The organism is Streptosporangium sp. NPDC002524, assembly GCF_040295985.1.
GTDB lineage: Bacteria > Actinomycetota > Actinomycetes > Streptosporangiales > Streptosporangiaceae > Streptosporangium.
The window spans coordinates 115,344-230,686 of record NZ_JBEOWK010000011.1; the positions used below are offsets into that span (position 1 = coordinate 115,344).

The window sequence follows — 115,343 nt, forward strand, 5'->3', positions numbered from 1 at the left end:
CATCCTGGTCAGCATCAGGTCGCCGGGCAGCGCCTGCCCGGAGAGCAGCTCGTCGGACAGCGTCACCCGCTCCCCGCCCTCGCCTCCCGCGTCCCCCTCGGCGGCAGCGGCGGCCACGGTGATCTCGTTCCCGGACACGCCGAGGACCTCCCACAGGCGCAGCGGCGTCCGCCGCCAGGACTCCAGCAGCTCCACCTCGTCGTCGCGCAGCCACTCGGCCCGCGCGTCCAGGAACTCGCCCACGACGTCGTTCTCGAACAGCGCCAGGTCCGCGAGGGCGGGCTCGGCCACCCGGACGCTCAGCGCGATCAGATCCTCGATCAGCCGGTGACGGGCCGGGCGGTAGGCGTACGCGAGCAGCTGCCGGAACAGGTGCGCGGCCCGCTCGGGCAGCGGGGCGCCGGGGTCGGTGCGGCACGCGGCGTACTCGGCGGCGTCGCGCACGGCCGGCGCCATGCCGGGGGAGAGGGAGAGCACCTCGGAGATCAGCCCCGACGCCTCGAACGAGCGGCCCTCGCCCTCGGCCGACCTCGCGATCAGCAGCAGCGCGGCCGGCTCGGTGCGGGGCAGGGCCTCGACCAGCGCGGGGCCGAGCGGCTCGCGCTCCACCTCGTCGGCGATCCGCGCGAGCACCACCTCCGACCGCGACAGGTAGGTGACGGCCTTGGAGAGGTCGGCGCCCTCGCCGTACGTCCGCAGCGCGCTGCGCACCAGGGCGAGCCTGATGATGTCCAGCGGGGCGAGGTCGGCGACCGAGGCGGTGTCCCACGGCGCGCCCACGATGCCCACCCGGCCGTCGCGCAGCTCCAGCGAGGCGTTGCGCAGCAGCGGCGCCAGCGGAGGCAACGGGTCGGCGAAGGTCTCGGGGGCCTTCATCAGCAGCTCCAGGACCACGACGTCGACCGGCACGCCGGGACTGGGCTCCAGCCCCTCGGCGAAGGCGCGCAGCGCGTCGAGCGCCTGCTCCCCGAACTCCTGGACGACCCGCACCGCCCGCTCGGCGGGGACGTCGTCCAGCTCGGTGACCGACAGTTCCAGGGTGCCACCGCGCAGGCGCAGCGCGACCACCTGCTCGGGCTCCACCCCGTCGAGCCAGCCGCCGGGCCCGGTCAGGACGGGCTCGCCGGTGTCGAGCGAGGTGCGTATCCGGCCGCCGCCCGCCAGCGGCACCCCCTCGCCGTCGGCCAGCCGGGCCCACAGCCGCAGGTCGTCGGAGGCGGGCAGCACCCCGCTCGCCAGCTCGGCCCGGGTGGCGAGATGCGTCAGCACCGCGCCCTCGCTCAGCGTCAGAAGGTCGCTCATCCCCCCATTGTTCTCGACGCCCGGACATGGCGATGCCGCCCTCCCCCACGAGGTCGCACAGGCTCGCGGGGGAGGGCGGCGGGGCGGCCGGTCCGCGGGGGCGTCGGACCGGCCCGGTCTCGGGCGACCTTCCCGCGTCTCCCCGGCCGGACTCGGTCGAGTCCGGCCGGGGAGAACCCTGCGGTCTGGCCGGGCCGGGGGAGAGCCTCACGGCCCCGGCCGGGCGGAGAGGGCCTTACGGCCTGGTCAGGCCGAGGGTGTAGGAGCCGGAGCCGCTGTAGGCGTGTACCCGTACGCGGTAGGTGCCCGCGGTGCCGCTGTAAGTGAAGGCCTCGTCCGGGTTGGCGGTGGTCCCGCTGGCCACGGTCGTCCAGGTGGAGCCGCTCAGCTTCTGCAGGTAGGCGTCGTAGTCGGTGCCGTTGGGGCCGTCCAGGCAGACGCGGTGGACGCCCGCGCCGGCGCTGTAACCGGCGGTGCCGGGCTGGTAGGCGTTGGCGTTGGACGTCAGCGAGCCGGTGTAGGAGTTCTGGTAGCCGCTGCAGCCGGTGGGCGGCGGGGTCCCGTTGGTCACGAGGGTGAGCCCGTACACCGAGAGGATCTCGTTGATCGGCTGGTGGTAGGTCGTGCCGCCGGAGGTGCAGTTGCCCGAGCCGCCGGAGGTAACGCCCTGGGCCTGGCTGCCGGAGATGTAGGAGCCGCCGGAGTCGCCGGGCTCGGCGCACACGGTGGTGCGGGTCAGGCCGGTGATGGTGCCCTCGGGGTAGGTGACGCTCGTGTTGTGCTGGCTGATGGTGCCGCAGCGGTACTGGGTGGTGGAGCCGGAGCGGCAGATGGAGCTGCCCACGACCTGCTGGGTGGAGCCGGTCACCGGGAGGATGCCCGAGCTGTAGCCGTTCACCACGCCGGTCGCGGTCCAGTTGGCGTTGACGGCGACCCACGCGTAGTCGTTGCCGGGGAAGGACGAGCCCTGGAAGGTGCCCTGGGCGACCCGGTTGTAGCCCTGGGTGGTGGTGCCGGGCGTGCCGCAGTGGCCGGCGGTGGCGAAGCCGCCCTGGGTGCCGCGGGTGACCGAGAAGCCGACCGAGCAGCGCCCGCCGCCCATGTAGTAGGCGTCGCCGCCGCGGACGTCGTAGAGGGGCCTGGGCTTCTCCTGCGAGGCCTCGACACGGACCAGCGCCCTGTCCACGCCGCTGCCGTCCACGAACGCCTGCGCCTCGGCGACGTCACCGGCCAGCACGACGACGCTGTTGCTCGTCACGTCGACGTACCAGGACGGGATCGACTTCGGCGCGGTGGCCAGGAGCTGGTCGAGCCGCTCCTTGGCCGTGTCGAGCGTGGCCAGGGAGTTCTTGACGAGCTTGACCTCCGCGCCCGACTTCGCGAGCGAGGCGACCTTGGTGGAGTCGCTGGTGGCGATCACCAGGTTGGAGGTGGGGCCGGTCACCCAGGATCCGGCGAAGGACGCGCCGAGCTGCCCGCGGAGGGCGGGCTCGATCTTGGCGGCGGCGGCCTCGTTGATCAGCCGGGCCGACGCCTGCTCGGCGGTGCCGCCGAGGTCGCGCCGGATGGCGTCGACCAGTCCGGGCGACGGCTTGGCGGTGGCCTGCACCAGCGTCCGGGCCTCGGCGAGGGTGTACGGGGCGGCGGATTCGCCGGGTCCCTGGTGAGCGGCGGTGGCGGGGGTGGCCACCATCGCGACAGCGAGCGCGAAGCCCGCTGCCACGGCACTTCTGCGGAGCATTGGTACTCTCCTCGTGTGGGGGGTGCCGTCAAAGTAACGGTGTGCACACGAGGCGCGCCTCTACCAGATGTCTCCTATCGTCACGTTATGGAGAGGTGCCCGGTTCGGGGTCATAGGTGAGCCGCCCGGCGTTTCGTCTGGTTTCGTCTCGTCATGTCATGGAGAGGTACCCAGCCCGGGATTGTGGGCGAGCCACCCGGCGTACCGTCTGCTCCGCCCGATCGCGTCGGAGTGCGCGGCCTTCGCGTGTTCGAGGATCGACGTCGCGACCGCGGCGCTGGACGCCTCCGGGTGCCAGCCGAGCAGCTGCCGCCAGCGCAGCGGAGCTCCCGCGAGCGGTACCAGCTTCAGCCCCTCTGCGGGCTGGAAGGTCGCCTGGCACAGCGCGGCGGCGCGGCCGACCTTGGCCAGGTGCATGCAGGTGGCCACGTCGGTCTCGTAGATGGTCTTGGGGGTGAAGCCGGCGCGGGCGCACGCCGTGGCGAAGCAGTCGCCGAAGCAGCTGTCGCCGGGGGTGACCGTCCACTGCTCGTCGGCCAGTTCCGCGAGTTCCACCTCCTCCCTGTCCACCAGCGGATGGTCCTCGTTGAGCAGTACGAAGACCGGGTCGGTCCCCACGGTCGACCACACCACCGGCCCCTCCACCGGCGGGGGGCTCTCCCCGCAGGCGCCGATGAACGCGAAGTCGATCCGGCCCAGCATCACCATGGCGGTGAGCTCCCTCGCGGACCAGGAGGTGTGGGTGCTCACCGGGGTTGACGGCCAGGCTGTGGCGAGACGGTCCATCAGGCCGCCGAGGATCGGGCCGTTGGTGGCACCCAGCCGGTAGCTGGGGATGTCGGCGTTCGCGTTCGCGAATCGAAGTGCCTCCTCCTGGAGTTCGCGGGCCGCGGGCAGCAGCACCATGGCGCGTGACAGGACCAGCTGCCCGAGGGGCGTGGGCCTGGCGCCGTTGTGGTCACGTTCGAAAAGAGCTCCCCCGAGAACCCGCTCTATCCGTTTGAGCTGCGCCGTCAGCGCGGGTTGGGCCAGTCCGAGGTGGGTGGCGGCCTTGGTGACGCTGCCGGCCTGTGCCACCGCGCGCACGATCTTGAGGTGTCGGAGCTCGAGATCCATACCGGGAACGTAAGGCCGAGACGTTATACCCGCAATGCCAACATGTCATGAAATATGACTCAATTTTGTCGAATCGTTCCAAAAACAATTAAGGCTATTTAAATGCGATAGTTACGGACATCCTTTATTGGCCTTCCTGTCGTCTCATCTAGAGAGCTTCCGTCCCACCTGGCCGCGGTGTGACGACGGTGTCCGATATTCGAGATTCCCGGGATTCGGGTTTCGCCGATATTCCGGCCCCCGGAGGTGCCGACACCCCGGTACCCGGCCTCCTCACACTCCCCGCGCTCCCCGTGTGAGAGGAAGGGACCCTGCCGCCACGCGAGCGGAAGAACCCCGTCGCCAGCCCCGTGCCGGCGCGGGCCGTCGCGCGCTCCTCGCGCGAACGGATGACGCCGTGTTCATGTACGGAGGCCGGCCGCGCGCTCCTCGTACGGACGGAGGAACGTCGCCGCCCGGCCATGCGTCGGCGGAGGCCGGTCGCGTTTCCCCCGCCCGGATGAAGGGCGCCGCGCTTGTTTACATGCCGGTGCGGGCCGGTCGCGCGCTCCTCGCGGGGGAGAGGGGCGCCGCCACCTGGTCACGTACCGGGGGAGGCCGGTCGCGTGCTCCCCGCGCGGACGAAGGACGCTGGCCGGGAGGCGGAACCGAGGTTATGATCCGCCGATGGATGTAGCGGCGCTCACCCCCGCGCAGGCCCGGGAGCACTTCAGGGAGGGGCTGCGGGCCCCCACCGCGGGATGGTGCCGGGGCTGGACCCAGGCCAACCTGCTCGCCGTGCCCCGCGAGCTCGCCTACGATCTGCTCCTGTTCGCCCAGCGCAATCCCGTCGCCTGCCCCGTCCTGGACGTCGGCGACCCCGGCGCGGTGAGCACCGGCCTGTTCGGCGGCGACCTCCGCAGCGACCTGCCCGCCTACCGCGTCTACAAGGACGGCAGGGCCGTGGCCGACGTCGACGACGCCCGCGACGTCTGGCGGGACGACCTGGTCGCCTTCCTGCTGGGCTGCAGCTTCACCTTCGAGGACGCGCTGCTGAGGGCCGGGGTCCCGGTGCGGCACATCGAGTCGGGGACGAACGTGCCCATGTACCTCACCTCGATCCCCTGCCGCCCCGCGGGATCGCTGAGCGGCCCGCTGGTCGTCTCGATGCGCCCGGTCCCGGCCTCCCTCGTCTCGGCCGCCGTACGGGTGACCGCGAGGTACCCGGCCGTGCACGGGGCGCCGATCCACGTCGGCGACCCCGGCGAGATCGGGATCGCCGACCTGGGCGTGCCCGACTTCGGCGACCCCGTCGAGGTGCGGGCGGGGGAGACCCCGGTCTTCTGGGCCTGCGGGGTGACGCCGCAGGCGGCCGTCATGGCGAGCGGGGTCTCCTTCGCCATCGGTCACCTCCCCGGCCACATGGCGATCACCGACGCGAGGGACGACCGCTTCCAGGTCCCGTGACCCCGTTCCACGGCGCCCGGTCCGCTGTCGCGTGGCGGCCCCTGACACCGTACGCGCGGGGAGACCGTGCACGAGGCCGGGCACCTTCCGGGCCGTACCCCGTGTGGCTATCGGTCATGACCGCGGCGATTGGTCATGAGGTCACGCGGAGGCCGGGCAGACCGGTCATGAGGCCGTACGGGGGTCGGGCGGATCGATCATGAGGCGGATCGGGCAAGAGGCCGCGTCCGGCCTGCCGGACGTGGACGCGAAGCCGAAGCCGAGGGCGAAGGCGGGTGCTAGGCGCGGGCGTTGCCCCGGGAGACGAGGAGTTTTTCCAGCTGTGACGCGAGCGCGGGGGCACCGGGCCGGTTGTCGATCTCGTCGTGGGGCACGGCGGGCGGTTCGTCGACCCTGATGGCTCGCAGGTAGTCCTCGAAGCGGCCGAGCTTGCCCGCGTCCCTGGCGAGCCCCCTGGCCTCCAGCCGGGAACGCAGCGTCGGACCGTCCGAGCGGACCCAGATAAGACGTATGGGCGGCCCGCCCAGCCGCCCGGCCCAGCGTTCCCACGTCGCCGCGTCGTGCACCTGGGGGGTGAAGGGACCTTCCAGCATCACCGGGCAGCCGTGCGAACGGATCTGCCGGGCGATCTCCGTCAGCCCCTCGTACTCGAAGCGCTTGACGTGCTCGTCGTACCAGGGACCCTCGCGTTCGCCGTCGTCACGGCCGTGGGCGCGGAGGGTGGCCGCGACGAAGCCGCCGTAGACGGTGTCCTTGTCGAGCAGCGCGGGAACCGGGTGGAGTAGCGCCAGCAGCGCCGCCGCGACGGTCGACTTCCCCCCGCCCGGCGGCCCGCTCACCACCCACAGCGGCGCCACCGCGCCCGCGTCTCCACCGGAAACCCCGTGGACCTCGCCGTGTGTCTTGCCGTGTGTCTCACTGTGGTCAGCGTCGAAGGCCCCGGCGCCGGTCTCACCGTGGTTCCCGGTCCCGCCGCCGGCCGTGTTGAGAACCTCGCCGGGGGTCCTGCCGGGAACCTCGCCGGGGACGCGCCCTCCGCTCATGGGGTCTCAGTCCTTCCAGACCCTGGCCACGATCTCCTCGACGGCGGGAGCCTGAGCGAGACCGGCCTGGAAGGCGGGGCGCCACAGGGCCGGGTCGAGGACGTTGGCGCCGAACACGGCGACTGAGGCCTCGTCGGGGACGACGTGGGCGATCTCGGCGTCACCCAGCTTGGCGAGCTCGGCCTCGACGCGCGCCTTCGGCGAGGTGTGCGCCAGCGGTTCCAGGAGGACCACGGCGGAACTGCCCGCCGCCAGGTCGGCGTTCGTCGGCGAGCGGACCCCGCCGTCCATGTAGCGGCGCCCGTCGATCTCCACCGGCGGGAACACGCACGGGACCGCGCAGCTGGAGGCGACCGCCGACACCAGCGGTGCCCCCGAGTCGCGCTCCCAGACCACGAACTCGCCGGTCCCCGCGTCGACGGCGGTGATCAGCAGGCGGCGGTCCGGCCACTCCTTGACGGGCAGCCGGTTACCGATCGTCTCGATCCTGGCGCCGGTGTCCTTCACCCCGAGGGCCAGCTCACCGACCCGGCGCCGGGCCTCCCGGGGGTCCAGGGACGGGTCGTAGAGGATGCTGAAGGCGGCCATGACCGCCTCCATGTCGACGGCGGAGACGGTCGCGACCTCCGTGTTCGCCTGGACGCCGACCGAGCTCTCCAGATCGGCCTCGGTGGCGACGAGCGTCCCGACCACCGATCCGGCGGAGGTGCCGATGACCAGGTCCGCCTCTCCCAGGTCCATGCCCGCCCGGCGCAGGCCGGTGATGATCCCGGCCTCCCAGGCGATACCCGCCACACCGCCGCCACCCAGTACCAATGCTCTCGTCATGCGCCATTCTTACCTGATGCGTCTTTCTCGCAGGGGAGGCGCCCCCGTTGTACTTCCCCGCGAGGGAGGCGCTCTCGCGGTACTTCCTCGCGAGGAAGACGCCCCCGGGGACGCGGGGGTCAGACGTCGCGGCCCTTCATGCCCTCCTGGGCGGGGTCGACGCCCCAGGAGATGATCCGCCGAGGGTAGATGCGGATGATCTCCCGGCTGAAGTACGGGGAGGGCGGCTCGTGGTCCTCGACGGCCTCGGCCTCGCCGCGGATCTCCACGCCCCTGACCCGCCAGGGATCGGTGGAGGCGACGTCGTCCACCACGAAGGCCACCTGCGGGTTCGTCCGGACGTTCTGGAACTTCCTGGTGGTGCCCATCGCGCGGCCGTAGATGTCGACGACGCCGGTCTCGATGTCGACCCGGAACCCGGTCGGGCTGTTCTGCAGGGAACCGCCGGGGCCCGTCGTGGCCAGGCGGCCCAGGCGCTGCTCTCCGAGGTAGGCGAGTTCCGCCTTCGTGAATGTCATGCTCCCCCTCTTTCCGCCTCCGTGGATCTCATGCCCTCACTTTGCAACCTCAATATTGATTGAGGTCAAGTTACACTGGCGCATGCCCAACAATCCGGAGATGACCGTCGGCCAGCTCTCCTCGCGCAGCGGGGTCGCTGTCTCCGCCCTCCACTTCTACGAGGCCAAGGGCCTGATCCGCAGCCGCCGCACCGCGGGCAACCAGCGTCGTTTCCCTCGCGACACGCTCCGCAGGATCGCCTTCATCAGGGTCTCCCAGCGGGTCGGGATCCCGCTCAAGACGATCCAGGAGGCGCTGTCCGCCCTCCCCGACGAGCGCACCCCCACCAGGGACGACTGGGCGAGACTCTCGACGATGTGGCAGTACGAGCTCGACGACCGCATCAAGCAGCTCGAACGGCTCCGGCACGGCCTGACCGACTGCATCGCGTGCGGCTGCCTCTCGCTGGACCGCTGCGCGCTGGCCAACCCCGACGACGTGGCCGCCGCGCGGGGCCCCGGCTCGCGGCTGATGCTCCCTCCCCGCGAGGACTGCGCTCCCTGCGAGGCACCGCGATAGGCCGGGGTATCGAGGCGCACGGGGTACGAGGCGCCCGGGGTGCGGGGCGCGGGGCGCCCGCCCGGGGCGTGGGGTGCGAGACCCCGGGGGTACGAGGCGCACGGGGCGCGGGGCACTGGGGCGCTCGGGGTGCGGGGTCGAGGCGCGGTGGCGGGCCGGGCGCGCGGGGTGGGGCGGGCCGGGGTCGCTCCCCGCACGCCGCCGAGGTCTCGTGTTCCAACCGCTGGCGCGCAGGCCGCGTCCCCCGAACCGCCCATGGCGCCACCCGGGGGTTTCGCCGTGATTCGCGACAGGTTTGTTAGTTGTCTATTCAAACTATTGACGACCCGGGGTCCGGCATGTGACCCTCTGGGCGTTCATGCACGCGCATCATGGGCGGTCGAAGGTCAGGGTCCCGTCCCCTGATCGTGCATGGCGGTTTGTCCGTTGCATTGCGAAGGGAAGCCGTACATGCGAAGAAGGCTGTTCAGCATGCTCGCCGCCGTGTCGGTGGCGTGCGCGTCGGTCGGCGCGGCCGTCGGGGGCGCGAGCGCCCAGGCGTCCGCGTCCGGTGCCGGTGCCGGTGCCGGAGCCGGAGCCGCAGTGACCGGGACCGCGGTGACCAGAACCGGTTCGGGGGTCGGGGCCGGTTCGGCCGCCGCCGAGTCGTACGAGTGGAAGAACGTCAGGATCGACGGCGGCGGGTTCGTGCCGGGGATCGTCTTCAACCAGAAGGAACAGAACCTGATCTACGCCCGCACCGACATCGGCGGCGCGTACCGCTGGGAGCAGTCGAGCAAGAGCTGGACCCCGCTGCTCGACTGGGTGGGCTGGGACAAGTGGGGATACAACGGCGTGGTCAGCCTGGCCACCGACCCGGTGGAGACCAACCGGGTCTACGTCGCCGCCGGGATGTACACCAACAGCTGGGACCCCAACAACGGGGCCATCCTGCGCTCCGCCGACAAGGGCGCGACCTGGCAGGCCGCGCCGCTGCCGTTCAAGCTCGGCGGCAACATGCCCGGCCGGGGGATGGGCGAGCGGCTCGCCGTCGACCCCAACAGGAACAGCGTCGTCTACTTCGGCGCGCCCGAGGGCAACGGCCTGTGGCGCAGCACCGACAAGGGCGTGACCTGGGCCAAGGTCGCGAGCTTCCCCAACCCGGGGAACTACGCGGACAACCCTTCCGACCCCAACGGCTACACCAGCCACCGCCCCGGCGTGGTCTGGGTGACCTTCGACCCGACCTCGGCGACCGCGGGGAACACGACGCAGAAGATCTACGTGGGCGTCGCGGACAAGCAGAACACCGTCTACAGCTCCTCGGACGGCGGGACCACCTGGACCAGGGTCGCCGGGCAGCCCACCGGCTACATCGCGCACAAGGGCGTGCTCGACCACGTCAACCACACGCTCTACATCGCCACCAGCGACACCGCGGGCCCGTACGACGGAGCCAAGGGCGACGTGTGGAAGCTCGACACGACCACCGGGGCCTGGACCCAGATCAGCCCGGTCCCCTCCAGCTCGGCCGACGACTACTTCGGCTACAGCGGCCTCACGATCGACCGGCAGAACCCCGGCACGATCATGGTCGCCACCCAGATCTCCTGGTGGCCGGACGTCATCTTCTTCCGCTCCACCGACTCCGGCGCGACTTGGACCCGCATCTGGGACTTCACCTCCTACCCGAACCGCAGCTTCCGCTACACGATGGACGTCTCCTCCTCGCCGTGGCTGACCTTCGGGGCCAACCCCCAACCGCCGGAGACGACGCCCAAGCTCGGCTGGATGACGGAGTCGCTGGAGATCGACCCGTTCAACGGCAACCGGATGATGTACGGCACCGGCGCCACCCTCTACGGCACCGAGGATCTCAAGAAGTGGGACACCGGCGGCCAGCTCACCATCAAGCCCATGGTCAAGGGGCTGGAGGAGACCGCTGTCCTCGACCTGATCAGCCCGCCGTCCGGCGCGCCGCTGGTCAGCGGGCTGGGCGACATCGGCGGCTTCCGGCACACCAACCTCGACGCCGTGCCGCCCATGATGTTCACCTCGCCGAACTTCACCTCGACGACCAGCCTCGACTACGCCGAGACCAACCCGTCCGTCATGGTCCGCGCGGGCAACTTCACCGACGCCGACCGGCCGAACGACAGCCACGCCGCGTTCTCCACCGACGGCGGCGCCAACTGGTTCCAGGGCAGTGAACCGAGCGGGATCAACGAGGGCGGCACGATCGCCGCGGCGGCCGACGGCTCCCGGTTCGTCTGGGCGCCCAAGGGCGTGGGCGTGCACTACTCGGTCGGCTACGGCACCTCCTGGACCGCCTCCACCGGACTCCCCACGGGAGCCGTCGTCGAATCCGACCGGGTGAACTCCAGCAAGTTCTACGGCTTCAGCGCCGGGAGGTTCTACGCCAGCACCAACGGCGGCGCCTCCTTCACGGCCACCGCCGCGACCGGGCTGCCCGCCGAGGGCAACGTGAAGTTCAAGGCCGTACCCGGCCGCGAGGGCGACATCTGGCTCGCCGGACCTCCCAGTGACACCGGCGCCGCCTCGGGCCTCTGGCGCTCCACCAACGGCGGCGCGTCGTTCACCAAGCTGTCCGGCGTCACGAGCGCCGTCAACATCGGCTTCGGAAAGTCCGCCTCCGCCGGGGGCTACCAGGCGCTGTACACCGTCGCCACGATCGGCGGCGTGACCGGCGTCTTCCGCTCCGACGACACCGGCGCGAGCTGGGTCAGGATCAACGACGACCGGCACCAGTACGGCAACGCGGGCGAGGCCCTCACCGGCGACCCGCGCGTCTACGGCCGCGTCTACCTCGGCACCAACGGCCGCGGCATCCTGTACGCCGACAACGGCGGGACCGTCCCGCCCCCCGACACCGTCCCGCCGACCAGGCCCGGCACCCCGGCCGCCTCGGCGATCACCTCGTCGGGGGCGACGCTGACCTGGACGGCCTCGACGGACGCCGTCGGGGTGAGCGGCTACGACGTCTACCGCGAGGCGGGGACGACGGACGTCAAGGTCGGCTCGCCCGCCTCGGCGTCGTTCGCGCTGACCGGTCTCAGCCCCGACACCTCGTACACCTTCTACGTGATCGCCCGCGACGGCGCCGGGAACAGCTCCACCGCCTCCGGCCCGGTGACCTTCAGGACCCTCACGGGACCGTCGCCCGGCGGCGGCTGCACCGCGGCCTACCGGGTGACCAACTCCTGGCCGGGCGGCTTCCAGGGCGAGGTGACGGTGCGGAACGCCGGAACCTCGGCGATCACCGGCTGGACGGTCAGGTGGTCGTTCCCGAACGGCCAGACGATCACCCAGCTCTGGAGCGGCACCCACACCCAGACCGGTGCCGACGTCACCGTGCGGAACACGGGCTGGAACGGCGCCCTGGCCGCCGGGGCCTCCACGACGTTCGGCTTCGGCGCCTCCTGGACCGGCACCAACGGCGTTCCGTCCACCGTCACCTGTACCGCTCCCTGACACTCCTCCGGAGAGGACGAGACTCCGCCGACGCGGTACGGCATCGAGGCCGGGGGGTCCGGACGGCCTCCGCGTCGGCGGCCGGGGTGTCCCGCGAGAACCGCGGGACACCCCAGCTCGGACGGCCCCGCCACGCCCCGAACGGGCGCGGCGGGGCCGTCCCGATGATCTCGTGCTCTTCTCCACCCGTCTCCCCCTCGGGGACCCCCTGCCCTCCCCCTTGAGGATGATCTGAGTGCGTCAGCGGGGCCGGTCCGCCCAGCAGAGCCTATTGTGGAAGAAACGACTGTCCTGGGGAGAACATGACGATCTCAGATGGGGTGCGCGAGCCTCACGGCTCAGCCGGGCGGCTGTCTGAGACCGGCACCCCCGGCGCGCGGGACGAGGACGGCACCAACGGCATCGACGGCATCGACGGCATCGACGGCGCGCGGGATGAGACCGGCGTACGCGATGAGACGGCCGGTCCAGGTGACGGCCTGGGCAGCACGGGCGGCCGGGCCGAGACGAGCGGCCGAGGTGACGGCCTGGGTGGGACCGCCGGTCGCGATGACGGCCTGGGGGAGCCGAGCGGCCGGGGCGAGACGGCCGGTCCAGGTGACGGCCGGATCGAGACGGGCGACGCCGACGCGCTGAAGGACGAGGCCGCCGTACGGTCCGGCATCCACGGCTGGCTCGACGGCGTCAGGTCCACCCGCGCGGGCCACCTCACCCTGAAGATCGTCATCGGTGCCATCGGCGCCGTGCTGGTCATCGGCGGCCTGATCATGGTGCCCTTCCCCGGTCCCGGCTGGCTGGTCGTCTTCGCGGGCCTGGCGGTGCTGGCCACCGAGTTCCACTGGGCCCACCGGCTGCTGGAGTTCGGCAAGCGGACCTTGTCGGCCTGGACGGCCTGGCTGGGCCGCCGGGGCTGGACCGTCAAGATCCTGGTCGTCCTCGCCGCCGCGGTGACCGCCACCGCCATCGTCTACTACGGCCTCAAGCTCAGCTTCGACCTCGACCTGGTCGTCGAGGCCCAGAAGCTCCTCACCCGATAGCCGGATCGCCCGATAGTCCGGTAGCCCGGTGGTCCGGTAGTCATCAGCCCTGTCTCGGCTCCGGCCGGTGAGACCGGCCGATGCCCGCACGAGCTGGTCGGGCCGACGGTTCGATCCCGGTTCCGATGGCCTCGCCGCTCGATCCGAGACGGTTGTCCCCTCCCGGCGGCGATGACGGTGCTCTGACCGCCGATGGCGCCGCGTGTCCGGGAAGTCCGGGAAGGGGAGCGGCGCTCCCCGGAGTTTTACCCAGGTCCGCCCACCTCGTTATCTTTCCCGGGTGTGACTCTCCGTAGTGTCTCCACGTCCGATCCGCAGGGACGGATCGGCAGAGACGAATAAGGAGAGTGACGTTCTATGCGCGCCCTGTCCTCGATGTTGGTCCTGGCGGCCGCCGGAGCCGTCGCCCTGACCGGCACCCCCGCCCACGCCGACGACGTCAACCTGGCCGCGAGGGTCCAGCCGGGCGAGGAGGTGTTCCTCACGCCCGAGCTCGTCCCCGCGGCCCAGTACAACGGAAACGTGCTGGTCAAGCTCGACACCAACAGCGTGCCCGTCAAGGTCAAGATCGCTAACTGCCGTGGCAGGAACATCGGGACGGTGCCGATCGCCGCCAACGACCACGCCGCGTACGTCGCCGCCAGCACCTCCCCGCCCGCCCCCTGCATCCGCTACCGGGTGAAGAACATGGGCAACCAGACCGCCGCCATCACGGGCACCGGTTACTACTAAACCGGCCCGCCGGGGTGCGCGGGACGGGAACGGCTACCGAGGGCGTTCCCGTCCCGCGCACCCCGGTTTTTCTGTTTCCGGCGCGTCGCGTCGCGCCCCCGGCAGACCCATCGCGTCGCGTCCCCCGGTAGGCCCATCGCGTCGCGTCGCGCCCCCTGCAGGTCCTCCGCACGACGTCGCGCCCCCGGCAGGTCCTTCGCATCGCGTCGCGTCCCCGGCGGGTCCCTCGGTGTCACGGGCGGTTTCGGCCTCGGCCCTCGACCAGGCCGGCGATGCCGTCCAGGATGCGTTCCAGGCCGAAGGCGAGGGCGTGGGCGGGGTCGGCGATCGACTGGTAGGCCTCCCCGGCCGCCTGGCCGACGCGGGAGGCGAGGGGGAACCGGCCGGCATCCATGATCTTGTCGAGGATCGGGGCGTTGGACACCCACCACTCGGCGTCGGTCATCCCGCTCTCCTCCTGGATCCGGGCCTGGTTGGCCTTGGCCCTGGCGGTGCTCTCCACGTGACTGAGCACCAGGGCCAGGACGGAGTCCATCTCGACGTCCGACAGGCCGGTGCCCTCCAGCGGGCGCAGCTCGGCCTCGTACTTGAGTGACGCGTTCGGTCCCAGCGTGGAGCGAACGTCGACGATCTGCAGCATCCACGGGTTGCGCCGGTAGAGGTCCCAGTTGCGGGCGGCCACGAACTCCAGCGCGCCCCGCCACCCGCCGGGCTGCCGGGACGGGGCGTCCACGTCGTCGTAGAGCTCCCCGTACGCGGTGTCGATCATGAGATCCACCAGCTCGCCCTTGCCGGGGACGTGGGTGTAGAGGGACATGGTCCCGACCTCCAGCCGCTCGGCGACGTGCCGCATGGAGACCGCGTCGAGCCCCTCCTCGTTGGCCAGTTCGATGGCCGCCAGGACGATCGAGCGCACCGTCAGCCCGGAACGCCCCGGCTTGCTGTGTGAGCCCCACAGGAGCGCCAGGCTGCGTGCCGGATCGGCGGCGGAAGCTTTCTTCGCACTCACGGGAACGGTCTCCAAATTCTCGTCGTTGAGACCACCGTAACCGAGCCGTACGCTGTACGGTACGGTATACGTTTTGCAGGTGCGTCCATGTCGGGCGAATCGTCCGTCATGGGCGCCGGGCGGGAAGACGGGTGTGAAGGGTGAAACGGGTGGACGCGGTGAACGTGGCGGACGTGAAGGCGGCCGGGCGGGACGAGGCGGCGATCGCCGCGCACGGCCTGCGCAAGAACTACGCGGGTGCCGCCGAGGGGACGGGCCTCAACGGGTTCGACCTGAGGGTGGCGGCCGGGACGGTCTGCGGCCTGCTCGGGCCCAACGGAGCGGGAAAGACGACGGCGATACGGATCCTGTCCACGCTCCTGCGCCCCGACTCGGGCCGGGCGAGCGTCGCAGGGTTCGACGTCCGGACCCAGGCGCGGCAGGTACGCGAGCGGATCGGGCTGGTCGGCCAGTACGCCGCGGTCGACGAGATCCTCAGCGGGCGGCAGAACCTCGTCATGTTCGGCAGGCTGAACCACTTCTCCGCCGCCAGGGCGCGGAGGCGGGCCGACGAGCTGCTGGAGCGTTTCTCGCTGGCCGGCACCGGAGGCAGGCCGGTCGGCAAGTACTCCGGTGGCATGCGCAGACGGCTCGACCTGGCGGCGAGCCTCATCGTGGCGCCCCCGGTGCTCTTCGTGGACGAGCCCACCACCGGCCTCGACCCGGCCGCCCGCCAGGAGGTGTGGGCGGCGATCCGTGACCTGGTCGGCTCCGGCACGACCGTGCTGCTCACCACCCAGTATTTGGAGGAGGCGGACCGGCTGGCCGACCGGATCACGATGCTGGGGGCGGGCCGGGTCGTCACCGAGGGCACCCCCGAGGAGCTGAAGTCCGCCATCGGCGGTGACTGGCTCGACCTCGTCCTCGCCGACCGGGCGGACATGACCGCGACGGAGGCCCTCGCGGCGCGGGTCGCGTCCGGCGAGGTCCATGTGGACGCCGAGGCGCGACGGGTCAGCGTCCCGGTCGCCGAGCGCACCCGGGCGCTCGTCACGATGGCCACCGCGCTCGGTGACGCCGGGATCGAACCGCTCGACGTCACGCTGCGCCGCCCCACGCTCGACGAGGTGTTCCTGCACCTGACGGGCGGTGCGGAGGGAACCCAGCGGCTCCCGGCCTCCCGTACGGAGGCGTCCGCATGAGCGTCACCTTTCCCGCGCGAGCACGACCACCTCGACGCCCGGCGCGGAGGCGTCTCCGTGAGCACGGCGACCCCGGCCTCCGGCGCGGCGGCATCCGTGAACACGACGCCCCCGCCCCCACCGACGCGGAGACGTCCGCGTGAGCACGACGCCCCCGCCCCCACCTGCGCGGAGACGTCCGCGTGAGCACGACGATCCCGATCCCGATCCCCGGTACGGAGGTACTCCCATGAGCACGACGACCCCGGCCTCGCCGCCCGCCAGGACTTCGGTGTCCCGGTTCGGCTGGGCGATGGCCGACTCCTGGACCATCACCCTGCGCGACCTGAACCACTGGGTCCGCCAGCCGGGCCCGGTCGTCCTCGGGTGGTTCTTCCCGATCATGATGGTACTGATGTTCGGCGGGCTGTTCGGCGGCGCCATCGGCGTCCCCGGCGGGGGAGGCTACTTCGACTTCCTGATCCCCGGCATGTTCGCCATGACGATGCTCTTCGGCCTGGAGAGCACGATGATGGCGGTCACCACCGACGCGGCCAAGGGAGTGACCGACCGGTTCCGCTCGATGCCGATGAGCGCCTCCGCGGTCGTGATGGGCCGGGGGATCGCCGACATGCTGAACTCGGCCGTCGGTCTGGCCGTCATGATCGTGACCGGGCTGCTGCTCGGCTGGCGCGCCGGGGGAGGGCCGTCCGCGGCGCTCACCGCCGTGGGCCTGCTCCTGCTGTTGCGCTTCGCCCTGCTCTGGGTGGGCATCTTCGTCGGCCTCGTCGCGGGAGGTCCGGAGGTGGTGACGTCCGTGCAGATTTTTGTCTGGCCCGTCGGCTTCCTGTCCAGCGTGTTCGTCGATCCCGCCACCATGCCCGGCTGGCTCGGGGCGATCGCGGAGTGGAACCCGCTCTCGGCCACCGCCACGGCCGCGCGGCAGCTCTTCGGCAACCCCGGCTGGGGAGGTGAGTCCTGGGTCGCGCAGAACGCCGTGCTCATGGCGGTGGCCTGGCCGTTGCTGCTGATCGCGGTCTTCCTGCCCCTGTCGACGCGTACGTTCCGCAGGCTCGGCGGCTGACGGGCGCCCTCGCCGGTTACGCCGGTCCACGGGGGTGTGTTCCCACCGGATCACCGGGTTCACATGTTCGCCGCCTCGGGAAGATGCTCCGTGTTTTACATCGTGGTGACGGGATCCGACGCGGACTGTAACTGGCGGTAGTGAGCCTGGACGCATGAGTGAGACGGAACGGGAACGATCCGCCTCGGGGTGGACGCTCAACAAGGAACTGCTCAACGTCGGCGCGATCATCGTCGCCGCAGGTATAGCCCATCTCGTCATGGGCCTGATAGGACACGAGAAGTACGGGCCGTTCATGCTCCTGCTGCTCGGCGGGGTGCTCGTCGTGACAGCGCTCGGTCACCGGTTCTACGAGCACCGGCGGCACCGTGTCCCCATGGTCATGGAATGCGTGAGGTGCGGAAGCGCGCCGGGAGGAGGCTCCTGACGCATCGCGAGACGGTCCCGGGAAGGAAGAGGGAGATGAAGGCCTCCGCCTGGAGTGCCGATACGCCGATTCGCGGAAGGTCCCGCGCCGCGGGATAGACCAGGAAGCGGGGTTTCCACAGCGGCTGGAACTTCGCGTTGAACCTGTACAGCGACTCGATCTGGAACCACCTGGACAGGAAGACCAGGACGCCGTACCAGACGCGGAGGATCGGGCCGGCGCCCAGCCGCTCGCCCCTGGCGAGCGCGGCGCGGAACATGGCGAAGTTGAGCGAGACCATGCTCACACCGAGGGCCGGGGCCGCCTGCAGGGCCTTGACGATCAGCAGGTCGTTGAGGCCCGGGTCGGCCTCGTGGTCGCGGCGCATCAGGTCGAGGGAGATGCCGTCCGTCCCCCACGGGACGAAGTGCAGGACGGCGCGGATGTCCTCGCCCGTCCCGGTCCCGCCGTCCACCGCACCCTCGTCGCTCACCGGTCCCTCGCGGTCCCTCGCGCTCTCGCGGTCCTTCGCACCCTCGACGATCGAGGCCTTCGAGGTGCCCCCGGCTTTCGACGTATCCCCGGCCTCCGAGGCGCCTTCGGCTTTCGAGGTGCTCTCGGCCTTCGAGGCGTTCTTAGAAGTGTTCTCAGGGGCGTTCTTCGAGGTGTTCCCGGTGTGACCGTGCGCCGTGACGACGACGCATCCGGCGTCGGCGGGGTCGCCGAACCGGCCGAGCGCCATGGAGAAGCCCCGCTCGGTGTCCGTGCCGCGCCAGGAGTCGGCCGCGTGCCGGATCCGGTCCTTCTCCGCCTCGGTGAGGTCCCCGACCCGCCGTACGAGACAGGTGTAGCCCGCGCGCTCCACCCGGTTCACCATCTGCCGGACGTTGCGCATCGTCCTGCCCTCGAGGGTGAAGGCGGCGACGTCGATGACGGCCTCGTCGCCGATCTCCAGGGCGGACAGGCGGCCCTCCCTGGTCCACACCTCGCCGCCCGTCTCGCTGCAGCCGATCACGGCGGGTACCCAGGCGTGCCGTTCCGCCTCCTCCATGAACCGTTTGATCGCGCCCGGCCACGCCTCGACGTCCCCGATGGGGTCGCCGCTGGCGAGCATGACCCCCGAGACCACGCGGTAGGCGATCACCGCCTTGCCCGTCGGGGAGAACACGACGCTCTTGTCGCGGCGCAGCGCGAAGTAGCCGAGCGAGTCACGGGCGCCGTGCCGGGCGAGCAGCTCGCGGACCGTTCTCTCCTGCTCGGGGTCCAGTTCGGCGACGGGTCTGTCCGGCCGCAGGACGAGGTAGAGGGTCGTCACCGCGGTGAGCGCGCCGAGACCGAGGAGGGAGTAGTAGACCAGGTCGGCGGTCCGCTCCGAGGAGTACGCGACCGGGCCCTCCACCCCGACGAGCCCGAGCAGCACGTGCTGGAGCCGCTCCCCGGCACCGGGGGCGCCGACGATGTACCGGGGATGGGCGTTCACCACGACCCAGCCGATGACGATGTCCAGGACGCCCAGGACGAGGAGGTTCCACAGCGCCCGCCAGCGGGTCCGCGGATCGGAGAGGGCGTTGAACTCGCGCCGGTCGATCACGAGCAGGACGACGACCAGCACGCTGACGACGGCGGTGAAGGGGCGGTGCGCGTGCAGGAGCTCCATGACGACGCTCAGCGGCAGGAGCACCATCACCGCCCGCCAGGCCCGTTTCTTCCTGCGCCGCAGGCCGTGGGCGAGCATGACGGTCAGGATGCCCAGGACGAGCGAGACCGCCTGGGCGAGCGAGGTGAACGTCCCGGGCAGGAACCCGGTGATCTCACCGACCCTGCTCCTCCTGAACGCGGGCAGCACGGCCCTGACGATGTCCAGGATGCCGATCGCCATCGCCGCGTAACCGGTCGCGGTGGACACCCAGGAACGGGGTGCCCATGACCGATCCCTCATGAGAGGACATTAATCGGCGATAGAGGCCCTAACGTGACCACACGGCTCGCCGAGGCCGAATCCACCCCGCCCGGGTCCGGTGACTTTGCATTGCGCGCCGCGAAGCGTGTCACGAACCCTCCGCGAAAGCGGCGGGGGACGGGGCGGAGTCCGCCGCCGTAAAATCACCGTTCGTTTTCGGTCTGCCCACCGCGCCGCCCGCGGCCATGTCGTCATCCGCACCCGACGCCCTTGACCTGAGACGGCTCATGACGACCTACGGACTCCACGGACCTACGACCTGCGACGGCTCATGACGGCCTGCGACAGCCTTGGACGTCAGTGCCCCTGTGCTCCCGTGCCCCGTGTCCCCGTGTCCGTGAAAGGAAGGTTTGACCTTTGTGTCCCGCGTCGTGTCCCGGTGTCACCGGTCTTCCGTCCCGCTCGCCTTCCGGTGTCCCCTCACCCCGGTCGGCCTCTCTCACACCTCTTCTAACCGATTCGTTCTAGATCAGGATCTTGAGGGCTTTCCGGCTTAAGATTCCGCCGTGTCCGTGACTCCTGGGATTTACCGGTTGTTCGGTTGCCTCGCCGTCCTGGCCTCGGTGATCGTGCCGATTCCGGCCGCCGCGTCCGCCGCCGAGCCCGCGGTCGCCGCGTCCGCCGCCGCGCCCGTCGACATCGTGCTGCCCGGGACCCGGGTCACCGTCCGGGAGGATTCCGCGGACGCGCTCAGGGTGACTTCCTACTCCTCCGGCAAGATGACCTACCTGCGCAGGGGGGCCGGGTTCACCCGGCAGGCCGCCTACCAGGAGATCACGGTCGCGCCGAAGGGGAAGAAGGCCCTCGCGGTGCCCACCTCCTACCAGGGAGGCTACGACTCGGTCGTCCTGCTCGACCTGGCGACCTCCAAGGGCACCAGGATCCGTACGGTGAAGAAGCCGCTCGTCGCGCACTACGCCCACTGGAGCCGCAACGGCGGCAAGGCGGTGCTGACCGTCGAGAGGAAGAGCGGATCCGCGTGGGTGACCTCCGGGTTCGTGGTCGTCGACGCGGTCGCGAAGACCGCGAAGACGGTGACCGTGGCCAATGTCGACAAGGCCGCGAGGTTTCGCTGGAGCTCCGACGGCGCCGACATCGTGGCCGAGCACGCGGGCGGCACCCGCTTCTACGGGCAGGACGGCGCGATCCGCCGCACCCTGGCCAAGACCGGCAGGCCCGCGGGCGGCGAGGACGCCTTCACCCCCTCGGGGCGGGGACTGATGACCTGGTGCCCGTCCAGCTACACCGAGCACGTCTGCGTCTGGGACCGCACCTCGGGCAAGCTCGCGGCCAAGGTGCCCGGCATCAAGCCGAAGGCGCTGTGGGGCTGGTGGGACGAGAAGCACTTCATCGCCGTCATCCCCTCCTCCGGCCACTATCAGGTGGTCCTGTCGACCCTCAAGGGCAAGACCACCCGGGTGCTGGCCGCCTTCTCCGCCGCCGACTGGTCCAGCAAGCTCTATCTCGGCTACACCCGGAAGTGACCCGCGCGTTCCACCGACCTCGCGGAACTCACCACGGACCTCGCGGAGCTCACCACGGACCCGCCGGACCCGACCACGGGTCTCGCGGGTCTCGTCACGGGCTTTGCGGAGCTACTACCGGCCTCGCGGGCCTCATCACGGACCCGCCGGGCCTCGCGGAGCTCACAGATACAGGCCGGTGCCGTTGTCGGTCTGCGGGGTGGCGATGGCGTGCAGGTCGCGCTCGCGCATGACCAGATAGAGCTGGCCGTGGACCTCGACCTCGTACTGGTCCTCGGGATTGAACAGCACCTTGTCGCCGACCTTGACCGCGCGGGCGTTCTGGCCCGCGCCGCAGACCTCACCCCAGACGAGGCGGTTGGCCATCTTCACCGTCGCCGGGATGACGATGCCCGCCGTGCTGCGGCGTTCCTCGGACTCCTGCTCGATCTTGACCATGACACGGTCGTGGAGCATCTGGATCTCGAACTTCGGGTCACCCACAGCATGAAGTTTATGGGAACCGCGGAGCCGGGCCCGCTCGTCGGCGGACCCGGGTCCGCCCGAGGCCGCCCGGGACCGTCCGGGGCGCGTCCGGGCGGGCTCGGGGCACCGGGAGGCCGGGGGAGGACGACATCGGTGATGGAGATTCGCCCGCCGAGTAGGATCCGGCGTTATGACGTCTCCTGAGCTCGTGAGCGGCTTCCTTGACTGGTATCTGGCGGCGAATCCCGCTTACGCCAACCTCGCGGGCGCACAGGGGTACGACAGGACTCTCGGCGACTTCACCGAGTCCGGCATCCTCGCCAGGCAGCGGGAGGCGCGCCGCTGGCTGGAACGGCTCCAGGAGGTCCGGGCACCCGCGAGCCCCGAAAGCCCCGGGGGCACAGGGGAGCCCGAGAGCTTCGAGGACGAGATCGACCGGGAGCTGGTCATGTCCACGCTGCGCGGCGAGGTCGCGTACGAGGCGTGGCCCGTCTGGCGGCGTGACCCGGCCGCCTACGTGGGGCCGATCTTCTCCTCGATGTTCGGGCCGTTCCTGCAGCGGCTGTCCGGCGAGGCCGAGCTGGTGGACGCGGCCGTCGCGCGGCTGGCCGAGGTGCCGGACGTCCTCGCCGCCTGCCGGGCCAACCTCGATCCCGCCCTGGCTGCCCCGCTGCTGGTCGCGCGGGGGCTGGGCCAGTCGCGGACCGCCCGGCGGTTCCTCACCGAGACGGTCCCCGGCCAGGTCGCTGACGAGGCCCTGCGCGCCCGGCTGGTCGCGGCGGCCGAGCCCGCTGCGGCGGCCTTCGACGAGCTGGTGGGATTCCTGGAGGGCTTCCGGGCGACCGGCACCTGGCGGATGGGGGAGGAGCTCTACTCCACCCTGCTGCGCGAGCGGGAGATGCTCGGCTACGGCGCCGGGGAGCTGCTCAAGCGCGGGCAGGCCGCCTACGACGAGCTGGACGCGCGGATGCGCGAGGTCGCCGCCAGGCTGGACGGCGGCTCCGGCGACTGGCACGCGGCCGTCACCGAGCTCCAGGACGACCACGCGCCGACGCTGGAGGACATGCGGGCCGAGTACGAGGCCGAGGCGGAGCGGGCCAGGAGGTTCGTCCGCGAGCGCGGCCTGGTGACCTTCGCGGCGGGCGAGGAGTGCAGGGTCGTCCCGTCGCCGGAGTTCCAGCGGCCCATCGTCGCCGTCGCCTCCTACATGTCGCCCCCGCCCCTGTCGACCTCCAGGATCGGGCACTTCTTCGTCCCGTTCACCCCGTCCTCGTTCACCGAGGAGCAGGTCCGCCAGCGGTTACGCACCAACGCCAGGGCGCAGATGCCCTCCATCGCCGTCCACGAGGCCTACCCGGGCCACCACTGGCACCTGTCGTGGATGGCGGACAACCCCCGGCGGGCCCGCAAGCTGTTCCGCACCCCGTACTTCGCCGAGGGCTGGGGCCTGTACGTCGAGAAGCTCATGCACGAGCAGGGCTACTTCACCACCCCGGCCCAGGAGCTCGCCCACCTCGACTTCCGGCTCTTCCGGGCGGCCCGCATCGTCGTCGACACCTCACTGCACTGCGGCGACATGACGATCGAGCAGGCCGAGGAGTACATGACCACGAAGTCGTCGCTCACCCCCGGCACGGCGAAGGGCGAGGTCGACCGCTACTGCGCGTGGCCGACCCAGGCGCCCTCCTACCTGACCGGCGCCCTGGAGATCGACCGCATCCGCGACGACTACCTGGCCGCGGGCCGCGGCGACCTGCGCGCCTTCCACGACACGCTGGCAGGCTCCGGCGGCCTCCCTCTCGGGCTGGCCCGCCGGGTCGCGCTGGAGGGCTGACCCGCGGTCACGCTCCCGTACGAGCGGGGCTGTGCACATGGTCCTCGCTCACATACGAGCGGCGGCTACGTGCGGGCGGGGGCGCGGCGACGGGTCTCGGGGACGATCAGCGGGGTGCCGCTCTGCGGGTCCTCGATGATCTCGCAGCGCAGCTCGAAGACCTCCTCCACCAGCGCGGCCGTGACGATCGAGGCGGGGTCGCCCTCGGCGACGATCCGGCCGTCGCGCATCACGATGAGGTGGGTGGCGTAGCGGCAGGCCTGGTTCAGGTCGTGCAGCACGGCGACCATGGTCCTGCCCTGCTCGTGCAGGTCGGCGCAGAGGTCGAGCACCTCGATCTGGTGGGCGATGTCCAGGAAGGTCGTCGGCTCGTCGAGCAGCAGGATCGGGGTCTCCTGGGCCAGGGCCATGGCCAGCCAGACACGCTGGCGCTGGCCTCCGGAGAGCTCGTCCACGCAGCGGTCCGCCAGGTCGGTCACGTGGGTCGACTCCATGGCCGCCGTCACCGCGACCTCGTCCTCGCGGGACCACTGCCGCATCAGCCGCTGGTGCGGGTAGCGGCCCCGGCCCACCAGGTCGGCGACCGTGATGCCGTCGGGCACGATCGAGCTCTGCGGCAGCAGGCCCAGCCTGCGCGCCACCTCCTTGGACGGCAGCGAGGTGATCACGGACCCGTCCAGGTGGACCGCCCCGGCGCGGGGTTTGAGCATGCGGGCCAGGGCGCGCAGCATGGTGGACTTGCCGCACGCGTTGGGGCCGATGATCACGGTGAAGGATCCGTCGGGGATCGTGACGTCCAGGTCACTGGCCACCACGCGCTTGTCGTACGAGAGCGTCAGTCCGGTGCCGTACAGTCTCAACGTCGTTCCCTCCGGAGTAGAAACACCAGGTATATACCGCCGATCGCGGCGGTCATGATTCCCACCGGCAGCTGCACCGGGGCGAAGACACGCTGGGCGGCCAGGTCGGCGCCCACCAGCAGTGTGGCGCCCGTCAGCGCCGAGGTGACCAGGGTGACGCCGGGGGAGCGGGTGATCCGGCGGGCGAGCTGGGGGGCGGCCATCGCCACGAAGATCACGGGTCCGGCGGCGGCGGTGGCGACCCCGCACAGCAGCACGCCGACGGCGATGGCCGTCGCGCGCACCGCCTCGACGCGGATGCCCGCCGCCCTGGCCGCGTCGTCGCCCATCTCCATCATCCGCAGCGGGCGCGACAGCCAGGCGCAGACGGGCAGGAGCACGGCGAGCGCGTACGCGACCGGGATCGCGTGCTCCCAGCCGCGCCCGCCGAGGCTGCCGGTGATCCAGGCCCCGGCGGTGGCGGCGTCGTTGATGTTGGCGCGGGTCAGCATGTACCAGTCGGCGGAGACCAGTAGCGCGCCGATCCCGATGCCGACCAGGATGAGCCGGTAGCCCTGCACCCCGCGCCGGAAGGCCAGGGCGTACACCACCACCGCGGTGAGGACACACCCGGCGAGCGAGGCTCCCGCGATCTGCCAGGCGGTGCCGCCCAGCACGACGGCGGCGATGCCCCCGGTGGAGGCCCCGGCGGTGAAGCCGATGAAGTCCGGGCTGCCGAGCGGGTTGCGGGTGAGGCTCTGGAAGACGGCCCCGCTCAGCCCGAACGCGGCGCCGACCAGCAGGCCGGTCACGACGCGCGGTGCCCGCAGGCGGCCCACGATGAGCTCGGCGGCCGGAGGCCCCTGGCCGAACAGCGCGGCCACGATGTCGGGGATGGGAACGGTGAACTCGCCGACGGACAGCGCGACCAGGCTGACGGCCACGCCCAGGGCGGTGACGGCGATCCCGGCGGCGAGGCCGCGCGGCGCGAGCCGCAGCGACCAGGAGCGCAGGCGCAGCGCGGAGGGAAGGGCCTTCGAGGCGGGCGTACGCCCCGAGGGGCCCGCGCGGTGAGTCTCCGGGGCGGTCGCCGGTGGTGGGATGAGTTTCATGAGAGGTCCGCGCGGTGAGCCTTCGAGACGGTTGCCGGTGGTGGGACGAGTTTCCCGAAAGGGTCGTATTTCCTGAGGGGGACGCGTGGTGAGTCTCCGGAGCGGGTGTCCGCCGTGAAGGAGTCGCGCGGTGAGGCTTTGAGACGGTTGCCGACGGGTTCCGCAAGAGGTCCGCGCGGTGAGGTTCCGAGGCGGGTGTCCGCCGTGAAGGGATCGCGCCGTGAGTCTCTGAGGCGGGTGTCCGCGGACGGGGAGGGTTTCATAGGGCGGCGAGCCTCCGGCGGCGGGCGAGCAGGACGAACACCGGGGCGCCGACGGCGGCGCACATGATGCCCACCTGCACCTCGGCGGGGGCGGCGACCACCCGGCCGAGGACGTCCGAGCCGAGCAGCACCACGGGGGCGAGCACGACGGTGTAGGGCAGGACCCAGCGCTGGTCGGGTCCCGTGAGGGCCCGCACCGCGTGCGGCACGGCCAGCCCCACGAACCACAGGGGCCCGGCCGCGGCGGTGGCGGCCCCGCACAGCAGGGTGACGGCGATCGCGGTCAGCCCGCGCGTGCGGGCCACGCTCACGCCGAGCGCGCGTCCCGCCTCGTCGCCGAGCGCGAGGGCGTTGAGCGGCTTGGCGAGCAGCAGCCCGAGCACCAGCCCGGCCGCGAGGAACGGGGCGAGCCGCACCGCGACGTCGCCGCCGATCCCGGCCAGCGAGCCGGTGAGCCAGAACCGCATCCGGTCGAAGGTCGCGGTGTCGGTCCGCAGGATCGCCGAGGCGGCGGCGTTGAAGACCATGCCCAGGGCGACCCCGGCGAGCGTGAGCCGTACCGGGCCGCCGCCCGACCGACCGGCGGACCCCAGCGCGTAGGCGAGCGCGGCGGCGCCGGCCGCTCCGGCGAACGCGAACCAGACGTAGAGGGAGGGGTCGCTCACCCCGAGCAGCCCGATGGCGGCCGTCACCCCGAACGCGGCGCCCTGGTTGACGCCCAGCAGCCCGGGGTCGGCGAGCGGGTTGCGGGTGAGGCTCTGCATCAGCGCGCCGGCCAGCCCGAGCGCCGCGCCCACGCCGATGCCGATCAGGGTCCTCGGTACGCGCAGGTCCCTGATGACCGTGTGGTCCGCGGACCCGTCGGGCGCGAGCAGCGCGTCCAGCACCGTGGACAGCGGGACCGAGCGGGAGCCCACCGCGACGCTGACCATCGCCAGCAGCACCAGCACCGCCAGCCCGGCGAGCAGCCCGGCCGCCAGCGCCACCGGACGCCGTCCCGTCCCTCCCGCCCGCTCCGGACGCGTCGCGCCCGGTTCCGCGGCCGTTCCCGGCGCGGACGGCACAGATGACGCGGACGGCGCGGACGGCGCGGACGGCGCGGACGACGCGGACGCGGCCGTGGTCACAGCGGCCCTGCTCACGGCAGCCCTGCTCACAGCGGCCCTGCTCACCGGACACCCCTCATTCGTCGGTAATGGTTAGGTAAGGCTAATCTAACGCATGAGTCATTTAGGTAAGCCTATCCATTGGAGTCGGAAATGTCCCTACCTGTCCTGCCCCGGCGGGGATTCATGGCCGCGGGCCTCGGCCTCGTGTTCGCCCTGGCCGCGTGCGGCGGGGGCACGGAGACGCCCGCCGCGACGGGCGGTTCCCCGGCCGCGTCCTCCCCGGCGGCGGGTCCGTGGACGTTCACCGACGACCGGGGAAAGAAGATCGACACGCCGAAGCGCCCGGCCCGGGTCGTCGCCCAGGTCGGCGCCGCCGCGGCGCTCTGGGACTTCGGGATCCGCCCCGTCGCCGTCTTCGGGCCGCACAGGCTCAAGGACGGCACGAGGGACCCCCAGGTCGGGGACGTCGACATCACCAAGGTCGAGTCCATCGGCAACGTGTGGGACGAGTTCAACGTCGAGAAGTACATCTCGCTCCAGCCGGACCTGCTGGTCAGCGGCATGTACACCAAGGACGCCCTCTGGTACGTGCCGCAGAAGTCCGCCGCCACCATCGAGCAGGTCGCGCCCACCCTCGGCGTCAGCCTGCTCGGCGTGTCGGTGCCCCGGCTCATCGAGAGGTACGGGCAGGTCGCCGAGGCCCTCGGCGCGGACCTCGGCGCCCCCGAGGTGACCGCGGCCAAGGCCAGGTTCGAGGCCGCCTCCGCCGCGCTCCCCACCCCCGAGGCCAAGGGCCTGAAGGTCCTGGTCCTGGGGAGCGGGCCGGAGGCCATCTGGGTGGCCAACCCCGGCGAGCACGCGGACCTGCGCTACTTCAAGGAGCTCGGCCTGGACCTGGTCGTGCCGGAGAAGGTCGACGACGGCGGCTTCTGGCAGACCCTGAGCTGGGAGAACGCCGACACCTACGACGCGGACGTGATCCTGGTGGACGCCCGTACCCAGTCGATGCGGCTCGAGGAGATGAAGAAGAAGCCGACCTTCGCCGCGCTGCCCGCGGTCAAGGCGGGGCAGGTCTACGAGTGGCACGCCGAGGAGCGCTACAGCTACCAGGGCTACGCCGACGTGCTGGAGCGGCTCAACACCGACCTCGCCAAGGCCGGGAAGCTCTAGCCGGACCGCCACCGCGCCCCGGGCGGCGTACGACACACGCGGGCCGGGTCGACGGCGGAGAACGACGGAGAACGGCGGCCCGGGTCAGGCGTAGGTGCCGCGGACCTCGACGATGTCGGCCAGCGGGAACTCCAGATAGTCGCCCGCCTCCTCGCACCACGCGTCGAGCACGCCGCTGCGCAGCTCGCCGTGGCTGATGGTGGCGGTCAGGCCGTCGGCCAGCGTGATCGCCGCCCGTACGCCGCGGTCGACGACGAAGCCGAGCAGCGACTGCTGGGCGGTCGGCAGGCGGGAGGCCATCCGGCCGATGACCGCCCACGTCCTGCCGACGGACTGGGAGGCCTCCCCCTCGGCGACGAGCAGGCGCTGCGCGTGCTCGCGCGGGTCCGGGGGCGGCTCCACCAGCGGGTACGGAGGCTGCTCGAACTCGGCCACCCGGCCCCCGGGAAGCAGGATGAGCCGCCCGTTCTGCGGCTCCTCGACGCGGGCCCTGCGGATGGTGATCTCGCCGGTGTCCTCGATCGGCACCGGCGCGTAGCCGTTCTCCCGCAGCGCCGTGAGGGTCTTGTCGGCGGGCACCGAGCTGGCCAGCACGGTTGGGGCGAGCAGCCGCAGGCCCAGCCTGCCCAGCCGCCGGTGCCCGGCGATCTCGGCGAGCAGCGCCGGGTCGGAGGCCTGCACGATGCAGGCGACCGTGGTCACCGTGACCTCGCCGTGCCGCCTGGCCACGTCGTGTATCAGGTAGTCGAGGGGCTGCGGCACCGCGCCCACCTCGGCGAGGTCCGCCAGCAGGCCCTCGGCGGTGTAGCCGGAGTCCATGGCCCGGCGCACGCTGGCCGGGGTGAACCGCCACACCGAGGCCGCGCCCCGCGACTCGCGTTCGGCGGCCCGGTCGAGCAGCTCGGCGAGCTCGCCGGCGGGCGGGCCGGTCACCACGGCGGTGAGGTCGGCACCGAAGAGCGCGCTGCGCCGCACGCTGGCCAGCGCCCTGGTGGAGCACTCGACCAGCACGGGGTCGTTCTCCACGATGGGCGACGAGTCGTCGATCTCGTCACCGGGGAAGGCGTCCAGCCCGGCCATCGCCCGGCCGAGGTCGGTGATCGTGTCGAGGGCGACGAGCCCGAGCATGCGGGCCTCCTCCAGCACGGCGGGGGCGCACTCGGCCAGCAGCGACTGGTCCAGCAGCGGGGCGTGCCAGTGCGCCGACCTGACCAGCCCCGCCCGGTCGGTGCACGCGGTGCTGGCGGGCAGCCGGGCCAGCACGCCGAGCAGCGCCCGCCGGGCGCGGGCGACCATGGCCCCGGCCGGGTCGTCGCCGAGCACCGTGCCGTACTTGCCGTCGACCTTCCGCAGCGACGAGCGCTCCATCCGCCACCACGCCGACAGCAGCACCCTCAGCCTGGCGGCGGCGTCGTCCAGCCGCCAGCGGTCGAACTTCTCGGTGGGCACCAGCCCGCCGGCCGGCTCGTCCCAGGCGAGCAGCCGGGCCACCGCGCAGACCTCCAGCAGCAGCCGGGTCTCGTCCTCGTCGCAGCCGGTGTCCCTGGCCACCCGCCGTACCTCGCGCACCCCGACCCCGCCCGCCTTGAGCAGCGGCAGGGGGAACTTCGCGGTGTTCTCCAGCATGGCGGCGCAGCGCTCCACCACGTGCGGGGCGGCCAGCGTCATCAGGTGGTCGACGGCCTCGGGGTCGACGGGGAGGGTGGCGAGGTCGGGCGGGACGGGGGTGAAGGGCGGGTGGTAGTCGGGGCCGCGCAGCGCGAGCGCCACCTCGCGGGGCATCTCGGCCACGTTCCAGCTGGGACGGAAGAGCAGCCCGTGGTCGGCCGCCCACTTCTCGGGGGCGCCGGGCACCACGAACCTGCCGCCGTCGACGTCGCGGACCGGGCCGTCCCAGGCGAACTCGTCCAGCAGCCGCCTCGCGCCCTCCGGGGCCCTCTCCAGCAGCGCGGTCACCCGCGCCGGGTCGGAGAGGATCTCGGTGACCCGGGTGACCGTGCGCCGCTTGGGACCGTGCGGGATGCCGAGGGTCCTGGCCAGCCCGCGCAGCGCGTCGGCGCTGACCGTCCAGGAGTTCAGGTAGTGGGGGAGCGGCTCACCGAGCCCGCAGGGCGCCGCCCACCACCGGGCGACCCCCTCGGCCACCCGGATACGGCCGTCGCCGTCCGGCCACGCCAGCGCGTGGTCGAACAGCAGGTCGAGCCAGGGCGACACCTCGGCCTCGGGCACGCCCATGAACCGGGCGACCGTCTCCGGCCCGGCCTGCTCGCCGAGGGCGAGCGCGGCCTGCGCCACCTCCAGGGAGGGCAGCGGCAACCCGCGCATGACCTCCATCACCGCGAACCCGTTGCCCAGCCGCTGCGCCAGGGTGTCCAGGCGGCGCGGCCACGGTGGGGCGATGGCGTCCAGCCGGTTGGCCAGAACTCGGGCGAGCCGTTCTTCGTCGAGGGTTTTCAACCAGCCGAGCAGGTGATCGTCCATCTCGCAGCTCTCTCAGGAATCTCGCGCGGGGACTCTCCGTGAGCCATAAACATCCACGGTAATGCAGAGGGCATCTCTGACGGCATCTACCGCGCAGAATGCGATGCGTTATAGAGCTCTCCGTCCGGTTCTGATCGGTCCCGGGGCCGCGAGGCGGGAGGGATGGCGGCCCCGGGACCGATCGGCGCCTCGACAAGGGGAAGGGGCGGCGCCGTCCGGGAGGGTTCGGTAGAGGTCCTGGGAAAGTAGAGGTCCTGGGAAAGCGGAGAAGGTCGCGGGGCCCTGGAAACCTCGGGATCCAGGGGTACGGGCGGACCGGGGAGCGCCCGGGAGGGGAGCAGGGCCCGGGGCCCGCGGTCCGTAAGGGGGACTACGGGTGGTCGAGGGGGTCCGGGTCCTCGGGGAGGCCCGTCCTGAGGACGGCCCACACGATCTTGCCGTACGGGGCCAGCGGCGCCCAGCCCCAGCGGAGGCTCAGCGACTCGACGATGTGCAGCCCGAGACCGCCGATGTCGAGGGGAGAGGGGTCGCGGAGCGCGGGGAACCCGGCTCCCGGGTCGTTGAGCGTGCAGGCGACCAGCCCGCCGCGCCGGAGCAGGGAGAGCCGGATCGGCTCCCTGGCCCGCGACTCGGCCAGTCTCAGGCCGTGCCTGAAGGCGTTGGTCGCGAGCTCCGAGACCACCAGCTCCATGTTCTCGCTCAGCTCACCGAGGTTCCAGCCGGTGAGGGTGCCCGTCGCGAAGCTGCGGGCGGAGTGGACGGACTCCGCGTGGGGCGGGAGCACGAAGGTGGCGCCGGCCATGGCTGCCGGGGATCCGGGAAGGAGATCGCGCGCGGAATCGGGCCACCAGCCGGCGGGGGGCCACCAGTCGAGCGCCGTCCATGACGTTGACGCTCGGGGGGGCGCGGTTTGGGCGGACTGCACAGCCGTCATCATGCTGCAAACTCCCGTGCAGGTGCAAGAGCGAATGCACGTGCATAAGGCCTGTGCAACCGCTACCGTTACCCATGATTGGGTGATTACGGACGAAAGGGGATCTTGGTCGTGGCCAAGGATTCTTAGGTCACGAAGTGACAGACTGTCGATCAGGAAAGCGAGCGAGGAGCACCACGTGTCCATGGATCCGCCCGGTACCGGTTCCACTGTTCGGCGAATCATGCTCGGAGCGAGCCTTCGCCGGCTGCGTGAGGAGAAGGGGCTCGCCCGTGAGGTCGCGGGATTTCACATCCGCGCCTCCGAGTCCAAGATCAGCCGCATGGAACTCGGCCGCGTCGGTTTCAAGACGCGTGACGTGGAAGACCTGCTCACCCTGTACGGCGTGCTCGACGACGCAGAACGGCGCGGCCTGCTGGAGATGGTCCGCGAGGCGAACACCCCCGGCTGGTGGCACAAGTACGGCGACCTGTTGCCGCACTGGTTCACCACCTACGTGGGGCTGGAGGAGGCGACGAACATGATCCGCACCTACGAGGTGCAGTTCATTCCCGGCCTGCTGCAGACGTCCGCCTACGCGCACACCGTGATCCGGTTGGGCTACCCGGACGTGCCGGAGGCGGAGATCGAGCGTCGTGTGCATATGCGCATGCAGCGGCAGGATCGCCTGACGAAGAAGGACGGCCCCCGGTTGTGGGCGGTTATCGACGAGGCGGCCCTGAGGCGTCCCATCGGAGGCAAGGAGATCATGCGGGAACAGCTCCAGCACCTGCTGGAAGTGTCCTCGCTTCCCAACATCACCCTTCAGGTGATGCCCTTCCGATTCGGCATGCACGCGGCCGAGGGTGGTGCGTTCAGCATCTTGCGGTTTCCCGAGTCCGACCTGTCGGACGTCGTCTATGTCGAGCAGCTCTGGGGTGCCCTCTACCTGGATAAACGTGAAGATATCGATCCATATCTCACGGCCATGGAGCAGTTGTGCGTGGAAAGCACCACGCCCGGGGGCACCGCCGAGATCCTCGGCGACCTTCTCAGAGAGACGTAAATGAAGCAGACCTACAACGGCATGCCCGCCACTGACCTTGCCGGGGCCAGCTGGCGCAAGAGCCGCCACAGCAACTCGACGGGTAACTGCGTCGAACTGGCCGAGCTGTCCGACGGCAGCATCGCGGTCCGTAACTCGCGTTTCCCCGAGGGACCTGCCCTGATTTACACGCGGGATGAGATCCGTGCCCTGGTACTCGGGGTGAAGGATGGGGAGTTCGACGGTTTAACGGTGTAACACCGTTTTTACATCAGGGCCGCCAGGTTAACCGTGGCGCGCCTGTGACGTAACCGGGGGAGTGGATCGGCACGGAAGAGTTTGAGATCACAGTGATTGGGGGCTCAAACCGTGCTCGACCAGATGACCTTGTATCCGGTTGCCGACGACGTGTTGTTCGCACCAGGCGGGCGCGTCGTGATCCGCACTTACGGCGTCGCCTCGGCGGCGACCGGGGAGGGTACGCCCACTCCGGTGTCCTACCGCACATGGGTCACCGGAGTGCGCGACCAGCCACGTTACTGGCGCTGGGGTCACTTCGAGGACGCCTGCCACGGTCATCGCAAGGTCCTCGAATGGCTGACCGGCCGGGGCCCCCAGCCCGTCGAACTCGCGGCCTGAACGAGACCTCCCCGCCGTACGGCACGACGCCGTGCGGCACGACGCCGAACGACGCGAAGTCGTCCGGTGTGCCGCCGTACTCGCCGTACGACGTGACGCCGTGTGACGCGACGCCGTAGGGCGTGATCGCGCCCGGCCGGGGCGCGAGGGCCGGGAGTTCCTCCCTCCCGGGGCGAGGGGTTCTCCTCACGACGCCTTCCGGAGCGCCTCCCACTTCCCGCCCAATTCCAGGCTGCTTCCCGGTCACTTCCGGGCCGCTTCCGGGCCATGGGCGCCTCCCCGAGCCCAGGGCTTCCCCCGGCCTCGGCCGCGGGCTCCTTCCGTTCCCGCCCTCATGGGGACCGGCGGTCAGACGGGGGCGTTCCAGGCGAGGACCACCGGCTCGCCGTGCTCGAAGCCGAGCCGGGAGTAGGTCCCGGTGTCCAGGCGGAAGAGACGCCCGTCCTGAGGGGGCAGCCCGAGCCAGCGGGCGCACAGCACCCGCAGGTAGTGCCCGTGCGCGACCACGACCACGTCGCCCTCCGCCTCCCTGGCGCGGGCGATCACCCGGTCGGCGCGGGCGCCGACCTGCTCCGCGCTCTCGCCGGGATGGCCGGAGTCGCCGGGGACGACACCGTCGCGCCACAGATACCAGCCGGGACGGGTCTCGCGGATCGTGGCGGTGGTGACGCCCTCGTAGCCGCCGTAGTCCCATTCCCACAGGTCGTGCTCGGTCTCGGGGTTCTCGATCCCGGCCAGCCTGGCGGTGTCCCTCGCGCGCCTGGCCGGGCTCACCAGGGCCAGGTCGAACGTCCGGCCCGCGATCAACGGGGCCAGCGCCCGCGCCTGGCCCTCGCCCTTGGCGGTCAGCGGCAGGTCGGTGAGCCCGGTGTGCCGGCCGTCCCGGCTCCATTCGGTCTCGCCGTGCCGCAGCAGAGTCATCTGGTTCATCGTGGTCTCCATCATGCCGGTACGGATGACCCGGCGGTGGCCCGGCGGTGGCGTACCGATGGCGTACCGGTGGCGCGTCGGCGGCGGGGCACGGAACACCGTCCGGGGCACGCGATCACGGTGGGAGAGCGTGCGAAACTGGATCGGTGACGTTATCTGTGGGTCTGGTTGGCGCCGGACCGTGGGCCGAGATGGTGCACGCGCCGATGCTGGCGGCTGGTCCGAACACACGTCTGGCGGGCGTGTGGGCCCGCCGTCCCGAGGCGGCGGCCAGGTTTGGCGCCCCGGTCTTCGAACGGATCGAGGAGCTCTTCGACAACTGCGAGGCGGTCGCGTTCTCGGTGCCGCCCGCGGTCCAGGCCGAGCTGGGGGTACGCGCGGCCAAGGCGGGCAAGGCGCTGCTGCTGGAGAAACCGCTCGCCGCCGACCTCGACGGGGCCCGGCGGCTGGCCGACGCGGTCGCCGAGGCGGGCGTGGCCTCACAGATGGTCCTCACCTGGCGTTACTCACCCGCCACCCGCGCCTTCCTGGCCAGGGTATCGGCCATCGAGCCGTTCGGCGGGAGGGCGGCCAACATCTCCGGGGCGATGCTCGGCGGAGCCTTCGCCACCTCCTGGCGGCTGGAGCGCGGCGCGATCCTCGACGTCGGCCCGCACATGATCGACATGCTGGACGTGGCGCTCGGCAGGGTCGTCGGCGTCCGGGCGCACGGCAACCCGCTGGGCTGGGTAGGCCTCCTGCTCGAACACGAGACCGGCGCGGTCAGCGAGGCGTCGCTGTGCATGAGCGTGCCGGGGGAGAACCCGCCCTCCGACGTCGAGATCTACGGGCGTCTCGGACGGGAGTCCCTGGACGGCACCCGGCTGGGCTCCGACGTCTTCTCCCTCATGCTCGCCGAGTTCGCGTCGACCGTACGGCGCGGTGGCGGCCACCCCCTGGACGCCGCGCACGGCCTGCGCCTGCAGGAGATCATCGCCGCCGCCGAGGAACAGCTCGGCTGAGGAGCGGCTCCGCCGTAAGGTCACCGGCGGGGGCACGTCAAGGACGCGTCCCCGGCCGGGTGAGCGGTGCGCCCAGGGCGCGGTTCGTGTCGGGTAGGGCTCGTGTCGGCTACGGCTCGTCGCGGGGGCGGCTCTGATCGGAGGCGGCTCGGGCCAGGGGCGCTCTGGCCGGAGGGGGCTTTGGCTGGTCAGAAGGGGCTTTGGCCGGAAGCGCTCCGGTTTCCGGCCGGAGCGAGCCCCGGCCGGGACGGTTCGCTCGCCGGAGGACGCGGGCCGGGGCCCGGCACCGGGGCCCGGCACCGGGGCCCGACGCCGGGATCCTGGGGATCGGGGACTCCTGACACCGGGCACTCTGGGGGGGAAGCCCGGGGGATTGATACCGTTCGTCTGACGCGCGATGTGAGCGAAGTCCGGTGTGAGCCCGGCGCTGTCCCGCAACTGTCATGGCCCCCAGGGGCCGAGCCAGGTCGCCTCCGCCGCGTCGACGCCGACCCTCGTGGAAAAGGGTGACCCGTCTTTCCTGGGTCCCTCGGTTCCGGCAACTGAAAGGACCTCGTGTGAGGCCCGTACGCAGCGCCCCCGCCGCCCTAGCCGGTGCCCTGCTCGCCGCGCTGACCCTCGCCGGATGCGGCCAGAGCGCGACCACCTCGTCCCCCACCACCTCCGCAAGCGTGACGGCCACCCCCTCGGCGGCGGGATTCCCCGTCACCGTCGAGGCGGGCAACGGCCCCGTGGCCGTCGCCAAGCGACCGGAGCGGATCGTCTCGCTGTCGCCCACCGCCACCGAGAGCCTGTTCGCGATCGGAGCCGGACCGCAGGTCGTGGCGGTGGACGACCAGTCCAACCATCCCGCCGAGGCGCCGAAGAGCGACCTGTCCGGTTTCAAGCCGAACGTGGAGGCGATCATCGCCAGGAAGCCCGACCTGGTCGTGGTCGCCAACGACGCCGACAGCGTCGTGGCCGCGCTGGGCAAGGTCGGCGTCCCCGTGCTGCTGGAGCCCGCCGCCACCAAGTTCGACGAGGCCTACGACCAGATCGCCGATCTCGGCGCCGCCACCGGCAACGCCGACAAGGCCGCCGAGCTCGTCGCCGGGATGAGGAAGCAGCTCGACGAGCTCGCCGCCGCCGCGCCGAAGGACGCGAAGCTCACCTACTACCACGAGCTGGACACCACCCCCTATGCGGCCACCTCCACCACCTTCATCGGGCAGGTCTACGGGCTGTTCGGCATGACCAACATCGCCGACGAGGCCCCCGACGCGGCCGGCGGCTATCCCAAGCTCTCCGCCGAGTTCGTCGCCAAGGCCGACCCCGACCTCGTCTTCCTGGCCGACACCAAGTGCTGCGGCCAGTCCAGGGACACCCTCGCCAAGCGTCCCGGCTGGTCCAAGCTCTCCGCTATCAAGGACGACCAGGTCGTCCTCCTCGACGACGACGTCGCCTCCCGCTGGGGGCCGCGCGTCGTCGACCTCGCCAGGCAGGTCGGCGACGCCGTCCAGAAGGTGTCGGCGGGCTGATCGGCGTCACGAGAAGAAACGAGAAATGCCTCCTCCCCGCTCCGAAGGACGGGACGTCCGCCCCGGGCGTCCGGTGAGCCCCGGCGACACGTCCCCGGACTCGTCGTCCCCCGGTACCGAGACCGGCGTCGGCCCCGGTACGGCCGCCGGTCCCGGCCCCGGGACCGCCACCGGCCCTGGCCCCGGGACCGCCACCGGCCCCGATGCGGACACCGAGACCACCACCGGCACCGGGCCCAAGACCGGCACGGACACCGGCACCGGGCCCGGGATCGGCATGGACACCGGCACCGGGCCCAGGACCGGAACGGCCACCGGCACCGGGCTCGGCACGGCCACCGGCACCGTCACCGGGCACGGGATCGGCACGGACTCCGGTATCGGCAAAGGCACCGGGCCCGGGATCGGTATCGGCGCGGAGTCCGATGTGGCGGGCTGGGAGGCCGGTGCCAGGGGTGGGCAGGCGGCCCGGCTGAGCCCGTTGGTGGCGCTCTCGGCCGTGGGCGTGCTCCTGATGAGCATGTTCGCCGGGCTGCTGGTCGGCGCGGCGGGCATCGCGCCGCGCGACGTGATGCTCCAGCTGCTCGACTGGCTGCCGTTCGTCTCGGCGGACTCGGGACTGGCCCCGGTCGAGCTGGGCCTGCTGACCGAGCTGCGGCTGCCCCGGGTCCTGCTCGCCGCGATCGTCGGCGGCCTGCTGGCCATCGCCGGAGCCGGTTACCAGGGCGTCTTCCGCAACCCGCTCGCGGACCCCTACCTGCTGGGAGCCGCCGCGGGCGCCGGTCTGGCGACCACGGCGGCGATCGTCTTCACCGGTGGTGACGTCGAGGCGATCGGCATTCCGGCCGCGGCCTTCGCCGGGGCCGTCGGGGGCGTGCTGCTCGCGTACGCGCTGGGCAGCGCGGCGGGCCGGGGCGGCGGCACCGCCACGCTGGTCCTCGCGGGCGTCGCGGTCACGTCCTTCCTCACCGCGATCCAGACGTTCCTGCAGCAGCTCAGGGTGGAGGAGCTGCAGCGCATCTACGCCTGGATCCTCGGCGACGTCGGCGGCGGCTGGGGCCAGGTCACGCTCGTCGCCCCGTACGCCGCCGTCTCGGTGGTGGTCATGCTGCTGCACGGCAGGCTCCTCGACGTGCTCTCGGTCGGCGACGACGAGGCGGTCACCCTCGGCCTGAACGTCGCCCGCGTCCGCCTCGTCGTACTGCTCGCCGCCTCCCTGGCCACCGCGGCGGCCGTCGCGGTGAGCGGTCTGATCGGCTTCGTCGGCATCGTCGTGCCGCACGTGGTCCGCCGCCTGGCCGGGGCGTCGTACCGGATCGTGCTGCCGATCTCGCTGGTCGGCGGGGCCGCCTTCCTGGTCCTCGCCGACCTCGTCGCCAGGACCGTGCTCGCCCCCGCCGAGCTGCCCATCGGGGTGGTGACCGCCTTCGTCGGCGCGCCGTTCTTCGTGGCCGTGCTGCGCGTGGCCCGCCGGGTGGAGACATGAGCCGCGGGGCATCGGCCCGCCCGTACGGCGGGCGCGCGGCCGTGACCTACGCGCCGCGTGTGTGGGAGAAGGGGAGGGGAGAGCGGTGAGCCACCTCGTGGTGAGGGACCTGTCGGTCGTGCTGGGCCGGCACGCGGTGCTGTCCGGCGTCGGTCTCGACGTACGGGACGGCGACTGGCTCGCCGTCATCGGCGCCAACGGCGCGGGCAAGTCCACGCTGCTGCGCGCCCTGGCGGGGGTGCTGCCCTTCGGGGGCGAGGTGCTCGTCGACGACGTGCCGCTCAGGCGGCTCAAGCCCAGGGAACGGGCCAGGCTGCTGGCCTGCGCCCCGCAGTCCCCGGCGCTGCCGGCCGACATGACCGTGTTCGACTACGCCCTGCTCGGCCGCACCCCGTACATCCCCTATCTGGGCCGTGAGAGCCGGCACGACCGCGAGGTGACCGCCTCGGTGCTGGAACGGCTGGACCTGTCCTCCCTCGCCGCCCGCCCGCTCGCCCACCTGTCCGGCGGCGAGCGCCAGCGCGTCGTGCTCGCCAGGGCGCTGGCCCAGCAGGCCCCGGTGCTCCTGCTCGACGAGCCCACCACGGCCCTCGACCTGGGACACCAGCAGCAGGTGCTGGAACTCGTGGACCGGCTCCGGCTGGCCGACGGGCTCACCGTCGTCACGACTCTGCACGACCTGAGCCTCGCGGGTCAGTACGCCGACTCGATGATGCTGCTCTCCGGTGGCAGGGTGGCCGCCTCGGGCACCCCGGCCGAGGTGCTGACCGGGGAGCTGATCGGTGAGCACTTCGACGCCCGTGTCCGCGTCGCGGCCGGTCCCGGCGGCAGGCCCGAGGTCCACCTGGAGCGTCCTTGAGCGCGACCCGGGACCGGCTTTGAGCGCGTCACGGGAGCGGGGCGCGCCGGAGGCGTTCGTGAGCGGGTCCGAGGTCCGTCCGGACGTCACCGGGCGGAGCCGGGGGCCGCACGGGACTTCCCTGAGACTGAGCCACCGCGATGAGGACGGCGCCCGGCTGGCCTCGCTGCTGTGGGAGTTCGGGCCCGGCTGGCGGGCGATCTCCTCCGCCATGGTCGGCGGCGGCATCGGGCCGGTCGCCTGGATGCTCAACGCGCAGGTGGTCGCCGGATACTCACGGATGGACCCGGTGGACCACCTCCTGGAGCTGGCCCCGCCGGGACCCGGGGTCGGCATGCTCACCGCGGCCTCGGTCGGCCACTTCACCCGGGCCCGCGACGGGGGAGCGGAGGCCGTGGCGACCGTCGGCCTGCGCGTCCCCACCTGGGCCGCAGCCCCGGAGGGCGCCGCAGACCCCGAGCTGGCCCCGATGTTCCTGCCGGGAACGGTCAACATCGCGGTCGCCGTACCGGTCGCCATGAGCGACGCCGCTCTGGTCAACGCGGTCATGACGGTGACCGAGGCGAAGACCCAGGCGCTGCTGGAGGCCGGTTTCCTCTGCACCGGCACCGCCTCCGACGCCGTCTGCGTGGCCGTCCCCGACCGTGTTCCCGGCGGCCCCGAGGAACTCTTCGGCGGCCCCCGCTCCACCTGGGGCGCCCGCGTCGCCCGCGCCGTCCACACCGCCGTCCTCCAGGGCGCCCACCGATGGGCGAACCGTGACATGTCAACTACTTAAAGTAGGAAGATTGCGGGAAGTAGCATGTGGGCGAGGGCGAGACTCCCGATACTGAGCAGGTGACCGCGATGGCGACGACGGAGCCGACGACCAGGCGGACGGTTCTCCAGGGAGAGCCGCCGTTCACCGTCGACGACCTGCTCACGTTCCCCGATGACGGGAACCGCTACGAGCTCTTCAACGGGAGCCTGCTGGTGAGTCCCTCTCCTGTCCCTCTGCACCAGCGCGCGATCGCGCGCCTTCTCGCGATCCTCGAAGACGCGGCGCCGCCGGAGTTCGAGCCGCTGCCGGACGTCAACCTCCGGGTGGGCGAGCGCGACTTCTTCATTCCCGACCTCGTCGTGGTGCCCGCCGGGGCCGTCGACGAGACGGAGCTGATGTTCGCGCCGCGCCACATCCTGCTGGCCGTCGAGATGGTCAGCCCGAGCACCCAGGCGCGAGACCGCCACCTCAAGAGGGCCGCCTACGCGGCGGCCGGAATTCCCGTCTACTGGCGGATCGAGCTGTCCGAGGGGCCGTCCGTCCACGTCCACGAGCTCGCCGGTGACGAGTACAAGGCGGCGGAGAAGTACGAGGCCGGAGAGGTGGCGGACCTGCTCGCCCCGTTCGAGGTCTCCTACGACCCCGCCGTGCTGCTGCGCCCGCGAAGCTGAGGGGGCCGGGTCCGAGAGGGCGGGCTTCTCCGGGGGACCGATCTTCGTACGGTATACGTTGTCGCGCCGGAGGGCCGGGCAGGCTTAGACTTTGCGTAACTGTCCGCGACGGGGCGTGGGCGTGACGGTAGGCGTAAGACGGGATGGTCAGGACGGGGTGGCGATGCCCTGCTCGTGGCCTTTTTCGGGTGATGGCGGGAAAGAAAGTCAAGCCCTCGGGCCTGGACGGTTCACTTATTCACCCCCGTTTGCGACCCTGGTCCTATCCCCTGTAGGGAGTGGCGATGCGGCGGTTCGGTTCGGCGCTGGCGGTGTTCGGTGGGCTCTCCTTGGCGATCGCGGGGGTGGCCCCCGCCCTGGCTCACGAGCACCCCAGCGGGATCACCGACCTGGTGACCCCCGCGGTGGTCAGGGTCGAGGCGACGGCGAAGGTCGACATCACGCTGCTCGACCACATCGGCGACCTGGTGCACGTGGAGCGTTCCTACGAGGTGCCGATCGGCAGCGGCACCGGCACCGTGGTCAACCCCGACGGTGGCATGGTCACCCTCACCCGGGTGGTCAAGACCGACCGCGACGTCCGGATCTACGCCGCCAACAAGATCTTCGCCGCGCACCACAAGGTGAAGATCCCCGACGACTTCGAGCGGCACAAGCTCAAGGACGACCAGCTCAACCACCACCTGCAGGAGTGCTACCCGCCCAAGCAGCCCACCGCCACCTGCATCATCGACGTCACCACCGAGATCACGGTCTTCCCCAACATCGCCCCCGCCGACAAGGAGGGGTTCAAGGCGGAGATCGTCCGCACCGGTGACAGGCCCGACAGCCCCGCGGTGCTGAGGCCCGTCGGCCGCGCCGACGGGAGCGCGGGCCTGCCCACCGCCCCGCTCGCCGCCGCGGTGCCCGCCAAGGAGGGCTCGCCGGTGGCGGTCGCGGGGTTCACCGGGCGGCCCGCCGCGAACCTGCCGGAGACCGTCGACATCGCCCACCTGCGGGCGGGCGGCGCCGGAGAGGGCGGCAGGCAGTTCAAGGACCCGGAGAACAAGGTCGACGAGCCGGAGAAGCTGGGCGCCCTGGTCGACAGGGGCCTGCTCGGCGGCCCGGTGATCGAGGACAAGAAGGGCGAGGTCGTCGGCCTGCTGCTCGGCGGCGGCGAGGACGCCCGGATGATCGGCATCCGCGAGGTCACCAAGGCCCTCGCCGAGGCGGACGTCGCGCCCGCCAGAGGCCCGATCGACGCCGCCTTCGAGCAGGCGCTGACCCGCTTCCACACCCACTACTACGGCGACGCCGTCCCCGCCTTCCAGCGCGTGCTGGAGCTCTACCCGGGCCACACCGTGGCGGCGGCGCACTTGAAGACCTCGCAGGCCAAGCGCGGCACCGCCGAGGACGAGGCCACCAAGAGGGCGGCCGTCTCCACCGACTCGCCCCAGGGCACGCCCCTGTGGCCGTTCCTCGTCGGCGGTGGCCTGCTGGTGCTGGCCGTGCTGACCACCGCGATCCTGCTCTGGCGTCGCGGGTCGCAGGACCCCGATCCCGAGCCCGAGCCGGAGCCGGGTCCGGCCGCGAACACCTGGCCCCCGGGCCCGGCCGCGCCGCCGATCCCCATACCGAGACCGACGTCGGCGCAGACACCGCCGCGACCGGCCTTCGACGAGCAGGCCGACTCCACGATCGTGGTCGGCCGCTCCTTCCCGGCGCTGCCCAAGATCTCCTCCACGCCCGGCCAGCCGGTGCTGGTGGCACGCGACCCGGGTCACAACACCTCCCCCGGCCACAACACGTCCCCCGGCGCCGGCACGGGACCGGGCTCCGTGACAGGACCGGGCTCCGCGACAGGGCCGGGCTCCGCGACGGGGCCGGGTTCCGTGACGGGGCCGGGTTCCGCGACGGGATCGGGGACGAGACCCGGCGACACGGTGACGCAGAAATACTGCACGGGCTGCGGGATGCGGCTGGGACCCGCCCACAGCTTCTGCGGCTACTGCGGCCACCCGACCAAGACGTGATGTCCGTGAACGACAGGGCGCTGATCGGCCGGGAGATGGCCGGCTACCAGATCGAGGACATCATCGGCAAGGGCGGCATGGCCGTCGTCTACCTCGCGATCGACCCCAGGCTCAACCGCCGGGTGGCACTGAAGATCCTCAACCCGCTCCTCGGCGAGGACGACCGGTTCCGCCAGCGCTTCGTGCTGGAGTCGCGCACGGTCGCGAGCATCGACCACCCCAACATCATCCCGATCTACGAGGCCGACACCGCCGACGACGGCACCCTCTACATCGCGATGCGCTACGTCGACGGCCCCGACCTGCGCAAACTCTTCTACGACCGGGGTCCGATGCCGGTCAGCCAGGTCAGCCGGATCTTCGCCCAGGTGGCCGCCGCGCTCGACACCGCGCACGCCCACGACCTGGTCCACCGTGACGTCAAGCCCGCCAACATCCTGATCGCCGGCCACACCGAGGGCGACCACGCCTACCTCACCGACTTCGGCATCACCAAGCACCGCACCTCGATCTCCGGGCTGACCCAGACCAACCAGTTCATCGGCACCCCCCGATACATGTCGCCCGAGCAGATCAACAAGGAGCACATCGACGGCCGCTGCGACCAGTACGGCCTCGCCTGCGTGGTCTACGAGGCGCTGTCCGGGCGGCTGCCCTTCCAGCGCGACAACGAGATCGCCCTGCTCTGGGCGCACCTCGCCGAGACCCCCACGCCGATCACCACGCTCCGTCCCGAGCTGCCGCTCGAGGTCGACGGCGTGATGATGCGGGCCCTGGCCAAGTCGCCCGAGCAGCGCTACGACACCTGCGGCCAGTTCATCGCCGACCTGCGCGACGCGATCAGCGGCGCCGGCCAGCCGTACCCGCTCGCGCAGGCCCACCCGCCGACGACGGCGCAGAGGGCACCGGTGCCGTCCGAGACGACCGAGGCGTCCGGCAGGCGGAAGACGCCGAAGAAGAAGCCCGCGTCCGCGAAGGGCATCCTCATCGGCGCGGCCGTGGCGATCACGGCGATCGTCGCGCTGGTGGCGGTGCTCGCGACGTTCCTGCGCGGCGACGACACCTGGACGGCGTACGAGGGCTCGTCCGCGGTGCCCGTCGCCTTCCAGTACCCCGGGGCCTGGACCCTGGAGCCGCACGCCGACGTGTTCGTGGCGGCCTCGCCGAAGGTGGAGCAGTTCCGCGCGCTGTTCGCCACGCCCGTCACCGCCGACTGGGCCGCGGCGAACGAGATCATCAAGGACGCCCCGCAGGACGCCACCGGCTTCTACGCGCAGACGCTCGACACCCTCGACCCGTTCAGCGACGCCAAGCAGCTGCAGGAGGCCCTGCAGTCCTCGCTGCCCGGGACGGTGAGCGTCTTCTCCCAGGTCGTCCAGGTGAGGGTGGGCGGGCGAAACGCCTCGCGCCTGCAGGGGACGATCGCCGACCCGCAGCGCGGCGGGCAGCTCGAGTTCACCGGCTGGGCCGTCGAGCGGCAGGACGAGGCCGCCCTGCTGATCTACTTCTGCACCTCCGGCAGGTGTGACGACGCGGTCGCCAACCGGTTCGTGCGGAGCGTCTCGTTCCCGGCGTCCTGACCCGTTGACTTGTGTCCCACTTGTGAGCGGCTTGTCCGGGCGTTTTGTCCTATGGGCAAGACGGTCACCAGGCTTTAGTCTCCCCGAATGGCGGTTCTCCTTCCCCTGCTTCGGCACCCGCGCGTGTTCTTCGGTCCCCGCGCGCGGGGCCGTCGATCGCCCGACCCCGGAACGAGGTGTCCAGCCGCCTGCCAAGGACATGGAGGAGAAGTGAACATCCGCGTCGTGATCGCCGACGACCAGGCGATGGTCCGTGCCGGGCTGAGGCTCGTGGTGGAGAGCGAACCGGGGCTTGAGGTGGTCGGCGAGGCCCCCGACGGGATCGAGGCCCTCGCCGTGGCCCGCCGCACCAAGCCCGACATCGTGCTGATGGACATCTCGATGCCGCGCATGGACGGCCTCACCGCCGCCCGGCAGCTGCTGGGCCAGCCGGACCCGCCGAAGGTCGTGATGCTGACGACCTTCGACACCGACGAGAACCTCTACGCCGCGCTCCGCGCCGGGACCAGCGGGTTCCTGCTCAAGGTCTCGCCACCCGAGCAGCTCGTGGATGCCATCCGGGTCGTCGTCGCCGGGGACGCCCTGCTCGACCCGGCCGTCACCACCCGCGTCATCGCCTCCTTCGCCGGACGCCACGACCCCGCGCCCCCGCCGCAGCTCGCCGAGCTCACCCCGCGCGAGCTGGAGGTGCTGCGCTCCCTGGCGCGCGGCCTGACCAACGCCGAGATCGCGGGGGAGCTCTTCGTGGGCGAGGCCACGGTCAAGACCCACGTGGCACGGGTGCTGATGAAGCTCCACCTGCGCGACCGGGCTCAGGCGGTGGTGTTCGCGTACGAGTCGGGCGTTGTCCGGCCGGGAGCGGCCGTCGGGTAGTACGAGATCCACTCCTCGCGGCTCATCCGGAGCATCCTCACCCCGGTCCAGCCGAGCGTTCCCGCTGTCGCGGCCCAGAACGGCACCGTCACGGGCCCGTATTCGGTCACCATCGAGCCGGCGGAGGAGAGGACGGCGACGAGCGGCACCGCCCAGTGCACGAACCCGGCCCGCCAGACCCCGATCAGCATGACCGGCAGGCCGAAGATCGCGAAGAACACCCACGGCATCTGGAAGCCGAAGACGACGCCGGGCAGGTCCAGCATCTCGCCGAGGATCCTCTCGCCCTCCGCGGGGGTGTTGTGCCGCCCGAGCCACCACTCCACCGGGTCGATCAGCAGCAGGGCCGAGACGTTGACGTAGCCGAGGACGGTGAGGGTGCCTGCCAGGTGCCCGAAGACCACGGCGCGGCGGCGCGTCACGTGCAGCAGGCCGAAGACCGACAGGGCCGCCAGCAGGTACGACCAGTGGTACAGCACCGACTGCGCCTGGGTCAGCGCGGGGTCGACGCCGAAGCTGACCATCTCGCGCTCGTCGCCCCAGGTACCGGGGTCGATGACGACGGCGACGAGCTGGAGCAGCGGGGCGACGACGAGCAACGTGCCGGAGGCGATACGCCGGAAGTCGGCGGAGTCCTTGAACATGGGGGTCTCCCTGCCTGTGTCTGTCGGCCAGGGGCCGCGGCGCGGCTTGCCGGCCAGGGGCCGTGGCGGCCTGTTAGCCAGGAAGGTAGGCGGAGGTCCCCGGCCGGGTCGTCCGTCGCGGGGCTGACCCGGGATCCCCCTCGTGGGGTAAGAGGCACTCGCCGCGAGCCGGTCGAAGGAGTGAGACACGCGGCACGCGCCTCACGAAGCCGGCCCGGTCCTCCCCGGTGGCGGGCTCGTTCTTCCCGGCGGTCGGCCCGGTCCTCCCCGGTAGCCAGCCTGGTCTTCCCGGCGGTCGGCCTGATCTTTCCGGCGGCCCGGCCGGGTGGCGTCTCCCTCAGCACTCGCCCATCGCGGCACGCGTCTGCGGCGGTGACATGGGCGGGACGGGGAGGGGGTGGGCAGCGGTGGCGCGCAGGCCGTCGAGGGTGAGGGCGAGGTGCCGCCGCCAGACTCCGGGAGCGACGCGGAACGTCGCGCGCACGGTCGTCGCGACCCCCCAGAGCACGAACGCCATGTCGTCGAGCGTGACGTCGTCCCGCAGGTCGCCCGACTCCTGGGCGCGCTCGACGATCCGGCGCATCAGCGCGTACCCCGTGTCGGTGCCGGCCGTGGCGCCGCGTACGGCGAGGTCGTTGTAGCCGAGGTCGGCGGCCTGCAGCTCGCACACACCGGTGACGAACGCGACGAACCCCTCCCAGGCGTCGTCCGTCGCGAGCGCGTCCGTGGCCAGGCCGGCGACCGTCGCCACCCGGTCCTCGAACACCGCCGCCACCAGCTCGGCGCGGGTCGGGAAGCGGTTGTACAGCGTCCCGACGCTCACCCCCGCCGTACGGGCGATCTCCTCGAGCGGCACGTCGAGCCCCCGGTCGGCGAAGAGCCGCCTGGCCGCCAGGAGGAGGCGCTCGCGGTTGTGGAGGGCGTCCTTGCGCATACCGGCAATCCTCGCTTAAGTTGAGGAACATCTCAACTTGAGGGAGGTCTCAACTTATGCGGCGGACCATCGTGATCACCGGCGGCACGAGCGGCATCGGCAAGGCCCTCGCCCGGCACCACGCCGAACGGGGCGATCTGGTCGTCGCCGTGGGCAGCGGTGAGGCGGGCGGCCGGCGCCTGCGGGAGGACGTGCCCTCGGCGCGCTTCGTCCGGGCGGACCTCAGCTCCGTCCGGCAGACCCGTGCCCTGATCGAACGGCTTCGCGCCGACCACCCGGTGATCGACGCGCTGGTGCTCGGCGCCTTCAGGTACAACCCGGCGAGGATCGAGACCGAGGAGGGGTTCGAGCACACCTTCGCCCTGTACGTGATCAACCGCTGGCTGATGGCCGAGGGGCTTCGCGACGCCCTGGAGAGGGCTCCGGCACCCGTGATCGTCAATCTGTGCGGTGTCGGGGGCATCCGCGCGGGAGAGATCAACTGGGAGGACCCGCAGCTGAACAGGGGATACCGGCCCTTCAGGGCGACGATGCAGGGCGCCAGGGGCGGGGAACTGCTGGCCTCGACCTACAGCGCCGAGCGGACGCGCTACGTGCTCTACAACCCGCTGTTCGTGGCGACCGGGCTGTTCGAACCCTTCCGGCAGCCGGTGCGGGGTCTGGTACGGGTGACGTCGGCGCTGTTCGCCCAGCCGGTGGCGAGGGCCGTGCCGCCGATCGCCGCGCTCGTCGACCGGCCCCCGGCCGGGCCGCTCACCGCATACCGGAGGGGCAGGCCCATCGCGTTCACCGCCGACCGCGACCGGGCGCTGAGGTTCGAGAGAGCCGTCCGCGCGATGGTGGCGCCGTTCTCCGGCTGACCATCTCTGTCGGCTGGACGGTCTCGGTCGGTCGTCTCCGGGCTCCGGGTGATCGGCGTCGTGCCGGGCCGGGTGGGTCGGATGGGCCGGGCGGGCGGACGGTCCCGGCGGGCCCCGTGTTCCCGGGCCCGCCGGCACCCGTCATCCGCCGGTGGCGCGTGCGCTCAGCCCGCGCCGGGGACGGTGACGCCCCGCTCCTTGAAGTCGTAGCCGTTCTTCGTGGCGTTCTGCCGCAGGCTCTCGATGGAGTTCTTGCTGGCCTGAAGGTCGGCCTCGGTGGCGGTGCCGCTCTTCAGCTTGTTGGTCAGGCTGCTGAAGCGGTCGGCGACCACCTTGACGCCCTTGCACATCGTCGGGTTGGCCAGGGCGAAGCGCCTGGCGACCTTCAGCTCGTGAAGGGTGAAGAGGCCGGCCACGGCGGCCTTCGCGAAGGTCCGCTTCCGCTTCTCCGCTCCGGCCTTGAATCCACCGCTCTGCAGCGGCTTGTAGATGTAGCGGTAGAAGGCTCCCAGTGCGAGACCCGCGTGCAGCGCGAAGCGGGTCTTGGCGAACCTCTTGCTGTTGACGCCGGTGGGGCACTCCTCGGCGGTGTACTCCTCGGCGTTCGTCGAGATATCGGACCCGGGCGGGGCGCCCGCGGCGGGCGGAACGGCCGCGGGCGGCGCTGTCGTGGCCACGACGGCCCCCGGTCTCACCGCGGTCGGCCTGTCGCCGCCGCAGCCGCCGATCAGTGTCACGGCCAGCAGTGCCGCTGCCGGGACGACAACGTATCGGGCACTCCGTACAGACATCTTCCCCCCTGGATGACGGTTACGGCGTCGCCTTTCGCCCTCTTTGTACCCTTTGCGGTTGCTTCGACACGTTCTGTGAAGCGGGTGGTTCGCGGGGCGGGTCCATGGGGCCCGGGTGTTCGTCCGGCGGGCGTGGCCGCCGGGCGGCGCCGGGTCGATCCGCCTACCGCGCCGTGACCTCACATCGAGCCGATTCTCCTGCCGCCTCGGTCCTCGTGTCGGGCCGATCCGTCCACCGCGTCGCGTCCTCGCGGGGGGTGGCGCCTCGATGTCTCGACGTCAAGTAATCGCCTGTTTACTTATGGTCGTTTTGGACGCAAAAAAACAGGGTGCAAATTCCCCTTTTTCGGCTAACCTCACCAATGCCCTTATGTCGCTCTTAATACGGACATCGCCCTCTTGGCTCTTCGTATGCGGCGTATTCGGCATTCCCTCGTACGAAAGGCACCTGGTGCGGTACCGTCTCGCCCCCATTGCGGTGGCTGCTGTTGTTTCCCTTCCGTTCATTTCCCTTTCCGCTCCCGTACAGGCTCAGGTCAAGCCGTGCCACGGCACCGGCACGGACAGCGCTGTCCAGACTCCCGTCGTGATCGATCGTTCGGCGGCGTGCCCGGGCACCGGGTCCGCGCTCGCCATCCACTACCCGCACAGTGTCGACGGGACGCTCCTGTTCCAGGACAAGGCCCCGCTGGAGGAGGCGAGCGAGCACGACGACGTCAGGTTCGTCATCGGCACCGGCGGCTCCCAGCCGTACATCACCTACGGCGGCCAGCGCTACAACCTGAACAACGTGCACTTCCACGGCCACGCCGAGCACAAGTTCGCCGGTCAGCCCTTCGCCCCGCTCGAGGCGCACTTCGTCCACGAGCGGGCGAGCGGGCCGAAGGGCTACGTGGTCTTCTCGGTCCTCATCGACGCCAAGAGCTTCCAGGGCCAGTCCCAGCACGACCGCCTGATCAAGTCGCCCCCCGCTCTCGGCGAGTCCAAGAGCGTCCACGGCGTCGACCTCAAGGCCCTGCTGCCCGAGAGCCACGCCACCTACCGCTACACCGGCTCCCTCACGACGCCGGACGAGACCGGCACCTACTTCCAGCCGGTCAACTGGGTCGTCTTCAACCAGCACGCGAAGGCGCACCAGAACAACATCCACTCCTACAGGTCCCTCTGGGGCCCGGAGGGCAACCACCGGGAACTCCAGGAGAACGCGGTGGAGCCCAACTTCTACTCGTACCACTGACGCTTCGCCGTCGCGGGCCCGTCCCGCTTCGTGACCATGCCGGTCGAGGTCCTTCCTCGGCCGGCATGGTCGTTTCCGCACGTCATCCAGGCCCTGTCGTCGTGCGAGCAGGAGACGAACACGTCGTGGGCCGTCGTCATCGTGTCCCGCTTGCGGGGGAGGGGGTCGGGGAGACCGAAGTGCGGGAGACGCGCCTCCCGGAGAATTCCTTTCTCGCGGAAATCCAGGCGAAGTAGGCGCCCGTGACGCCCGCCACAGCACCGATCACGGTGACCGCCGGATCCGCGATATCCATGCGTTCAGGCTATGGAGCGAAACGTTTCCATGGCCGTGAGTGGCGGTAAATGTTTCAACTATCCGTAAACGAAGGAAAACGTCGGCATCGAGGCCGTGAGGGGCACGTGAACGGACCGGCGGGGGAGGGCTACGGCGTCCTCGCCGGAGGCCCTGCTGTGCGAGACCTGGACCGGGCTGAGGGAGACCTTCCTCACATGGGAGGCGGCGGCTCTCGCGGTCGCGCGGACGGTAGCGTGAAGCCCCCGGCGACGCCGGGTTCCGGCGTCTCCTCGCCGAGCACCTGAGCTCCGAGGCCGTCGACACCGTCGTCGGCCGGCCCGACTGGCCCGGCCGGCTCGACCCGCCCGACCGGCTCGACGTCTGCTCCCACCCCGCGGCCCGTCCGCCCCCTCCGCGAGCCTCGATCTTTTAACCTCCTCGACCCATAAGGGATGCGTCAAAACGGGCATAGGTTGTGTATATTTTCCGTTAATCACTCTCATCTGAAGGAGGATTTATCGTGTCAGCTTTCCCGCGCGTACTGTTCGACGAGGCACACAGCGAGTCGTGGACCATCCGGCGGGATGCGGCCGAGACGATGAATCCCGGGCATCCCGACGACAGCAGCTACGCCCGCGCGGCCGGGCTGTTGCGCGGGCTGGGGCACTCCGTGGACGCGCACGTCGAGGGCCCGCTCACCCCGGGGCTGCTGAGCGCGCGGGACGTGCTGGTGATCGCGCACCCCTCCGGTGACCGCTGGGAGCACACCACCGGGCTGGGCAGCCCGGTCCTCCCCGTCGAGGAGCTCGACGCGATCGAGGAGTACGTCCGCGACGGCGGCGGGCTGGTCGTGCTGGCCGAGTACGAGCAGGAGAAGTACGGCAGCAACCTCACCGAGCTGCTCGCGCGCTTCGGCGTGGGCGTCGAGCACACCCTCGTCCGGGACCCCGGGAGCGCCCACAACGGCGTGGCCTCCTGGGTCCTGGGCACCCCCCGGAACGTCTCGGACAGTCCTCAGAACGCCTCGGGCACCCCGACGACCGGGCAGGACCTGCTCGCCGGGGCCCGGCGGGCCTGCTTCTACCGGGCGGGCGTGCTCACCGCCCCCGATCACGCGACCGTCCTGTTCGCAACCTCGCCCACCGCGACCCCCGCGAACCGCCCGCTGGCCGTGGCCGTACGGCACGGCGAGGGCCGCGTCGTGGTGGTCGCCGACTCCGACCTGTTCGGTGACGACTCGATCGGCGACTACGACCACGCCGCGCTCTGGGGCAACCTCGTCACCTGGGCCGCCCGCGTCCCCGCCGCCAAGAGCCCGGCGGCTACCGGAAGCGCCGGGGACTCCGAGGCCCACGCCGAGTTCCGGAGGCTCAAGGAGGCCGTCGAGGCGCTCAAGCCGCTGCAGGTCAAGGACGGTTCGGTGCCGGAGGAGAGCGACAGGCCGCGGGCCGCCGAGCTGGTCGCCGCGATCGCCGGGCACGTCGAGCGGCTCGCGCCGCGCTTCCCGCACGACGCCGCCTACCTGGCCGCCGTCGTCGCCGACCTCCGCAAGTGGGCCGATCAGGGGCTGGGCGTCCCCGACTTCCTCGACGCGCTCGACGCCTTCCACCCCGACACCCAGCGGGTGGACGGGCTGGAGCACCTGGTCGTCTTCCCGATGTACACCCAGAACGGCACCACCTTCCGCCACATCGAGGCCGTGTGGATCCGCACGATCTGGCCCGGCTGGCTCGCCGAGCTGGAGCGGGGCGGCTACGACAACCCGATGTTCGTGCCGATCGCCTTCGAGGACTTCACCTCCGGCTACGACACCAACTCCGCGGTGCTCTTCCCCGAGACCGTCGCGGTCCGCGAGACCCCGGCCCGCTTCACCTGGGGCGGGATCTTCGCCGACCGGGAGGCCGCGAGGTTCCGCGCGGTGAGCGGGGCCGCGGCGGCCACGCTGAAGCTCGCGCTGCCGCCGGACGCGGCCAGGCTGATCGCGTCGCAGGAGCTGGCCCAGGACACCTTCGTGCTCTGGGACCTGATCCACGACCGCACCCACAGCCACGGCGACCTGCCGTTCGACCCGTTCATGATCAAGCAGCGGATGCCGTACTGGCTCTACTCCCTGGAGGAGCTCCGCTGCGACCTGACCGCGTTCGGGGAGGCCGTGAAGCTGGAGGGGGAGGGCGTGCCGCACGCCCGCTACGTCCAGCTGGCGATCCTGTTCGACCGGCTGTTCCGCTTCCCGATCACCGGTGACCGGGTCCGCAACTACGACGGCCTGGGCGGGCAGCTGCTCTTCTCGTACCTGCACCGCAACGACGTCGTCCGGTGGACCGACAACCGGCTGAGCGTCGACTGGGAGCGGCTCGCCGGAGGCGTCGCGGACCTGCGGGGCGAGGTCGAGAAGCTCTACCGCGACGGCATCGACCGCTCCAAGCTCGCCCACTGGCTCGCCGCCCACCAGCTGGTCGCCGCCTACGTCGAGCCGAACCCCGCCTCGGCCTGGGCCCGCGGGGTCGGCGCCCTGCCCGTCGAGGGATTCCCCAAGGCGGTCGTGGACGCGGTGCTGCCCGACGAGTTCCCCCTGAGCATGTTCTACGAGGCCCTGCGCCGTAAGCTCGGCGATGTCGTCGACTCCACGAAGGGCATCCGAGCATGATCATCCTTGTCACCGGCGCGGGCGGGCCCGCGGGCCGGGCCGTCGTCCGCAGGTTCACCGGCGAGGGCCACACGGTGATCGGCGTCAACAGGAGCGGTGCCGAGGGGGCCCGCGCGGTCGACCTGCTCGACGCCGACGCCGTCGCGAAACTCGCGGAGGACGTGCGGGCCGAGCACGGCAGGGTGGACGGGATCGTCCACCTGGTCGGCGGCTGGCGCGGGTCCAAGACCTTCGCCGAGACGTCGCTGGACGACTGGGCGCTCCTGCACGACCTGCTGGTCCGTACGCTCCAGCACGTCACCCTCGCCTTCGAGCCGCTGCTCAGGGCGAGCGAGCGCGGCCGGTTCGCCATCGTCTCCGCGAAGGCGGCCGAGCGCCCCACCCAGGGCAACGCGGCGTACGGCACGGCCAAGGCCGCCTCCGAGGCGTGGACCCTCGCCTTCGCCGACGCCCTGGAGGGCACCTCCTCCACCGCGAACATCCTGGTCGTGAAGGCGCTCGTGCACGAGGACATGCGCGCGGCGAGCCCCGAGCGGGCGTTCCCCGGCTTCACCGACGTCGACGACCTCGCCGAGGCGATCGGCGACCTGTGGAAGACCGACGCCAACGGCACCCGGATCGATCTCACCGCCGCACGAGAGGGGGAGACCGCGTGACGGACGCCATCCGCAGGCACGACCCGCTGGTGAAGGGCTTCGCCAGCGACAACTACGCCGGGGTCCACCCGGAGATCCTCCAGGCGATCGCGCTCGCCAACGGGGGCCACCAGACCTCGTACGGCGACGACGTCTACACCGCCGCGCTGCAGGAGGTCTTCGGGCGGCACTTCGGCCCCGCCGCGCAGGCGTGGCCGATGTTCAACGGCACCGGCGCCAACGTGGTCGCGCTCCGCTCGATGACCGCCCACTGGGAGGCGGTGGTCTGCGCGGAGTCGGCGCACATCCACACCGACGAGGGCGGCGCCCCCGAGCGGTCGGCCGGGCTCAAGCTGCTGCCGGTCGCCACCCCGGACGGCAAGCTCACGCCCGAGCTGGTCGACAGGCAGGCGTGGGGCTTCGGCGACGAGCACCGGGCACAGCCCAAGGTCGTGTCGATCACGCAGACCACCGAGCTGGGCACGCTCTACACGCCGGAGGAGATCGCGGCGATCTGCGACCACGCCCACGAGCTCGGCATGGTCGTCCACCTCGACGGCGCCCGCGCGACCAACGCCGCCGCCGCGCTGGACGTGCCGCTGCGCGCGTTCACCACCGACGCGGGCGTGGACGTGCTGTCCTTCGGCGGCACGAAGGCCGGCCTGATGTTCGGCGAGGCCGTCGTGGTGCTCAACCCCGACGCCGTGCGCGGCCTGCGCTACCTGCGCAAGAGCGCCATGCAGCTCGCCTCCAAGATGCGGTTCGTCTCGGTGCAGTTCGAGGCGCTGCTCGCGGGCGACCTGTGGCTGCGCAACGCCCGCAACGCCAACGCGATGGCCCGGCGGCTCGCCGACGCCGTGCGGGACGTGCCCGGGGTGGAGATCCCGCGGCCGGTGCAGGCCAACGCGGTCTTCGCGATCCTGCCCAGGGACGTGACCGAGCGCCTGCAGAAGCGTTTCCGGTTCTACACCTGGAGCGAGGCGACCGGCGAGGTCCGCTGGATGACCGCGTTCGACACCACCGAGGCCGACGTGGACGCCTTCGCCGCCGCGGTGGCGCAGGAGTCGAGCTCGGCGGCATGAGCGAGCACGGTCCGGGTCCGTGGCGGGCCGCCGAGAGGCGGACCCGCGGCGGGTCTGTCGTGAAGACATGCCGTGAGGTTCGGGGGAGTCTGTCGTGAAGACCCGGCGTGGGGGGCGCCCGCGCCGGGGCTCAGTTCTTGTGGCCCGTCTCGTGCTCGTACGCGGTCAGCTGCTGTTCGAGGGCCTTCATCAGCTCGAACACCTGGCTCGGGGGAATGCGGATCCGGCTGACGATCCGGGTCGGCACGCTCACGAAGTGCTGCCCCGAGGAGGGGTCGTTGGCCAGCTGGGGCGGCCTGGTGATCACCGCGAAATCCAGGACAAACCCATCCTGGGTGTGCCATACAGAGGCGAAGTTGGCGTACTGCCCCATTTCCACCTCGGCGGAGATGCTCACCTCCAGGCGGTTCTCCGGCTCGTCGTTCACCATTCTCTTTCCTCCGGCCAGGTTGGCTCCATGCTGCCCTGACCGGGAACCGGCCACACAGGGACGCGCCGACGCTATTAAAGGATGGAAGGCAGCCGCTGGGCGCCGCGCTGCCGCAACATGTCGGTCATCAACTCGATCTCGCCCGTCTGACCGTCGACGATGTGCTGTGCCATGGTGGCCACCTCTTCGCGGTCGGACAGTTTCAGCAGACCCCTGCCCATCTGCACGCCGCCCTCGTGATGGCGGATCATGAGCTGGAGGAAGAGGATCTCCTGGTCCTTGCCTGTGGCCTCGCGGAGCTTTTTGAGCTCGTCCTCGGTTGCCATACCGGGCATCGCGGCGGGCGCGCCCGGTGTTACAGCGTGACCGCCGCCGTGACCGGCCATCCACGCCATGGTGGGGCGCTCGCTCGACTGGTTGAGGCCCCACTGCTGCAGCCAGCCCGTGAACATGCCGCGCTGGGCCGTCTGCGTGACGATGATGTCGTAGGCCAGCCGCCGGAGCGCGTCGTCCTCGCTCCCGTCCCTGGCGACGAAGGCCATCTCGACGGCCTGGGCGTGATGAACGGACATGTCGCGCGCGAAGCCCGCCTCGGCCGAGGCGTCGGTCGGGGTGGCCGTCCTCCCCACCACCAGCAGCAACGCGACCGCCGCGACCAGGCAGCCGACCAGCACGCCGACCGCCACGCCACGCCTGGACTTCGCGCCATTTTTACCGGGGGTCTCCATTACCTGCCCAGCGTACCCACTGTCGAGATTCGTCGCTGTATCAGACGTTGTCATCCCCTTATTCTCCACATACGCCGGTAGGGCATAGGGTGACCCGAAGTTGTTTGCCGGCTGGAGGGTTGATGACCAAGGAAAAGGCGCAGGCGAGGCGTGAGCACCTCACCCGTATGCGTGAGGAGCAGAAGCGCAAGGAGCGCAGGGCCGCGTTCCTGATGTGGGGTGCCGGAGGTGCCGTCGTCGTTCTGCTGGTCGCGGTCGTCGCCTACTACCTGGTCAACGAGCGGGCCGCGACCTCACTGGACAACGTCGCCACCGCGAAGTACACGGGTAGCCAGCACACCCCGACCAAGGTGACGTACAAGGAGAACCCGCCGATGGGCGGTGAGCACAACCCGGCCTGGCAGAACTGCGGCATCTACGACCAGCCGATCAACAACGAGAACGCCGTCCACTCCATGGAGCACGGCGCCGTGTGGATCACCTACCAGCCGGACCTGCCCAAGGCGGAGCTGGACACGCTGCGGGAGCTGGCCTCCAAGGAGTACATGCTCCTGAGCCCGTACCCGGGCCTGCCCTCCAAGGTCGTGGCGAGCTCCTGGAACAACCAGCTCAAGCTGGACAGCGCGAGCGACGGGCGCCTGGCCAGGTTCATCACCAAGTACAAGAACGGCCCGGACACCCCCGAGCTCGGCGCGTCCTGCAGCGGTGGCGTGGGCAGCACCACCGCCGAGGCGCCCATCCCGGCGACCGCGCCCAGCCAGGACCCGTCGGCCGCTCCCGACGCGTCCGCCCACCCGGAGGGGGACCACACCGACCCTCCGGCCACCGACGCGCCCGCCACCGACGCCCCGGCCACCGACGCCCCGGCTCCCAGCGCCACCCCGGCGCCCTGACCGGCCGGTACCCGAGACATCGGCGACGCCGGTGACGCCGTCCTGACGAGGCGTCCCGGCGGGCCGGGCCCGCTAGACCCGCAGGACCCGTTCCAGGGGCACCGCCTCCAGCCCGTGAGCCTCGGCCACGGGCCGGTTGGTCAGGTGCCCCTCGTGCGTGTTCAGGCCCAGCGCCAGCGCCGGGTCGCTCCGCAGCGCCTCCCGCCAGCCCAGGTGGGCGATCGCGAGCGCGTAGGGGACGGTCACGTTGGTCAGCGCGTACGTCGAGGTGTGCGGCACCGCGCCCGGCATGTTGGCCACGCAGTAGAACACCGAGTCGTGCACCCGGTACGTCGGTTCGGCGTGGGTGGTGGGCCGGGAGTCCTCGAAGCAGCCGCCCTGGTCGATGGAGATGTCCACCAGGACCGATCCCGGTTTCATCCGCGAGACCAGCGCGTTGTCGACCAGCTTGGGCGCCTTCGCTCCCGGTATCAGCACCGCGCCGATGACCAGGTCCGCGTTCAGCACCGCCCGCTCGATCTCGTACGTGGTGGAGGCGATGGTCTTGCAGTGGCCCTTGTAGATCACGTCCGCCTGGCGGAGCCTGTCGATGTCGCGGTCCAGCAGCAGCACCTCCGCCTGCATGCCCAGCGCGATGACCGCCGCGTTCATGCCGGAGACCCCGGCGCCGATCACGACCACGCTGGCCGGGTGCACGCCCGACACCCCGCCCATCAGCACCCCGCGCCCGCCGCCCTGGCGCATCAGGTGGTACGCCCCCACCTGGGGGGCGAGCCGCCCGGCCACCTCCGACATGGGGGCGAGCAGGGGCAGGAAGCCGTTCGCGTTCTGCACGGTCTCGTAGGCGATGCCGGTGACCCCGGCGTCGAGCAGCGCGCGGGTGCACGAGGGGGAGGCGGCCAGGTGCAGGTAGGTGAAGAGCACCTGGCCCTTGCCCATCCGGTGGTACTCCTCGGGGACCGGCTCCTTGACCTTCAGGACCAGCTCGCCCGCCGCCCACACGTCGTCGGCCGAGCCGAGGATGGTCGCGCCGGCGCTCTGGAAGTCGGCGTCGGGAATGGAAGACCCCGCCCCGGCGTCTTTCTCGACGAAGACCTGATGACCGTGCCGGACGAACTCGTGGGCCCCGGCCGGGGTCAGCGCCACGCGGTACTCGTGGTTCTTGACCTCGCGGGGAACGGAGATCTTCACGGCTCCTCCAAGGGTGGGCGCGTGTCCTCTTCTTCACTGTGCGTTCCCCGAAAGGGAGCAGTCACGCGCAAGGCGGCAGGAATGGGGTCAGGGCCGATGACATTCCGTCAGTGGTCGTCGACGTCCGGTCTCCGGGCGCTCGTCGTGACGTGCGGGGTTACCGGCTCCCCGCGACGATCGGTAGGCTCGCCGCGAACAGGTGCGAGGAATACGGGGATATGACGATGGGGATGCACGCGGGCCAGGGCGGGCCGCCCGTACCGCAGGGACCTCCAGCCGGGCCTGACGACCCCTCTGACGAGTCGCGGTCCCCGTCCGGCTCCTATGACGCCTTCACCCCGCCCGGCCGCTCTGGCGCCTCACCTGGACGCCACGCCCGCGGTGCGGGGAGGCGGGACGACGATCCCCTCGCCGGGTCCGGTGGTCCGGCCGACTCCGGCGACCAGGGTCGCGGTGATCGAGGGTCCGGCGGCCCCACCTTCGACGCCTTCGGCACTCCCGGTCCCGGTCCCGGCCCTGGTTCCGGTACTGGCCCTGGTTCCGGCCCCGGTCCTGTGCCCGGTCCCGGCCTCGGTTCCGGCCCCGGTCCTGGCGGTTCCGGCTTCGACGCTTTCGGCGGTTCCGGGTCCGGCTCCGGTGGCTCCACCTTCGACGCCTTCGGCGGTCCCGGCCCCGGTTCCGCTCCTGGGCTCAGTCCCGCTCCCGGTTCCGGCGACTCTGACTTCGATGCTTTCGGCGCTAGAAGTTCTGGTTTCAATGCTTTCGGCAGCGGTGCTGGTGGGGGACTCGGCGATCCCGGCCCCGGCGATACGAGGTTCGGCGATCCGGCCTTCGAGGGGACCGCTTTCGGCGGGCAGGGCTCCGGCGATCCGAGGGACCCCGGGGGCCACCCCGCTCTGGGAGGCCCCGTTCCGGCGGGCCCGGTTCCCGAGGGCCCGGGTGGTCCCGGCGCCGATCCTCTCGCCCCCATCGAGGGCCAGGCGCCCACCGTCCAGGGACCCGGCGAGCCGGGCGCTCCCGGGACCGGCGGGCGGCGGGCCGGGGAGTCACCGGACGGGACGCCCAAGGCGAGCCGGGTCACCACCGCGATCCTGGTGACCGTCCTGGTCCTCGTCGTGTTGATCACCGGTGTGCTCGGCACCATCGCGGTGCTCATGACCCGCAACCCCGACATGCCGCTCGGTGGCACGCCGCCCAAGCGGCTGGCGGTCCCCCTCCACTTCGCCCCGGTGACCGAGGCGAAGCCCGGGGCCTGCACGGCTCCGGAGACCTACCCCGACGACCTCGGGCAGACCTGCTACTCGGTCGAGGCCGGGATCAACGTGAACGCCGTACGGAAGATCGAGGCGATCCAGGAGAAGAGCGGCGCCTACTCGGTCAGGATCGCGTTCGCGCCCGCCTTCCGCGAGCAGATCAACGACCTGACCGCGGAGGCGGTCGACCAGGAGGACCCGGTCAGGCAGCAGATCGCGATCGTCGTGGGAGACAAGGTGGTGGCGGCCCCCCGGGTCGCCCAGGCGATCACCGACGACAGCCTGAGCATCGCCGGTTCCTTCACCAAGGAGGAGGCGGACGCGATGGTCGTCAGGCTGCTCGGCTCCGGGGCCGTCGTCCCGCAGCCGGCGGGCACGCAGCCGACCCCGTCGGTCTTCACCCCCCCGGACGGCGCAACCACGCCCCCTCCGGCCGACCAGCAGCAGCCCGTGAACCCCCCGGCGAGCCAGCCCGCGAGTGCCCCGGCCAACCAGCCCGTGGCCCCTCCGAACAGCAGCCCGGCCACCAACCCGATCACCACGAACACCGCCGGGACCGACGCGAACCGCCCGGCGGACACCACCGGTGACTCCTCCGCGAACGCGTCCGGCGAGGGCACCGACCGCAGGTTTCCCACCTGCAAGGCCGCGCGGGAGAACGGCAACGGCCCCTACACCCGGGGCGTCCACGAGGAGTACCAGTGGTACATCGACGGCGACGGTGACGGCGTCGCCTGCGAGCAGGCGGAAACCGGCTGACCCCGGCCGGCGCGGTGCCCCCGCGCCGTAAGGGCCCGCGCCGCGAGGGGGATCACCCCTCCAGGGCGATGTCGTGGGGGCGGATGGGCACCCTGGGCAGCCGCAGGCCGGTGGCGGCCCGTACGGCGGCGGCCACCGCGGGGGTGGAGGAGAGCGTGGGCGGCTCGCCCGCGCCGCGCAGGCCGTAGGGGGCGTTCGGGTCGGGATACTCCAAGATCGACAATCGCATGGGCGGCATGTCGAGGATGGTGGGGATCAGATAGTCGGTGAACGACGGGTTGAGCACCAGCCCGTCGCGGACCTGGATCTCCTCCATCAGCGCGAGCCCCAGCCCCTGGGCCGAGCCGCCGTGGATCTGCCCCTCCAGCGCGAGCGGGTTCATGATCTTACCCACGTCCTGGACGGCCGCCAGCTCCACCACCTTGACCAGCCCCAGCTCCACGTCCACGTCCACCACGGCCCGGTGGACGCACAGCGCGAGCTGGGTGTGCGAGTCGCCCTGCCCGGTGAGCGGGTCCAGGGGGAAGGTGGGCCGGTGCCGGTACTCCCTCGTCTCCTCCACGGCCCCGGCCCGCTCCAGCGCCTCCACCAGCGACGACCCGTCGCTCGTCAGCTTCGCCAGCCGTTCCCGCACGGCCTCGCAGGCCGCCCTGACCGCGCCGCCGGTGACGTACGACTGGCGGGACGCCGACGAGGACCCGGCGGAGCCGACGGAGGTGTCCGCCTTCGCGACCGTCACCGCGTCGATCCCCAGCTCGGTCCTGGCGATCTGCTCCTGGACCATCAGCAGGCCCTGCCCCACCTCGGCCGCCGCGGTGTGCACCAGGACGTGCGGCTCGCCGCCGATCAGCTCCACCCGCACCCGGGCGGTCGAGTGGTCGTCGAAGCCCTCGGAGAAGCAGATGTTCTTGATGCCCACGCCGTACCCGACACCGCGCCGCACCCCCTCGCCGTGGGTGGTCTGCGAGACGCCGCCCGGCATGTTCAACAGGTCGGGGACGTCCGGGGTGTCCGGGACGTTCTGGACGGGCAGTGGCATCGCGGCGAGTTCCCTGAGCATCTCGGCCAGCGGCGCGGGCGAGTCGATCACCTGCCCGGTGGCCAGCACCGACCCCTGGGAGACGGCGTTGCGGATCCTGACCTCGACCGGGGAGATCCCGCACGCCTCGGCGAGCCTGTCCATCTGCGACTCGTACGCGTAGCAGGCCTGGACCGCGCCGAAGCCGCGCATCGCGCCGCAGGGCGGGTTGTTGGTGTAGACGCCGTAGGCGTCGATCCACACGTTGTCCACCTCGTACGGGCCCACCCCCAGCGAGGCCGCGTTGCCGACCACGGCCGGGGAGGTGGAGCAGTAGGCGCCGCCGTCCAGCAGGATCTCCGCCCTGACGTAGAGCAGCCTGCCGTCGCGGGTGGCGCCGTGCTCGTAGCGCATCCGGGCCGGGTGGCGGTGGACGTGCCCGTAGAAGGACTCCTCGCGGTTGTAGACGATCTTCACGGGGCGGCCGGTACGCAGGGCCAGCATGCACGCGTGGACCTGCATGGACAGGTCCTCGCGGGCGCCGAACGCCCCGCCCACCCCGGCCAGCGAGAGGCGTACCTTCTCCTCGGGGAGCCCCAGGCACGGCGCGATCTGCTCCCGGTCGGAGTGCAGCCACTGCGTGGCGATGTACAGGTCCACCCCGCCGTCCTCGGCCGGTACGGCGAGCCCGGACTCGGGGCCGAGGAAGGCCTGGTCCTGCATGCCGACCTCGTACTCGCCGGTGACGACCACGGGGGCCTCGAACGCCGAGCCGACCCGGATCGGCTGGTGGCGCACCAGGTTGCCGCTCTCGTGGACCGTGGGGCAGGAGGCGTCGAAGGCGGCCCGGCGCGGGTCGGTGACGGCCTCGCGGACCTCGTACTCCACGACGACGGCCTCCGCCGCCCGCCTGGCGCGCTCGGGGTGGTCGGCCGCGACCAGCGCGACCGGCTCGCCCTGGTAGCGGACCTGGTCGACGGCGAGCACCGGCTGGTCCCTGAGGTCAAGGCCGTAGAACTTCGCGCCCGGCACGTCCTCGTGGGTGAGGACCGCGTACACGCCGGGCATGGCGAGCGCGGGGCCGATGTCGATCGAGCGGATCCACGCCGACGGGTGCGGGCTGCGGAGGGTGACCCCCCAGATCATGTCCGCCAGGTACAGGTCCGAGGAGTAGGCGAACTCGCCCGTCACCTTCAGCGTCCCGTCGGGACGCAGGACGCTCTCGCCGACGCCGTGCCGACGCCGTGTCTCGATGCCGCTCATCCCAGCAGTACATCAGCCCGGCCCGGGAGAGGACAGGGCAGGCACGACGGAACGCGGGGGGTGGCCGTTGGCGACTCTTGCGGTTGCGCCCGGCCTCTGTGTCCTTGATCGCTTACCGGGGGATCAGCGGACCGTCGTCCGGCCCGGGGCCGTGACGGGCTTCCCGCCGGAGTCCGGCATGACCGTCTCCTCGATCAGCCCGGGGGAGTGGCCGGTTTTTCCCGGGAGTCCAGGACGGCCGCCTCCTCCATCAGCGCCTGCTCCTCCACCTCCGCGTTTCCCGCCTCCCGGGCCATCGCCAGGGAACGTGCCAAATAGGCCGAGGCGGGCTCCGGCTCGCCGAGGAGCCGGTGGGAGCGGGCCAGGCCGAGCAGCAGGTACGGCTCGGCGACGTTCAGCCGTACGGCGCGCGCGCAGTCGAGGGCGGCCTCGAAGGACGCCTTGGCCGACGCGGCGTCCCCCAGGTTGAGGTAGAGATTGCCGAACCTGTTGTGTACGGAGGACTCCTGGTAGACATTGCCGCTCGCACGGCACTTGAGCAGGGCCTCCTCCAGCGCCGTCAGCGCCTGTTCGAACCGGCGCAGTCCGTTGTATCCCGCCCCGAGCATGGTGAGCGCGTAGGCCTCGCCCGACTTGTGCCCGATCGCGTTCGCGATCTCCCGCTGCTTCTCCGCGCAGTCGATGGCCTTCTGGTAGCGGTCGAGTTCCAGGTAGTTCATGGCGAGACTGCCCAGCGCCTTCTGCTCGCCGTGCGCGTCGGAGAGGCGGCGGCACAGGATCAGCTGCCGCCGGAAGTGGGGCAGGGCCTCCGCCGGGCGGTTGACCGCGTTCCGCAGGATGCCCTCCATGTGGTGCGCGTTCGCCTCGATGCTGTGGTCGCCCAGCCTCCGGCCGACCGCGAGGGTCCGCGGGCTGATCGCGAGGAGCCAGGGGAGGAGAGCGGCGTGGTGGAGGTGCCAGAACAGCGCGAAGACCAGGGCGACGCCGAGCCGGGCGGTCCGCTCCCGGGGGGCGAATATCGCCTGGGAGACGGCGGACAGCAGGTTGGCCTGCTCCCGGTTCAGCCAGTCGCGGGCCTCCTCGACGGAGGTGAGCGGGAGGGGCTCGGCGTCGAGGTCGACGTCCACCGAGGCCGGGCGGGGGTAGCGGCCCAGCTCCATGGCCAGGCGGACGGTCCCGACGTACGAGCTCAGCGCCCGCTCCAGCATGGCGTCGCGGTCGGCCTCCGAGTCCTCGCTCGCGGCCTGTTCCCTGGCGAACAGCCGGACCAGGTCGTGCAACCGGTATCTTCCGGGCTCGTCCATCTCGGAGAGATGCGCGTCGACGAGTCGTTCCATGGCGTGTTCGGCCGTGTCGGACGGGATGTCGAGCAGGGTGGCGACGATGTGCGCGGTGACGTCGCCGGTGTGCAGGACGCCGAGGGCGCGGAAGGCGCGGGCGGCCGTCCGGTCGGGCTGGTGGTCGCTGCCGGCGAGCATGTCGTAGCTGACGGCCAGGCTGGACCGCACCGCGAGATCGCCCGCGGCCAGTTCCCGGAGTCGTCCGTGTTCGTCGTCCAGCCGTTCCACCAGGTCGGTGACGTTCCAGCGGGGCCGGTTGGCGAGCCGGGCTCCGGCGATGCCGACGGCCAGTGGCAGGCCTCCGCACAGATCGATCAGGCGTCCGGTGGCCTGGGCGTCGTGGGCGACGCGTTCGGCGCCGATGAGCGTGGCGAGCATCGCCGAGGACTCGGTGCGCCGCATTCCGGAGATGGGCACGCGGGCGCAGTCGTCGAGCAGGGTGAAGCTCTCACGGCTGGTGGTCAGGATCGCGTTGCCCCGCGGGACCGACAGCAGCGGGCGGATCTGCGCCTGGTCGGCGGCGTCGTCGAGCACGACGAGCGTCCGGCGCTCGTCGAGCTCGCCGCGCCACAGGGCCGCGGCCTCCTCGACGTCGGCGGGGATGATGTGCGGGGAGACGCCGAGGTCGCGCAGGAACCTGGTGAGCACCTCGATCGGTTCGAGGCGTTTCATGCCCGGGGTGGCGCCGCGCAGGTTCACGTACAGCTGCCCGTCGGGGAAGCGGTCGCGGACCAGGTGCGCGGCCCGGATGGCCAGGGTCGACTTGCCGGATCCGGGCGCTCCGGTGATCGCGACGACGTGATGGGGCGGGGAGTCGTCGCGGGGGGAGAGCAGCTCTTCCAACCGCGCCAGCTCCTGCGCGCGCCCGACGAAGCCGACGGGGTCACGCGGCAGCTGACGGGCCGTCTTCCTCTCCGCCGCCGCACGGTTGCGGGAGCGTCGCGTGTGCGCCGGCCTCAGGGTGGGGGAGGTCGCGGGCAGGGGCAGATCGGACAGGGGGACGGCGCGCAGGATCAGCTCGTGGCACCTGCGGAGACTCTCGTGCGGCTCGATGCCGAACTCCTCCGCGAGCAGGCGCCGGGTCTCCCGGTAGACCCTCAACGACTCCGCCTGCCGCCCGCAGTGGTAGAGCGCGACCATGTGCAGCTCCCGGAGCCGCTCGCGCAACGGGTGCTCCGTGACCAGGGTGGCGAGCCGGGCGGCGGCGTCCTGCGGGTGTCCGAGCAGGAGCAGCAGCTCCGCGTGCAGCTCCAGCGCGACCAGGTGCAGCTCTCCCAGTCTGTGCCGCTCGAACTCGGCGAACGGGCCGGGGATCCCGCTCAGGCACGGCCCCCGCCACAGTTTCAGCGCGTCCTTCAGAAACCGCAGGGCCGTCTCGTGGGAGCCCTCGGCGTGTGACCTCTGCGCCTGGCCGAGGTGTTCTTCGAACACCGCGGCGTCCACCTGGCCGGGTTCGAGGCGCAGCGCGTATCCGCCCGAGGCGGAGACCAGCAGCGTGGAAGGTTTTCGTGAGTCGCGGTCCGGCTCCAATGTTCGCCGCAGCTTGGAGACGTACGTGTAAACGCTCTGTTCCGCGGTCTTCGGCGGATCCGTTCCCCATACGCCGTCGATCAATTGGTTTTTGGTGACCACCCGCCCGGTATTGGCGGCCAAGGCGCAGAGAATCGCCTGCTGCCTGGGCTCTCCCATGTCAAGGTCGTCGGAGAGTCTCCGGACGATCACCGAACCCAGCATGTCGATGTGGAGATCCCCCGGCCGAGGGTCGTCGCTCATCCTCGGGCTTTCGTCGGTCCTGCCCATCCGGGTCTCCACGTGTGGTCAAGCGTGGCGCGGCGAATTCGCGAAAGCCAAGTCTAACCGATGCTTTTCGCGGCGAAGTGGAGGTTGTGGCTCCCCTGTCCGGATGCCGGGAGAACGTGGACGACAATGATTCCGATCACTTCTCGAACACGCCCGATCACATTTTGTGTCCGGGCCGGAAGGGCTGTGGAGTCGGCTAAGGGTTTAGGCCGGACGCGTATCTCCGGGGGCGTCCGCGGGAGTGATCGGCAGCCATTCCGGGAGTTCGAGAACCGGATGGCGTTCGTGGTGTTCTCGGTTTCGCGAAATGTCCGTGACGGCCCCCGTGAGGAATCGGCCTGACCGCTGTGGACCGGGCGCGAAACGCGGAACGGCCGAACGGTCGAACGGTCGAGATCGAAACGCCGAAGGCGCGCCCCCGCCGGCCGGGGAGAGGGCGTCCCGCGAGCTTGGCCGACACGCACGGCGAACGAGGGCTCCCGGAAGAGGTCGTCATCGGCTCCGGAGAGGGAGCCGCACGGCAGGCGCCCGCGCACGAACGGGATTCCCGGCTCCGAGGCTAGATGATCCCCGCCTTGGCGATGCGGACCCCCGCCTGGAGCCTGCTGTGCGCCCCGATCCGCTCCATCGCGTTGGCCATGTGGCGGCGCACGGTGCGCGAGGTCAGCCCGAGCCGGCGGCCGATCACCTCGTCCGTCATGCCCTCCGCGGCCATTCGCAGCACGGTCTTCTCCTGCTCCGTCAGCGAGAACGGCGGCTTCCACCCCCGGGGCCGCGGTTCGGCGCGTGACCAGACGTGCTCGAACAGGTCCCCCAGCAACGAGACCAGCACGGGAGCGCGCACCATGCCCATCCGGGACGCGTGACCCGTCAGGGCGATGTGATCGTCGATCACCATGAATCTCTCGGAGATCATCGGGTCGACCCTCAGCTCCACGGACGAGGGAAAACCGGCCGTTTCGTACGGTGAGTCGACCACGATCCTCGTCCGCACTCCCGGCGGGATGGCGGCGGAATCGAAAATCTGGAGAAACGTAGCGTTCTTCCCTGGCTCAGGAAGAAACATATCTATTGTCCGCTTCGCGGAGGAGCAGAGGGTTTCGGCGTCGTGGCGGGCGTGGGACCGCTCTCCCGTCAGGGGAGGGGTCGGCAAGGAGTGGGTCATACGCTCCTCACGAACCGTGCCGGACCGGACGTGTCCGTGTTCCTTCCGGGGGGCGTCACCGCCGGGCCGGGCCGTGACGGGTTTCCGGGGCGCCTTACGCCGGGAAAAAGGCGTTCCGTGCCGGGGAAGGGTTGGAGAACGGCGTGCGCGTGGGATCGGTCGTCGCCGTCGTACGCGCGTGAGGGGGAATCGCGCATCGATGGTCCCTCCATCCTGTCGTCCGTGTCGGTGGTGACAGGGGAGGCGCTTGTGAAAGGCCTTCTCGGGCCGGGCCCGGAGAGGCGAACCCCCGTCACCGGTCTTCGCCGGATCCTTCCGGAATTCTCGCTGCCCCACTGTCGCAGGCGATCCTAGAGATCATCTAGAGACGCTCGCGGGCGCGGACAGCGTGAGCCGTGTGAGCCGCGTGTGATGGATGAGAGGCCGGAGCGAAGGGAGGCCGGACAGGGGAGGGAATGCGGGCCGATCGCTCTCGCGCCCTTACCGCGGGCGGATCATGTTTCCTGTTTTCCGCGGGTTGTGCGTATTCCCGGTTTTCCGTGAACCGAAATAGCCGAATGCTTTTTTGTGTCGGCCGCAAAACGACCGTTCGCCTTCTCCGGATCGAGCTGGCCGCTTTAGGACATCGGCTTGATGGTGAATCAGTTCAATATATTTTCGAGAGTGACGACTGGTTCTGAACATGAAGGTGCGAAAGGATGACGCCTATAGGCGCGGGATTCGCGAGGTTCGTGAGCCGACCGGCCTGCGGACCGGTCGGCGACGAAGGGTGAACGGAACGGTACGGCGCCGGCGAGAGGCTGACTGGCCGTCACCCTCGGCCCGGGCCGTGTGGCCCCCGAGCGTGACCTGCGATGAGGTCCACGTATGTGACGGGAATCATACGCGCGTGTTCCTCCGGCCGGGATCCTCCGTGAAGAACAACGATCTTCGCGGAAGGGTTCGGACCCCGGCTCGGCCGCGATCGGTGACGCCAACCGTTCGGGGCGCGGACGCCCCGGTGTTCGATGGTTCCGTCTCGCTGGAGCGTGCACGGCGGACGCCTGCACGCTCACGCCGGTGCGAGCGCACCGGTCCCGCCGGGTGGAGTGGCTCACTGGCTGAAAGCTCTCCACGGGAGGCGGGTGGGGTTCTTCGAGTTCCTTGTCCTGGGTGACGGGCTGAGCCTTCGCTCAGAGTCCGTGTCCCCAGCCCAGCTCGGCGTGGGCGCTGATCGTCTGCAAAGAATACTCGCTGGTGTCCTTCGGGGGGGCAGACGGATCAGCACTCGCGGTCGTAGCATTGCCAGTGACGGCAAAAGCAGCCGTAAATAGCAGGGCGAGGGCAGACAAGGCAAGACGTCGGCGCACGGGGAGACTCCTGTCGTAGGTTCTGCTGCTCAAATGATATCTTTCAAGGGGTAACGTGACTGGTCAAGACTTGGTGGGTCAGCGCATCAAAACCGTCCGTCGGCAACGTGGTCTTTCCCAGGCACAGCTCGCTCATCCAGAACTGTCGGACAGTTACGTCTCTCTGATCGAGAGTGGCAAGCGTACTCCGACCCCCGCGGTGCTGGAGCTCCTCGCCGAAAAACTCGACTGCTCCCTGACGTATCTGATCAACGGCGTCACCGCCGAGCAGATGCAGGAGATCGAGCTCGCGCTGAGCTACGCGCAGATGGCCTTCGACAACGGCGAGGTCGTCGAGGCCCGCACCCGCTACGCCGAGCTCCTCGAGGACAGCGGCCTGGCCGGCCTGCCCCAGCTGCGGCAGAACGTCGAGTACGGCCTCGCCCTCGCGACCGAGGCCTGCGGAGACCTGGACCAGGCGATCGCCCTGCTCAACGGGCTGCACGAGAGCGACTCGACGTCCACGAGCCCCGAGCGTCACATCGCGGTCGCCGTCGCGCTCTCGCGCTGCTACCGCGAGGCGGGAGACCTGACCCGGGCCAGGGAGATCCCCGAGCGGATCCTCAACGGCGCGGTCCGGCCCGTCTGGACCGACGGCCTCATGAGGCTGGGCATCCAGCTCCTCGCCGCCTACATCGACCGCGGCGACCTGCTCAGGGCCCGCCAGTTCTCCGCCGAGCTGACCGCCGCCGCCGAGCTCCTCGGCACCCCGCTGGCGCTCACCCTGGCACACTGGGAAGCCGCGATCATCGCCATCGAGACCGGTCACCCCGACGAGGCGGTCACGCACGCCGAGCGCGCCCTGGCCATCCAGTCCGAGCACGGCACCCTGTGGCGGCTGGCCCGGCTGCGCAACGACTACGCCCAGGTCATGCTGATCGCCCGGCCCATGGAGGCCAAGACCTGGCGCGACGTGCTGCTGAAGGTGGAGAAGGAGCTCGCGGAGAGCTCCGCCAGCTCGATCGACAAGATGCGCTGCGCGATGAACCTCGTCCGGGTGGAGCTGCTGCTCGCCCGCCCCGAGCGGGCCGAGGAGCACATGCGCTTCGTCTGCGGCCTGCTCGACGGCATGCCCAAGGCCCTGCAGGCGGAGGCCCGCCTGCTGCACGGCGAGACCCTCGCGGCGCTGGGCCTGCGGGCGGACGCCTCGCGGGAGCTCTCCGCCGGGGCCGAGTGCCTGGAGCAGGCGTCGGAGACCCACTTCACCGCCCAGGCCTGGCTGACCGCGGCCCGGGTCCTGGAGCGGATCGAAGAGCCCGATCGGAGTGTCGACGCCTACAAACGGGCGCTGGCCTGCGTCGGACTGTAGATCGGGACGGCGAGGGCGGCCTCGCCGGAGGGGGTGGATCGGACAGGGGGGTCGAGACCGCGCGGTCTCGTCGGTAGCCTTGTGGTTGCCATGAAGACTTCCCCTGTCGCGGTCGCCCTCGCGCTCCTCGCCGCCCTCGTTCTCGGCACGGCCTTCGCCTCGCCCGCCCTCGCCCATGACCGGCTCAAGAGCAGTAACCCGGCCAAGGGCGCGAAGGTCGAGAACCTGGAGGAGGTGAAGCTGACGTTCAGCGCCACCGTGCGCTTCCCGAACGTCGTCGTCCGCTCCGGGGACGAGACCCACCAGGACGGCAAAGCCGACGCCGACGGCCCCGTGGTGACCCAGAAGGTCAAGGGAGACCTCCCTCCCGGCGAGTACGTCATCGCCTACCGGGTGCTCTCCTCCGACGGCCACCCGATCGAGGGGGAGATCCCCTTCACCCTCCTCGGGTCCACCGAACTTTCCCCGTCGCCTTCGGAGACCTCGCCGTCCCCGGAGGCCACCGAGAGCGCCGGAAGCACCGGGAGCACCGGGAGCGGCGGGAGCGCCGGGAGCACGGCCACCGCGAGCGCCCCCGCCGCGAGCACGCCGGTCGGCACGCTCGGCCCGGCCGCCGCGGCCGGGGAGTCCGAGGAGCCCGGCTCCTCGGGAGGCGTGCCCGGCTGGATGTGGATCGTCGTCGGCGGCCTGACCGGCATCGGCATCGGCCTGTTCTTCAGCATGCGCGGCAGGAAGCGCACATGAGCAAGACCGCGCGGGCCGCGCAGGCGGCACCGGTCGAGGCGCCGGCGAACGGCCGGGTCGTGAAGCTCGCCCTGGCGGGCGCGGGAGCGGCCGTCGCCGCCCTGGTGATCGCCATGATCGCCGGAGGCGCCGCGAGCCCGCGCATCATCCCCGGCCTGCCCGACCAGGGCGCGTTCACCCGCTGGGGACTGCCGCTGGCGAAGCTGGCGATGGACGCCGCGGGCGTGCTCGCCGTCGGCACGCTCCTGGCCGCCGCGATCCTGCTCCCCAACGACAAGGGCCTGCTGGGCAAGTCCGCCCTCGGCTACGTCAAGGCCGCCTCCTGGATCGCCCTCGTCTGGGCCGGGGCCGCCGCCGCCACGATGGTGTTCAGCCTCTCGGAGGCACTCGGGCTGCCGGTGGCCGACGTGCTCGGCGGCGACGAGCTCACCAGCTTCGCCAGCCAGGTCTCCCAGGGCATCTCGCTGACCCTGGTCGTGCTGTTCTCGGTCGCGATCGCGCTCTTCGCCCGTGGCGCGATCACCGCCGGCGCGGCCGGCGGCCTGCTGATCCTCGCCCTCGCCACGATGCTCCCGCCCGCGCTGACCGGCCACTCCTCCTCCTCGCCCAACCACGACCTGGCGACCACCGGCGTCGCCGTCCACCTGGTCGTCCTCGCCCTCTGGGTGGGCGGCCTCGGCGTGCTCTGCGCGCACGCGCTGCGCCGCCAGCCGCACCTGGAGATCGCCACCGCCCGCTTCTCGTCCCTGGCGCTGTGGTGCTTCGTCGGGGTGGGGCTGTCCGGCCTCTTCAGCGTCCTGGCCAGGCTCAGCGCGCTCTCCGAGCTGTTCACCTCCGCGTACGGCCTGCTGCTGCTGGCCAAGACCGTCGCGTTCGCGCTGCTCGGCGCCGTCGGCTGGTGGCATCGCAGGCGGACGCTGCCGTTGCTCGCGGCGGGCGGGTCCGGCACGTTCCTGCGCTTCGCCTCCGGCGAGATCCTCGTCATGTTCGCGGCCGTCGGGCTCGCCGTCGCGCTGTCCCGCACCGCGCCGCCCCCTGCGGTCCTGCCCGTCGACACGGCCTTCGACCTGCTCGGCTACACCATGCCGCCGGAGATCTCGCTCGCCAACCTGGCCTCGCTGTGGTGGTTCGACCTGTTCTCCGGCACGCTCATCGCCCTGCTGGCGGGCCTCTACCTCGCCGGTGTCGTACGGCTCGCCCGGCGCGGCGACTCCTGGTCCAAGGGCCGCACGGCCGCCTGGTTCACCGGCGTGCTGATCCTGCTGATCGCCACCCAGAGCGGGGTCGCCCGCTACGCCAAGGTGCTGTTCAGCGCGCACATGGCCGAGCACATGACGCTCTCGATGATGGTGCCGATCTTCCTCGTGCTCGGCGCGCCCGTCACCCTGGCCCTGCGCGCCCTCAAACCCGCCGCCCGCAGGGGCGACCGGGGCCCCAGGGAGTGGCTGACGACGATCCTGCACAGCAGGTTCGTCCGCGTCATCGCCCACCCGGCGATCGCCACCGCGATCTTCATCGTCTCCACCTACGCGCTGTACTTCACGCCGCTGTTCGCCGCCGCGATGGAGGAGCACCTCGGCCACATCGTGATGACGGTGCACTTCCTGCTCAGCGGGTGCCTGTTCTTCTGGGTGATCATCGGTGTCGACCCCGCCCCGTACCGGCTGCCGCACGTGGCCCGGCTCATCCTGCTGTTCGTGACCATGCCGTTCCACGCGTTCTTCGGCATCGCGCTGATGAGCATGACCACCGTGCTCGCCTCCGGCTGGTACGACCAGCTCGGCCGCACCTGGGGCGCGTCCGCGATCGAGGACCAGCAGACCGGCGGCGCCATCGCCTGGGGATTCGGCGAGATCCCGACCCTCGTCGTGCTTCTCGCGCTGGCCTTCCAGTGGTGGCGCCACGACGACCGCGGGGCCCGCCGCGCCGACCGTCGCGCCGACGCCGCCGCGGCCCGCGACGGCGGCAGTGGCGACGCCCAGCTCGACGCCTACAATGACTACCTGGCCAAACTCAACAGGCGAGACGGCGCGGAGTAGCCGGACAGCTACGCCCTTCTATCTTCGAGCCCCCTCCAGGACACCTCCCGGTAGCCTGTATCGCAGGGGGCTCGTGCTCACCGCAGCGGGTGCAGCGCTTCTTCATCGCGCGCCACGCCCAGTCACATATCCGGTCGGGGGGCCGGTGGCTGCAATGTGCATCAGGAAGGTTGAGCTGTGTCCGAGGAAGTGCGCGTACGCGAGGGCCGGAGCCGGAGCCTGGCCCAGGCGCTCGAAGAGCATCTCACCGAATGGGCCGAGCGCACCGGGATCACCGTCGAGATCTGGGCGCTGCCCGGCCGGGACGTCCCGTCCGTGGTCGCCAGAGCCGTGCTGGCCGTGCTGGGGGAGGCACTGGCCAACGTCGAGCGGCACAGCGGCGCCCGTGCCGTCTCCGTCGCCGTCACCCTCGGCCGTAGTGGCCTGCGCATGACGGTGAGTGACGACGGGGTCGGCTTCTTCGGGGAGGCGAAGGGCCGGGGCGTCGCCGCGATGCGCGCCCACTTCGAGCGGCTCGGCGGCTCGTGCGGCGTCAACGGCGTCCCCGGCGAGGGAACCACCGTCACCGGAGTGGTGCCCTGCCAGGACTAGCCGAGGCCGGGCGCCCGCCGGCGGGAGCGGCGCCCGGATGTCACGGTCTTCCCAGGCCGGGGAGATGATCGCGGGACGGGCCCGGACTCAGGGGAGCGTCAGGATCTCGTGGCCCGTCTCGGTCACCAGGATGGTGTGCTCGAACTGGGCGGTCCGCATGCGGTCCTTGGTGACGGCGGTCCAGCCGTCGGGCCAGATGTCGTAGTCGATGGTGCCGAGCGTCAGCATCGGCTCGATCGTGAACGTCATGCCCGGCTCCAGCGTCACCGCGAGTGACGGGTCGTCGTAGTGGGGCACGATGAGACCCGAGTGGAACGTGGTGCCGATGCCGTGGCCGGTGAAGTCGCGGACCACGCCGTAGCCGAAGCGCTTGGCGTAGGCCTCGATCACGCGGCCGGCCACGTTGAGCTGGCGGCCGGGGGCGACGGCCTTGATGGCCCGGTTGGTGGCCTCGCGGGTGCGCTCGACCAGCAGGCGCGACTCCTCGTCCACGTCGCCGACGAGGAAGGTGGCGTCGGTGTCGCCGTGCACGCCGCCGATGAAGGCGGTGATGTCGATGTTGACGATGTCGCCGTCGCGCAGCACGGTGTCGTCCGGGATGCCGTGGCAGATCACCTCGTTGATCGAGGTGCACAGCGACTTGGGATATCCGCGGTAGCCGAGCGTGCTGGGATACGCGCCGCGGTCGCAGAGGAACTCGTGGCCGATCCGGTCGAGCTCGTCGGTGGTGACGCCGGGGGCCACGTGCCTGCCGACCTCTTCGAGCGCCTGTGCCGCCAGCTTGCCCGCGACCCGCATCCGCTCGATGATCTCGGGGGACTTGACGTCGGCCTCCCCGGTCTTCGGGGCCTTCTTCCCGACGTACTCCGGCCGCTGGATGTGAGAGGGAACCTTGCGGATGGGGGAGATCCGCCCGGGCTGGAGCAGTGTCGTCATGGTCCCCCAGTCTAGTTGTGCTTCTCACTGGGCAGTATTGCCGCATGAGTGATCAATGGTGGTTCTGCCTGACGCACATGGCCGTCGAACCCGACGACGGATGCCCGAACAAGGACCGGATGGGACCGTACCCGACCCGCGAGGCGGCGTCGGCCGCGCTGAAGACCGCGGCCGACAGGAACGAGGAGTGGAGGAAGAACGACCGCGCCTGGGACGGGGACGACTGAGACCACGGCCGGTCGCCGGTCGCCGGTGGGCTGCCGGTCGGGTCGCGGCCGGACGCGAACCGGTCGCGGGCTGATCGCAGCCGGATGCCGACTGGGCGCCGGGCGTTCACGGCGGCGTACGCGGGCAGGAAAGACCGTTAGTCGTCCACGACGGGAGAGGCCGAGTCGTCCACGACGGCGTACGCGCGGACGGGGAAGGTGCCCAGGCCGGCCAGCAGCGGTGGTGCGGCGTGGAGGCGAAACCCGCTGCCGGGCAGCGCGGCCAGCCCCGTCATGTGCTCCACGATCGGGATGCCCGCCGCGAGCAGCAGCGTGTGCGCGGGACGCTCGCCGCGGGGCGGGGTGTCGTCGATGTTGAGGCTGTCGATGCCGACGAGCGCGGGCCCCCGCTCCGCGAGCCACCGGGCCGCCTCCGGTTCGAGGTAGGGGTGGCCGTGGAAGTACGCCTCGGTGCCGAAGTGCCGGTCCCAGCCGGTGTGCAGGAGTACGGCCCTGCCGCGCACGTCCAGCCCGGCGAACCGGTCGAGCCCCACGGAGGGTGCCCCCTCGGCCCGTACGACCAGGCCCGGCAGGTCGGCGAGCGACTCCAGCGGCATCCCCGACAGGTCGGGCCCCTGCGGGTAGCGGTGGTAGGGGGTGTCGAGGTAGGTGCCGGTGTTGGCGACCAGCTCGACGCTGCCGATGTGGAACTCCGTGCCCGGCGCGTAGACCTCCCGCGAGGCCTCCCTGCTCAGGTGCACGCCCAGGCGGGGGCCGGGGACGCCGGGGTAGGTGATCATCCCCTCGGTGATGCGGTGGCTCAGCTCGACAAGCCGGGTCACGGGACGCTCACCCCCTCGCGCCTCGCGCGGGCCCCGGCCGTCCTGCCGATCGCGACGAGGCCGATCACGCCCCAGACGACGTTGAGGATCGCCGAGGGCCAGGCCGCGAGGTAGGCCGTGTTCACCATCAGCGCGACCGCCCCGGAGAGGTTGATCACCTGGTAGGGCAGGCCGTCGCCGGCCATCCTGGACGTCGACACCATGGCGTACCCGTACAGCATGACGGCGGCGCCCGCCCAGCCGAGCAGGTTGACGAAGAGGGGCACCGGGTCACGCGCCCGACGGGGAGAGGTTCATGCCCCCATGATTTCGGCCTCGCTCACTGAAGGGCAAATAAAGTTTCCTTAATGTCCACGTAAGCTGAGCTGCATGGATATCGATCCCCGGCGGCTGCGGGTGCTCCACGAGGTCGCCCGTCGCGGCGGCGTCATGCGCGCGGCGGAGGCGCTCCACCTGACGGCCTCGGCGGTCTCGCAGCAGCTCGCGCTCCTGGAGCGGGAGGTCGGGCTCTCCCTCATCGACAGGTCGCAGCGCCGGGTCGCCCTCACCCCCGCAGGGAGGGTCCTCGCCGGATACGCCGAGCGCGTCGAGGAGGAGCTGGGCGAGGCGAGGCGGGAGCTGATCCGCTTCACCGAGCGGCTGGCCGGGCCGGTGGCGATCGCCGCGTTCCCCACGGTCATCCGGCACCTGCTGGTGCCCGCGCTGGGCGGGCTGGCCGAGCGCCACCCCCAGATCACCCCGCGGATCCAGGAGCTGTACGGGGCGCCCGCGCTGCGGGAGCTCCGCCTCGGCGGGGTCGACCTCGCCCTCACCGAGACGGACGCCGACAAGACCGACAAGGCCGTCGCGGCGCAGCAGTCCATCGTCTCCCACCCGCTCTACGTGGACGAGTACCGGATCGTGGCCCCGCCGGGCTGGGCGGAGGTCCCGCGAGAGGTCGCCGACCTGGCCGGGGTGCCCTGGATCGCCGGGCCGCCCGACCAGGCCTGCGGTCACGCCCTGGAACGGCTCGCCGCCCTGCACGGATTCACCCCGCGCCGGGTGCACATGATCCAGGAGTTCCCGCCCACGCTCGCCCTGGTCGCGGCGGGGCACGGGGTGGCGATCGTGCCGTCGCTCGCCCTGCTCGACGTCCCGGACGGCGAGGTCGTCGTCACCGGCATCACCAACGTGGGCGCCAGGAAGCTGGACGCGGTGACCCGTCTTAGCCGTACCCGCTCGGGGGAGCCGGACCCGGTGCAGGCCGTGGTCATCGCGGCGCTCAGGGAGGCGGCCGAGGAACTGTCGGGACGGCTCGGAGCGCGCTGGAACGCGTCCTAGCCGTGCTGGCGGCCCGAGCCGTTTTCCGGTCGTGCCCGGCCGTACCGTGCGGTCAGGTCGGCCGGGTCGGTCGAGTCGGCGAGGTCCGGCCTGGGAGTGACGGCGATGGTACGAGGGGTCCGCTGTTGGCCCGAAAGGCCTGTCAACGGTCCGTGCGTGAGGCTAGTCGGTGATCCGCGGGCCGCTGATCCGGTCGAGCAGCCGGGCCAGGCGGTCGCGCAGGCCGGGGCGGCGGCCGACCTCGCCCGCGGCCATGCTCACCAGGTGCTGGGCTCCGTCGAAGGAGAACGGCGCCCGTTCGGGGACCGTCAGCGCGTCGTGGGCCAGACCCGCCAGGTCCGGGTCGCCGCCGTCCAGGGCCAGGATCGTCGTACCGGTCCTGCGGGCGTCGCTCACCCGTTCCAGCAGCGCCTCGGGGGCGCGCTCCTCGGCCACCACGAACAGCGTCTCGCCCCGCCTGGCCCGCTCGATCCGCTCCAGCCCGACCCGCAGGTGCGCGGGAGCCTCGGGGGCGGGCGCCCAGCGGACCAGCGTCGGAGAGAGCTGGGGCATCCCGGAGAACCTGGCCTCGTCACTCAGGTGCGCGGTCAGGTGCCAGGGTTCCTCCCGGGGCGTGCCCACCAGCAGCAGCCCGCCGGGGGAACGCGTCGCGCGGAGGGCGAGGCCCAGCTCGCGGGTCCGCTCGACCCAGCCGGTCGAGGCCAGGATTTCACGCAGCAGCGTCACCGACCCAGCGTCCATCGCACCATCGTGCCCCAGACACCCCGCACCGATCCTGGAAACGCGCCCCTGAAATGATCGGGACAGGCGATATGGTCGATGGAGTCCGGCCCTGAGCGACCGGGGACGATGAGGAGTGGCGAGTGAGCACTGACATTCCGGACGTGAGCAAGATCTCGATCGGGATCCTGGGCGGGACCGGCGACCAGGGCAAGGGCCTGGCCCGGCGGTTCGCCCTCGCCGGTCACACCGTGCTGATCGGTTCACGGAGCGAGGAACGGGCTCAGACGGCGGCGGAGAGCATCGGCGGATCGGTGCGCGGCGCGGACAACTCGGCCGTGGCGGCCGAGGCCGACGTGGTGATCGTGGCCATCCCCTGGGACGGGCACCGCTCCACGCTGGAGTCCCTCCGCTCCGAGCTGGCCGGGAAGATCGTCGTCGACTGCGTCAACCCGCTCGGCTTCGACAAGCAGGGTGCCTACGCGCTCGCGGTCGAGGAGGGCAGCGCCGCCCAGCAGGCGGCGGCCGTCCTGCCCGACAGCCGCGTGGTCGCCGCCTTCCACCACGTCTCGGCCGTCCTGCTGATGGATCCCGAGGTCGAGGAGATCACCCTGGACGTGCTGGTGGCGGGTGACGACCGCGAGGCCACCGACACCGTCCAGGCGCTGGCGGGCCGGATCCCCGGCATGCGCGGCGTGTACGCGGGCCGCCTGCGCAACGCCCACCAGGTCGAGGCGCTGACCGCCAACCTCATCTCGATCAACCGCCGCTACAAGGCCCACGCGGGCCTGCGCGTCACCGACCTCTGAGGGCTTCCAGCGGGCCTCCAACAGGTCTCCAGCGGGTCTCTAGCTGGCCTTTAGCGAGACGGGCCCTCGGCCCTCGCCCGCGACGGCCGGGTCTTCGTCGACGGCCGTCACCCCGATGGCCGGGCGCTGGGCCGCCGTTTCACCGGCGGCCCGTCGAACCGGGTGGCTGATGGAATCGGTGGCCCGTCGAACCGGTGGTTGGTCGAAACGGCGTCTGGTCAAACCGGTGGTCGGTTGAAACGGCGCCCGGTCGAAGCGCGTCCGGTCGACCCGGTGGCCGGTTGAGTGGATTCGGTGCTCGAACCGGGCCAATCTTGCCTGATTGGATCTGACAAATAGCACCTTAAGCGGACATCCTTGGCGTATGACTGATTTTCGTCCGGAGACCCGTACCGTCCATCTGCCCCAGCCTCCCCTGAACGGCAGCCGTTCCATCACGATGCCGCTCTACCAGACCTCCGGGTTCGTCTTCGACGACCCGGCCGTTTTCGCCGACGGGATGGGCCGCCCGGACGGCGCCTTCGTCTACGGGCGGCTGTCGAACCCGACGGTCCGCTCCCTGGAGGAGGCCGTCGCCGGGCTGGAGGGCGGCGTCGGCGCCGTGGCCACCGGCTCCGGGATGGGGGCCATCAACTCCGTACTCCTCGGGCTGCTGCAACCCGGCGACCATCTGATCGCGCAGAAGCCCCTCTACGGCGGCACCGCCGCGATGATCAACGACCTGGTGGGGCGGTTCCGGATCGAGGTCTCCTACGTCCCCGAGGACGACCCGGCGGCGCTGCGCGAGGCCGTGCGGCCGGAGACCAAACTGGTCTACCTGGAGACCATCGCCAACCCGGTGACCCAGGTCGCCGACCTGCCGGGCATGTGCGCCGCGGCCCGCGAGGCCGGGCTGATCTCGGTGGTCGACAACACCTTCGCCTCCCCGATCCTGTGCAGGCCGATAGAGCACGGCGCCGACATCGTGGTGCACTCCACCACCAAGTACCTGAGCGGGCACACCGACGTGCTCGGCGGGATCGCCGTCTTCGCCTCCGACGAGCTGTACCGCAAGGTGTGGTCGTTCACCACCAAGCTGGGCGCCACCGCGGACCCGTTCGCCGCCTGGCTCACCCTGCGCGGCATCCAGACGCTGCCGCTGCGGATGGAGCGCCACTGCTCCAACACCCGCGAGCTGGCCACCCGCCTGAACGCCCACCCCGCCGTCTCCGTCGTGCACTGGCCGGGACTGCCCTCGCACCCCTCGTACGAGCTGGCGGCCAAGCTCCTGCCCGACTTCGGGGGAGTCTTCTCCTTCGACCTGACGGGCGGGCGGGAGGCGGGGGAGCGGTTCATGAGCTCGGTGAAGCTCGCCCTGCTGGCCCCCTCCCTCGGTGGCGTCGAGACGCTCATCCTGCACCCCGCGACCACCTCCCACCGTTCCCTGACGGCCGAGGAGCTCGCCCGGCACGGGATCGGCGAGGGTACGGTGCGGGTGGCGGTCGGCATCGAGCACGTCGAGGACCTGTGGGCCGACTTCGAGCAGGCACTCGCCTGACGCCGAGGGCAGCGGGATCCGCGATGTCTCCGGCGTCGCGGCGCGGGGCCGCCCGGGAGGCCGGGCGGTTCCCTCAGGATCGTTTTCTGGGGAGGGAGCACGCGTGAGCGTGTCGTTCGAGGACGTGGAGCTGGCCGCCGGGCGCATCGCGGGACACGTCCTGCGTACGCCGGTGGCCGAGGTGTCGCCGGGGCTGTTCCTGAAGCTGGAGGGGCTGCAGCACTCGGGGTCGTTCAAGGCGCGCGGGGGCTTCAACCGCGCGCTGGCCTCGGAGGGGATCCCCGAGGCGGGGCTGATCGCGGCGAGCGGCGGCAACCACGGTCTGGCGGTGGCGTACGTGGCGCGCGACCTCGGTATCCAGGCGGAGATCTTCGTGCCGACGGTGGCCAGCCCGGTGAAAGTCGCCGGGCTGCGCGCGCTGGGCGCGCGGGTGACCCAGATCGGCGCCGTCTACGCCGACGCGTACGAGGCCTCGGTCAAGCGGGCGGCCGAGACCGGCGCCCTGGACATCCACGCCTACGACCAGGCCGAGGTGGTCGCGGGGCAGGGCACGGTCGGCCTGGAGCTCCTGGAGCAGACCGGGGGCGTCGACACGGTCGTCGTCGCGGTCGGCGGCGGCGGGCTCGTCGCCGGGATCACCGTCGCCCTCGGCGGCCGGGCCCGCGTGGTCGCCGTCGAGCCCGAGCTCATCCCGACCCTGCGCCGGGCCCTGGAGGCCGGTGAGCCGGTCGGCGTCGAGGTCTCGGGGGTGGGAGCCGACGCCCTGGGCGCCAGCCGGGCGGGCGGGATCGCGTACGAGATCACGAGCGCGGCGGGGGTGCGGAGCCTCCTGGTCTCCGACGAGGCCATCGTCGAGGCGCGGCGCGAGCTGTGGCGGAGGCACAGGATCGCCGCCGAGCACGCGGGCGCCGCGGCGTACGCGGCCCTGCTGTCCGGCGCCTACGTCCCGGCCCCCGGCGAGCGGGTGGCCGTCGTCGTGTGCGGCGCCAACACCGACCCGGCCACGCTCGTGTGACCCTTCGTGCGTTCCGTACGACCGTTCGTATGACTGCGTGACTGCTCTGTACGGACGGAGGCCGCCCCGGCGCCGCCAGGTTCTCCTGGGGCTCCGGGGCGGCTCCGAACCGAACGGTCAGCGGTAGCTGTGCTCGGCGGTGGGGAAGGCGCCGGTCGACACCTCGTCGGCGAAGCTGCGCACGGCCCTGTCCATCTCGTGGGCCAGGTCGAAGTACTTCTTGACGAACTTGGCGGGGCTGGCGGTCAGGCCCATCAGGTCCTGCCAGACGAGGACCTGCGCGTCGGTGCCCGGCCCGGCGCCGATGCCGATCGTGGGGATCGACAGGGACGCGGTGACCCGCTCGGCCAGGTCGGTGGGAACGCACTCCAGGACCACCGAGAACGCGCCGGCGTACTCCAGGTCCTTGGCGTCGGCCATCAGCTCGTCGCCCGACTGGCCGCGGCCCTGCACGCGGTAGCCGCCGAGCGCGTTGACCGACTGGGGGGTCAGGCCCAGGTGGGCCATCACCGGGATGCCGGCCGAGACCAGCGCCTCGACCTGGGGGAGCACCCGCCGCCCGCCCTCCAGCTTGACCGCGTGGGCGCCGGCCTCCTTCATGAAGCGGGCGGCCGTCTCCAGGGCCTGCTGGGGAGAGGACTGGTAGGAACCGAACGGCAGGTCGGCCACGACCATCGCGCGGGAGGAGCCGCGGACCACGGCCGCCGTCAGGGGCATGAGATCGTCCACCGACACGGGAAGCGTCGAGTCGTACCCGTACACGACCATGGCGGCCGAGTCGCCGACGAGCAGCACGGGGATGCCGGCCTCGTCGAAGACCCTGGCGGTCATCGCGTCGTACGCGGTGACCATCGGCCACCGCTCGCCGCGCTCCTTGGCGGCGGCGACGTCGCGCACGGTGATCCTTCGTCCAGCCTGGCCGCCGTAGAGAGAGGTCGGCCGGTTGGTGACGGAAGAGGACATGGGACCTCCAGTGAAGTCTCGAGGCGCCCCTGTGGCGTCCCCGGACGGTTTCGATGATTGCACGCGTACGACAGGTTCAACAGACCCGATCGGCGTGGTAATCCACCGGGCGGGTACGGGGGTTATGCGATGCTTTCATGCTTTTGGTCCCATATGTTCGCGCCTTCGAGTGGTGACGGAGCGTGAGTGACGGGTGCGCCCGGGCGGTGCTCCGGCGGCGGAGGGGCCGGGTTCGCGGGGGAGTCCGGCGGCCGGGACGCGGGTGATGTGCGACACATCCGGGGCGTTCGAGGGCTGACGGATGGCGGCGTGCGGGCGTTCGAGGGCTGGTGAGCGGTGGTACGCGGGCGTTCGAAGGGTGATGGGCGGCGGTGCGCGGGCGTTCGCGGACGTTCGAGGGGGCGGGCGGCCGGGTGCGGGTGGAGCGGGATGCGCCAAGGGGGCTTCGGCGGGCGGGAGGTGGTGTCCCGGCACGGTAATCCAGTGGCGGGTGAGTCAGGGGCGTACGGCACAATGCTCGCGGAGGTAAGTAATCACAATGGCTGTCGAACCTTACCGCCGCCTGCTGGCGATCCCGGGCGTGCGGTCGTTGCTGCTGGTGGGGCTGGTCGCCCGCATTCCCTCGACCGCGATCGCGATCACACTGACGATGCACGTCGTCGACCCCAGCGGGCTCGGGCTCGGCTTCGCCGCGGCGGGTCTGGTGACCATGGCGAGCACGGTGGGGATGGCGGTCGGCTCGCCGCTGGCCGGAAGGTTCGTCGACAGCCACGGCCTGCGTCCGGTGCTGGTGGTGACCACGCTCGCCCAGCTCGCCTTCTGGTCCACGGCGTGGGCGATGCCGTTCCCCCTGCTGCTCGCGGCCTCGGTGCCCGCGGGCCTGCTCAGCCTTCCGGTGTTCAGCGTGATCAGGCAGTGCCTCACGGCGCTGGTCCCGGTCGACCAGCGCAGGATGGGCTTCTCCCTCGACTCCATGATCGTGGAACTCTCCTACATGGCCGGTCCCGCCCTGGCGGTCGCGGGGGTGACCCTCCTCGGCAGCGTGCCCACCATGGGCCTCGTCGCGGCCGGTCTGGTCGCCTCGGGGGTGGCGCTGATCGTGCTGAACCCGCCCGTCCGCTCGGACGAGGAGCTCCAGGAGCCCGCGGTGAGGATCCCGCGGCGCCGGTGGCTCACCCCGGGCATGCTCGGGCTGCTCGGCACGGTCGTCGCGGCGACCTTCATCCTGGCCGCCACCGAGCTGTCCCTGGTGGCGACGATGCAGCAGGACGGCGACACCGCGTGGGTCGGGCTCGCGATCGGCCTGTGGTGCGCCTACTCGCTGATGGGCGGTTTCGTGTACGGCATGCTGCCCCGGGGGGTGTCGCCGCTGATCCTGATCGGCGCCATGGGCGTGCTCACGATTCCCGTCGGGCTGGTCGGCGGTGACTGGCACTGGCTGGTCCTGGCCCTGCTGCCGGCCGGGGTGCTGTGCGCCCCCGCGCTGTCCTCCACGATCGAGACCGTGACCCGCTGGGTGCCCGCCGGGGCCCGGGGCGAGGCGATGGGCCTGCACGGCACGGCGCTGCTGATCGGCGCGGGCTCCGCGGCTCCCATCGCGGGCGTGATCATCGACGGTCCCGGCCCCGGCTGGGCCTTCGCCGCCGCCGGGCTGGTCGGCGTGGTGATGGTGCTGGTCGCCCTGCCGTTCTGGCGGCGCACCGCGGCGGCGGTCGAGGAGCCGGTCCCGGTGGCCGCCTGACCTCGGCCGTATCCGGGTCCGGGAGGTGCTCGGTCGGCGGGTGCCGGTGATCTGGGGCGCGTCCGATCCGAGAGGTGCTCAGTCCTGGGTGTCCCGGTCCCGGGTGTCGCCGGTCCTGGTATCGCGGCTCCCGGCCGCACCCGCTCCCGGCAGCCCCCGCTCCCGGCCGCACCCGCTCCCGGCAGCCACCCACTCCCGCCGCCACCCGCTTCCGCCGCCACCCGGTCTCGGCGCGTCACGTCGGGGGGCGCATGCTGAGTTCAGGACATTTCACGATAAATACGAAACGATACGGTTGCGTATCGTAATGATCAGCGCTACGGTGGTGTTTCGAAACTTAAGCGTATCGAATACGGGGCCTTCGTGGAACAACAGCTCGGTCACCCGCGGCGGTGGCAGATCCTGGGAGTGCTGGTCTTCAGCCTTCTGGCGGTCGTGCTCGACAACACCATCCTCAACGTCGCACTCAAGACGATCGCCGACCCCGAGGTGGGCCTGGGGGCCACCCAGAGTCAGCTGGAATGGGCGATCAACTCCTACACGCTCGTCTTCGCGGGCCTGCTGTTCACCTTCGGGGTGATCGGCGACCGCACCGGGCGCAAGCGCATGCTCATGGTCGGCATGGTCCTCTTCGGCCTGGCCTCGCTGGCCAGCGCCTACGCCCAGGACCCCATGCAGCTGATCGTCGCCCGCGCGTTCATGGGCATCGGCGGCGCCGCGATCATGCCGGCCACGCTGGCGATCATCTCCAACGTCTTCCCCCCGCAGGAGCGCGGCAAGGCGATCGGTGTCTGGGCCAGCGGGGTGGGCCTGGCCGTGGCGATCGGCCCGATCACCGGCGGCCTGCTCATCGAGCACTTCTGGTGGGGCTCGGTCTTCCTGGTCAACCTGCCGATCGTGCTGATCAGCATGGTGCTCATCCGCCTGGTCGTGCCCGAGTCGCGCGACCCCAAGCCCTCCAAGCTCGACCCGGTCGGCGTGGTCCTCTCCATCGTCGGCCTCGTCGCCATCACCTACGGCATCATCCGGGGCGGGGAGCTGGCCACGATCACCAGCGCCGAGGTGCTCGTCCCGACCGTCTTCGGCATCGTCGTGCTCGCCGCCTTCGTCTGGTACGAGCACCGCATCGACCACCCGGCCTTCGACGTCCGCTACTTCCGCGACCCGCGCTTCGCCACGGCGGTCGGCATGATCGGCATCGTGTTCTTCGCGATGATGGGCGCGATGTTCTTCCTGGTCTTCTACCTGCAGATCGTGCTGGGCTTCAGCGCGCTGCAGGCGGGCGCCCTGATGATCCCCTTCGCCGCCGCTCAGCTGATCTTCGCGCCGCTGAGCCAGCAGATGGCCGCGCGCTTCGGCGGCAAGCTGAGCGCCACCGTCAGCATGGTCGTCGTGGCCGCCGCGCTGGCCTCGTACTCGCTGATGGACCACAACACCCCGATCCTCCTGCTGGAGATCGTGTTCTTCGTCCAGGGCGCGGCGATGGCCAACATCATGCCCCCGGCGACCACCGCGATCATGGAGGCGCTTCCCAGGGAGAAGGCCGGTGTCGGCTCGGCCATGAGCAACACCGTCCGCCAGGTGGCCGGCGCGCTCGGCGTCGCGCTTCTCGGCTCGCTGCTCTCGGCCACCTACCGTGACCAGATCGCCCCGGCCCTGACCGGCCTGCCCGACCAGCTCAGGCACCTGGCGGGCGAGTCGCTGACCGGAACTCTGGGCGTGGCCCAGGGCCTCGGCGCCCAAGGCGCGGGGTTGATCGAACCGGCCAAGCTCGCCTTCGTCGAGGGCATGCACATCACCGCCCTCGTCTCCGCGGTCATCGCGCTGATCGGAGCCCTGATGGTGTTCAGGTGGCTGCCCGGCAAGTCCTCAGCGGCCCCCGCCCCCGAGAAGATCAGTCCAGACAAGGAACCGGCGGTAGTGTAGGAACGCTATGACGACCACCGACGAGATTCAGGCGGCGGGGGCTCGGACACCCCGCCCGGCGGGCCGTCCCCGCAGTGCCAGGGCGGAGAAGGCCATCATCGACGCGACCCTCGACCTGGTCGGGGAGAGCGTGGGCATCTCCGAGCTGTCGATCGAGGCGATCGCGGCTCGCGCGGGGGTCGGTAAGACCACGATCTACCGGCGCTGGTCGAACAAGGAAGACCTGCTCGTCGACGCGCTCGCCACCCTCAAGACGCCGCTGCCCCCGGTCGCGGGCGTCTCGGTCCGCGAGGATCTCGTCGTCTACGCGCGGGTGTTCCTGCGCGACGCGTGCGACGCGCGCAACCGCTGCGTGATGAACATCGCGATGAACGAGGCCGAACGGCACCCCCGCCTGGTGGAGCGCATCCGCCAGGCGACCATCGAGCCGCGCAGGGCGGCGATCACCGCCCTGCTGCGGCGCGGGGTCACCACCGGCGAGCTGCGGGCCGGCCTCGACGTCCCCATCGCGATGGCGAACCTGGTCGGCACCGTCATGTGGTACATCCGCACCGAGGGCGTCGACGAGTGCACCGCCTCCTCCGACCTGGCCGAACGCATCGTCGACCACCTCCTGGCGGGCCTCGCCCCCTGAGGTTTCCCCCGTACGGCGGTCCGGGGGACTTCTCGCACGGACGGCGTCATGGACCTCGCGACGAAACCCCGGCGGCGAACGCCGGGGTTTCGGCGTCCCGGGCGCTTCGCGACCGAAAGCGGGGCGTTGATCGCCGAGGCGGTCGAACTCGCCGAGCTCCACCCCCGAAACTCGCCGAGCTTCACGCCCGCGACGAAGACGTCCCGAGCGGTCCGGGGGTCAGGTGGTGGTCTCGCGCCAGCGGTTGGTGATGGGGAGGCGGCGGTCGCGGCCGAAGTTCTTGGGGGTGATCTTCGGGCCCGGGGGATACTGGCGGCGCTTATATTCGGCCAGGTCGACCAGGCGGATCACCCGGGTGACCAGGGCCGGGTCGTGCCCGGCGGCGACGAGTTCGGCGGAGCCCATGTCGTTCTCGACGTAGTCGTACAGCAGCCGGTCCAGGATGTCGTACTCGGGCAGGGAGTCGGTGTCGCGCTGGTCGGGGCGGAGCTCCGCGCTGGGTTCCTTCTCGATCGAGCTCTCCGGGATCGGCGGCACCTCGAACCCGTACAGGAACTCGCCCGACCGGCCCGCCTGGGCGTTGCGCCAGCGCGACAGCTCCCAGACCAGGGTCTTGAGCACGTCCTTGATGGGCGCGAAGCCGCCCGCCGAGTCGCCGTAGAGGGTGGAGTAGCCGGTGGCCAGCTCGCTCTTGTTGCCGGTGGTGAGGACGAGGTGGCCGTGCTCGTTGGACAGGCCCATCAGGATCATGCCGCGCACCCGGGCCTGGAGGTTCTCCGCGGCGAGGCCGGAGAGCTCGATCTCCTTCTCGAAGCCGCTGACGATGTCGGCGATCGGCACGGTCCTGGCGTTGATCCCCTGCCGGTCGACCAGCTCCTGGGCGTCGCTCACCGAGTGGTCCGAGGAGTGCCGGGAGGGCATCAGCACCACGTGCACCCGGTCGGGGCCGATGGCGTCGGAGGCGATCGTGGCGGTCAGCGCCGAGTCGATGCCGCCGGACAGGCCGAGGATGACCGATTGGAAGCCGTTCTTGGCGACGTAGTCGCGGACCGCGAGGACCAGCGCGGAGTAGACCTCGGCGGTGTCGTCGAGGTGCTCGGCGATCGTGGGGGCCTGCGGCTCGTACGGCTCGACGGGGCGAGCCGACAGCTCCAGCCGCTCCACCGTGATCACGGTGCCGTCTCCGGCGTCCACCTGGAAGGTGCCGAGCCCGCCGTACCTGGCCTCGGGCAGCTCCAGGTCCGTGATCAGCAGCTCCTCCGAGAAGCGCGCCGCGCGCGCGACCAGCTCGCCGGAGGCGGAGACGATCACCGAGTCCCCGTCGAAGACCAGCTCGTCCTGGCCGCCGACCTGGTTGACGTAGGCGAGGGCGCATCCGGCCTCGCGGGCACGCCTGGCCACCAGGGCCAGGCGCACGTCGTCCTTCTCCTTCTCGTACGGGGAGGCGTTGGGCACCACGAGCAGCCCGGCTCCGGCCTCGGCCACCACCGCGACGGGGCCGCCCTCCTGCCAGAGGTCCTCGCAGACCGCGATCGCCACGTCGACGCCGTGCAGCCGGAAGATCGGCATCCGGTCGCCGCGGATGAAGTAGCGGTACTCGTCGAAGACGCCGTAGTTGGGCAGGTGGTGCTTGGCGGTCTTGACGACCACCTGTCCCCGGTGCAGCAGCGCGGCCGCGTCGAGCGGGGCGCCCTTGGGCTGTCCGGCGCGCGGGGCGAGCCGCGCGCGGTCCACGTAGCCGACCACCACGGGGGTCTCGCCGAGCCCGGCCTCGTCCAGTCGCCGCGCGGCCTCCTCGATCGCGGCGATCGACGCCTCCACGAACGAGGTGCGCAGCACGAGGTCCTCGACGGGGTACCCGGTCAGGAACATCTCGGTGAAGACGACCAGGTGCGCGCCGCGGTCGGCGGCGCGGCGGGTCCACTCGACGAGCCTGTCCGTGTTGGCGGCCAGGTCACCGACGGCGGGATTGCTCTGGGCCAGGGCGATGCGGAGTTGAGCCACACGGCCATCCTATTGGGGCGTGTCCGGAGCCCGCCGTCCAGGTGATCCCTTCCCGGCCGCGGGCGGACGAGCGCGCTCCGGTGTCTCCGCCGTCCCCGGCGTCCTCAGTTCGCCGTCCAGCAGAAACGGGCGTATCCGGCGTCGTAGCCGTCCAGGAAGCCCCTGTCGTAGTCGCTGGGAGGCCCGATGTAGCTCCGTGCCCTGCTCCTGCGGCAGTCCTGCCCGGCGGCCCGGTAGCCGTCCCGGTATCCCCGCCAGTAGTCCCTCGGGTCCTCCGCCGATGTGCTCGGGTCCGTCACCGCCCCTTTCTGCGGGGCGCTCGCCGACGCGGCCCGCTCGGGATCCGGCGTCGCCGAGGCGGACGAGAGCGAGACCTGTCCGAGGGCGAGGGCGGCGAGAAGCGCCGGGCCGAGCACCGTCAGCTGTCGTTTTCCGTACATGCTTTCCTCCTTTGATCGGGCCGTGGGCGGAGCTCGCCCGACGGCCGTGACTAGGGGGAAAGATATAAGGCAAATCGTTCGGACTAAAGGACCGAACTGCTCATTCGCCTATTTTCGGAGTAAGTTAAGAAGGATCTGATTTTGTCGATCTTTTGTTTATGTCGGCAATTTTCGAGAAAGGATGGTTTCTTGCTGGACATAGGGATTCGTCGGCGTGCGAACCGTAAAGGCGTGGTGCGGTCCGGGTGTGATCGGTGACGCGGCGGGAGGGTCCTCGGCGCCGGTCACCCCCGGTCCTGGGGTCCTCGACGTCGGTCACCTCGGTTCTCGGGTCCTCGGCGTCGGTCACCCCCGGTCCTGGGATCCTCGACGTCGGTCACCTCGCTCCTGGGGTCCTCGGCGTTGGTCACCCCGGTCCTGGGGTCCTCGTCGCCGGTCACACCCCGGATCCCGTCAGCCGATGACCCAGAGCAGCCCGAGGTTCCTCGCCCTGGCCGGCTCGGCCACCCGCTGGATCTCCCTGCCCGCGCGGGAGAGGACGACGATCGTGTTGGCGGCCGTGCCCTTGACGCGGACCGCGAGGCGGCCGTCGTTCAGATAGCGCGCGCCCAGCAGCCGCCCCCTGACCGGGACGGCGACCTTCGCGCCGGTCCTGGTGTCGTGGATCGACGGGGTGAACGACAGGGGCCAGGAGCCGTCGCCGCCCGGGGCGTTCGCGCCGATGGCGTTGACCACGACCCGGCGGCCGTCGGGCGACAGGCTCTCCACGTGGTTGGCGAGCCTGATGCCCGGGGCGCGGTGGGAGACCCGCCTCCTGGTGTCCAGGAGGTGGACGCCGTCGATGTCGCCCGCGTACCCGGCGAGGGTCCTGCCGTCGGCCGACCAGGTGAGGTGACAGGGGCCGAGGGTCTTCCCGGCGTCGATCCGGCCCCTGCCGTCGGCGCCGACCACGGCCACCGTCATCGCCTCGGCCGTGCCCTTCACCGGGTAGGCGATCCGTTTGCCGTCGGCCGTCCAGGCGGGGGTCAGGCAGGGGCCGCCGTAGGCGGCGTTCCCGGCGATCACCTTGTCCGTCACCCTGTTCGTGCCGGGGCCGGGGGCCGACGTGACGCGAAGCCTGTTCCTGTCGTCGATCCAGGCGACCTTCCGGCCGCCGGGCGCGACTGCGAACTGGCCCGCGAAGGCCCGGCCGCCGACCGTCAGGCCGCCGCTCCAGCCTCCCCGGTGGGTCAGCACCTCAATTCCGCTCCTCCCGTGGCGGAAGTAGACGGCGCCGGAGACGGGGGCGGAGAAGGAGCCGGAGACGGGGCCGGAAACGGGGCCGGAGAAGGGGCCGGAGACGGGGGCCGTCCCGTGCGCGGCCCTCGCGGTGCCTCCGGCGCCCCCGGTGCTTCCGGTGCTTCCGGTGCTTCCGGTGGATCCGGCGAGCGCGGGAGGGGCGGCGGTGACCGTCAGGGCGAGTGCGACGCCGGTGGCCAGGGCCCAGTGCTTCAAGGGGGTCTCCTCGGGTGAATTCCTCGACGGCTGGTTAGAGCCCCGAGAGGACGAAAAGGTTTACCGGTGCCCCGCCGCGAGCGGCGCGGCCGGGATCGGCAGCACGGCCTCCACGACCGTCCCGCCCCCCGGGGCCGCCCCGATCACGCACGTACCGCCCAGCTCGGCGGCCCGCTCGCGCATGGAGAGCAGCCCGACCCCCGAACGCGGCCCAGAGGGCAGCCCGCCCCCGTCGTCCTGGACGCGTACCACCAGCGACTCCCCGCGCCGCAGCGAGATCACCGCGGAGCTGGCCTTCGCGTGCTTGCGGACGTTGGTGAGCCCCTCCTGCGCGATCCGGTACGCGGCCACCTCGGCCGCCGCGGGCAGGTCGGACAGGTCGCCCTCGGTCTCCACCGCGACCCGCGGCGTGCCCTCCTGGGCCAGGGCCCGTACGGCACCCTCCAGCCCGAGTTCGTCGAGGGTGGGCGGGCGCAGGCCGTACACCAGCTCCCTGATCTCCGCGCTGACCGCGTCCATCCCGCCGCGCAGTTCGAGCAGGAGCCTGTCCGCGGAGGCGGGGGCGGTGCGCAGGCTGATCCTGGCCATGTTGATCGACATGGCCATGTCGGTCAGCGCGTGGCCGAGCCCGTCGTGCAGGTCCCTGCGCAGGCGGCGGCGTTCCTCCTCGCGGGCGGTGAGGATGCGCTCCCGGGAACGCTGCAGGTCGGCGGTCATCCGCACGGCGTGCGCCACGTCGGCGACGTACGGGACGGCCGCCGCGACCAGGCGGCCGTTGTGCGCGGCGGCGAACCTGCGGGGGCCGGGGGCGCCGAGGAGCAGCCGCCCGACCGGCTCGCCGTGCCAGACCAGCGGAACGCCACGCGCCGCCGGGCCCAGCGGGCCGACCTGCACCTGCCTGGCGCCGGGCCCGTAGACCTCGACGGCGACGCCGGTGACGCTCAGCCAGTCCTTGACCACGGCGGCGACGGCGGCGAGCGCGTTGGCCGGCTCGGTCTCGCGGACCTCCCTGGCCAGGCGCGCGGCGAGCGCCTGCGGGTCGCCGCGCGTGCCGTACATGAGCCGGTCGACCACGCTCCTGAGCCGGTGCCGGAGCGGGCGGAAGATCACCCCGGCGAGCAGGGCCGCCGCCAGGCCGCCGATCCGGTCGTACCCCGACAGGGCGAGCCCGGCGACCGCGCCGACCGCGTAGATGACGCTGACCGCGGCGATCAGCCCGGCGGCGACGAAGGCGCGGCTGACCACCGTGTCGATGCCGTAGAGCTGGTAGCGCAGCACCGAGAAGACGAGGGCCCCCGGGATCAGCCCGGTCCAGATCGTCGCGCCCAGCCACCAGGCCGGCCCGGCGAGCAGGAAGGCGACGTAGACGGCGAACGCGAAGACCGGCCAGGCGATCTGGCGGCGCAGCTCGGGACCGGCCCGGCGGAAGCGCAGCACTATGGAGACCAGCGCCAGGACCGCGAGGGCCGAGATCATCAGGACGGTCACCTCGCGCCCCACCGCGTTGTAGGGGGCGAGGAGGTCAAGCGCGATCGGGTTGGGGACGACCCGAGGCCAGGGGTAGAGCGCGGGGTCGGGGTCCGGGCGGGTGAGGGTCAGCAGCAGGTTCGCCAGGAACACGGCCACGCCGACCGCGACCAGCGGCCGCCACCGCCGCGAGGGCAGCCGCCCGTCGGGGGAGTACAGCGGCAACAGGATCGCCAGCAGGAAGCCGCCGACCGCCTTCCCCGTGACCATGCTCAGGCGGAGGTACCCGGCGGACTCCATGTCGCCCGCCGCCGCGAGGGTGAACATCGCCGCCTCGGAGAACGCGTTGACCGCGCACATCAGGCCGCCCACGCACATCAGCCACGCCGTGGCCGGACGCGCGCGGTGGGCCAGCAGGAAGGCGCCCACCACCGGGAACGTCAGCCCCGCCGCGAGGTCGGGCGTGGCCGGCTGCTCCGGGTGCCACTCGGGCGGCAGGTCGACGCGCAGCACGAGGCCGACCACGGTGAGCCCCACCGAGAGGACCGCCATCGAGACGGCGGCGAGCCGCAGCGGGGAGCGCAGCAGCCCGCGGACGAGCGGGACGACGGGCAGGGAGGGGGCGTCCTCGGTCACGGTGACCGCGTCGACGACCCGCCTGGGCACGCCGCCGGCGCCGTCGAGCACCCGGCCGCGTACGCGTGGCCGCTGGGACATGGCTATCTGCCCACGTCGCCGGGGTTGACCAGCCCGGACTCGTACGCGGTGACGACGAGCTGGGCCCGGTCGAACAGCCCGAGGTGGTCGAGCAGCTTGACCACCGCCTGCGAGACCGACCGCTCGGGGACCGCCAGGGTCGCCGCGATCTGCCGGTTGGTCAGCCCCCGGGCGACCAGCTTCATCAGGTCGAGTTCCGTGTCGCCGAGACCGGCGAGGCCGGGCGGCGCCGACGGGTCGGTGCGCCCGGCGAAGGCCGCGATCAGGCGGGTGGTGACGGCGGGGTCGATCAGCGCGTCACCGGCCTGCGCGGCCCGCATCGCGGTGATGAGCTGCTCGGGCGCCGACGTCTTGAGGACGAACCCGCTCACCCCGGCCCGCAGCGCCGCGTAGAGGTTGTCGTCCGTGCCGAACGTGGTCATCATGACGACCTTCGGCGGCGCCGCGTCGGCCAGGATCCTGCGCGCGGCGGTCAGCCCGTCCAGCCTGGGCATCTGGATGTCCATCAGCACCAGGTCGGGGGAGGTCTCCCTGACGACCGTGATCGCCTGCTCGCCGTTCTCGGCCTCCCCGACGAGCTCGAAGCCGGGTTCGCTGTCCAGCACCACGCGCAGGCCGGTGCGGACCAGCGCCTGGTCGTCCACCACCACGACCCGCAGCCCCGGCAGCGCCCGCTCCTCGGTGGAGGCCGTCCGCGCCGCCGCGGCGGGTTCCGCGGCCCGTACCGGCTCCGCGGGCGGGTGGAGGTGTACGGCCTGGGCCAGCATGTCGGACTCCAGGCGCTGCAGGGTGGCGCCCAGGTCGAGGCCGAGCTCGTCGCGGAGCAGCACCCTGGCGCGCCGGAGCGCCCCCAGCGCGTCCCCCTGCCTGCCGTTGCGGTACAGGGCCAGCGCGAGCAGCCGCCAGGCCTCCTCCCGCAGCGGGTGGGCCGAGGCGTGCGCCTCCAGGTCGGCGACGAGGGCGCCGGAGTGCCCCAGCAGGAGCCCCGCGTCGGCCCGGCGCTCGACCGCGATCAGCCGCAGCTCCTCCAGCCTGCCCGCCTCGCTCACCGCCCACGGCAGGTCGGAGAACTCGGCCAGGGCCGGGCCGCGCCAGAGGGCGAGGGCGGCCTCCAGGCGGTCCCACACCTCGGCGGGCTCGCCGCCCGTCTTGACCGCGCTCTCGAAACTCCAGGTGTCCACCTGGCCGGGCGAGGCGCGCAGCGCGTACCCGGGCGGGGCGGAGACCAGGACCTCGGCCTCCTCCCGCGGCGCGCGGCCGGGTTCCAGGGCGCGCCGCAGCCGCGACACGTATCCCTGGATGGTCGACAGCGCCTGGGCGGGGGGCTCGCCCGGCCACAGCTCGTCGATGAGTATGGTCACCGGGACGGCGCGGCCACCGGCGACGAGGAGCCGGGCCAGCACCGCCATCTGGCGCTGGCCGCCGAGGTCGAGGGGTGTCTCACCATGACGGGCCTGGAAAGGGCCTAGGGCACGAAATGTCAGCATTGCAGGCGCAAGGGTAGGGCTACCTGGACCAACGTCATAGGGCAATACTCACCATCGTTCGCGAGCCGTAAGAAATCATCGGTGGTCAGATCTCCACATTCAAGTTCACCGGGAGTACCGCCTCGACCACGGTGCCCCCCTCGGGGTGCGTGGTGATCACGCATGTCCCGCCCAGTTCGGCGGCGCGCTCGCGCATCGACGCCAGCCCGACCCCCGAGCGGCGCCCGGGAGGGACGCCGATCCCGTCGTCGCTCACCCGGACGCTCAGGTCGTCCTCACCCCGCTCCAGCGACACCCGCACCGTCGCGGCGGCCCCGGCGTGCTTGCGCGCGTTGGTCAGCGCCTCCTGCGCGATCCGGTACGCGGCGACCTCGGTCGCCGCGGGCAGGCCCGGAAGCTCGCCCCTGACCTCCACGGCGACGCCGGGGCCCGCCATCTCCGCCACGGCCCCGGCCAGCCCGAGATCGTCCAGGGCGGGCGGCCGCAGGCCGTACACCAGGTGCCTGATGTCGCTGGTGACGCTGTCCATGCCGGAGCGCAGCTCGCCGAGCATGCGCTCGGCCGTCTCGGGGGAGGCGCGCAGGGAGAGCCTGGCCGCGTTGATGGACATCGCCATCCCGCTGAGCGACTGGCCGAGACCGTCGTGCAGGTCGCGGCGCAGGCGGCGGCGCTCCTCCTCGCGGGTGGTGACGATCCGCTCCCGGGAGCGCCGCAGCGCGCCGACCAGCCGGACCGCGTGGGCGGCGTCGGCCACGTAGGGCGTGAGCGCGGTGATGACCCGCTCGTTGTGCGCGGCCGGCAGGCGCCGGGCCCCCGGCGGGCCGATGAGCAGGCGGCCGACGGGCTCGCCGTGCCAGACCAGCCGGACCTCGCGCGCCACCTCCTCCAGCGTCCCCACCGCCGACTCCCCGGGCCAGCCGCCCTGGAAGCGCACGCCCGTGCCGGTGACCGCCAGGCCGTCGCGCAGCACCTCCAGGGCCGCGGCCAGCCCTCCCGCGGGATCGGTGCGCTGGAGCCTGCGCCCGAGCTCGGCGGCGAGCGCCACCGGGTCGCCTCTGCCGCCGTACAGGAGGCGGTCGGCGCCGCGCTGGAGCAGCCGCCGCATCGGGTGGAAGAACGCCCCCGCGCAGAGCGCGGCGACCAGGCCGCCGATCCGGTCCACGTCCGACAGGAACAGGCTGGAGGCGGCGCCCACCGCCACGTACACCCCGCCGATCACGCCGACCAGGCCCGCGCCGACCAGCGTCCTGGTGATGAGCGTGTCGATCCCGTAGAGGCGGTGCCGCAGCACCGAGAAGGTGATCGCGATCGGGACCAGCGGGATCGTGAACGACGCCAGCCACCACACCGGGTTGCCCACCACCCAGGGGACGATGACGGTGGCGATCGCGGCCAGCGTCCAGACGATCTGCCCGCGCTCCTCGCGACCGGCCCGCCGGAACCGCGCGGCCAGCGAGGCGAAGGCCAAGATCATCATCGCGTTGGTGAGCATGTCCAGCGAGAACCGCACGGGGTGGGGGGTGGCGCTCGCGTACCGCTGCCCGAGGAGGGGCATCAGGTCCGTGACGAGCACGTCGGCCGCCAGGACGGCGACGGAGCCCCAGACCAGCGCCCGCCAGCGCGGGGAGGGCAGTCTCCCGTCCGGATAGAGCAGCGGCAGCAGCACGACCAGGAAGAGGATGGTGAGCTTCCAGCTCACCCCGGCGACCGTCCGGACCGCCTCGGGCAGGACCGTCCACCCGCGCGCGGTGTCCAGGAGCGCGAGGTTCACCGTGAGGCTGTTCAGCGCGGAGCACAGCCCGCCCAGGCAGAGCAGCCAGCCGATGACCAGCCGGGGCCGCTGGAACACCAGCAGCGCCCCGAGGACGGGGAACGCGGCACCGGCCACGTCCTCGGGCGCGAACGGCAGCGGCGTGTAGGAGGGCTGAGGTAGCTGCGCCGTGACCCAGATGTTGACGCACTCCATCGCCACGGACGCGGCGGCGACGAGCACCGCCGTGACCCGCAGCTGGACGGGCGTCACCCTCGGGATCCCCCGGTACGGCCCGCGCATGATGATTTAGGCCCTTCATTTTGTGCTTAAAGGGACCTTAACCTGCGCAGACCGCAATTCAATCAACGAGGGATCAACGCCGGTCGACCGGCGGGGGACCGGCGTCGGCCGGATCCCGTACGGGCCCGGAGCCGCCCGGCCGCCCGAGCGCCCGGGGGCACGCCCGCCGCGTCTCGAAACCGGTCCGGCCGCTGGTCGGACCGCTCGTCCGGCCGCTCGTCCGGCCGCTGGTCCGGTCGCTGATCCGGCCGCCTGTACGGTTGCCTGTTCGGTCGCAGACACGTCCGCAAGCACGTCCGCGGGCACGCCCGGCTCCGAGGCACGTCCGACGCGCCTCGGAGCCGGACCGGCCCCCACCCGGGCGGGTCCGCGCGGGCGGGGGCCGCCGATCACCGGGGCACGGGGTCACCGGGGTACGGGGTCACGGGGTCCCCGGGGCGCTGGGGCACGGCACGTCGTACCGGCTCGACTCCAGGAGCCATTCCAGCTGGGCCCTCGGCGCCGTGAGGAAGGCGCACGCGACCTTGCTGACGTCTCTGGCCTGGCCCGTCGAGAACCCGAACCGGTCGAACAGCGCGGGCAGCCGCCGCGCGGAGGTCCGCAGGTCCTCGGCGCGGGCGGCGATCCGGTCGTTCACCCACGCGACGGCCCCGGTGTCGGAGAGCCCGAACGCGGTCGCGGCGACCGTCACGTAGTTGTGCACGTCGCCGTTGGCCCGTTCCTTGTGGTGCGAGGCGACGTCGTTGCACCAGGCGGTGACGTCGTTGCAGGCGTCCACCAGCGTCCGCCAGGTCGTGCTCTCGCGCAGTCCCGCGGGCACCTCCACCCCCAGGCAGGGCTCCACCAGGTCGAACAGGTAGGGGCCCGCGGTGCCCCGCCGCAGCCGCGGGTACTCCGCGGGGGAGGGCACGCGGCCCGCGCAGCGGTTCTCGGCCTCGGTACGGCAGGCCTCGCCCTGCGCCGCCAGCCCGGCCAGGAACCGGTGCCGCCACCGGGTGCTCATCCGCCCGGCGGTGGCCTGCCAGAGGTCGCCGAAGGCCAGCTCGACGGGCGAGGCGGCGAGGGCGGGCGCGCGGGCGACGAGGTCGAGCCGCGCGAAGGTGGCCTCGACGATCTCGGCCGCGCGCCCGGCGGGCCTCTCGTCCCACTCGTCGTCGAAGTGGAACAGCCAGGTCAGCCATTTGGCGAACAGCAGAGCCGGCTCCACGCCGAACCCGCAGAAGGCGCGGCCCGCCATCCGCTCGAACCCGGCGCCGCCGGGGGGTTCGAGCCCGGCCTCGCGGGCCCAGACGGCCAGCTCGGCGCCGATCAGGTCGACCGAGGGGTGCATCGGGCACGGCGCCGACATCACCGGCACGAGCTCGGTGAGGGGCAGCAGCAGCGCCGCGGCCACTCCCGAGGACCGCGGCGGCTCCGGGCAGCCCGGTGTTCCGGCGGGCGAGGCGGGCGAAGCGGGCGAGGGAGACGAGGGAGACGAGGGAGACAGGGAAAGTGACATCGAGTGAGACAAGGGCTGGGGGTGGGGTCGGGAACGGGTGAGAGGGTCGCCGAACGTCGGGATGCGGGCCACTAGAGCGGACCGAACAGCCAGTTGCCGGCCACTTCCGGATCGGCGCTCGTGTAGAACTGCCGGGTCGCCTCGACCAGCTCGCCCACGGACACGACGCCGTCGCCGTCGCCGTCGAGCCGCTCGAAGGTGGCCCGCACGTCCTCGCGCGGGGTGCCGAACGCGGCCATCATGGTCCAGAACTCGTCCGGCCCCACGGCCCCGTCGCCGTCGGTGTCGCACAGACCGGCCACCGCCTCGGCGGCGGGCGCGAACACCGCGTCGAAGTGGTCGCCCTCGATGAACGCGGACGTCATGCCCGCGCGGAACTCCTCGGGCGAGATGGCGCCGTCTCCGTCGGTGTCGATCTCCGCGGCCAGGGTCCGCCAGATCCCCTCGAAGCCCTGGGCGAGCCTGTGACCGGCCGGGGAGGTCGGCGACTCGCCGAAGCCGACGAGGATCCGGGCGCCGAGGCCGAGAAGGTCCTCGCGCTCGATCGATCCGCTGCCGTCGACGTCCATGTGCCCGAAGGCGCGGTCGAGCTTGTGGTTGAGGAGCATGCTGCTCATCGTTACTCCAGCATTACGTGTTGACATCAAACCGTTACCCTAAGTGACGATAGCGGGGTGTTTCCAGGAGCCGCTCCAGGTAAGCCCGGGGGATGGTCAAGAAAGCGCATGCCACCCGCGTCACCTCGCGGGAGGCGGCGAAGCCCAGGTCGTGCCGCTCCGTGAGCGCGGGGATCGCGCGGGCGGCCGTCCACAGCTCCTCCACGCGGGTGGCGACCCGGTCGATCTTTCCCTCTTCCGCCTCCGGATTGGAGCGTTCCAAAGAAATGGTGCCCGCATGGCCGCGTCCGGCCACCGCCTCCTCGCACCAGGCGGCCACGTCGCCGCTCGCCTCGGCGAGCGCCCGCCACTGCGGGCTCCGCCACACCGGGTCCGGCACCTCCACCCCCAGGCACGGCTCCACCAGGTCGAACAGGTAGCGGCCGAAGGTGTCCCCGTACGGCTCCACGCGATCACCGTGATCGCCGTGATCACCGGTCACGGGTGTCGCGGGCGCGGGAGATGCGAGATGCGGGAGAGGCGCGAGTGTCGCGGGGGAGGCGGGCGCGGACGTCCGGGGGGAGTGGTCCGCGGGTGTCCCCGGGGGGAGGGACGCGGGCTCCTCGCGGGAGAGGGTCGCCTCACGGGAGAGGGTGGCTTCGCGCTGGGCGGCCAGCCCGGCCGTGAAGCGCTCGCGCCACGCGTCGCTCATCCCCGGCGCGCACGCCCTCCAGAGGCCGGAGAAGGCCCGTTCCAGCGGCGCCGGGCCCGGCTCGCCGCCCCCGGCCACGGCGAGGACCGGGGTGAGGGCCTCGGGGGCCCGGCGCAGGCACGACATCCAGGTCAGCCAGCGGGCCAGCGTCGTGACCGCGCCGGTTTCGCAACGGGCGAACGCCCGCCCGGCCAGCCGGGAGGCGGCCGGATCGGGGTCCAGCCCGGCCGCGCCCGCCCAGCCCGTCACCGCGGCCTCGACCAGGTGTATCGAGGGGTGGACGGGGCAGGGCATCGCCAGAGCCGCGAGACGTTCGGTGAGCCTGGCCGGTGGCGAGACCGCGTGCGGTGGTCCGTGAACTTCGGTACGCGTCATCGCTTCCCCCCGGATCGAACTTCCAGCGGCTCCGGTCGCACACTGTAGGAGGAGAGGGGGGCCGGGACGCGGAGGCGCGACGGTCCGGATGCCACATCTCACCGTTCTTCCTCGTAACGTGTGCGAAACACTGAGAGGGCAAACTGGGAGACCACTAGGCGTGTTGCGGCACGTCGGCAATGAAGGAGAAGCCTTGGACCGCCAGCAGGAGTTCGTTCTCCGCACCCTTGAGGAGCGCGACATCCGGTTCATCCGGCTGTGGTTCACCGATGTGCTCGGGTTCCTGAAGTCGGTGGCCATCGCCCCGGCCGAACTCGAAGGGGCCTTCGCCGAGGGCATCGGCTTCGACGGCTCGGCCATCGAGGGCTTCGCCCGCGTCTACGAGTCGGACATGCTCGCCAAGCCCGACCCTTCGACCTTCCAGATCCTTCCCTGGCGCAGCGAGACGCCGGGCGCGGCCCGGATGTTCTGCGACATCCTCATGCCGGACGGTTCGCCCTCGCACGCCGACCCCCGCTGGGTGCTCAAGCGCACCCTGGCGAAGGCCTCCGACATGGGCTTCAGCTTCTACACCCACCCGGAGATCGAGTTCTTCCTGCTGAAGAACCGGCCGGAGGGCAGCGAGCGGCCCGAGCCGATCGACGGCGGCGGCTACTTCGACCACACCCCGCACAGCTCGGGGCACGACTTCCGGCGTAACGCGATCATGATGCTGGAGTCGATGGGCATCTCCGTCGAGTACAGCCACCACGAGGGCGGCCCCGGCCAGCAGGAGATCGACCTGCGCTACGCCGACGCGCTCACCACCGCCGACAACATCATGACCTTCCGGCTGGTCATGAAGGAGGTCGCGCTGGAGCAGGGCATCTGGGCGAGCTTCATGCCCAAGCCCTTCACAGAGCACCCCGGCTCCGGCATGCACACCCACATGTCTCTCTTCGAGGGCGACCGCAACGCCTTCTACGAGCCCGGCGCCGACTACCAGCTCTCCAAGATCGGCCGTTCCTTCATCGGCGGCCTGCTCACGCACGCCGCCGAGATCACCGCGGTCTGCAACCAGTGGGTCAACTCCTACAAGCGGCTGTGGGGCGGCGCCGAGGCGATCGCCGGAGCGGGCGGCGAGGCCCCGAGCTACATCTCCTGGGGCCACAACAACCGCTCCGCGCTGGTCCGGGTGCCGATGTACAAGCCGCACAAGGGCGGCTCGACCCGCATCGAGTTCCGCTCGCTCGACTCCTCCTGCAACCCCTACCTCGCCTTCGCCGTGATCCTCGCGGCCGGCCTGAAGGGCATCGAGGAGGGGTACGAGATGCCCCCCGGCGCCGAGGACGACGTGTGGGCGCTGACCTCGGCCGAGCGCAGGGCGCTGGGCATCCAGCCGCTGCCCCAGTCGCTGGACGAGGCCATCGCGGTCATGGAGCGCAGCGAGCTCGTCGCCGAGACCCTCGGCGAGCACGTCTTCGACTACTTCCTGCGCAACAAGCGCGCCGAGTGGAACGAATACCGCAGGCAGGTCACCGAGTTCGAGCTGGGCCGCTACCTGCCGGTCCTCTAGCGTCGTCATCGCCCCGGGTGGGAGCGGCCGGACGACGGGAGCGGGCAGGCCCGGACGGGCGCTGACGGGCGCTGACGGACATGGACACGGCGGGCATCCGGGGCGCCCGCCGTGCCCGTGAGAGCGCGGGCCGGGCGCGGGCATGGGCCGGGTATGGCCGTACGGGTGGCGCGGGCGTGTGCCGTCGCGTGGACGGCGGGCGGCCGTGCCGGGTTCTAGCGATGTTCCCGCGATCCGGATACCGGGGCCGGTGATCCGAGACCTCGTCGCGGGAGATGGCGGGAAGTGGCGAGGAGTGGCGGGAGGCGGCGAGATGGTCGCCCGGTGAGGTACTCCGGGATCGCTCCTCGAACGTCATACCGGCGTTACCCGCAGCTAATGAGGACGTCATCGATCCCGAGTTGGCTGTATGTACAAGCAGTCCGATAAAATCGGTCAGTCCCAATAACGTGATTTCTGAGGATTGATCGCCATAAAGGCGACAGGAGGTGCGGCATGACGACGACGTCCGAGCTGCAGACCGTGCTGACCGTTCCGGCGCGTTTCCGTGGGCCCGAGGGCTCCGCGAACGGCGGCTGGATCGCGGGCACGGTCTCGGAGGCGTTGCACGGCGCCCGGCACGACTCGGCCGTCGAGGTCACGCTGCACGCACCCACGCCGCTGGACACCGAGCTGTCCCTGCGTCACCTCGCCAACACCGCGACCCTCACCCACGGTGACAAGCTTCTCGTCGAGGCCATCACGGTCGCCGAGGAGCTCGACGTCCCGGGCTTCGTGCCCTTCAACGACGCCGCGAAGGCCGAGGGCGGCTTCGTCGGTCTCGTCGGGCACGCCTTCCCCGGCTGCTTCGCGTGCGGCCTGCGCGGTCCCGGCGACGGCCTGCGGATCTTCCCCGGCCCGGTGCCCGGCACCGACCTGATCGCCGCGGGCTGGCGGGTCCCGATGACCATCACCGACGCCGACGGCAGCGTCCCCGACGCGATCCTCTGGGCCGCCCTCGACTGCCCCACCGGCTGGGCGCACTTCGGGCCCGGCGAGTTCGCCCTGCTCGGCCGCCTGACCGTGCGGATCCACCGCCGGATCTACCCCGGTGGCACATACTCCGTCGTCGCCCGCGCCACCGGCCGCGAGGGCCGCAAGCTCTTCGGCGAGAGCGCCGTCTACGAGACCGACGGCACCCTGGTCGCCGCCGCCAAGGCCACCTGGATCACCCCCGCCCAGCCCGCCTGACCCGCGTCCCGCGTCCGGCCCCGCCGCTTCTCATCGCCTCCGCGACCGGCGCCGGACGCCCGCTTCTCGCGGGCCTTGTGGGGCTCGTACGACCTCCCGGGCGCCGGGCCGCCGTCTGAGGGGGCTCGCCAGGCTCACCGGGAGAGGTGCGCGGCGACCAGCGAGGCGGCGCGGTCGTCGAAGAGGATCGTGTAGTGGTTGCAGTCGTCGAGCACCTCGTCCTCCAGCGCGGGCAGCCGCCTCACCCACGCGGCGGCCAGCTCGTCGGGCAGCATGCCGACCGGCTGGTTCAGCAGCCCTCGCGGGGCGCGCAGCAGCGACAGGGGTGAGGTGATCGCGCGCAGCGCGGCGCCGACCGCCTCGCCCTCGGTGAGCATCCACCGGCCGTCCTCGCGGACCGGCTCGCGCCGCGCCCGCGAGCGCACCGCCCCCTCCGGTCCCCACGCGTCGTAACGGACGTACTCCTCGACGTCGTCGGTCCACGCCTCGGCGAAGGCGGGGTGGGCCCTGAAGAAGTCCAGGTACGCGCCGACGCTGGGGAAGGTCTGGTCCAGGCGGGCGAGGGCCGGGCCGAGCGTGGCCTCCAGGACCGCGTCGGGGTCGGCGCCGGGGGGCATCGGCAGCGGGAGTCCGCCGTCGACCAGCACCACCCTGGCGTAGTCGTGCCCCGCGGCGGCGAGGGCCGCGACGTAGGCGCCCATCGAGTGGCCGGTGAGCACGACACCGGACCCGGCGCCCGCGGACCGGGCCACGAGGTTCACGTCCTCGGCGTGCCTGGCCAGGCCGTACGGGCCGGGGAGCCCGGCGCTGCGGCCGCGGCCCCGCAGGTCCATCGCGACCAGTGACCACTCGGCGGGGAGCCTGCGGGCGACGCCGGCCCAGGCCATGAGCGAGGCGGTGATGCCGTGCACCGCCACGATCACGCGGGGGCCGGTGCCGAACCTGGCGACGCGCAGCGTGCCGCCGGGGACCTCGACATCACTCAGGACGGGGTTCATCGGTTCTCCTCGAACGGGGAGTTCCGCCTCCGGCCCGGACGGAGCCGGGGCGGTCGGGCGGGGCTTTCAGGGTGGCTGAGCCGCTTTTTCGGGGCGGCCGGGACGGTTTCCGGGCCGGGCTGCTTTCAGGGCGGGGTGCTTTCAGGGCGGGGTGCTTTCAGGGCGGCCGGGACGGGTTTTCGGGCTGAGGTGCTTTCAGGGCTGGGATGCGTTCAGGCTGAGGTGCTTTCCGGACTGAAGTGCTTTCGGGCTGGAGTGCGTTCAGGCTGGGGTGCTTTCCGGGCCGAGGTGCTTTGAGGCTGGGGTAAAGGTGGCGGGTGTTCGTGCCCGAGGTCAATGTGGACGGCCGACATGACGCGCGGCGGTTCCGGGTGTCGTTCGGGCTGTGACCGTCTTGTGCCTGTATAAGACCATAATTGCCGTATGAGGATTACCGTCATCGAGCACGAGGCCGACGCCGGACTCGGATTCCTCGCCGGATGGCTGTCCGGGGCCGGGGCCGTCTGCGAGGTCGTCCGGCCCTACCTGGGCGAGGCCGTGCCCGAGCGGGCCGCCGGAGGGCTCGTCGTCCTCGGCGGCGAGGCGGCGGCCTGGGAGGACGAGCGGTGTTCCTGGCTCCCGGCCACCCGCGACCTGATCCGCGCCTGTGTCGAGGAGGGCGTACCGACCCTGGGGATCTGCCTGGGGGCACAGCTCATGGCGCTCGCCTGCGGCGGTGCCGTCGGGCGCGGTGAGCACGGGCTGGAGGTCGGGGTGACCGAGGTCGTCCCGCTGCCCGCCGCCGGGGCGGATCCGCTGTTCGCCGGTCTCGGCCCTTCCCCCGCCGTGCAGTACCACCGTGACGCGATCACGGAGCTCCCCCCGGGCGCGGTGCCGCTGGCCACCGGGGACCCGTACCTCAACCAGGCCTACCGGCTGGGGGAGAACGCGTGGGCGGTGCAGTTCCACCCCGAGGCCACCCCCGATATCTTCGTGGGATGGACGGCCGGCTCGGCCGGGGCCCTGACCGGCCTGGGCCACTCGGTGGAGGAGCTCGACGCGCAGGTGAAGGCGGCCGAGGACGGCCTGGTCGCCGCGTGGAAACCGCTCGCCGAGCGGTTCGCCGCCACCGTCATCGCCGTCCAAACCGCGTGACCGCGCGATTACGTTCCGAATCCGCTAACGACGCCGCACAGTTTCAGGATTAGCCTGTGCGGCGACGCTCCGAAAGCCTGAGACGTGGGCCAGGGGGGATCCGGAGGCGAGTCGCCGATCCCGCCCACCCGCCGGGGGGAACCGAGGCCCATGCGACCGCGGGGAGCGTGCACCTTTGATCGCTCGGGGTAGGGATTGAGGAAGGGCACCCGTGCTTGTGATCGAGGACCATGGAGGGTCGGTGGAAACCGTGCCTCGGATGCAGACGACCGCCGGGCGCCTGGCGAGGCTCGGCTTCGCCGACGGCGCCAGGGCCGAGCGGCTGCTCGACGAACTGGGTCCCGAGGCCGTCGGTGACATCGACCTGCTGACCTCGCTGGTCGCCGCTGCCGACCCCGACCTGGCGCTCACCTCGCTGAACCGGCTGGCCGAGCAGGACCCCAGCGTTCTTGGAGCGCTCCGGGCCGACCCCGGCCTGCGCGAGCGGCTGGTCGGCGTCTTCGGCGTCAGCGCCGCGCTCGGCGACCACGTCGTCAGGCACCCGGACCACTGGCGCCTGCTCGGCGGCGCGGCGGCCGTGGACCGCCCGACCGAGGGGGAGCTCCGCGCGGAGCTGCTGCTCGCGGTCGGCGCCGAGCCGGACGACTCCGAGCCGAGGGCCGCCGACGCCTCCACCGCGACCCTGTCGGCGCTGCGCGCCGCCTACCGGGGCCGCCTGCTCCACCTCGCCGCGCGCGACGTCACCGGGGTCGTCTCGCTGTCCGGGGTGACCGCCGAACTGTCCGACCTGGCCGGGGCCGCGCTGGAGGCGGGACTCGCCGTCGCCAGGTCCGAGCACCCGGAGGCGGGGTCGGTACGGCTCGCCGTCATCGGCATGGGCAAGTGCGGGGCGCGCGAGCTCAACTACATCAGCGACGTCGACGTCATCTTCGTGGCCGAGCCGCGCGAGGGGGCCGACGGCTCCCTCGACGAGCACGCGGCCATCAAGCTCGCCACCCGGCTCGCCCAGGGCATGATGCGCGCCTGCTCGACCAGCACCCCCGAGGGCGCGCTGTGGGAGGTCGACGCGGCGCTGCGTCCCGAGGGCAAGGCCGGGCCGCTGGTCCGCACCCTCGCCAGCCACCTCGCCTACTACCGGCGCTGGGCCAAGACCTGGGAGTTCCAGGCCCTGCTGAAGGCGAGGCCGGTCGCGGGCGACGCCGAGCTGGGCCAGCAGTACGTCGCCGCGATGAACGAGCTGGTCTGGCAGGCCGCCACCCGCGACAAGTTCGTCGAGGACGTGCAGGCCATGCGCCGCCGGGTGGAGGCCCACGTCCGCAGCGGCGAGGCCGACCGCCAGCTGAAGCTCGGGCCCGGCGGGCTGCGCGACATCGAGTTCGCGGTGCAGCTGCTCCAGCTCGTCCACGGCCGCCTCGACCCGCTGCTGCGCCGCCGGGCCACGCTCCCCGCGCTCGGCGCCCTCTCCCGGGGCGGCTACGTGGGCAGGGACGACGCCAAGGCCCTCGCCGAGGCGTACACCTTCCTGCGCCAGGTCGAGCACCTGATCCAGCTGCACCGGCTGCGCCGCACGCACGTGGTGCCCGAGGGCAACGCCGACCTGCGCCGCCTCGGCCGGAGCCTGGGCATGACCGCCGACCCGGTGGGGGAGTTCACCACCAGGTGGCGGCGGCACGCCATGGAGGCGAGGCGCCTGCACGAGAAGCTGTTCTACCGGCCGCTGCTGCAGGCCGTGGCCCGGCTGCCCGAGTCGGAGGACCGGCTCTCCACGGCCGCCGCCAAGGCCCGCCTGGAGGCGCTCGGCTACGCCGACCCCACCGGGGCGCTGCGCCACATCAGCGCGCTGACCAGCGGGGTCTCCCGCCGTGCCGCGATCCAGCGGACCCTGCTCCCGGTGATGCTCGGCTGGTTCGCCGACGCCCCCGACCCCGACGCCGGACTGCTCGGCTTCCGCCAGGTCTCCGACAAGCTCGGCTCCACCCCCTGGTACCTGCGGCTGCTCCGCGACGAGACCGCGGTGGCGTCGCGCCTGGCCAGGATGCTCGGTACCAGCCGCTACGTGACGGGCCTGCTGATGAACGCCCCCGAGTCGGTCGCGATGCTCGGCTCGGACACCGAGCTCGCCCCCAGGCCCGTCGAGACGCTGCTGTCCGAGGCGCGGACCGTGGTCGCCCGCCACCCGGGGGACGCCGAGGGCGCGGTGGCCGCGGTCCGGGCGCTGCGCCGCAGGGAGCTGCTCCGCACGGCCGTCGCCGACCTCTCCGGGATCATCGGCATCGAGGAGGTCGGCCAGACGCTGTCCAACCTCAACGACGTGACGATCCAGGCCGCGCTCGACGCCGCCATCGACAAGGTCGAGATGGAGCGCCGCACCCCGCTGGGCACGCGGTTCGCGGTGATCGCGATGGGCCGCCTGGGCGGGATCGAGTCCTCGTACGGCAGCGACGCCGACGTGATGTTCGTGCACTCGCCGCTGGAGGGCGTGCCGGAGCGCCAGGCCACCGAGACGGCGTTCGAGGTGGCCAACGAGCTGCGACGGCTGCTCGCCCTGCCCGCCCCCGACCCGCCGCTGCTCATCGACCCCGGCCTGCGCCCCGAGGGCAAGGCGGGGCCGCTGGTCCGTACGCTGGCCTCCTACGCCGCCTACTACGAGCGGTGGTCGTCGCCGTGGGAGTCGCAGGCGCTGCTGCGCGCCCGTTTCTCCGCCGGGGACGCCGAGCTCGGCGTCGGGCTGCTGCACCTGGCCGACCCGCTGCGCTACCCCGAGGGGGGCATCTCCGACGCGGCCGTGCTGGAGATCCGCAGGCTCAAGGCCCGGATGGAGGCCGAGCGCCTCCCGCGCGGCGCCGATCCCGCGCTGCACACCAAGCTCGGTCCCGGCGGGCTGTCCGACGTGGAGTGGGTGGCCCAGCTCCTCCAGCTCCGCCACGCGGGGGAGCGGCCGGCGCTGCGGACCACCCGCACCCTGGAGGCGCTGGGCGCGGCGGTCGCGGAGGGCCTGCTGTCGGAGGCCGACGAGGCCGTGCTCGCCGAGGCGTGGCGGTTCGCCTCGCGCATCCGCGACGCCATCGTCGCGGTCAGGGGCCGCGCCTCCGACGCGATCCCGGTGGACGCCCGCGAGCGCACGCTCATCGCCCGCGCCCTCGGTTACCCGCCCGACGGTACGGAGGACTTCGTGGACGACTACCGCCGCGCGACCCGTCGCGCCCGCCGGGTCGTGGAGCGCGTCTTCTACGAGGACTGAGCGCCCGCCCGGTCTCGGGGTGTCCGTTCTTCCGTCTTCCTTCTTCCGGCTTCGGGGAGAGGGGGCGTACGGCCTTCCGGGAGCGGGCGGGGTGTGCGGCGCGGGCGGCGCGGATCGTGAGGGCCGGTCCGCGTCGGAGGGGGTATCCGTTCGGGCGCGTGTCCCTTTGGTCGCGAGAATCCTTCGGGTCACCTTGAGTCGCCTCTGGTCGCCTCGGGGCACTTCAGGTCGTCTCGGGTCGCCTCGGGTCGCCTCGGGTGGCTTCGGGTCGCCTCGGGTCACGAAAACCGACCTGTTTCGGTGATCGCGTTGCGCCGCCGGGGGCGTACGTGTATCAACGGTCCCGGGTGATCCATTTGATATCCGTTTACATCGATCTGGCCATCGGCCTGATCCTGGCCTTCCTGCTCCTGTCGCTCCTGGTGAGCGGGATCAACGAGGCCTTCGTCCGGCTGCTCGGAATCCGCAGCAAGTTCCTGTGGGCCTACCTCAGGGACACCCTGGACGGCTCCGAGGACGGCAGGTCGTGGATCCCGTCGAAGATAGCCGACGTCTTCGCGAAGCTGCCCTTCTCCAAGGACGACCCGCGCCCGGCGCACAGCCCCGACCCCGCGCCCGCGGTGGTCGAGCCGATGCGGGTCGACCCCGCCGCCGTCCTGGCCTCCGAGGAGGCGAGGGAGCGGGCCGCGGAGGAGATCGCCGAGGGGATCGCCCCGGAGGCGGACACCGGCGGCTCTCCCGGTTCCCCGCCGGACGGCACTCCCGCTCCCGGGGAGCCCGCGGGGGTGCCAGCGCCGCAGGTCGACATGACCGCGCGGCTGTACGAGCGGCTCCAGGAGATCGACCACCCCAAGGGCGCCCGTACGAGCATCGCCAACATCCCGCCCGAGCGGTTCTCCGGCGCCGTGATGGAGCTGGTCGCCGCCGAGGAGGGCGGGATCGACGGCCTGCTCGCCAAGCTGGAGGCGATCAACAGCCCTCTCGCGGGTCACCTCAAGGGCGTCTGGGAGGGCGCCCAGCGGGACCTGTCGAGGTTCCGCAAGGGCGTCGAGGACTGGTTCAACGGGGAGATGCAGCGCCTGTCCACGCTCTACGCCCGCTACGTCAAGTGGGTGGTCTTCGCGCTGGGCGTGGTGCTGACGCTGGCGTTCAGCATGGACGCGCTGGAGTACGGCAAGACCCTGCTGCGCGACAACGCCTACCGCGCCGGGGTGAGCGCCATCGCGGGCGGCGGCGGGGACGGGTACGCCGCGCTGAGGGACAAGTGCGCGGGCGGCGAGATCGGCCTCGCCGAGCCGTACCAGTGCGTGACCGAGTCCCTCAGCTCCCCGGCGCTGGTCAAGATCTTCGATCACTCGATCGTGAGCGTCACGATCCCGCCAGACGGCTCCGCCGACCCGTCCTTCCACTGGAACGGCGGAGCCTGGTGGGACCGGCTCATCACCCCCGGGCACTGGCCCGGCTACCTGCTCACCATGGTCGCGCTGCTGTTCGGCGCCTCGTTCTGGTGGGACATCCTGCGCCGCCTCACCGGCGTCCGGGGCGACCGCTCCTAGCTCCGGGGCGGCCGTTCCCGGCCCTGGAGTGACCGTTCCCGGCGTCCGGGGCGGCCGTTCCCGGGGTCCGGGGCGACGACCTCCTAGCGGAGCTCTCCCAGGAGCAGGTCGACCTGGGGGAGCGGGTCCGGTCCGTACGGGCGGACCACGACCGTGCGGGCACCCGCCTCCCACAGGGACCTGACCTGGTCGGCGGCCTCCCCGGGAGAGCCCACCGCCATCACGACCTCCTCCGGGGCGATCTTCAGGAACCCGGCGCTGCCCTCGGCCAGGGCGGTGACCACCGCGGGGTCGTCGCCGAGGTAGAGGTTCACGAAGACCACCATCTCGTGGTCGCCCTCGCCGGTCAGCTTCAGGGCGTTCTCGATCTGCCGGGGGCCGACCCCCTCGGGCAGGATCGTGCCCTGCGCCACCCGTCCCGACAGCTCCAGCGAGCGGGGCCGCACCACCCCGGCCAGCAGCGGCGGCACGACGGCGGGGGGATGCACCAGGCTCACCCCGTCGAGGTGTACGGCCCTGCCCTGGAGGGTGACCGTCTCGCCGCGCAGCAGCTCCCGTACCGCCGTGATCGTCTCCTCCAGCAGCGCGAGCGGCGAGGGGGCGAGGGCGCCCACCTGGCGCATCCAGTCCTGGACGCCGTGCCCGATTCCGGCCGCGAGCCTGCCCGGGTGCAACCTGGCCAGGTTGCCCAGCTCCATGGCGAGCAGGGCCGGGTTGCGCAGCGGCGCCGGGGTGATCCCGATGCCCACCCGGAGGCGCTCGGTGACGGCGAGCGCGGTGGCCGCCGAGGAGATGGCCCCGGTCCAGCCGAGATCCTCCACCACCCAGACGTCGTCCACCTCGGCCGCGTCCAGGTGGCGGCAGAAGGGGATGAGCGACTCGGGGGGAAGGTCGCGGTCGAACATGACGCCCAGGCGCATATCTCTCCTCGTGAACGGCGGGATCTCCCGCTGTGCCGTTTTCGCGGCACCTCTTCTACGGCGCCGCTTTTCTACGGCTCTTCTACGGCTCTTCTACGGCTTTTCTACGGCGCCTCTTTCGCGGCGCCTTCTTCGCGGGACCTCAGAGGGGTCTCGCGTAGCGGAAGTATCCGGCGAGGTCGTCGACGGCCGCGACGCGATCGATCCGCACCTCGGTCCCGGTCCTCCGCGCATTGATCATCTTGCCCTGGCCGACGTAGATGCCGACGTGGTGGGTCCTGACTTTACGCTTGCCGACCTTGCCGTAGAACACGAGATCCCCCGGTCTCGCCACGGCGGCGGGGATCTTCTTGAGCCGCCTGACGTGGTCGTCGGTGTTGCCCGGCCCCAGCACGTCGCGCCCGTAGGCGAGGTGGTAGACCCAGCGGGCGAGACCGGAGCAGTCGAGCCCGAGGGTCTTGGTGGCCGGGCAGGGCTTGATCGATCCCCGGTAGCCCTGGCAGGTGCCGAGGGAGGGGCCCGGGTCCTTGTCGTGGCCGCCGCCCCAGGAGTAGGGGATCTCCCCGCCCCGCCAGCCGGGCTGGTGCTGCCCGGCCTCGATCGCGTACGCGATGGCGGTGATCCGGTTGGGGGTGACGGGCCGGGTCGGTATCCAGGCGGAGGCGCTCAGGAGCAGGAACGTTCCCAGGAGCACGATCGCCAGGGCCCGCTTCCGGTGCCGCCGGGGGGCAGGACGCCGGGGGAGATCGTGATCGCCGGCGGGCCCAGGGAGCCCGGGAAGGCCTGGGAATCGGGTGCGCCCGAGGGGGCCGACGGGGGTGGATCGCTGCCCTCCGGCCCGGGAGGACGTGAAATTCGCCTCATCGTCCCGGATCGCCGCTGCCACGTCACCTCGCCTGGTCGGTCCCTGTGGGTCATGACCAGTCTGCCTAACAAGCCGGTGATGCGCGTTGTGTGCGGATTTATCCCATGCTGTGCAGGCTCGATGGCGGGGACGATCCTGACGTCGGAACGGTGTCGCGGCATCCGGGTTCCGAGGCGGGGGTCGAGCCGTTCAGGGCCGGGCCGAACGGGTGGTGAGCGTCGTGACATACGAGTGATGCGCGTCGTGACACGCCGCGACCCGCGTGCCGGGGCACGCGGGTCGCGGTGGTGCCGGTTACGGTGCCGGGGCGCGCCATGAAGGCGTTGCGGAGGTGCTGCGGCCTATGGCCTGCGGCTCGTGTCCCGTGTTCTGTATGACCGGTCGTCAGTTGTCGTCCCCGTCGTCGTCCGTGCCGCCGTCGTCGTCCACGCCGGGTCCGGTCGTCGTGTTGACGACGTCGGGACCGTCGTCACCGTCGTCGTCGCCACCGCCCCCGCAACCGCCGACGAGGCCGACGAGGGTCGCCATCGCCGCGGCGGCGAGCGCCACCTTCCGCGTGGTCTGAGCAAGCATGCACAACCTCCAACTGGTGGTTCTCCGGCCGGACGCGTCGGCGTCCGGCCCCACCCCTCTGTCCGGTCCGGCGGCGATCTAACACCGGTTGGAGATGTCGTGTTGGCCGCCCCCGCCGCGAGCCGACCTCGTGATCACCCTTGAACGAGCCGGATCGCTCCAGTTAAGAGCTGCTTTTTGGATGAAAGACATGATTTTTCGCGATTTCTAATAAAAAGCTGATTCTTGGGTATTCGGTGTGCGCTGTAACGACGGGGAGTTCTCTGGCCGGTGAGGTGATTCATGAATGGCGGTAGGGACAACAGGCGCCGTATCGCGGTGGCGGTGCTGGTCGCGGTGTTGGGCGCGGCGCTGATCGCGGTGGTGGCAGGGGCACTCGGCGCGCTGGTGTCCAACACGTTCGGCGTCGACCGGGAGACGACCAGCACCGTGTCCATAGTGGTGAGCGGCTTGGCGAGCGGGGTCATCGCCGCGATATTGGTGAGGCGTTACCGCCCGTGGCCCAAGGCGTCCGACACTCGGCCCAAGCTTGACGCTCGGCCCGAGGTGCCCGAGGCTCGGCGGCCCGAGCCGTCCGACGTCTCGGAGAGGGTGAGCGGGTCGCCGGAGAGGACCTGAACGGCACCGTCTGTTACCGGAACGACGAAGCGATCCGGGCAGCGTGACGACGGCTCCGGCGTACGAGTGGAAGCGGAACCACTTCGGCTCGTACGCCGGGAAACCGGTCCCGAGGCCGGTGACTCGTCCCCGGTTCGGATCGCGGGCCCGCGCGGCCTTCACGCCGCCGGGGAGCGGCACATGCGAAAGGCCGCCGAGCGTGCCCTCCGGAGAGGGACGCTCGGTGGCCTTTCGTGAGATCCCTGAGTGTCCTGACCGGGGTTCACCCGGTTCAGGAGGTCAGTGGCTCAGACGTCGTAGGTGTGACATAGGTGGCTGTCCAACCTGGCGATTCCTTGATCATTTATAGTGCTGTTCTAGCTCCTCCCGGTGGAGTGCCGTGCCGATCGCTTTTCGAGCCGGGCCGTCACTGCCCAGCATCAGGTGTGTGTAGGCGGGCGTAGCCCACCTGGAGGATCCCCGCGATCGGCTCACGGTGGAAGCGCCGATTCATCGTGGGACGGGATCTGCCAGAGCTTGGAAAGCGGCCTGGCTGGTGGTCACCGCTGCCAGGAGATCGGCCATCAGGTGTGTGGGTATCGCGCCGCGCCCGAGCCCCGAGGACTGCACGACCGCGGACAGCGCTTGATCCTGGGCGTCAGATAGTCGCATCCCATTCTCGCTCCTGGTGTGCTTGAGCACTTCTCTCGCGGCGTACCCGTCACCGGCTTCGATCACTTCCGTGGCCACATGGGCGAGGATGCGACCGGCCGCATCCGGGTCGGCCGTGGTGGCCAGGGTGACCACGGTCAGTCCAAGCCGGGCACGGAAGTCCGCATACCCCGGCGTCGGCTCGGACCCGAGGAAGTGCCCGACCATCGCGGTGATGTCCCGGCCGGCCGAGTTCGGGGCCGCGCACATCACCCGCAGGCAGGATGCGACCTGCTGCTCCCACGGGTGCACCGGTGTGCTCTCCTCCAACAGCGCGCGCGCCGCCCGCGGATCGCCGTGCAGGAGGCGGGTGACGATCGCAGCCTGCCTGCCCTCCATGAGGTGCACTCCGATTCCCTGGTGTGCTTCGGCGAGAGTGACCGCCTCGTCCCAGCGGCCGGCGAGAGCCAGGGCACGGATTCCGTCCCCCAGGTATTGCAGCCAGACCCACTCGCGGAGCTTGTGGTGCTCCTGCCGTGTGCCGATCGGGTCGGCCGACGGCAGCGTGTGTCCTTCGACCAGATCAATGTTCGCGGTGACGGCCTGGTACATCGCCTCCAGCAGGTGCAGGGCTTGAGTGCCACTGTCGGCGCGGATCTGGAGCCGGGCGAGGTTCGTGACGGGTTCGAGCATGTACCTGGCCTGCCGCACGGTAGAGGTTGATGTGCTGCCAGCACAGGTCGCGGGCCAGGTCTGCCCGGCCACAATCGCTGGCCAGCAGCGCGGCCTTGTTCAGGGCGTGCGCCCCTTCGGCCATGCCGTCCGCGCCGGGTTGTCCGGCCGCGGCCGCGATCTCGGTGATCTCCTTGACCCGTTCGGGAAGTGATGGGCAGGCGGGCCGGGGGCGGCCCAGGAGCGGGAAGCGGCGCGCGGCGGCGTTCAGCGTCGCGATATCCATGATCAACTCCAGGGCAGGGCGGCGGTGCGTGCCGCGTGGGCGAGGATGCCCTGAGTGGTGATCGCCAGGTCGAGCCGGTTCCAGTGGAAGATCACCACGTGAGTGAGGACGGCGCGCACACCACGATGAAGGCGGCCTCGGCTCGCCGCTTCACCGAGTCGACGGCCGGCGATCTGGTGCGCGGCGAGCCAGGGTGTGGCGAACGCGACCGGCCCGCCGACCTCGAACAGGGCATTGGCGGCTGGTGCGGGTAGGGCCAGCAGGGTGCGCAGGCTGTCGGCCAGCTGCTCGACGCGTACGTCGTCGGCATCGGGTGCGGGGCGTAGCCGGGCCACCCGGTCGAAAACGTCGCCGAGCTCGAACCAGTCCAGCCCTGCCTCGCGGCACAGGGCATTGATCAACAGGACGGACAGTTCTCGGCGGCCGAGGCTCGGTGCGCTCTGGCGGGCGTAGTCCAGCACGCCGCGGCTGTCGGCGCCGAACAGGTCGTGGACCACGTCCATCCCGGTCGGCCCGCCGAAGGCCGCGATCTCCGGCTCGTACACGGTCGGCCACCAGCGGGTGAGCAGCCCGGCCATGAGCAGCTCGTCGAGCATCTGGTCCACTGCCGCGCTGTCGGCGTCGCGTAGCCGCAGCCTCCAGCAGGGGTATTTGCGCAAGAACCACCACCCGGTGATGGCTCCGCCGGCCTGGAGCTCGTCCAGGCGCGGCCCGAGATGCGTGGCGCCGATGGTCTCGGCGGCGCTCCAGTCGGGGAACTGGACGCGCAGCTGATACCACCCCCGCTCGGCTCGCCGCTCCAGTGCGGCGAGCCCCGCGGCCCGGTAGACCTGCAGAGCGTCGTCGAGGTCGTCGGGGTCCACGCCGCTGGTCGCCCCGGTGGCGTCAAGGTCTGCGCCCGCGAGGATCGCGAGCACGGCGGCCGCGAGGTGGTACGGCGGGGTCGTGGTCAGGTGATCAGCAGGCATGCGTCCCATCCCGAGCGGGGCGGCGTGGTGCACCGCGTGGTTTCCAACGCCAGGTCGACCCCGGCGTCTCCGGTCAGCAGCCCGGCCTGCCCGCCTGTAGCGGCGGCGGCGTGCCGGGTGAGTGCGGTGGCCGCCGCAGGCAGACGTTGGCCGATCGCGGGGTCCGCCGCGTCGGCGGCGGCCCGATAAGCGGTCTGATACACCCCGGCCATGCCGTGGCACAGTCCCGCGTCGGTGATGCGGTGCAGTTGCCGGGCCGACAACGCCGCGACGATGGTCTTCTCCGCGGCCGCGCGCCGGGTGGAGTCGCCGGTGGCGATGGCCGCGAGCTGCTGGGCGCGGCCGATCCCTAACGCGCCGTAGCACCAGGACGGCCGCCCGGGAACCTCCTGGGTGGGGCGTCCGGTCCGTAGATCTTCCCGGGTGACCCATTCGGGCCACCACGGCCCGTCCGCTGAGTCCTGCTGCCATCCGTCAAACCAGGAGAGCAGGCGCTCGATCGCTTCTTTCTGCCCCTCGACGGCGCACCCGTGGGAGGTGGCGAGCGCGAGCAGGGCAAGCAGCCCGGCCGCGCCGTGCGCCATTCCCAGGTTGCCGTGCCCGCCAGAGGTCGGCCGGATCGGGTCCGGGTCGTGGCCCGCCCACCAGCCCGGCAGCTCACGCCCGTCCTCGTGGCGCGGTTGCACCAGTCGGACGACGTAGCGCAGCACGTCGCCGAGGGTGTCGCTGCCCGGAGCCCGGCGCAGCAGTAGCGCGCCGATCCCGGCCAGCCCTCGAAACAGGTCGTATTCGTCGAACGCCGCTGCCCGCCCGTGCTCCATGCGGTCGGCGGCCTCGGCCAGGCGCCGGCGGGTCACGCGCAGCACGTGCTCGTCGAGGGTGTCGGCCGCCGCCCGGTAGGCGGGGTGGCCGCCCGTGGCGGCGGCGTGCAGCACGAAGGCGACGGCCGGCGCCCCGTAGTACAGGCCGGTGTGCGCTCCCGCGTCGACCGGGCCGGCCGCGACCTGCCGGACGCGGGTGTGGGCCTCGCTCCACTGGCCGGAGCCGGTCAGGGCGCGCTCGATGTGCAGGAGCGCGACCCCGGCCGCCCCGTCGGCAAGTCCCTGGGGGGCCGCTTCCTCGGCGGTGAGGGTCACCGGGCCGGAGCTCACAGGGCACCGGCCAGGGCCAGGCGGCGCAGTGCGGCGGCGCGGGCCAGACGACCGGTGGCCTTCTCGAATTCCGGGTCTACGCCGAGGGCGCGCATGTGATGTTCATGCAGCAGGGTGCGCAGCACAGTGCCCGCATCACGCTGGGAGGACAAAGCATGGTGGTAGGCGGCCAGCGCCTCACCCCGCACCTGCCACGCGGCGGCCACCGCGTCGCCATCGGGCAGAACCCGCACGGCCTGGAAGTCTTCGGTGGGGTCGGCCAGGCGCAGGGCATGGTCACGCACCGACGACTCCACCGGTCCGGTCTGCTGTTTCAGACAGCCGACCAGCGCCCGGTACCCGGAACTCGGGTCGCGGGAGAACGCGGCGCTCAGGTGCGCCATGGACGCGGCGGCCAAGGCTTGGGCGGGAATCCCCGCGGCGTCGACCATCCTGATCTGGGCGATGGCCGCCGCCGTGTCCGCGGCGAACACCCGCTCGGCCGCGGTGAGGGCCGGGCCGTGCCCGTAGCGGGCGGGATGCTGCACGTGGGAAACCAGGCTGAGGTGCGCGGGCAGACCGCGCGCCTGCAGGCCGGCGGCGAAGGCGGCCAGACGAGCCGCGACCGGCCCGTACCCCTGGGGGGAGGTGAGTCGCACGATCACGGCCAGGTGCTGGTCGGTGTCGAGCCGGATCATGTCGCGGTAGCGGCGCACCCACCACTCCTCCACCAGGTCACCGAGCTCACCGGCGAAGGCGGGCAGGTGCCTGGCCAAGATCTCGTCGAACCGCGCGGGGTTGCCCACGATCTGGGCGTGCACCACCGCGGAGTCCCCGGGCCGAAGGACAGCGCCCGGCGCCGCGGTCACGGGGAGCCGACGCGGCGGCGGATTGAGCGCGGTCATCGGGATCAGGAGTTCTGCCGGCCGTCCTGCGATCCAGCCCCGGCCGTCCGGGCGGTCCTCTTGTACTTCGACCCGCCCGGATCGCTCCAGCCGCGCCCGGAGCAGGGCGCGGTCCAGCCGTTGTTCGAGGTCGAGCGGCAGGCGCATCTGACCGTCGCGCAGCACCACCCGCGCCGGTATGTGCCGCCGCTGCCGCCAGGCGCTCACGGCCGCATCCCACGCTGTCCCGGCCGGGATGGCCGAGACGCCGGTGGAGGTGACGATCCAGCGGGCAGCCGACAACACGGTGCGCCGGTAGCGGATACGGGGAACGTAGGGCAGGGTGCGGGCGGCAGCCCCGAGATCGAACGGCCCGAAGATCGCGGTGCGCGCGTCGGCGACCTCGGCGATGAACCGCGCCAGCGGCGGAGTATGGACGCCGGCGTCCAGCGCGTGCGGGATCCGGGGGATCACGCGTCGCCCGGTGGAGCGCTGCACCAGATACATCTGGTCGGCGTCGACGGTCACCGCCAGGTCGTCGACGCCGATCACCGCCCCGTCAGGGTGTTCGGACAACGACACGACGTCGGGCAGGAGGCGTGGGACGCGCACCACGTTCGCGGTGTGTGCGCGACGAGGCGGAAAGGACAGCTGCATCGCTACCGCGTCCTGGTCACCGGCCGCATAGGAGGCGGCCAGGAGCGCCCGGTCGGTGTCGCCGAGCAGAGGAGCGAATCGTCCGGCCATGCTCGTGTAGGCGCGGGGTGCGGCGGTGATCTGCAGCTCGAACGTTCCGGCGTCGATCGCCGCGGTGGAGGCGGCGTGCACCGTGACGCCGAGCTCGATGCGCTGCGGCGGCACGATGTCGGTGTACTCGCCCACGGTCAGCGCCTCGATGTCGGCTCCGGTCAGTGCGATGTCGGTGCCGTCCCGGGTGGCCTGCTGGATCAACGCCAGCAGGACGGCGTCGCGCTCGGTCAGCATCCGCCAGGAGGGCCGGGCGCGTGGCGCGCCGGGGTAGCCGCCGGGGTAGCCGAGCCCGGAGTCGGCGACCAGCTCTCGCACCGGCACCAGGGTTCCGGGACCGTAGCGGGTACGGAAACGGGCGTGGTAGTCGAG

94 protein-coding genes (2 of these 94 cut by a window edge) are annotated in these 115,343 nt (G+C 71.7%); 48 read left to right on the plus strand and 46 right to left on the minus strand.

What is annotated here, in order from left to right; all coding sequences use genetic code 11:
- The 3 genes from ABT053_RS20450 to ABT053_RS20460 all read right to left on the minus strand — a co-directional run.
- A protein-coding gene (locus ABT053_RS20450) for a hypothetical protein (RefSeq protein WP_350970678.1) crosses the window boundary here: on the minus strand, positions 1-1,302 show its 5' portion. Its footprint begins 174 nt before the window's first position; 1,302 of the gene's 1,476 nt are visible here — the first part of the coding sequence; the start codon lies at positions 1,300-1,302; its stop codon lies off the left edge, out of view.
- 235 nt (positions 1,303-1,537) lie between these two features.
- Positions 1,538-3,043 (minus strand): S1 family peptidase, encoded by a 1,506-nt coding sequence (locus tag ABT053_RS20455; protein ID WP_350970679.1) that lies wholly within the window; start codon positions 3,041-3,043, stop codon positions 1,538-1,540.
- Positions 3,044-3,199: 156 nt separating this feature from the next.
- Positions 3,200-4,159, minus strand: coding sequence for a LysR family transcriptional regulator (locus tag ABT053_RS20460; RefSeq protein WP_350970680.1), 960 nt, complete (start codon positions 4,157-4,159; stop codon positions 3,200-3,202).
- 666 nt (positions 4,160-4,825) lie between these two features.
- Between ABT053_RS20460 and ABT053_RS20465 the strand changes: the two genes are divergently transcribed.
- Positions 4,826-5,605: a putative hydro-lyase gene (locus ABT053_RS20465; RefSeq protein ID WP_350970681.1), complete on the plus strand. Its 780-nt coding sequence runs from the start codon at positions 4,826-4,828 to the stop codon at positions 5,603-5,605.
- A 278-nt stretch (positions 5,606-5,883) separates the two neighbouring features.
- Here ABT053_RS20465 and ABT053_RS20470 read toward each other — a convergent pair whose 3' ends face one another.
- The 3 genes from ABT053_RS20470 to ABT053_RS20480 form a co-directional block, all read right to left on the minus strand.
- Complete coding sequence (locus ABT053_RS20470; RefSeq protein ID WP_350970682.1) at positions 5,884-6,648, minus strand: P-loop nucleotide/nucleoside kinase family protein; 765 nt, start codon at positions 6,646-6,648, stop codon at positions 5,884-5,886.
- A 6-nt stretch (positions 6,649-6,654) separates the two neighbouring features.
- Complete coding sequence (locus ABT053_RS20475) at positions 6,655-7,476, minus strand: patatin-like phospholipase family protein (protein WP_350970683.1); 822 nt, start codon at positions 7,474-7,476, stop codon at positions 6,655-6,657.
- 119 nt (positions 7,477-7,595) lie between these two features.
- Positions 7,596-7,994 (minus strand): PPOX class F420-dependent oxidoreductase, encoded by a 399-nt coding sequence (locus ABT053_RS20480; RefSeq protein ID WP_350970684.1) that lies wholly within the window; start codon positions 7,992-7,994, stop codon positions 7,596-7,598.
- Between the two features lie 82 nt (positions 7,995-8,076).
- Between ABT053_RS20480 and soxR the strand changes: the two genes are divergently transcribed.
- From soxR to ABT053_RS20500, 4 genes are all read left to right on the plus strand, one after another.
- The gene (gene soxR, locus ABT053_RS20485) at positions 8,077-8,553 is read left to right on the plus strand and encodes a redox-sensitive transcriptional activator SoxR (protein WP_350970685.1); all 477 of its coding nucleotides are present in this window, start codon (positions 8,077-8,079) and stop codon (positions 8,551-8,553) included.
- A 450-nt stretch (positions 8,554-9,003) separates the two neighbouring features.
- Positions 9,004-12,024: a cellulose binding domain-containing protein gene (locus ABT053_RS20490; RefSeq protein ID WP_350970686.1), complete on the plus strand. Its 3,021-nt coding sequence runs from the start codon at positions 9,004-9,006 to the stop codon at positions 12,022-12,024.
- Between the two features lie 302 nt (positions 12,025-12,326).
- Positions 12,327-13,061, plus strand: a complete 735-nt coding sequence (locus ABT053_RS20495; protein ID WP_350970687.1) for a TIGR02611 family protein — start codon at positions 12,327-12,329, stop codon at positions 13,059-13,061.
- A gap of 357 nt (positions 13,062-13,418) precedes the next feature.
- Positions 13,419-13,793, plus strand: coding sequence for a hypothetical protein (locus tag ABT053_RS20500; protein ID WP_350970688.1), 375 nt, complete (start codon positions 13,419-13,421; stop codon positions 13,791-13,793).
- Between the two features lie 232 nt (positions 13,794-14,025).
- Here the strand turns inward: ABT053_RS20500 and ABT053_RS20505 are convergent, their stop codons facing one another.
- Positions 14,026-14,802 carry a TetR/AcrR family transcriptional regulator gene (locus tag ABT053_RS20505; protein ID WP_350970689.1) on the minus strand — a complete coding sequence of 259 codons (777 nt, stop codon included), beginning with the start codon at positions 14,800-14,802 and terminating at the stop codon, positions 14,026-14,028.
- Between the two features lie 158 nt (positions 14,803-14,960).
- Here ABT053_RS20505 and ABT053_RS20510 point away from each other — a divergent pair, with 158 nt between their 5' ends.
- From ABT053_RS20510 to ABT053_RS20520, 3 genes are all read left to right on the plus strand, one after another.
- Positions 14,961-15,983: an ATP-binding cassette domain-containing protein gene (locus ABT053_RS20510; RefSeq protein ID WP_502991822.1), complete on the plus strand. Its 1,023-nt coding sequence runs from the start codon at positions 14,961-14,963 to the stop codon at positions 15,981-15,983.
- Between the two features lie 229 nt (positions 15,984-16,212).
- A complete protein-coding gene (locus ABT053_RS20515) occupies positions 16,213-17,046 on the plus strand; it encodes an ABC transporter permease (RefSeq protein WP_350970690.1) in 834 nt (277 codons plus the stop codon).
- A 154-nt stretch (positions 17,047-17,200) separates the two neighbouring features.
- Complete coding sequence (locus tag ABT053_RS20520) at positions 17,201-17,473, plus strand: hypothetical protein (RefSeq protein ID WP_350970691.1); 273 nt, start codon at positions 17,201-17,203, stop codon at positions 17,471-17,473.
- On the opposite strand, the gene ABT053_RS20525 is transcribed toward ABT053_RS20520, so the two are convergent.
- Positions 17,427-19,391, minus strand: coding sequence for a phosphatidylglycerol lysyltransferase domain-containing protein (locus ABT053_RS20525; RefSeq protein ID WP_350970692.1), 1,965 nt, complete (start codon positions 19,389-19,391; stop codon positions 17,427-17,429). The genes ABT053_RS20520 and ABT053_RS20525 overlap by 47 nt on opposite strands.
- Before the next feature lie 527 nt (positions 19,392-19,918).
- Between ABT053_RS20525 and ABT053_RS20530 the strand changes: the two genes are divergently transcribed.
- The gene (locus ABT053_RS20530; protein WP_350970693.1) at positions 19,919-20,896 is read left to right on the plus strand and encodes a hypothetical protein; all 978 of its coding nucleotides are present in this window, start codon (positions 19,919-19,921) and stop codon (positions 20,894-20,896) included.
- 162 nt (positions 20,897-21,058) lie between these two features.
- On the opposite strand, the gene ABT053_RS20535 is transcribed toward ABT053_RS20530, so the two are convergent.
- Positions 21,059-21,379, minus strand: coding sequence for a GroES family chaperonin (locus ABT053_RS20535; protein WP_344748144.1), 321 nt, complete (start codon positions 21,377-21,379; stop codon positions 21,059-21,061).
- A 172-nt stretch (positions 21,380-21,551) separates the two neighbouring features.
- On the opposite strand from ABT053_RS20535, the gene ABT053_RS20540 reads away from it, so the two are divergent.
- Entirely contained in the window at positions 21,552-23,195 is a 1,644-nt protein-coding gene (locus ABT053_RS20540) for a DUF885 domain-containing protein (protein ID WP_350970694.1), read from the plus strand.
- A 65-nt stretch (positions 23,196-23,260) separates the two neighbouring features.
- Here the strand turns inward: ABT053_RS20540 and ABT053_RS20545 are convergent, their stop codons facing one another.
- The 3 genes from ABT053_RS20545 to ABT053_RS20555 all read right to left on the minus strand — a co-directional run bounded on the left by ABT053_RS20545 (position 23,261) and on the right by ABT053_RS20555 (position 26,551).
- Positions 23,261-24,055, minus strand: coding sequence for an ABC transporter ATP-binding protein (locus ABT053_RS20545; protein WP_350970695.1), 795 nt, complete (start codon positions 24,053-24,055; stop codon positions 23,261-23,263).
- Positions 24,052-25,146: a FecCD family ABC transporter permease gene (locus tag ABT053_RS20550; protein ID WP_350970696.1), complete on the minus strand. Its 1,095-nt coding sequence runs from the start codon at positions 25,144-25,146 to the stop codon at positions 24,052-24,054. The genes ABT053_RS20545 and ABT053_RS20550 overlap by 4 nt, the downstream gene beginning before the upstream one ends.
- Before the next feature lie 259 nt (positions 25,147-25,405).
- Positions 25,406-26,551, minus strand: coding sequence for a FecCD family ABC transporter permease (locus ABT053_RS20555; protein ID WP_350970697.1), 1,146 nt, complete (start codon positions 26,549-26,551; stop codon positions 25,406-25,408).
- Positions 26,552-26,668: 117 nt separating this feature from the next.
- Here ABT053_RS20555 and ABT053_RS20560 point away from each other — a divergent pair, with 117 nt between their 5' ends.
- Positions 26,669-27,688: an ABC transporter substrate-binding protein gene (locus ABT053_RS20560; protein WP_350970698.1), complete on the plus strand. Its 1,020-nt coding sequence runs from the start codon at positions 26,669-26,671 to the stop codon at positions 27,686-27,688.
- An 84-nt stretch (positions 27,689-27,772) separates the two neighbouring features.
- Here the strand turns inward: ABT053_RS20560 and ABT053_RS20565 are convergent, their stop codons facing one another.
- A complete protein-coding gene (locus ABT053_RS20565) occupies positions 27,773-30,169 on the minus strand; it encodes a helicase-associated domain-containing protein (RefSeq protein ID WP_350970699.1) in 2,397 nt (798 codons plus the stop codon).
- Between the two features lie 370 nt (positions 30,170-30,539).
- Positions 30,540-30,971, minus strand: coding sequence for an ATP-binding protein (locus tag ABT053_RS20570; RefSeq protein ID WP_350970700.1), 432 nt, complete (start codon positions 30,969-30,971; stop codon positions 30,540-30,542).
- A 310-nt stretch (positions 30,972-31,281) separates the two neighbouring features.
- On the opposite strand from ABT053_RS20570, the gene ABT053_RS20575 reads away from it, so the two are divergent.
- From ABT053_RS20575 to ABT053_RS20585, 3 genes are all read left to right on the plus strand, one after another.
- A complete protein-coding gene (locus ABT053_RS20575; RefSeq protein ID WP_502991810.1) occupies positions 31,282-32,148 on the plus strand; it encodes a Sco1979 family transcriptional regulator in 867 nt (288 codons plus the stop codon).
- Positions 32,149-32,385: a DUF397 domain-containing protein gene (locus ABT053_RS20580; RefSeq protein ID WP_329092568.1), complete on the plus strand. Its 237-nt coding sequence runs from the start codon at positions 32,149-32,151 to the stop codon at positions 32,383-32,385.
- 177 nt (positions 32,386-32,562) lie between these two features.
- Positions 32,563-32,766: a hypothetical protein gene (locus ABT053_RS20585; protein ID WP_350970701.1), complete on the plus strand. Its 204-nt coding sequence runs from the start codon at positions 32,563-32,565 to the stop codon at positions 32,764-32,766.
- A 348-nt stretch (positions 32,767-33,114) separates the two neighbouring features.
- Here the strand turns inward: ABT053_RS20585 and ABT053_RS20590 are convergent, their stop codons facing one another.
- Positions 33,115-33,696 (minus strand): histidine phosphatase family protein, encoded by a 582-nt coding sequence (locus ABT053_RS20590; protein WP_350970702.1) that lies wholly within the window; start codon positions 33,694-33,696, stop codon positions 33,115-33,117.
- A gap of 146 nt (positions 33,697-33,842) precedes the next feature.
- Here ABT053_RS20590 and ABT053_RS20595 point away from each other — a divergent pair, with 146 nt between their 5' ends.
- The 9 genes from ABT053_RS20595 (at position 33,843) to ABT053_RS20635 (ending at position 44,455) form a co-directional block, all read left to right on the plus strand.
- The gene (locus ABT053_RS20595; RefSeq protein ID WP_350970703.1) at positions 33,843-34,697 is read left to right on the plus strand and encodes a Gfo/Idh/MocA family protein; all 855 of its coding nucleotides are present in this window, start codon (positions 33,843-33,845) and stop codon (positions 34,695-34,697) included.
- 557 nt (positions 34,698-35,254) lie between these two features.
- Positions 35,255-36,214, plus strand: coding sequence for an ABC transporter substrate-binding protein (locus tag ABT053_RS20600; protein WP_350970704.1), 960 nt, complete (start codon positions 35,255-35,257; stop codon positions 36,212-36,214).
- Between the two features lie 514 nt (positions 36,215-36,728).
- Positions 36,729-37,700, plus strand: coding sequence for a FecCD family ABC transporter permease (locus ABT053_RS20605; protein ID WP_350970839.1), 972 nt, complete (start codon positions 36,729-36,731; stop codon positions 37,698-37,700).
- A gap of 85 nt (positions 37,701-37,785) precedes the next feature.
- Entirely contained in the window at positions 37,786-38,559 is a 774-nt protein-coding gene (locus tag ABT053_RS20610; RefSeq protein WP_350970705.1) for an ABC transporter ATP-binding protein, read from the plus strand.
- A 121-nt stretch (positions 38,560-38,680) separates the two neighbouring features.
- The gene (locus ABT053_RS20615) at positions 38,681-39,337 is read left to right on the plus strand and encodes an adenosylcobinamide amidohydrolase (RefSeq protein ID WP_350970840.1); all 657 of its coding nucleotides are present in this window, start codon (positions 38,681-38,683) and stop codon (positions 39,335-39,337) included.
- A 68-nt stretch (positions 39,338-39,405) separates the two neighbouring features.
- Entirely contained in the window at positions 39,406-39,990 is a 585-nt protein-coding gene (locus ABT053_RS20620) for a Uma2 family endonuclease (RefSeq protein ID WP_350970706.1), read from the plus strand.
- 284 nt (positions 39,991-40,274) lie between these two features.
- Positions 40,275-42,002: a hypothetical protein gene (locus ABT053_RS20625; protein ID WP_350970707.1), complete on the plus strand. Its 1,728-nt coding sequence runs from the start codon at positions 40,275-40,277 to the stop codon at positions 42,000-42,002.
- Entirely contained in the window at positions 42,002-43,582 is a 1,581-nt protein-coding gene (locus tag ABT053_RS20630) for a serine/threonine protein kinase (RefSeq protein ID WP_350970708.1), read from the plus strand. Before ABT053_RS20625 ends, ABT053_RS20630 begins: the two co-directional genes overlap by 1 nt.
- A gap of 210 nt (positions 43,583-43,792) precedes the next feature.
- The gene (locus ABT053_RS20635; RefSeq protein WP_350970709.1) at positions 43,793-44,455 is read left to right on the plus strand and encodes a response regulator; all 663 of its coding nucleotides are present in this window, start codon (positions 43,793-43,795) and stop codon (positions 44,453-44,455) included.
- Here the strand turns inward: ABT053_RS20635 and ABT053_RS20640 are convergent.
- Positions 44,395-45,099, minus strand: a complete 705-nt coding sequence (locus ABT053_RS20640; RefSeq protein WP_350970710.1) for a hypothetical protein — start codon at positions 45,097-45,099, stop codon at positions 44,395-44,397. The genes ABT053_RS20635 and ABT053_RS20640 overlap by 61 nt on opposite strands.
- Positions 45,100-45,436: 337 nt before the next feature.
- The gene (locus ABT053_RS20645; RefSeq protein ID WP_350970711.1) at positions 45,437-46,033 is read right to left on the minus strand and encodes a TetR/AcrR family transcriptional regulator; all 597 of its coding nucleotides are present in this window, start codon (positions 46,031-46,033) and stop codon (positions 45,437-45,439) included.
- A 56-nt stretch (positions 46,034-46,089) separates the two neighbouring features.
- Between ABT053_RS20645 and ABT053_RS20650 the strand changes: the two genes are divergently transcribed.
- Positions 46,090-46,893: an SDR family NAD(P)-dependent oxidoreductase gene (locus ABT053_RS20650; protein WP_350970712.1), complete on the plus strand. Its 804-nt coding sequence runs from the start codon at positions 46,090-46,092 to the stop codon at positions 46,891-46,893.
- 164 nt (positions 46,894-47,057) lie between these two features.
- Here the strand turns inward: ABT053_RS20650 and ABT053_RS20655 are convergent, their stop codons facing one another.
- Positions 47,058-47,684 carry a hypothetical protein gene (locus ABT053_RS20655; protein ID WP_350970713.1) on the minus strand — a complete coding sequence of 209 codons (627 nt, stop codon included), beginning with the start codon at positions 47,682-47,684 and terminating at the stop codon, positions 47,058-47,060.
- A gap of 586 nt (positions 47,685-48,270) precedes the next feature.
- Between ABT053_RS20655 and ABT053_RS20660 the strand changes: the two genes are divergently transcribed.
- The 4 genes from ABT053_RS20660 (at position 48,271) to ABT053_RS20675 (ending at position 53,561) form a co-directional block, all read left to right on the plus strand.
- Positions 48,271-48,921 (plus strand): carbonic anhydrase family protein, encoded by a 651-nt coding sequence (locus ABT053_RS20660; protein ID WP_350970714.1) that lies wholly within the window; start codon positions 48,271-48,273, stop codon positions 48,919-48,921.
- Positions 48,922-49,717: 796 nt separating this feature from the next.
- Complete coding sequence (locus ABT053_RS20665) at positions 49,718-51,844, plus strand: DUF6421 family protein (RefSeq protein WP_350970715.1); 2,127 nt, start codon at positions 49,718-49,720, stop codon at positions 51,842-51,844.
- A complete protein-coding gene (locus tag ABT053_RS20670) occupies positions 51,841-52,500 on the plus strand; it encodes an SDR family NAD(P)-dependent oxidoreductase (protein ID WP_350970716.1) in 660 nt (219 codons plus the stop codon). Before ABT053_RS20665 ends, ABT053_RS20670 begins: the two co-directional genes overlap by 4 nt.
- Positions 52,497-53,561 (plus strand): threonine aldolase family protein, encoded by a 1,065-nt coding sequence (locus tag ABT053_RS20675; RefSeq protein WP_350970717.1) that lies wholly within the window; start codon positions 52,497-52,499, stop codon positions 53,559-53,561. Before ABT053_RS20670 ends, ABT053_RS20675 begins: the two co-directional genes overlap by 4 nt.
- A 130-nt stretch (positions 53,562-53,691) precedes the next feature.
- On the opposite strand, the gene ABT053_RS20680 is transcribed toward ABT053_RS20675, so the two are convergent.
- Positions 53,692-53,991, minus strand: coding sequence for a DUF3467 domain-containing protein (locus tag ABT053_RS20680; RefSeq protein ID WP_329092600.1), 300 nt, complete (start codon positions 53,989-53,991; stop codon positions 53,692-53,694).
- Between the two features lie 74 nt (positions 53,992-54,065).
- Positions 54,066-54,719 carry a DUF305 domain-containing protein gene (locus ABT053_RS20685; RefSeq protein WP_350970718.1) on the minus strand — a complete coding sequence of 218 codons (654 nt, stop codon included), beginning with the start codon at positions 54,717-54,719 and terminating at the stop codon, positions 54,066-54,068.
- Between the two features lie 122 nt (positions 54,720-54,841).
- Between ABT053_RS20685 and ABT053_RS20690 the strand changes: the two genes are divergently transcribed.
- On the plus strand, positions 54,842-55,612 hold the full coding sequence (locus tag ABT053_RS20690) for a thioredoxin-like domain-containing protein (RefSeq protein WP_350970719.1): 771 nt from the start codon (positions 54,842-54,844) through the stop codon (positions 55,610-55,612).
- A 72-nt stretch (positions 55,613-55,684) separates the two neighbouring features.
- Here the strand turns inward: ABT053_RS20690 and ald are convergent, their stop codons facing one another.
- Complete coding sequence (gene ald / locus ABT053_RS20695) at positions 55,685-56,803, minus strand: alanine dehydrogenase (RefSeq protein ID WP_350970720.1); 1,119 nt, start codon at positions 56,801-56,803, stop codon at positions 55,685-55,687.
- Positions 56,804-57,357: 554 nt separating this feature from the next.
- Between ald and ABT053_RS20700 the strand changes: the two genes are divergently transcribed.
- A complete protein-coding gene (locus tag ABT053_RS20700; RefSeq protein ID WP_350970721.1) occupies positions 57,358-58,815 on the plus strand; it encodes an excalibur calcium-binding domain-containing protein in 1,458 nt (485 codons plus the stop codon).
- 52 nt (positions 58,816-58,867) lie between these two features.
- On the opposite strand, the gene ABT053_RS20705 is transcribed toward ABT053_RS20700, so the two are convergent.
- The 3 genes from ABT053_RS20705 to ABT053_RS20715 form a co-directional block, all read right to left on the minus strand.
- A complete protein-coding gene (locus tag ABT053_RS20705; RefSeq protein WP_350970722.1) occupies positions 58,868-61,096 on the minus strand; it encodes a xanthine dehydrogenase family protein molybdopterin-binding subunit in 2,229 nt (742 codons plus the stop codon).
- 194 nt (positions 61,097-61,290) lie between these two features.
- Positions 61,291-64,209 (minus strand): AfsR/SARP family transcriptional regulator, encoded by a 2,919-nt coding sequence (locus tag ABT053_RS20710; protein WP_350970723.1) that lies wholly within the window; start codon positions 64,207-64,209, stop codon positions 61,291-61,293.
- A 586-nt stretch (positions 64,210-64,795) separates the two neighbouring features.
- Entirely contained in the window at positions 64,796-65,152 is a 357-nt protein-coding gene (locus tag ABT053_RS20715) for a helix-turn-helix domain-containing protein (RefSeq protein ID WP_350970724.1), read from the minus strand.
- 1,671 nt (positions 65,153-66,823) lie between these two features.
- Here ABT053_RS20715 and ABT053_RS20720 point away from each other — a divergent pair.
- From ABT053_RS20720 to ABT053_RS20735, 4 genes are all read left to right on the plus strand, one after another.
- Complete coding sequence (locus ABT053_RS20720) at positions 66,824-68,098, plus strand: helix-turn-helix domain-containing protein (protein WP_350970841.1); 1,275 nt, start codon at positions 66,824-66,826, stop codon at positions 68,096-68,098.
- A gap of 90 nt (positions 68,099-68,188) precedes the next feature.
- Positions 68,189-68,842 carry a copper resistance CopC family protein gene (locus ABT053_RS20725; RefSeq protein WP_350970725.1) on the plus strand — a complete coding sequence of 218 codons (654 nt, stop codon included), beginning with the start codon at positions 68,189-68,191 and terminating at the stop codon, positions 68,840-68,842.
- On the plus strand, positions 68,839-70,881 hold the full coding sequence (locus ABT053_RS20730; RefSeq protein WP_350970726.1) for a bifunctional copper resistance protein CopD/cytochrome c oxidase assembly protein: 2,043 nt from the start codon (positions 68,839-68,841) through the stop codon (positions 70,879-70,881). Before ABT053_RS20725 ends, ABT053_RS20730 begins: the two co-directional genes overlap by 4 nt.
- Positions 70,882-71,058: 177 nt before the next feature.
- Positions 71,059-71,472: a sensor histidine kinase gene (locus ABT053_RS20735; protein WP_350970727.1), complete on the plus strand. Its 414-nt coding sequence runs from the start codon at positions 71,059-71,061 to the stop codon at positions 71,470-71,472.
- Positions 71,473-71,559: 87 nt separating this feature from the next.
- Here the strand turns inward: ABT053_RS20735 and map are convergent, their stop codons facing one another.
- Entirely contained in the window at positions 71,560-72,408 is an 849-nt protein-coding gene (gene map, locus ABT053_RS20740) for a type I methionyl aminopeptidase (RefSeq protein ID WP_350970728.1), read from the minus strand.
- Between the two features lie 44 nt (positions 72,409-72,452).
- On the opposite strand from map, the gene ABT053_RS20745 reads away from it, so the two are divergent.
- The gene (locus tag ABT053_RS20745; protein WP_344743302.1) at positions 72,453-72,635 is read left to right on the plus strand and encodes a hypothetical protein; all 183 of its coding nucleotides are present in this window, start codon (positions 72,453-72,455) and stop codon (positions 72,633-72,635) included.
- 137 nt (positions 72,636-72,772) lie between these two features.
- Here ABT053_RS20745 and ABT053_RS20750 read toward each other — a convergent pair whose 3' ends face one another.
- Together ABT053_RS20750 and ABT053_RS20755 are read right to left on the minus strand one after the other, a co-directional pair.
- Positions 72,773-73,456: a cyclase family protein gene (locus tag ABT053_RS20750; RefSeq protein WP_350970729.1), complete on the minus strand. Its 684-nt coding sequence runs from the start codon at positions 73,454-73,456 to the stop codon at positions 72,773-72,775.
- Positions 73,453-73,722 carry a CBU_0592 family membrane protein gene (locus ABT053_RS20755; protein ID WP_350970730.1) on the minus strand — a complete coding sequence of 90 codons (270 nt, stop codon included), beginning with the start codon at positions 73,720-73,722 and terminating at the stop codon, positions 73,453-73,455. The genes ABT053_RS20750 and ABT053_RS20755 overlap by 4 nt, the downstream gene beginning before the upstream one ends.
- A gap of 103 nt (positions 73,723-73,825) precedes the next feature.
- Here ABT053_RS20755 and ABT053_RS20760 point away from each other — a divergent pair, with 103 nt between their 5' ends.
- Positions 73,826-74,776: a LysR family transcriptional regulator gene (locus ABT053_RS20760; RefSeq protein WP_350970731.1), complete on the plus strand. Its 951-nt coding sequence runs from the start codon at positions 73,826-73,828 to the stop codon at positions 74,774-74,776.
- A 162-nt stretch (positions 74,777-74,938) separates the two neighbouring features.
- Here the strand turns inward: ABT053_RS20760 and ABT053_RS20765 are convergent, their stop codons facing one another.
- On the minus strand, positions 74,939-75,517 hold the full coding sequence (locus tag ABT053_RS20765; protein WP_350970732.1) for a hypothetical protein: 579 nt from the start codon (positions 75,515-75,517) through the stop codon (positions 74,939-74,941).
- Between the two features lie 122 nt (positions 75,518-75,639).
- Between ABT053_RS20765 and npdG the strand changes: the two genes are divergently transcribed.
- The 3 genes from npdG (at position 75,640) to ABT053_RS20780 (ending at position 78,857) form a co-directional block, all read left to right on the plus strand.
- Positions 75,640-76,305 (plus strand): NADPH-dependent F420 reductase, encoded by a 666-nt coding sequence (gene npdG, locus ABT053_RS20770; RefSeq protein WP_350970733.1) that lies wholly within the window; start codon positions 75,640-75,642, stop codon positions 76,303-76,305.
- 364 nt (positions 76,306-76,669) lie between these two features.
- Entirely contained in the window at positions 76,670-77,842 is a 1,173-nt protein-coding gene (locus ABT053_RS20775; protein ID WP_350970734.1) for a trans-sulfuration enzyme family protein, read from the plus strand.
- A 103-nt stretch (positions 77,843-77,945) separates the two neighbouring features.
- Positions 77,946-78,857, plus strand: a complete 912-nt coding sequence (locus ABT053_RS20780; protein ID WP_350970735.1) for a serine/threonine dehydratase — start codon at positions 77,946-77,948, stop codon at positions 78,855-78,857.
- 117 nt (positions 78,858-78,974) lie between these two features.
- On the opposite strand, the gene panB is transcribed toward ABT053_RS20780, so the two are convergent.
- Positions 78,975-79,820 carry a 3-methyl-2-oxobutanoate hydroxymethyltransferase gene (gene panB / locus ABT053_RS20785; protein WP_350970736.1) on the minus strand — a complete coding sequence of 282 codons (846 nt, stop codon included), beginning with the start codon at positions 79,818-79,820 and terminating at the stop codon, positions 78,975-78,977.
- A 538-nt stretch (positions 79,821-80,358) separates the two neighbouring features.
- Between panB and ABT053_RS20790 the strand changes: the two genes are divergently transcribed.
- The 3 genes from ABT053_RS20790 to ABT053_RS20800 all read left to right on the plus strand — a co-directional run bounded on the left by ABT053_RS20790 (position 80,359) and on the right by ABT053_RS20800 (position 84,121).
- The gene (locus ABT053_RS20790; protein WP_350970737.1) at positions 80,359-81,561 is read left to right on the plus strand and encodes an MFS transporter; all 1,203 of its coding nucleotides are present in this window, start codon (positions 80,359-80,361) and stop codon (positions 81,559-81,561) included.
- Positions 81,562-81,924: 363 nt separating this feature from the next.
- Positions 81,925-83,487, plus strand: a complete 1,563-nt coding sequence (locus tag ABT053_RS20795) for an MFS transporter (RefSeq protein ID WP_350970738.1) — start codon at positions 81,925-81,927, stop codon at positions 83,485-83,487.
- Positions 83,488-83,494: 7 nt separating this feature from the next.
- Complete coding sequence (locus ABT053_RS20800; RefSeq protein WP_350970739.1) at positions 83,495-84,121, plus strand: TetR/AcrR family transcriptional regulator; 627 nt, start codon at positions 83,495-83,497, stop codon at positions 84,119-84,121.
- Between the two features lie 219 nt (positions 84,122-84,340).
- On the opposite strand, the gene ABT053_RS20805 is transcribed toward ABT053_RS20800, so the two are convergent.
- From ABT053_RS20805 to ABT053_RS20845, 9 genes are all read right to left on the minus strand, one after another.
- A complete protein-coding gene (locus tag ABT053_RS20805; RefSeq protein ID WP_350970740.1) occupies positions 84,341-86,125 on the minus strand; it encodes an NAD+ synthase in 1,785 nt (594 codons plus the stop codon).
- Between the two features lie 104 nt (positions 86,126-86,229).
- On the minus strand, positions 86,230-86,565 hold the full coding sequence (locus tag ABT053_RS20810; protein ID WP_350970741.1) for a hypothetical protein: 336 nt from the start codon (positions 86,563-86,565) through the stop codon (positions 86,230-86,232).
- A 453-nt stretch (positions 86,566-87,018) separates the two neighbouring features.
- Positions 87,019-88,059 (minus strand): TolB family protein, encoded by a 1,041-nt coding sequence (locus ABT053_RS20815; protein ID WP_350970742.1) that lies wholly within the window; start codon positions 88,057-88,059, stop codon positions 87,019-87,021.
- Between the two features lie 60 nt (positions 88,060-88,119).
- Complete coding sequence (locus ABT053_RS20820) at positions 88,120-90,243, minus strand: sensor histidine kinase (RefSeq protein WP_350970743.1); 2,124 nt, start codon at positions 90,241-90,243, stop codon at positions 88,120-88,122.
- 2 nt (positions 90,244-90,245) lie between these two features.
- The gene (locus ABT053_RS20825; protein WP_350970744.1) at positions 90,246-91,730 is read right to left on the minus strand and encodes a BTAD domain-containing putative transcriptional regulator; all 1,485 of its coding nucleotides are present in this window, start codon (positions 91,728-91,730) and stop codon (positions 90,246-90,248) included.
- Between the two features lie 85 nt (positions 91,731-91,815).
- Positions 91,816-93,753, minus strand: a complete 1,938-nt coding sequence (locus ABT053_RS20830) for a sensor histidine kinase (protein ID WP_350970745.1) — start codon at positions 93,751-93,753, stop codon at positions 91,816-91,818.
- Positions 93,754-94,204: 451 nt separating this feature from the next.
- Positions 94,205-95,176 (minus strand): terpene synthase family protein, encoded by a 972-nt coding sequence (locus ABT053_RS20835; RefSeq protein WP_350970746.1) that lies wholly within the window; start codon positions 95,174-95,176, stop codon positions 94,205-94,207.
- A gap of 176 nt (positions 95,177-95,352) precedes the next feature.
- Positions 95,353-95,898 (minus strand): EF-hand domain-containing protein, encoded by a 546-nt coding sequence (locus tag ABT053_RS20840; protein WP_350970747.1) that lies wholly within the window; start codon positions 95,896-95,898, stop codon positions 95,353-95,355.
- A gap of 34 nt (positions 95,899-95,932) precedes the next feature.
- On the minus strand, positions 95,933-96,964 hold the full coding sequence (locus ABT053_RS20845; RefSeq protein WP_350970748.1) for a terpene synthase family protein: 1,032 nt from the start codon (positions 96,962-96,964) through the stop codon (positions 95,933-95,935).
- 193 nt (positions 96,965-97,157) lie between these two features.
- On the opposite strand from ABT053_RS20845, the gene glnA2 reads away from it, so the two are divergent.
- Positions 97,158-98,519, plus strand: a complete 1,362-nt coding sequence (glnA2, locus tag ABT053_RS20850; protein WP_350970749.1) for a gamma-glutamylpolyamine synthetase GlnA2 — start codon at positions 97,158-97,160, stop codon at positions 98,517-98,519.
- A 495-nt stretch (positions 98,520-99,014) separates the two neighbouring features.
- A complete protein-coding gene (locus ABT053_RS20855) occupies positions 99,015-99,749 on the plus strand; it encodes a PaaI family thioesterase (protein ID WP_350970750.1) in 735 nt (244 codons plus the stop codon).
- A gap of 134 nt (positions 99,750-99,883) precedes the next feature.
- On the opposite strand, the gene ABT053_RS20860 is transcribed toward ABT053_RS20855, so the two are convergent.
- On the minus strand, positions 99,884-100,747 hold the full coding sequence (locus ABT053_RS20860) for an alpha/beta hydrolase (RefSeq protein ID WP_350970751.1): 864 nt from the start codon (positions 100,745-100,747) through the stop codon (positions 99,884-99,886).
- 423 nt (positions 100,748-101,170) lie between these two features.
- Here ABT053_RS20860 and ABT053_RS20865 point away from each other — a divergent pair, with 423 nt between their 5' ends.
- From ABT053_RS20865 to ABT053_RS20875, 3 genes are all read left to right on the plus strand, one after another.
- Complete coding sequence (locus ABT053_RS20865) at positions 101,171-101,881, plus strand: type 1 glutamine amidotransferase (RefSeq protein WP_350970752.1); 711 nt, start codon at positions 101,171-101,173, stop codon at positions 101,879-101,881.
- Positions 101,882-102,140: 259 nt separating this feature from the next.
- A complete protein-coding gene (locus ABT053_RS20870; protein ID WP_350970842.1) occupies positions 102,141-105,122 on the plus strand; it encodes a bifunctional [glutamine synthetase] adenylyltransferase/[glutamine synthetase]-adenylyl-L-tyrosine phosphorylase in 2,982 nt (993 codons plus the stop codon).
- A 356-nt stretch (positions 105,123-105,478) separates the two neighbouring features.
- Positions 105,479-106,678 (plus strand): hypothetical protein, encoded by a 1,200-nt coding sequence (locus ABT053_RS20875; RefSeq protein WP_350970753.1) that lies wholly within the window; start codon positions 105,479-105,481, stop codon positions 106,676-106,678.
- 83 nt (positions 106,679-106,761) lie between these two features.
- On the opposite strand, the gene ABT053_RS20880 is transcribed toward ABT053_RS20875, so the two are convergent.
- The 3 genes from ABT053_RS20880 to ABT053_RS20890 all read right to left on the minus strand — a co-directional run bounded on the left by ABT053_RS20880 (position 106,762) and on the right by ABT053_RS20890 (position 109,036).
- Positions 106,762-107,598 carry an LLM class flavin-dependent oxidoreductase gene (locus ABT053_RS20880; RefSeq protein WP_350970754.1) on the minus strand — a complete coding sequence of 279 codons (837 nt, stop codon included), beginning with the start codon at positions 107,596-107,598 and terminating at the stop codon, positions 106,762-106,764.
- A gap of 142 nt (positions 107,599-107,740) precedes the next feature.
- A complete protein-coding gene (locus ABT053_RS20885) occupies positions 107,741-108,292 on the minus strand; it encodes a C40 family peptidase (RefSeq protein WP_350970755.1) in 552 nt (183 codons plus the stop codon).
- 555 nt (positions 108,293-108,847) lie between these two features.
- Positions 108,848-109,036 carry a hypothetical protein gene (locus ABT053_RS20890; RefSeq protein WP_350970756.1) on the minus strand — a complete coding sequence of 63 codons (189 nt, stop codon included), beginning with the start codon at positions 109,034-109,036 and terminating at the stop codon, positions 108,848-108,850.
- A 282-nt stretch (positions 109,037-109,318) separates the two neighbouring features.
- On the opposite strand from ABT053_RS20890, the gene ABT053_RS20895 reads away from it, so the two are divergent.
- Positions 109,319-109,654: a hypothetical protein gene (locus tag ABT053_RS20895; protein ID WP_350970757.1), complete on the plus strand. Its 336-nt coding sequence runs from the start codon at positions 109,319-109,321 to the stop codon at positions 109,652-109,654.
- 489 nt (positions 109,655-110,143) lie between these two features.
- On the opposite strand, the gene ABT053_RS20900 is transcribed toward ABT053_RS20895, so the two are convergent.
- From ABT053_RS20900 to ABT053_RS20915, 4 genes are all read right to left on the minus strand, one after another.
- Entirely contained in the window at positions 110,144-110,977 is an 834-nt protein-coding gene (locus ABT053_RS20900) for a hypothetical protein (protein ID WP_350970758.1), read from the minus strand.
- A gap of 267 nt (positions 110,978-111,244) precedes the next feature.
- Positions 111,245-112,210, minus strand: coding sequence for a thiopeptide-type bacteriocin biosynthesis protein (locus ABT053_RS20905; RefSeq protein ID WP_350970759.1), 966 nt, complete (start codon positions 112,208-112,210; stop codon positions 111,245-111,247).
- Positions 112,192-113,361 carry a lanthionine synthetase C family protein gene (locus ABT053_RS20910; protein WP_350970760.1) on the minus strand — a complete coding sequence of 390 codons (1,170 nt, stop codon included), beginning with the start codon at positions 113,359-113,361 and terminating at the stop codon, positions 112,192-112,194. The genes ABT053_RS20905 and ABT053_RS20910 overlap by 19 nt, the downstream gene beginning before the upstream one ends.
- On the minus strand, positions 113,358-115,343 hold the 3' portion of the coding sequence (locus ABT053_RS20915) for a lantibiotic dehydratase (protein ID WP_350970761.1). 1,083 nt of this gene lie beyond the right edge of the window; 1,986 of the gene's 3,069 nt are visible here — the last part of the coding sequence; its start codon lies beyond the right edge, outside the window; the stop codon is at positions 113,358-113,360. Before ABT053_RS20915 ends, ABT053_RS20910 begins: the two co-directional genes overlap by 4 nt.

Excerpts from the sequence above, each read along its gene's own strand:
- ABT053_RS20455 (WP_350970679.1), bottom strand. The coding sequence starts at position 3,043 with ATGCTCCGCAGAAGTGCCGTGGCAGCGGGCTTCGCGCTCGCTGTCGCG.
- ABT053_RS20460 (WP_350970680.1), bottom strand. The coding sequence starts at position 4,159 with ATGGATCTCGAGCTCCGACACCTCAAGATCGTGCGCGCGGTGGCACAG.
- ABT053_RS20465 (WP_350970681.1), top strand. The coding sequence starts at position 4,826 with ATGGATGTAGCGGCGCTCACCCCCGCGCAGGCCCGGGAGCACTTCAGG.
- ABT053_RS20470 (WP_350970682.1), bottom strand. The coding sequence starts at position 6,648 with ATGAGCGGAGGGCGCGTCCCCGGCGAGGTTCCCGGCAGGACCCCCGGC.
- ABT053_RS20475 (WP_350970683.1), bottom strand. The coding sequence starts at position 7,476 with ATGACGAGAGCATTGGTACTGGGTGGCGGCGGTGTGGCGGGTATCGCC.
- ABT053_RS20480 (WP_350970684.1), bottom strand. The coding sequence starts at position 7,994 with ATGACATTCACGAAGGCGGAACTCGCCTACCTCGGAGAGCAGCGCCTG.
- soxR (WP_350970685.1), top strand. The coding sequence starts at position 8,077 with ATGCCCAACAATCCGGAGATGACCGTCGGCCAGCTCTCCTCGCGCAGC.
- ABT053_RS20490 (WP_350970686.1), top strand. The coding sequence starts at position 9,004 with ATGCGAAGAAGGCTGTTCAGCATGCTCGCCGCCGTGTCGGTGGCGTGC.
- ABT053_RS20495 (WP_350970687.1), top strand. The coding sequence starts at position 12,327 with ATGACGATCTCAGATGGGGTGCGCGAGCCTCACGGCTCAGCCGGGCGG.
- ABT053_RS20500 (WP_350970688.1), top strand. The coding sequence starts at position 13,419 with ATGCGCGCCCTGTCCTCGATGTTGGTCCTGGCGGCCGCCGGAGCCGTC.
- ABT053_RS20515 (WP_350970690.1), top strand. The coding sequence starts at position 16,213 with ATGAGCACGACGACCCCGGCCTCGCCGCCCGCCAGGACTTCGGTGTCC.
- ABT053_RS20520 (WP_350970691.1), top strand. The coding sequence starts at position 17,201 with ATGAGTGAGACGGAACGGGAACGATCCGCCTCGGGGTGGACGCTCAAC.
- ABT053_RS20525 (WP_350970692.1), bottom strand. The coding sequence starts at position 19,391 with ATGAGGGATCGGTCATGGGCACCCCGTTCCTGGGTGTCCACCGCGACC.
- ABT053_RS20540 (WP_350970694.1), top strand. The coding sequence starts at position 21,552 with ATGACGTCTCCTGAGCTCGTGAGCGGCTTCCTTGACTGGTATCTGGCG.
- ABT053_RS20550 (WP_350970696.1), bottom strand. The coding sequence starts at position 25,146 with ATGAAACTCATCCCACCACCGGCGACCGCCCCGGAGACTCACCGCGCG.
- ABT053_RS20560 (WP_350970698.1), top strand. The coding sequence starts at position 26,669 with ATGTCCCTACCTGTCCTGCCCCGGCGGGGATTCATGGCCGCGGGCCTC.
- ABT053_RS20565 (WP_350970699.1), bottom strand. The coding sequence starts at position 30,169 with ATGGACGATCACCTGCTCGGCTGGTTGAAAACCCTCGACGAAGAACGG.
- ABT053_RS20570 (WP_350970700.1), bottom strand. The coding sequence starts at position 30,971 with ATGGCCGGCGCCACCTTCGTGCTCCCGCCCCACGCGGAGTCCGTCCAC.
- ABT053_RS20580 (WP_329092568.1), top strand. The coding sequence starts at position 32,149 with ATGAAGCAGACCTACAACGGCATGCCCGCCACTGACCTTGCCGGGGCC.
- ABT053_RS20590 (WP_350970702.1), bottom strand. The coding sequence starts at position 33,696 with ATGAACCAGATGACTCTGCTGCGGCACGGCGAGACCGAATGGAGCCGG.
- ABT053_RS20605 (WP_350970839.1), top strand. The coding sequence starts at position 36,729 with ATGAGCATGTTCGCCGGGCTGCTGGTCGGCGCGGCGGGCATCGCGCCG.
- ABT053_RS20620 (WP_350970706.1), top strand. The coding sequence starts at position 39,406 with ATGGCGACGACGGAGCCGACGACCAGGCGGACGGTTCTCCAGGGAGAG.
- ABT053_RS20625 (WP_350970707.1), top strand. The coding sequence starts at position 40,275 with ATGCGGCGGTTCGGTTCGGCGCTGGCGGTGTTCGGTGGGCTCTCCTTG.
- ABT053_RS20630 (WP_350970708.1), top strand. The coding sequence starts at position 42,002 with ATGTCCGTGAACGACAGGGCGCTGATCGGCCGGGAGATGGCCGGCTAC.
- ABT053_RS20640 (WP_350970710.1), bottom strand. The coding sequence starts at position 45,099 with ATGTTCAAGGACTCCGCCGACTTCCGGCGTATCGCCTCCGGCACGTTG.
- ABT053_RS20645 (WP_350970711.1), bottom strand. The coding sequence starts at position 46,033 with ATGCGCAAGGACGCCCTCCACAACCGCGAGCGCCTCCTCCTGGCGGCC.
- ABT053_RS20650 (WP_350970712.1), top strand. The coding sequence starts at position 46,090 with ATGCGGCGGACCATCGTGATCACCGGCGGCACGAGCGGCATCGGCAAG.
- ABT053_RS20655 (WP_350970713.1), bottom strand. The coding sequence starts at position 47,684 with ATGTCTGTACGGAGTGCCCGATACGTTGTCGTCCCGGCAGCGGCACTG.
- ABT053_RS20670 (WP_350970716.1), top strand. The coding sequence starts at position 51,841 with ATGATCATCCTTGTCACCGGCGCGGGCGGGCCCGCGGGCCGGGCCGTC.
- ABT053_RS20680 (WP_329092600.1), bottom strand. The coding sequence starts at position 53,991 with ATGGTGAACGACGAGCCGGAGAACCGCCTGGAGGTGAGCATCTCCGCC.
- ABT053_RS20685 (WP_350970718.1), bottom strand. The coding sequence starts at position 54,719 with ATGGAGACCCCCGGTAAAAATGGCGCGAAGTCCAGGCGTGGCGTGGCG.
- ABT053_RS20690 (WP_350970719.1), top strand. The coding sequence starts at position 54,842 with ATGACCAAGGAAAAGGCGCAGGCGAGGCGTGAGCACCTCACCCGTATG.
- ABT053_RS20705 (WP_350970722.1), bottom strand. The coding sequence starts at position 61,096 with ATGAGCGGCATCGAGACACGGCGTCGGCACGGCGTCGGCGAGAGCGTC.
- ABT053_RS20710 (WP_350970723.1), bottom strand. The coding sequence starts at position 64,209 with ATGAGCGACGACCCTCGGCCGGGGGATCTCCACATCGACATGCTGGGT.
- ABT053_RS20715 (WP_350970724.1), bottom strand. The coding sequence starts at position 65,152 with ATGATCTCCGAGAGATTCATGGTGATCGACGATCACATCGCCCTGACG.
- ABT053_RS20725 (WP_350970725.1), top strand. The coding sequence starts at position 68,189 with ATGAAGACTTCCCCTGTCGCGGTCGCCCTCGCGCTCCTCGCCGCCCTC.
- ABT053_RS20730 (WP_350970726.1), top strand. The coding sequence starts at position 68,839 with ATGAGCAAGACCGCGCGGGCCGCGCAGGCGGCACCGGTCGAGGCGCCG.
- map (WP_350970728.1), bottom strand. The coding sequence starts at position 72,408 with ATGACGACACTGCTCCAGCCCGGGCGGATCTCCCCCATCCGCAAGGTT.
- ABT053_RS20745 (WP_344743302.1), top strand. The coding sequence starts at position 72,453 with ATGAGTGATCAATGGTGGTTCTGCCTGACGCACATGGCCGTCGAACCC.
- ABT053_RS20760 (WP_350970731.1), top strand. The coding sequence starts at position 73,826 with ATGGATATCGATCCCCGGCGGCTGCGGGTGCTCCACGAGGTCGCCCGT.
- ABT053_RS20765 (WP_350970732.1), bottom strand. The coding sequence starts at position 75,517 with ATGGACGCTGGGTCGGTGACGCTGCTGCGTGAAATCCTGGCCTCGACC.
- ABT053_RS20775 (WP_350970734.1), top strand. The coding sequence starts at position 76,670 with ATGACTGATTTTCGTCCGGAGACCCGTACCGTCCATCTGCCCCAGCCT.
- panB (WP_350970736.1), bottom strand. The coding sequence starts at position 79,820 with ATGTCCTCTTCCGTCACCAACCGGCCGACCTCTCTCTACGGCGGCCAG.
- ABT053_RS20790 (WP_350970737.1), top strand. The coding sequence starts at position 80,359 with ATGGCTGTCGAACCTTACCGCCGCCTGCTGGCGATCCCGGGCGTGCGG.
- ABT053_RS20800 (WP_350970739.1), top strand. The coding sequence starts at position 83,495 with ATGACGACCACCGACGAGATTCAGGCGGCGGGGGCTCGGACACCCCGC.
- ABT053_RS20810 (WP_350970741.1), bottom strand. The coding sequence starts at position 86,565 with ATGTACGGAAAACGACAGCTGACGGTGCTCGGCCCGGCGCTTCTCGCC.
- ABT053_RS20820 (WP_350970743.1), bottom strand. The coding sequence starts at position 90,243 with ATGTCCCAGCGGCCACGCGTACGCGGCCGGGTGCTCGACGGCGCCGGC.
- ABT053_RS20825 (WP_350970744.1), bottom strand. The coding sequence starts at position 91,730 with ATGCTGACATTTCGTGCCCTAGGCCCTTTCCAGGCCCGTCATGGTGAG.
- ABT053_RS20840 (WP_350970747.1), bottom strand. The coding sequence starts at position 95,898 with ATGAGCAGCATGCTCCTCAACCACAAGCTCGACCGCGCCTTCGGGCAC.
- ABT053_RS20845 (WP_350970748.1), bottom strand. The coding sequence starts at position 96,964 with ATGACGCGTACCGAAGTTCACGGACCACCGCACGCGGTCTCGCCACCG.
- ABT053_RS20855 (WP_350970750.1), top strand. The coding sequence starts at position 99,015 with ATGACGACGACGTCCGAGCTGCAGACCGTGCTGACCGTTCCGGCGCGT.
- ABT053_RS20860 (WP_350970751.1), bottom strand. The coding sequence starts at position 100,747 with ATGAACCCCGTCCTGAGTGATGTCGAGGTCCCCGGCGGCACGCTGCGC.
- ABT053_RS20865 (WP_350970752.1), top strand. The coding sequence starts at position 101,171 with ATGAGGATTACCGTCATCGAGCACGAGGCCGACGCCGGACTCGGATTC.
- ABT053_RS20870 (WP_350970842.1), top strand. The coding sequence starts at position 102,141 with ATGCAGACGACCGCCGGGCGCCTGGCGAGGCTCGGCTTCGCCGACGGC.
- ABT053_RS20880 (WP_350970754.1), bottom strand. The coding sequence starts at position 107,598 with ATGCGCCTGGGCGTCATGTTCGACCGCGACCTTCCCCCCGAGTCGCTC.
- ABT053_RS20890 (WP_350970756.1), bottom strand. The coding sequence starts at position 109,036 with ATGCTTGCTCAGACCACGCGGAAGGTGGCGCTCGCCGCCGCGGCGATG.
- ABT053_RS20895 (WP_350970757.1), top strand. The coding sequence starts at position 109,319 with ATGAATGGCGGTAGGGACAACAGGCGCCGTATCGCGGTGGCGGTGCTG.
- ABT053_RS20900 (WP_350970758.1), bottom strand. The coding sequence starts at position 110,977 with ATGCTCGAACCCGTCACGAACCTCGCCCGGCTCCAGATCCGCGCCGAC.
- ABT053_RS20905 (WP_350970759.1), bottom strand. The coding sequence starts at position 112,210 with ATGCCTGCTGATCACCTGACCACGACCCCGCCGTACCACCTCGCGGCC.